The sequence below is a fragment of the Xanthomonas sp. NCPPB 3761 genome (genome assembly GCF_041475705.2).
GTDB lineage: Bacteria > Pseudomonadota > Gammaproteobacteria > Xanthomonadales > Xanthomonadaceae > Xanthomonas > Xanthomonas phaseoli.
This window is the reverse complement of sequence record NZ_CM191262.1, coordinates 689,518-804,860: the sequence shown is the minus strand read 5'-3', so window position 1 is coordinate 804,860 and position 115,343 is coordinate 689,518. Positions and strand designations below refer to the sequence as shown.

74 protein-coding genes, 1 other RNA gene and 13 pseudogenes (1 of these 88 running past the window's edge) are annotated in these 115,343 nt (G+C 64.1%); 27 read left to right on the top strand and 61 right to left on the bottom strand.

Going from position 1 to position 115,343, the window contains the following annotated elements:
* Positions 1 to 109: 109 nt before the first annotated feature.
* From ACCQ00_RS03500 to ACCQ00_RS03425, 16 genes and pseudogenes are all read right to left on the bottom strand, one after another.
* A complete protein-coding gene (locus tag ACCQ00_RS03500) occupies positions 110 to 1,522 on the bottom strand; it encodes a septal ring lytic transglycosylase RlpA family protein (protein ID WP_039573206.1) in 1,413 nt (470 codons plus the stop codon).
* On the bottom strand, positions 1,519 to 2,667 hold the full coding sequence (gene mltB, locus ACCQ00_RS03495; protein ID WP_099770664.1) for a lytic murein transglycosylase B: 1,149 nt from the start codon (positions 2,665 to 2,667) through the stop codon (positions 1,519 to 1,521). The genes ACCQ00_RS03500 and mltB overlap by 4 nt, the downstream gene beginning before the upstream one ends.
* 583 nt (positions 2,668 to 3,250) lie before the next feature.
* Positions 3,251 to 4,648, bottom strand: a complete 1,398-nt coding sequence (locus ACCQ00_RS03490) for a glycoside hydrolase family 28 protein (RefSeq protein WP_039571164.1) — start codon at positions 4,646 to 4,648, stop codon at positions 3,251 to 3,253.
* 483 nt (positions 4,649 to 5,131) lie between these two features.
* Positions 5,132 to 5,742, bottom strand: a pseudogene (locus tag ACCQ00_RS03485) (hypothetical protein).
* Between the two features lie 231 nt (positions 5,743 to 5,973).
* Positions 5,974 to 6,045 (bottom strand): annotated as a pseudogene (locus tag ACCQ00_RS03480) (hypothetical protein); the annotation flags it as partial.
* 355 nt (positions 6,046 to 6,400) lie between these two features.
* Positions 6,401 to 6,721: pseudogene (locus ACCQ00_RS03475) on the bottom strand (hypothetical protein); the annotation flags it as partial.
* A 1,627-nt stretch (positions 6,722 to 8,348) separates the two neighbouring features.
* Positions 8,349 to 8,933: pseudogene (locus ACCQ00_RS03470) on the bottom strand (zeta toxin family protein); the annotation flags it as partial.
* Complete coding sequence (locus tag ACCQ00_RS03465; RefSeq protein WP_039571165.1) at positions 8,930 to 9,571, bottom strand: hypothetical protein; 642 nt, start codon at positions 9,569 to 9,571, stop codon at positions 8,930 to 8,932. The gene ACCQ00_RS03465 and the pseudogene ACCQ00_RS03470, both read right to left, overlap by 4 nt.
* A 323-nt stretch (positions 9,572 to 9,894) precedes the next feature.
* Entirely contained in the window at positions 9,895 to 10,878 is a 984-nt protein-coding gene (locus ACCQ00_RS03460; RefSeq protein ID WP_022557821.1) for an IS5-like element ISXfu1 family transposase, read from the bottom strand.
* Positions 10,879 to 10,977: 99 nt separating this feature from the next.
* Positions 10,978 to 11,191: pseudogene (locus tag ACCQ00_RS03455) on the bottom strand (hypothetical protein); the annotation flags it as partial.
* Positions 11,192 to 11,457: 266 nt separating this feature from the next.
* On the bottom strand, positions 11,458 to 13,155 hold the full coding sequence (locus ACCQ00_RS03450; protein ID WP_039568030.1) for a type IV secretory system conjugative DNA transfer family protein: 1,698 nt from the start codon (positions 13,153 to 13,155) through the stop codon (positions 11,458 to 11,460).
* Between the two features lie 304 nt (positions 13,156 to 13,459).
* The gene (gene rodA, locus ACCQ00_RS03445) at positions 13,460 to 14,578 is read right to left on the bottom strand and encodes a rod shape-determining protein RodA (protein WP_017155401.1); all 1,119 of its coding nucleotides are present in this window, start codon (positions 14,576 to 14,578) and stop codon (positions 13,460 to 13,462) included.
* Positions 14,575 to 16,635, bottom strand: a complete 2,061-nt coding sequence (mrdA, locus tag ACCQ00_RS03440) for a penicillin-binding protein 2 (protein ID WP_039568032.1) — start codon at positions 16,633 to 16,635, stop codon at positions 14,575 to 14,577. Before mrdA ends, rodA begins: the two co-directional genes overlap by 4 nt.
* A gap of 3 nt (positions 16,636 to 16,638) precedes the next feature.
* The gene (gene mreD, locus ACCQ00_RS03435) at positions 16,639 to 17,124 is read right to left on the bottom strand and encodes a rod shape-determining protein MreD (RefSeq protein ID WP_039568034.1); all 486 of its coding nucleotides are present in this window, start codon (positions 17,122 to 17,124) and stop codon (positions 16,639 to 16,641) included.
* Positions 17,121 to 18,347, bottom strand: coding sequence for a rod shape-determining protein MreC (gene mreC, locus ACCQ00_RS03430; RefSeq protein WP_039568037.1), 1,227 nt, complete (start codon positions 18,345 to 18,347; stop codon positions 17,121 to 17,123). Before mreC ends, mreD begins: the two co-directional genes overlap by 4 nt.
* Before the next feature lie 172 nt (positions 18,348 to 18,519).
* Entirely contained in the window at positions 18,520 to 19,566 is a 1,047-nt protein-coding gene (locus ACCQ00_RS03425; RefSeq protein ID WP_003482734.1) for a rod shape-determining protein, read from the bottom strand.
* A gap of 275 nt (positions 19,567 to 19,841) precedes the next feature.
* On the opposite strand from ACCQ00_RS03425, the gene ACCQ00_RS03420 reads away from it, so the two are divergent.
* From ACCQ00_RS03420 to ACCQ00_RS03405, 4 genes are all read left to right on the top strand, one after another.
* Positions 19,842 to 20,774: a carbohydrate kinase family protein gene (locus ACCQ00_RS03420; protein ID WP_039568039.1), complete on the top strand. Its 933-nt coding sequence runs from the start codon at positions 19,842 to 19,844 to the stop codon at positions 20,772 to 20,774.
* 422 nt (positions 20,775 to 21,196) lie between these two features.
* A complete protein-coding gene (locus tag ACCQ00_RS03415) occupies positions 21,197 to 21,724 on the top strand; it encodes a hypothetical protein (RefSeq protein ID WP_039568043.1) in 528 nt (175 codons plus the stop codon).
* Positions 21,725 to 21,768: 44 nt separating this feature from the next.
* Positions 21,769 to 23,523, top strand: a complete 1,755-nt coding sequence (locus ACCQ00_RS03410; protein WP_039568045.1) for an XVIPCD domain-containing protein — start codon at positions 21,769 to 21,771, stop codon at positions 23,521 to 23,523.
* Positions 23,524 to 23,722: 199 nt separating this feature from the next.
* Positions 23,723 to 25,699: a sigma-54-dependent Fis family transcriptional regulator gene (locus ACCQ00_RS03405; RefSeq protein WP_039568047.1), complete on the top strand. Its 1,977-nt coding sequence runs from the start codon at positions 23,723 to 23,725 to the stop codon at positions 25,697 to 25,699.
* A 106-nt stretch (positions 25,700 to 25,805) separates the two neighbouring features.
* On the opposite strand, the gene ACCQ00_RS03400 is transcribed toward ACCQ00_RS03405, so the two are convergent.
* The 11 genes from ACCQ00_RS03400 to ubiE form a co-directional block, all read right to left on the bottom strand.
* A complete protein-coding gene (locus tag ACCQ00_RS03400) occupies positions 25,806 to 28,190 on the bottom strand; it encodes a TonB-dependent receptor (RefSeq protein WP_039568049.1) in 2,385 nt (794 codons plus the stop codon).
* A gap of 11 nt (positions 28,191 to 28,201) precedes the next feature.
* Positions 28,202 to 29,308, bottom strand: coding sequence for an S-(hydroxymethyl)glutathione dehydrogenase/class III alcohol dehydrogenase (locus ACCQ00_RS03395; protein ID WP_022558218.1), 1,107 nt, complete (start codon positions 29,306 to 29,308; stop codon positions 28,202 to 28,204).
* Positions 29,309 to 29,343: 35 nt separating this feature from the next.
* Positions 29,344 to 30,390, bottom strand: a complete 1,047-nt coding sequence (locus tag ACCQ00_RS03390; protein WP_039568051.1) for a beta-propeller fold lactonase family protein — start codon at positions 30,388 to 30,390, stop codon at positions 29,344 to 29,346.
* Complete coding sequence (locus ACCQ00_RS03385) at positions 30,387 to 31,049, bottom strand: c-type cytochrome (protein ID WP_039568053.1); 663 nt, start codon at positions 31,047 to 31,049, stop codon at positions 30,387 to 30,389. The genes ACCQ00_RS03390 and ACCQ00_RS03385 overlap by 4 nt, the downstream gene beginning before the upstream one ends.
* Before the next feature lie 26 nt (positions 31,050 to 31,075).
* A complete protein-coding gene (locus tag ACCQ00_RS03380; protein ID WP_039568054.1) occupies positions 31,076 to 32,851 on the bottom strand; it encodes a quinoprotein dehydrogenase-associated putative ABC transporter substrate-binding protein in 1,776 nt (591 codons plus the stop codon).
* Positions 32,848 to 34,878, bottom strand: coding sequence for a methanol/ethanol family PQQ-dependent dehydrogenase (locus ACCQ00_RS03375; protein ID WP_080949011.1), 2,031 nt, complete (start codon positions 34,876 to 34,878; stop codon positions 32,848 to 32,850). Before ACCQ00_RS03375 ends, ACCQ00_RS03380 begins: the two co-directional genes overlap by 4 nt.
* Before the next feature lie 480 nt (positions 34,879 to 35,358).
* On the bottom strand, positions 35,359 to 36,012 hold the full coding sequence (locus tag ACCQ00_RS03370) for an HAD family hydrolase (protein WP_025982196.1): 654 nt from the start codon (positions 36,010 to 36,012) through the stop codon (positions 35,359 to 35,361).
* A 348-nt stretch (positions 36,013 to 36,360) separates the two neighbouring features.
* Positions 36,361 to 37,080, bottom strand: coding sequence for a hypothetical protein (locus ACCQ00_RS03365; RefSeq protein WP_039568063.1), 720 nt, complete (start codon positions 37,078 to 37,080; stop codon positions 36,361 to 36,363).
* A gap of 172 nt (positions 37,081 to 37,252) precedes the next feature.
* Positions 37,253 to 39,247 (bottom strand): M1 family metallopeptidase, encoded by a 1,995-nt coding sequence (locus ACCQ00_RS03360; protein ID WP_017155415.1) that lies wholly within the window; start codon positions 39,245 to 39,247, stop codon positions 37,253 to 37,255.
* Positions 39,248 to 39,367: 120 nt separating this feature from the next.
* Entirely contained in the window at positions 39,368 to 40,258 is an 891-nt protein-coding gene (locus tag ACCQ00_RS03355; RefSeq protein WP_039568065.1) for a GGDEF domain-containing protein, read from the bottom strand.
* 190 nt (positions 40,259 to 40,448) lie between these two features.
* Positions 40,449 to 41,210: a bifunctional demethylmenaquinone methyltransferase/2-methoxy-6-polyprenyl-1,4-benzoquinol methylase UbiE gene (gene ubiE, locus ACCQ00_RS03350; RefSeq protein WP_017155416.1), complete on the bottom strand. Its 762-nt coding sequence runs from the start codon at positions 41,208 to 41,210 to the stop codon at positions 40,449 to 40,451.
* Between the two features lie 87 nt (positions 41,211 to 41,297).
* On the opposite strand from ubiE, the pseudogene ACCQ00_RS03345 reads away from it, so the two are divergent.
* The 4 genes and pseudogenes from ACCQ00_RS03345 (at position 41,298) to ACCQ00_RS03330 (ending at position 45,094) form a co-directional block, all read left to right on the top strand.
* Positions 41,298 to 42,946, top strand: a pseudogene (locus ACCQ00_RS03345) (MFS transporter).
* Positions 42,943 to 44,031 (top strand): HlyD family secretion protein, encoded by a 1,089-nt coding sequence (locus ACCQ00_RS03340; protein WP_039568067.1) that lies wholly within the window; start codon positions 42,943 to 42,945, stop codon positions 44,029 to 44,031. Before ACCQ00_RS03345 ends, ACCQ00_RS03340 begins: the two are co-directional and overlap by 4 nt.
* 110 nt (positions 44,032 to 44,141) lie before the next feature.
* Positions 44,142 to 44,642 carry a GNAT family N-acetyltransferase gene (locus ACCQ00_RS03335; protein WP_039568069.1) on the top strand — a complete coding sequence of 167 codons (501 nt, stop codon included), beginning with the start codon at positions 44,142 to 44,144 and terminating at the stop codon, positions 44,640 to 44,642.
* The gene (locus tag ACCQ00_RS03330; protein ID WP_017158520.1) at positions 44,639 to 45,094 is read left to right on the top strand and encodes a nucleoside deaminase; all 456 of its coding nucleotides are present in this window, start codon (positions 44,639 to 44,641) and stop codon (positions 45,092 to 45,094) included. Before ACCQ00_RS03335 ends, ACCQ00_RS03330 begins: the two co-directional genes overlap by 4 nt.
* Before the next feature lie 610 nt (positions 45,095 to 45,704).
* Here the strand turns inward: ACCQ00_RS03330 and hslU are convergent.
* The 8 genes from hslU to ACCQ00_RS03290 form a co-directional block, all read right to left on the bottom strand.
* Positions 45,705 to 47,072: an ATP-dependent protease ATPase subunit HslU gene (gene hslU, locus ACCQ00_RS03325; protein WP_039568072.1), complete on the bottom strand. Its 1,368-nt coding sequence runs from the start codon at positions 47,070 to 47,072 to the stop codon at positions 45,705 to 45,707.
* Between the two features lie 109 nt (positions 47,073 to 47,181).
* The gene (gene hslV, locus ACCQ00_RS03320) at positions 47,182 to 47,733 is read right to left on the bottom strand and encodes an ATP-dependent protease subunit HslV (RefSeq protein WP_039568074.1); all 552 of its coding nucleotides are present in this window, start codon (positions 47,731 to 47,733) and stop codon (positions 47,182 to 47,184) included.
* 393 nt (positions 47,734 to 48,126) lie between these two features.
* Complete coding sequence (gene xerC, locus ACCQ00_RS03315; protein WP_039568075.1) at positions 48,127 to 49,044, bottom strand: tyrosine recombinase XerC; 918 nt, start codon at positions 49,042 to 49,044, stop codon at positions 48,127 to 48,129.
* 199 nt (positions 49,045 to 49,243) lie between these two features.
* Positions 49,244 to 49,915, bottom strand: coding sequence for a DUF484 family protein (locus ACCQ00_RS03310; RefSeq protein ID WP_017155425.1), 672 nt, complete (start codon positions 49,913 to 49,915; stop codon positions 49,244 to 49,246).
* Positions 49,912 to 50,766, bottom strand: a complete 855-nt coding sequence (dapF, locus tag ACCQ00_RS03305) for a diaminopimelate epimerase (protein WP_017155426.1) — start codon at positions 50,764 to 50,766, stop codon at positions 49,912 to 49,914. The genes ACCQ00_RS03310 and dapF overlap by 4 nt, the downstream gene beginning before the upstream one ends.
* Positions 50,756 to 51,010 carry an LPS translocon maturation chaperone LptM gene (gene lptM / locus ACCQ00_RS03300; protein ID WP_017155427.1) on the bottom strand — a complete coding sequence of 85 codons (255 nt, stop codon included), beginning with the start codon at positions 51,008 to 51,010 and terminating at the stop codon, positions 50,756 to 50,758. Before lptM ends, dapF begins: the two co-directional genes overlap by 11 nt.
* 56 nt (positions 51,011 to 51,066) lie before the next feature.
* Positions 51,067 to 51,465: a YbaN family protein gene (locus ACCQ00_RS03295; RefSeq protein WP_039568076.1), complete on the bottom strand. Its 399-nt coding sequence runs from the start codon at positions 51,463 to 51,465 to the stop codon at positions 51,067 to 51,069.
* 115 nt (positions 51,466 to 51,580) lie between these two features.
* Positions 51,581 to 53,689 carry a S9 family peptidase gene (locus ACCQ00_RS03290; protein ID WP_372354064.1) on the bottom strand — a complete coding sequence of 703 codons (2,109 nt, stop codon included), beginning with the start codon at positions 53,687 to 53,689 and terminating at the stop codon, positions 51,581 to 51,583.
* Positions 53,690 to 53,798: 109 nt separating this feature from the next.
* On the opposite strand from ACCQ00_RS03290, the gene ACCQ00_RS03285 reads away from it, so the two are divergent.
* Entirely contained in the window at positions 53,799 to 54,983 is a 1,185-nt protein-coding gene (locus ACCQ00_RS03285) for a pyridoxal phosphate-dependent aminotransferase (RefSeq protein WP_039568077.1), read from the top strand.
* Between the two features lie 289 nt (positions 54,984 to 55,272).
* Here ACCQ00_RS03285 and ACCQ00_RS03280 read toward each other — a convergent pair.
* The 3 genes and pseudogenes from ACCQ00_RS03280 to ACCQ00_RS03270 all read right to left on the bottom strand — a co-directional run.
* Positions 55,273 to 55,548 (bottom strand): annotated as a pseudogene (locus ACCQ00_RS03280) (P-loop NTPase family protein); the annotation flags it as partial.
* 173 nt (positions 55,549 to 55,721) lie between these two features.
* Positions 55,722 to 57,815 (bottom strand): prolyl oligopeptidase family serine peptidase, encoded by a 2,094-nt coding sequence (locus ACCQ00_RS03275; RefSeq protein ID WP_039568079.1) that lies wholly within the window; start codon positions 57,813 to 57,815, stop codon positions 55,722 to 55,724.
* A gap of 67 nt (positions 57,816 to 57,882) precedes the next feature.
* The gene (locus ACCQ00_RS03270; RefSeq protein ID WP_039568080.1) at positions 57,883 to 58,194 is read right to left on the bottom strand and encodes a hypothetical protein; all 312 of its coding nucleotides are present in this window, start codon (positions 58,192 to 58,194) and stop codon (positions 57,883 to 57,885) included.
* 376 nt (positions 58,195 to 58,570) lie between these two features.
* Between ACCQ00_RS03270 and ACCQ00_RS03265 the strand changes: the two genes are divergently transcribed.
* The 3 genes and pseudogenes from ACCQ00_RS03265 (at position 58,571) to ACCQ00_RS03255 (ending at position 59,879) form a co-directional block, all read left to right on the top strand.
* Complete coding sequence (locus ACCQ00_RS03265) at positions 58,571 to 59,140, top strand: lipocalin family protein (RefSeq protein WP_017155433.1); 570 nt, start codon at positions 58,571 to 58,573, stop codon at positions 59,138 to 59,140.
* Positions 59,141 to 59,173: 33 nt separating this feature from the next.
* On the top strand, positions 59,174 to 59,515 hold the full coding sequence (locus ACCQ00_RS03260; RefSeq protein ID WP_039568082.1) for a VOC family protein: 342 nt from the start codon (positions 59,174 to 59,176) through the stop codon (positions 59,513 to 59,515).
* Between the two features lie 84 nt (positions 59,516 to 59,599).
* A pseudogene (locus ACCQ00_RS03255) lies at positions 59,600 to 59,879 on the top strand (hypothetical protein).
* A 158-nt stretch (positions 59,880 to 60,037) separates the two neighbouring features.
* Here the strand turns inward: ACCQ00_RS03255 and ACCQ00_RS03250 are convergent.
* Complete coding sequence (locus tag ACCQ00_RS03250) at positions 60,038 to 61,003, bottom strand: helix-turn-helix transcriptional regulator (protein WP_005916857.1); 966 nt, start codon at positions 61,001 to 61,003, stop codon at positions 60,038 to 60,040.
* Positions 61,004 to 61,570: 567 nt separating this feature from the next.
* Here ACCQ00_RS03250 and ACCQ00_RS03245 point away from each other — a divergent pair.
* Positions 61,571 to 62,371: a DUF481 domain-containing protein gene (locus ACCQ00_RS03245; protein ID WP_039568085.1), complete on the top strand. Its 801-nt coding sequence runs from the start codon at positions 61,571 to 61,573 to the stop codon at positions 62,369 to 62,371.
* A gap of 382 nt (positions 62,372 to 62,753) precedes the next feature.
* Here the strand turns inward: ACCQ00_RS03245 and hemC are convergent, their stop codons facing one another.
* The 6 genes and pseudogenes from hemC to ACCQ00_RS03215 all read right to left on the bottom strand — a co-directional run.
* A complete protein-coding gene (gene hemC / locus ACCQ00_RS03240; protein ID WP_039568092.1) occupies positions 62,754 to 63,668 on the bottom strand; it encodes a hydroxymethylbilane synthase in 915 nt (304 codons plus the stop codon).
* Positions 63,669 to 63,698: 30 nt separating this feature from the next.
* Positions 63,699 to 64,436, bottom strand: a complete 738-nt coding sequence (locus ACCQ00_RS03235; protein ID WP_022558196.1) for a LytR/AlgR family response regulator transcription factor — start codon at positions 64,434 to 64,436, stop codon at positions 63,699 to 63,701.
* 30 nt (positions 64,437 to 64,466) lie between these two features.
* Positions 64,467 to 65,520: pseudogene (locus ACCQ00_RS03230) on the bottom strand (sensor histidine kinase).
* 4 nt (positions 65,521 to 65,524) lie between these two features.
* The gene (locus tag ACCQ00_RS03225) at positions 65,525 to 66,193 is read right to left on the bottom strand and encodes an alpha/beta hydrolase (RefSeq protein WP_039568100.1); all 669 of its coding nucleotides are present in this window, start codon (positions 66,191 to 66,193) and stop codon (positions 65,525 to 65,527) included.
* 151 nt (positions 66,194 to 66,344) lie between these two features.
* The gene (mdoH, locus tag ACCQ00_RS03220; RefSeq protein WP_236493370.1) at positions 66,345 to 68,243 is read right to left on the bottom strand and encodes a glucans biosynthesis glucosyltransferase MdoH; all 1,899 of its coding nucleotides are present in this window, start codon (positions 68,241 to 68,243) and stop codon (positions 66,345 to 66,347) included.
* Positions 68,244 to 69,349: 1,106 nt separating this feature from the next.
* A pseudogene (locus ACCQ00_RS03215) lies at positions 69,350 to 69,646 on the bottom strand (M28 family peptidase); the annotation flags it as partial.
* A gap of 70 nt (positions 69,647 to 69,716) precedes the next feature.
* Between ACCQ00_RS03215 and ACCQ00_RS03210 the strand changes: the two are divergent.
* A protein-coding gene (locus tag ACCQ00_RS03210; protein WP_099770635.1) for an IS3-like element ISXac2 family transposase occupies positions 69,717 to 70,804 on the top strand; the annotation gives its coding sequence in 2 pieces (ribosomal slippage) (positions 69,717 to 69,969 and positions 69,969 to 70,804; 1,089 coding nt in all).
* A 27-nt stretch (positions 70,805 to 70,831) separates the two neighbouring features.
* A pseudogene (locus tag ACCQ00_RS03205) lies at positions 70,832 to 71,200 on the top strand (cellulose binding domain-containing protein); the annotation flags it as partial.
* A gap of 113 nt (positions 71,201 to 71,313) precedes the next feature.
* Here the strand turns inward: ACCQ00_RS03205 and ACCQ00_RS03200 are convergent.
* Positions 71,314 to 78,450: an autotransporter outer membrane beta-barrel domain-containing protein gene (locus ACCQ00_RS03200; protein WP_372354063.1), complete on the bottom strand. Its 7,137-nt coding sequence runs from the start codon at positions 78,448 to 78,450 to the stop codon at positions 71,314 to 71,316.
* Positions 78,451 to 79,956: 1,506 nt separating this feature from the next.
* On the opposite strand from ACCQ00_RS03200, the gene ACCQ00_RS03195 reads away from it, so the two are divergent.
* Positions 79,957 to 80,595: a response regulator gene (locus tag ACCQ00_RS03195; RefSeq protein WP_039567596.1), complete on the top strand. Its 639-nt coding sequence runs from the start codon at positions 79,957 to 79,959 to the stop codon at positions 80,593 to 80,595.
* A gap of 26 nt (positions 80,596 to 80,621) precedes the next feature.
* On the opposite strand, the gene ACCQ00_RS03190 is transcribed toward ACCQ00_RS03195, so the two are convergent.
* The 4 genes and pseudogenes from ACCQ00_RS03190 to ACCQ00_RS03175 all read right to left on the bottom strand — a co-directional run bounded on the left by ACCQ00_RS03190 (position 80,622) and on the right by ACCQ00_RS03175 (position 88,252).
* Positions 80,622 to 83,912, bottom strand: coding sequence for an ATP-binding protein (locus ACCQ00_RS03190; RefSeq protein WP_039583360.1), 3,291 nt, complete (start codon positions 83,910 to 83,912; stop codon positions 80,622 to 80,624).
* A 201-nt stretch (positions 83,913 to 84,113) separates the two neighbouring features.
* The gene (locus ACCQ00_RS03185) at positions 84,114 to 84,260 is read right to left on the bottom strand and encodes a hypothetical protein (protein ID WP_158526406.1); all 147 of its coding nucleotides are present in this window, start codon (positions 84,258 to 84,260) and stop codon (positions 84,114 to 84,116) included.
* Positions 84,257 to 85,354, bottom strand: coding sequence for an IS5 family transposase (locus tag ACCQ00_RS03180; protein WP_039583358.1), 1,098 nt, complete (start codon positions 85,352 to 85,354; stop codon positions 84,257 to 84,259). The genes ACCQ00_RS03185 and ACCQ00_RS03180 overlap by 4 nt, the downstream gene beginning before the upstream one ends.
* Before the next feature lie 179 nt (positions 85,355 to 85,533).
* Positions 85,534 to 88,252 (bottom strand): annotated as a pseudogene (locus ACCQ00_RS03175) (PAS domain S-box protein).
* A gap of 180 nt (positions 88,253 to 88,432) precedes the next feature.
* On the opposite strand from ACCQ00_RS03175, the gene ACCQ00_RS03170 reads away from it, so the two are divergent.
* Together ACCQ00_RS03170 and ACCQ00_RS03165 are read left to right on the top strand one after the other, a co-directional pair.
* On the top strand, positions 88,433 to 91,312 hold the full coding sequence (locus tag ACCQ00_RS03170; RefSeq protein ID WP_039583357.1) for a M16 family metallopeptidase: 2,880 nt from the start codon (positions 88,433 to 88,435) through the stop codon (positions 91,310 to 91,312).
* A gap of 566 nt (positions 91,313 to 91,878) precedes the next feature.
* A complete protein-coding gene (locus tag ACCQ00_RS03165) occupies positions 91,879 to 92,808 on the top strand; it encodes a GAF domain-containing protein (protein ID WP_039567583.1) in 930 nt (309 codons plus the stop codon).
* A gap of 356 nt (positions 92,809 to 93,164) precedes the next feature.
* Here ACCQ00_RS03165 and ACCQ00_RS03160 read toward each other — a convergent pair whose 3' ends face one another.
* Both ACCQ00_RS03160 and ACCQ00_RS03155 read right to left on the bottom strand, forming a co-directional pair.
* Positions 93,165 to 94,070: a hypothetical protein gene (locus ACCQ00_RS03160; protein ID WP_181000119.1), complete on the bottom strand. Its 906-nt coding sequence runs from the start codon at positions 94,068 to 94,070 to the stop codon at positions 93,165 to 93,167.
* A 616-nt stretch (positions 94,071 to 94,686) separates the two neighbouring features.
* A complete protein-coding gene (locus ACCQ00_RS03155; RefSeq protein ID WP_039567577.1) occupies positions 94,687 to 95,439 on the bottom strand; it encodes a DNA-formamidopyrimidine glycosylase family protein in 753 nt (250 codons plus the stop codon).
* 104 nt (positions 95,440 to 95,543) lie between these two features.
* Between ACCQ00_RS03155 and ACCQ00_RS03150 the strand changes: the two genes are divergently transcribed.
* From ACCQ00_RS03150 to ACCQ00_RS03135, 4 genes are all read left to right on the top strand, one after another.
* Positions 95,544 to 96,314, top strand: coding sequence for a DUF72 domain-containing protein (locus ACCQ00_RS03150; RefSeq protein ID WP_039567575.1), 771 nt, complete (start codon positions 95,544 to 95,546; stop codon positions 96,312 to 96,314).
* A gap of 273 nt (positions 96,315 to 96,587) precedes the next feature.
* A complete protein-coding gene (gene treA, locus ACCQ00_RS03145) occupies positions 96,588 to 98,261 on the top strand; it encodes an alpha,alpha-trehalase TreA (protein ID WP_039567572.1) in 1,674 nt (557 codons plus the stop codon).
* A gap of 422 nt (positions 98,262 to 98,683) precedes the next feature.
* Positions 98,684 to 98,759, top strand: a non-coding RNA gene (locus ACCQ00_RS03140) — sX9 sRNA.
* Between the two features lie 83 nt (positions 98,760 to 98,842).
* Positions 98,843 to 99,538: an AIM24 family protein gene (locus ACCQ00_RS03135; RefSeq protein WP_017155499.1), complete on the top strand. Its 696-nt coding sequence runs from the start codon at positions 98,843 to 98,845 to the stop codon at positions 99,536 to 99,538.
* A gap of 202 nt (positions 99,539 to 99,740) precedes the next feature.
* Here ACCQ00_RS03135 and ACCQ00_RS03130 read toward each other — a convergent pair whose 3' ends face one another.
* Together ACCQ00_RS03130 and ACCQ00_RS03125 are read right to left on the bottom strand one after the other, a co-directional pair.
* Positions 99,741 to 100,493 carry a CorA family divalent cation transporter gene (locus tag ACCQ00_RS03130; protein ID WP_372354062.1) on the bottom strand — a complete coding sequence of 251 codons (753 nt, stop codon included), beginning with the start codon at positions 100,491 to 100,493 and terminating at the stop codon, positions 99,741 to 99,743.
* Between the two features lie 12 nt (positions 100,494 to 100,505).
* Positions 100,506 to 100,652: a hypothetical protein gene (locus ACCQ00_RS03125; protein ID WP_372354061.1), complete on the bottom strand. Its 147-nt coding sequence runs from the start codon at positions 100,650 to 100,652 to the stop codon at positions 100,506 to 100,508.
* Positions 100,653 to 100,895: 243 nt separating this feature from the next.
* On the opposite strand from ACCQ00_RS03125, the gene xopV reads away from it, so the two are divergent.
* On the top strand, positions 100,896 to 102,017 hold the full coding sequence (gene xopV / locus ACCQ00_RS03120; protein ID WP_039567567.1) for a XopV/AopV family type III secretion system effector: 1,122 nt from the start codon (positions 100,896 to 100,898) through the stop codon (positions 102,015 to 102,017).
* 85 nt (positions 102,018 to 102,102) lie between these two features.
* Here xopV and cycA read toward each other — a convergent pair whose 3' ends face one another.
* Together cycA and ACCQ00_RS03110 are read right to left on the bottom strand one after the other, a co-directional pair.
* A complete protein-coding gene (cycA, locus tag ACCQ00_RS03115) occupies positions 102,103 to 103,533 on the bottom strand; it encodes a D-serine/D-alanine/glycine transporter (protein WP_180301587.1) in 1,431 nt (476 codons plus the stop codon).
* A gap of 658 nt (positions 103,534 to 104,191) precedes the next feature.
* Positions 104,192 to 104,485 carry a hypothetical protein gene (locus tag ACCQ00_RS03110; RefSeq protein ID WP_039567559.1) on the bottom strand — a complete coding sequence of 98 codons (294 nt, stop codon included), beginning with the start codon at positions 104,483 to 104,485 and terminating at the stop codon, positions 104,192 to 104,194.
* 201 nt (positions 104,486 to 104,686) lie between these two features.
* Here ACCQ00_RS03110 and ACCQ00_RS03105 point away from each other — a divergent pair, with 201 nt between their 5' ends.
* Positions 104,687 to 106,333 carry a glycoside hydrolase family 6 protein gene (locus ACCQ00_RS03105; protein WP_039567556.1) on the top strand — a complete coding sequence of 549 codons (1,647 nt, stop codon included), beginning with the start codon at positions 104,687 to 104,689 and terminating at the stop codon, positions 106,331 to 106,333.
* 407 nt (positions 106,334 to 106,740) lie between these two features.
* Positions 106,741 to 108,513, top strand: coding sequence for an expansin EXLX1 family cellulose-binding protein (locus ACCQ00_RS03100; protein ID WP_039567551.1), 1,773 nt, complete (start codon positions 106,741 to 106,743; stop codon positions 108,511 to 108,513).
* Positions 108,514 to 108,788: 275 nt separating this feature from the next.
* Here the strand turns inward: ACCQ00_RS03100 and ACCQ00_RS03095 are convergent, their stop codons facing one another.
* Entirely contained in the window at positions 108,789 to 109,664 is an 876-nt protein-coding gene (locus tag ACCQ00_RS03095; protein WP_017159126.1) for a DMT family transporter, read from the bottom strand.
* 198 nt (positions 109,665 to 109,862) lie between these two features.
* Here ACCQ00_RS03095 and ACCQ00_RS03090 point away from each other — a divergent pair, with 198 nt between their 5' ends.
* Entirely contained in the window at positions 109,863 to 110,747 is an 885-nt protein-coding gene (locus ACCQ00_RS03090; protein WP_039567602.1) for a class I SAM-dependent methyltransferase, read from the top strand.
* 205 nt (positions 110,748 to 110,952) lie between these two features.
* The gene (locus tag ACCQ00_RS03085; protein ID WP_039567546.1) at positions 110,953 to 111,504 is read left to right on the top strand and encodes a hypothetical protein; all 552 of its coding nucleotides are present in this window, start codon (positions 110,953 to 110,955) and stop codon (positions 111,502 to 111,504) included.
* 224 nt (positions 111,505 to 111,728) lie between these two features.
* Here the strand turns inward: ACCQ00_RS03085 and ACCQ00_RS03080 are convergent.
* From ACCQ00_RS03080 to ACCQ00_RS03065, 4 genes and pseudogenes are all read right to left on the bottom strand, one after another.
* Positions 111,729 to 111,920: pseudogene (locus ACCQ00_RS03080) on the bottom strand (hypothetical protein).
* 360 nt (positions 111,921 to 112,280) lie between these two features.
* Positions 112,281 to 113,180, bottom strand: coding sequence for an NAD(P)/FAD-dependent oxidoreductase (locus ACCQ00_RS03075; protein ID WP_039567539.1), 900 nt, complete (start codon positions 113,178 to 113,180; stop codon positions 112,281 to 112,283).
* 102 nt (positions 113,181 to 113,282) lie between these two features.
* Positions 113,283 to 113,804: an Rrf2 family transcriptional regulator gene (locus tag ACCQ00_RS03070; RefSeq protein ID WP_017159129.1), complete on the bottom strand. Its 522-nt coding sequence runs from the start codon at positions 113,802 to 113,804 to the stop codon at positions 113,283 to 113,285.
* A gap of 61 nt (positions 113,805 to 113,865) precedes the next feature.
* On the bottom strand, positions 113,866 to 115,343 hold the 3' portion of the coding sequence (locus ACCQ00_RS03065) for a GGDEF domain-containing protein (RefSeq protein ID WP_039567599.1). The gene runs 397 nt beyond the window's last position; 1,478 of the gene's 1,875 nt are visible here — the last part of the coding sequence; its start codon lies off the right edge, out of view — the gene reads right to left on this strand; it ends in the stop codon at positions 113,866 to 113,868.

Genomic DNA, 115,343 nt, shown 5'->3' with positions numbered 1-115,343 from the left:
GCAGTCACCGGCGCGCTGGCGTTCAAGCAAGATGACCTAGGTGGCTGGCGCGCCAGTGACGCATGCGCTCGCGCGTCATTGGCCGACGCAGTCACCGACTCGCCCGCCGTTAATTGGCCACGATCTGCGGGCGACCGAAGCCAAGACCGGCGATGCGCTGGGCAATCTCCGAGGCATTTGCGTGGTCGCGTGCATTCACGCGTAGCCGCCACAGCGTGCGCCCGCCACTGACGATGTCGCTGACGCTGGCGCCGGCAATCCCCGCCGAGGCCAGTTGCGACAGTGCGCGGTTGGCGTTTTCGCGGCTGGCGAAACTGGCGACCTGCAGCAGGATGTCGCCGAGCGCAGCTTCGGCCACGCTGGGTGCCTTGGCGGGCGCTGGCTCGGCCTTGAGCGGGCGCGAGGCAGTGTTTTCGGACGGCTTGACCGCCGCAACCGCCACGGGCGGCGCCGCGGCGGGTACGACGGCAGACGCTGAAGCGGCCGGGCGCGGGGCCGCAGCAGCCGGCTTGCCTGTTGCCACGCGCACGCCCTGCGCTTTCATCCAGGCATCGAAGTTGTCGGCATTGCCAGGCTGGCGCGAATCGGCGACGCGGTAGCGCCAACGCTCGCCGGCCGCAATGACCGGCGCACCGGCAGTGGATGCAGCGGCAGGTGTGGCAACCGCAGTGCCGGCAGCGGTCGCCGCGGCACGCGGCGGCACGGTGCGGGCGGGCAGACGCTGCACCAGGCCATCGATCTGACTGGCGGCGGCAGCCGGCCGCGCCGTGGCAACGGCGGTAGTCACCGCTGCCTGGCCACTGCGGCGCTTGGCGAGCAGGTTGCCGTTGTCGGCTTCGGTCAGGCCGCGGACTTCGACATTGCCGGTGCCCTTGCCGGTGATGCCCAACTTCACCGCGGCGGCGTAGCTCAGATCGATCACACGGCCGTCGTGGAATGGGCCGCGGTCGTTGACGCGCACCACCACCGACTGGCCGGTGTCGGTGTTGGTCACCAGCGCAAAGCTGGGCAGCGGCAAGGTCTTGTGCGCGGCGGTGAAGGCGTACATGTCGTAGACCTCCTTGTTGGAGGTCAGCCGGCCGTGGAACTTGTTGCCGTAGTACGAGGCGGTGCCGCGTTCGACATAGTCGCCGGGGTTGTCCATCACCACGTAGCGCTTGCCCAGCACTTCGTAAGGCGAACGATTGCCCACCGCCGAGCGCGGCTCGTTGGTGACCAACGGCTCGGGGATGCAGGCCACATTGGGCACATGATCGGGCGTGGAGTCTTTCACGCCGGGCTTGTACAAGCCGCCAGCGGTGTAATCGCCACGCGTGGATGGGTCTTCCTTGGCGGGCGCATACGGCGAGGTGGACGGGCAGCCGGTGGCGACATACGCCGGACCCTTGCCTTCGACCTTCACACCCTTGATCGCGCCGCTGCCGGTGCCGCCGGCAGTCTTCTTCGGTGCACTGCTACAGGCCGCCAGGCCGAGCATCAGCGCCATCGGGATCAGCCACTTGGGGCCTGCAATGCTGTTCATGCCGGGGGTAACTCCTTGCCGGCGATGGCCTCGGACAGCTGGAACACGGCCATCGCATACATCTTGGAAATGTTGTACCGGGTGATCGCGTAGAAGTTCTGGAAGCCCAGCCAGTACTGCTTGCCGTTGGCGTCATCCAGGCTGATCGGGGTGGCGGTGCTGCCGGCCACCACCGGTGCGCTCGGGTGATAGCCGCGTGCCGACAGGTCGGACAGCGTGTACACCGGCGACCAGTCGGTCGGGTTGAATTCTTCGTGCCCGGCGGCCAGCGTGGCCGGAACCGCGACCTGCCCGCCGCGCACCCAGCCGCCCTTCTTGACGAAGTAATTGGCGATCGAGGCGAACACGTCGTTGTAGTCGGTGAACAGATTGCGCTTGCCGTCGGCATCGCAATCCACGCCGAACTGGCGATAGCTGGACGGCATGAACTGGCCCATGCCCATCGCACCGGCATAGCTGCCGATCAGGGTGGTGACGTCGAGTTGCTCTTCCTTGGCGAGCGCGAACAACTGGCCGAGCTCATCGCGGAAAAACAGTTCGCGGCGCACTTCGCGTTCGAGCTTGGCCGGGTCGCCGCTGCGCGGATAGCGGAACGCCAGCGTGTACAGCGCGTCCAGCACGCGGTATTTGCCGGCGTTGCTGCCGTAGCTGGTTTCCACGCCGATGATGGCGACGATCACCTGTGCCGGCACACCGGTGGCGGCTTCGACCTTGCTCAGCTCGGCACGGTGTTCGGCCAGGAACTTGCGGCCGCCATCAATGCGCGCCTGGGTGATGAACATGGGCCGGTATTCGTTCCACGGCTTGACCCGTTCTGCCGGGCGCGACATCGCGGTAACGATGGCGTCCTTGAACTGCGCCTGCGCCAGGGTCGCCTCGATCTGCGCGGCATCGATGCCGTACCTGGCCGAGGTGTCGCGCACGAAGTTGGCGCGGGCGATCTCGAACGGCACCGGGGTCAGGTCCACTGGCGGAAGCGCGGGCGCCTCGGCGGCAGCGCTGGCCGGCGTGGCTGACGCGACTGGCGCAATCGGCGGCTTGGCCGGCGGCGCGCTGGCAGCCGGTGGCGGGGGCGGAGGGCTGGGCTGGGTCGCGCAGGCGACAAGGCCGAGGGTGAGCAGGCAGGTCAGGGTGCGTCGAATCATCGGCCGAGGGTAACAGACATCAGATGAACTTCTGGCAATAAGGCCATGAAACGCAAAGACTTTGGATCAAGTCAAGGGGTGTTGCAGCAAATTCGGGATTCGGGATTCGGGATTCGGGAATCGGGATTCGGGATTCGGGAATCGGGAATCGGGAATGGGGAATGGGGAATGGGGAATGGGGAATGGGGAGTGGGGAGTGGGGAGTGGGATGAGTCGAGAATAGAAACGGAGTTTTACGTTTAGGGTTGAGGCTGCACCCCGAGGCAAACTTGGGAAGTTGCTGTGGGCCAAGGCCAAGACCGGGTCGTATGGTTTGGCTAGGCCGATGCCGGGCCGTGGGATTGGCTCTGGCTGGCTGATGGGCATAACCCTGGAACGGCAACTCGTCAGCGCGGTCGTCGCCTGCGCTCGTCCAGGTCAGGCAGCGACGGCTCGTCTCACGCATGCTAATCGTGCAACTGCATGGCAGCTGCGCATGCGGCGTGGATTGCGGAAGACGCGTTCGCAACTGCGCCACCTCGGCGGGTGCAGCGCTGTGCGGTAGCCGCCGGTCCGACGCGGCCGTTGGAGGGCCGCGCCGGTCTCACAGTGCCGGGAAACCGGGAGCGCCCGAGCAGGCAGGGATCGCGCCACTGACCTGTACCGGGCCGGTGGTGACTCCGGTGCCGGTCGGTGTCAGCGCGCTGTTGCTGAGCCCGATCTGTGCATTGCTGGCGGTCACCGTCACCGAGGTGCTTCCGATGGCCACATTGGCCAGCACCAGATCCAGCGGTGTCTGCGCATCGTAGCCGCGCAGGATCCATCCCTTGCCGCCGGCGTCGTTGGCGCTGCGCAATCCATCCACGACGATGGCGCTGAAGGTCGGCGTGGTACCGCTGCTGCCGCTGGCATAGAACGGATTGATCACCACCGGGCTGGTCACCCCGTACAGGCAGGTGTTGCGATAAGTCACCTGGCTGACCGGCCCGCCCTTGACGATGCTGGTCTTGATGCGCAGGCCATTGTTGTCGGTGCTGCGGTTACCTGCATCGTCGGTGGACACCAGCGCATTGTTGTCCACCAGCACGTTGCTGACGCCGGACATCACTTCGCTGCCGATCGAGATGCCATGCGTGCCATAGCAGCGGCTGTTGCGCACGGTGATGTTGGCCGACCTGGAGGCAATGGTCTTGATCGCCACGCAGTCGTCGCCCCCCATCACATCGCTGTCGTGGATGGTGGCGTTGACCACGCTGTCCAGATCCAGGCCGTCGGTGTTGGGGCTGCTGGCGGGCGATTTCACCCGCACGCCCCAGACGGTGAGGCCATTGACGATATGCGAGAAGAAATGGAAGTACGGCGCATTGATCAGGTTGACGTCATAGAGCGTGAAATCGCTGGAATTCTGCACCTTGATCAGGTCCGGGCTGTTCTGCACCTGGTTGGCCTTTTTGGCGTTTTCGCCGAACTCCCACCAGGTGGTGCTCTTGCCCAGCATGGTCTGATCGCCGCGCCCATCGATGGTGCCCTGACGCCCGCCGGTGCGGATGCCCATCACGCCTGCATTGTTGCCCTTGACGCTGATCAACGGCAGGCAAGCCCCGCTCTTGGAACCGGCAATGCCGCAACCGCTGCCGTAGTCGGCCGGGTTGCGCGAGCCGTACAAGGTGACGCCCTGGTCGATGACCAGGGTGACGTTGGCCGGGATGGACAACGGCCCGGTCAGAAACGCGTTGCCGCTGCCGCTGGTCAACAGCACGCTCCCATTCTTGCAGGCGTTGAGCGCGGCCTGGATGGCCTTGGTATCAGGCGGCGCGCTTTCCAGCGCGGCGTCGAATTGCCGCCCGGCCGGCGTCTGGCTGGCCTTCAAGGACGGCTGGCAAGTGGCGGGAATCGCCGGTTGCGCGACCGCGCGCGTATCGCCGGTAGCAAACGTAACGGCGCCGGCTTGCGCACAGAGCGATAGACAGACAACGCCGATGGCGGCGGTTAGCAGTTTCATGGAAGAGATCACCCGAAAAAGGAATGGCACGCGCTTGTTCAGGCGACTCGGTGCAGCCGCCAACGCTGCAATGCAGTGGCTGACTCTACGGAGCACTGTCCGTGCACGCAGAGCGCGCGCGAACCCGGCGCCACACGAACGAAGCAAGCCTACGCCGGTGTATCGGCGTTGCAATGCACTGCGCAAAAACGCGACGCGATTGAAAGCGTGTCAGCGTTTGACATGCGAGTGTCGCATCGATCGCCGTTGCGACATTGCATGCGCGCAAAGAAATGCGCGGGAACGGCACTGACGCAGCGAAGCGGCACACTCTCACGTCTGTATCCGTGCACCGGCCAGTGCGTCTTTACGGCCGTCATCACGTCCAAGCCGGGCACCTGCCGGCATCCTCATTAACCTTTCAAGTTTGGAGGCATAAACAGCGAGACGCGACAGGCAGCGGGATCCAGACATCCACACAACGCACTGCGAAGACGACCTGCGTCAACCATCTCCCCCACCATCTCCGTTTGAAACTGGGGACGTAGCGTGTTGCTGGGAGCGCGCAGCAAGTGTCATCACTGGGCCTGTCGGGTTCTTGTCGATTTCTTCGCGCTCGCGCTGGAATTGCACCATCTCCTGCGCCCTTTGTTGATCCATTGCCTCCGTCTTCTGCAAGGTCTCATTGATGCTAGGCGATGGCGTGTTGAGCGCGGTTTCCGAGTGGAACCCGGGCGTTTTGCCAAAGACGAACGCGACATCGTCTTGGATGATCACTTTGCGGATTCATCCGCACGCTCGATCCCTGACTCTTTGACGGCATGGAGCATTTCGGCCGTTTTCTCATCGGAAGTGCCTTTCGGAAGTTGTGCCTGGATGGCAGAGAACAACGCGTAATCCCGATGATTAGAGGGAAACGCCTGCTGAGCGGCATCTTGGGAGGGTCTCGCTTGCTCGACCCGATCCTTCTCGTGTTCGTGCGCATTCGAGCGGGCGGTTGCACCACCAAAGCTAGGCCAAGACGCAGAGATAGCGGCTTGACGCTCAGGCAAGACGATCTGTGCCGGCACTTCGCTCAGCGTTGGCGTTGGCATTGCCGGCGACGACGCCTGCATCGCCTCTTGCTGTTCTGCCTGAAATGGAACAGCCGATGGCGCTTCGTTCCGTGGTGTGACTACTCTGGCTTGATGCTCACCGCTCTGCTCCACCGCCGCATTTGCCGAAGCCGGCGCTGTGGATTCCAAGCCATCTCGGCGCGCGCCTTGCGCCTGAGACAGCGCCGCATCCAGGTCTTGGCCGACAATGCCCGTTGCCGGCAACCCTTGGTCTTGCTGGAACTGCCGCACGACATGTTCGGTCTCTGGACCGTAGTGCCCGTTTTGCGGCACGGCCTGGCCATCCGGACCCCGGGCATCCACTTGCTGCAAGCGATACTGCAAGAACTCGACCTCTTGTCCCCGGTCGCCCAGGCGCAACCCTTCCACCTCACCTGATGCCGACGGCGTTGGAACAGTTGCCTGGGTTGGGGTTTCCTCACTAGACGTGAGAGCTGATGAAGGCGATCCGACACTCGGCGCAGATGCGCTTGCAGAAGCTGGCGCCACTGCCTCTGCCTTCGGCTGGACTGCGCCGGCTGCCGAGGGTGCGGCAACCTCAGGGTTCGGGTTTCTTGGGATTCGCGTTGTGGGACAGACTCGGGCTTCGGTTCGGTAGGCTTGGCAACCGGGCGCACGTCTTCTGGCAGCGACGCGTTGACGGATGTAGCCGCCACGACAGGAGCAGGCGCGCCGGCCTCAGCAACAGTAGGCTGCTCAGCGGCGCGTGCAATATCTCGATCCCGCTGCGCATCAATGGCTGCCTGAGGCGCTTGGGTTTCGTCTACACGCGGAGCAGTAAAGGTGGTTGCCGCGAAGCTTGCGACCTGTTGCGCTTCTTGCGTGGAAACGCCCTGCCGATTGGCTTCGCGCAATGCTTGATCGTAGGCATCGCGCTCTTGGGGCGATTGCGCGTCAATGCGCAGCTCGGGTGCACCCGTCGAAGGTGGTTGCTCTTGCCGAACTGATTGCAGCTGCCCAAGTGCCTGATGGATCTCATCAGTGCTGGTGGTTGCCGCAACGCGCACTAAACCATCGGCGTCACGGCTCAAATGCTGGATGGGACTGTCCACCGAGTACTGGCCGGTCGCATCACGCTCCAATGCCAAAGAGCTGGTTGCTGCATCGATTCCGTTTGCCTCACGGGTCTTCTGCACCGCAAGCTGGATCGCCCCTGCAGTCTGGGCATTGGGCGCAACGCCATAAGCGGCATATGTCGCTTCGGTATTGGCCTGATCTTGCTGCTGCAGCGTTGGCGTTTGCCTTGCCGGCATCTGTGCCATTGCCTGCGCATGCTGCTCCAAGGCCGGCTGCAAGCGTTCGCGCGTTGCATTGAGTTCTAACGGGACATTGCCTTCGGCAGCAACACCATCATGTCGCCACTTGCCCTGGGTATCGCGCTGATACTGCCTGCCGTCTGATGCTTGCAAGGAATCCGGGTTCAAGGCAGCCTGCACGGCCGCTGGCACAGGGCCGAAGTCGTCCCAGCCATTGCGCTGATAAGCAGCTTGATAGGTCGCTGCAATCGCAGCCGGGCCACGGGCAATGTTGGCGTCCACCACCTGAGCTGCCTGCTGGTCCAGTGCAGCATTGCGCTCAGGGCTCGCTGGATCAGCTGTCCAGACAGGTCGATCGTTCCGGTCGACTTCGTCGGCGATCATGCGTGACCACTGGCCACTCGCCGGATCATGCCGCCAATCCCGTGCGTAAAGATGCGCCGCATCAGCATCACTGGATGGCTGCACATAGGGATTACGGGATTGCACCTTGCCCAGCGCCTGCTCGGTCGCTTCGCTACTGGCGTGATAGTTCAGCTCGCGCGCTTTTTCAGGCAGCGCGAACATGCCCTGCTTCTGTGGCGTATCCACGCCATCGTCTTGCAGGTCGGCCTTCTCTTGGCGAAGCCACTGGTTGCCGTTGAACTCCCAGCTCACGCCCTGCTTGTCGGTCTGCGTATTGATCTGGCGGTTGTCCCAAAGCGTCACGACCTTGTCGGCAGCGGCACTGAACAGATAACCATCGGCCACCACCAGCGCGACAGGGCCGGCACCGGTGGTGCCAACAACGGCAGCGGTGGCGGCACCTCCGGCCCAGCCACCCGCGCCTCGCGCAGCAAAGTGCAACGCTTCCGAGCGCGCAGCGGTGAGGTTGTCTTGTGCCAACAGCGTGCCAACACGCTCTCCGGCTTGCGACGCGTCGTAGGCGGTCGCGGCAACGCCCAAACCCGCAAGCCCTGCTGTCATCCCGGCACGACGCAGGCCCGGGATCTCCGGCTCGGGCACAGGCACGCGTGCAGGCGGCGCGCCTGGTCGCACGAGTTCATCAATGGTGGCAATGCCTTCCAGCCGGCCGTTCACGCCGTCACTGACGTGCAGCTCGGCGTGCTCAGCGAGCACGTGCTCCTGAACGGCAGGGGTGGCGTTGGGGATGTCCTGCACATGCGCCGGCAGATCGCGGTGCCAATCGACCTGTTGTTGCCAGCTTTCACGCAGTGCTTGGGTGACCGCTGGATCCTTGAACCACGCATTGCGCGCCTCTTCCAGTGCCTGCCCGGGCGGACGTGCGTCGGTGCGGCTATCGTAAACCTCGGCACCCTGGCGGTTGAAGATACGGATGGGTGCGCTGGTCTGCGCGTGCACGGTATCCAGGCTGACCGGCAACTTTGCATAGATCGCCTCGCGGGCGCCTTCGGGCACGTAGCGGCCGTAACCTTCCCGATCCAGTTGTTGAGAAAACCTGGAATCGACGCCATGCTCGCTTTCCAGCTTGTGCGCCGCCATCGCGCGCACCTCGACAGTGTAGCCACGCGATTGCAGATCCTTGATCAGCTCCGAACTCCACTGGCCGTTGCTGAGCGTGGTGTCGAAGATCAGGTTCTTTTTGCCTTCGATGGTGGCCTGCAGCAGTTCGTCGGCCCACTGACTGGCATCGGGGTGGGTGTAGCCGGACCAGGTGTAGGGGTGGGCGTTGCGTAGAGCTTTTACTTGGGGGTGGAAGTCGCGTAGTTCGTCTGGATCGATCTTTACTGCATCCCCGCTGAGCTCAAGCTCGGCTGCTTCGGCAAGTCGTCCCTTCCCTGAACCCGGTTGGCCTCCCAGGATGATGGCAGTGGGGCGATCAAATGGCGATTTTTTTAACAAGCCACTATCTGGAAAAATTTCCTCATTGAGAATCTTCCTGTGCTCATCATGGGGGAGCGCATAATCACTCATGGCCTTGCGTTCCTTATCACTTGATCCCTCGCTCCTTCAAAGTAAGAGGCTAATTCAGACATTGGCCCCTTATTCAAGCGACTGTATCCAACAGCAAATCTTTTCTTCTTAGCCTTTTCAATTCCTTCAGGATCACCTTTGGCATAAGCGGCTTCGAGTTCCTCGCGTGCTTCGGAGAAAAACGAATCAAGTCTTCCTTCGAGCGCCCAGATGGCCCCATCGAATGGCATTAGTCGATTGGGCTTCCTGCTGTAATCGTCGAGAACCTCCTGCAAGCGCTGAATCAACTCAGGATAGTCTTTCAGTAGCTCACGCAATTTCTGCGGCACAGGAGGCGCAGGCAAGCCGTTTTCAATGGCGGGAGGCATGGGCTTGGACATGGCAGGGTCTTTCCTCTCAGGCATGGGCACGTGCGGCGCAGTGTGCGCATTGTCATCCAATGCAGGGACCGGCTGCACCCACGGCGCCGGCTTGGGTTTGCGCTTGACCTGCACGGGCAGCCCGCCATGCGGTGGCGGGCCAAGCTCGCGCACCGTGCGCTCGTTGATGATCTGTAGATCGCGCAGCAGCTGCGCCGCGTACGTCTCGACGACACGACGCGCCAGGACGGCATAACGGGATTCAGGCGGAACGCTCATATGCGTTTCCTTAACAGATGTCGCGCGGGTGGGGGGCGCTATGAATTTTCTTGCGCTCCTTCAAAATAAGCGGCCAAGTCAGCCAGAAGAAACAGTTTCCTGTGTCATTTCAACGTCCTGCGTGATGCGCTGGCTTTGACCATTGGGATAATTCGAACTTGGGAAGCCAAAATAATCCATCAAGTTCTGCCCCTTCCATGTGCCCTTAGGGATGGTCTGATCAATGCGGCCAGAGGATGCGTCGACCCGCATCGGTAGCGCTGACTACGCTCACACCTTCGGTTTTTCGCTGTTTCCAGCGCATTCTCGGGGCGTTCTCCCCATTACAGGCACAACTTCCCAACGGCAGGCATCAACTGCTTCCGCTTCAGCCACAGGTTCGACAGCGCAAAGAGCGTCAGCACCTGCGCGGTGTTTTTGACCAGGCCGCGATAGCGCACCTTGGCATAGCCAAACTGGCGCTTGATCACCCGAAACGGATGTTCCACCTTCGCACGCAGGCTGGCCTTGGTGTGCTCCCAGCGCTTGGCCAACTTCAGTTCGCGCTTGTTCTTGATCTGCTTCAGCTTCGAGGGCTTCTCCGCGATCAGGTAGCGTAGCTTGCGCTTGCCCTTGATCTCATCGCGCTTCTCAAGCCCGGTGTAGCCGCTGTCCCCACACACCGTGTCTTCCTTGCCATGCAGCAGCTTGTGCGCTTGCGTGATGTCCGCCACGTTGGCTGCCGTGCATTCCACGTGGTGCACTAGGCCGGATTCATCATCCACTCCAATGTGCGCCTTCATCCCGAAGAAGTATTGGTTGCCCTTCTTGGTCTGGCGCATCTCCGGATCGCGCTCACCGTCCTTGTTCTTGGTCGAACTGGGCGCAGAGATAATCGTGGCATCCACAATCGTCCCGCCGCGCAGGCTCTGACCCTTGCGCGACAGATGCGCGTTCACCCGATTGAACAGCTTGCGCGCCAAATCGTGCTGCTCCAGCAGATGGCGAAAGTTGAGAATCGTCGTCTCGTCCGGCACCTCATCCAGCCCGCCGATCTTGGCGAAACGGCGCATCGACACCGTGTCGTACAAGGCTTCTTCCGCCGATGGATCGCTCAATGCATACCACTGCTGCAAAAAGTGGATGCGCAGCATCGTCTCCAGCCGATACGGCTGTCGTCCCGGTTGCCCCGACTTCGGATAGTGCGGCTCGATCAGCCCCAGCAGCTCCTTCCACGGCACGACCTGCTCCATCTCGGCCAAAAACACCTCACGCCGCGTCCGCTTGCGCTTGCCGTCGTACTCCGCGTCGCCGAAGGTCAGCTGCATCGAAATCGTCTACTCGGGTCGATGATCGATTGTGGCAGATCAGGACGGATTGTTCAGAGTTTCCTTAGCGACGCTATGAAGCATGAGTAGATGCGTTGCCTTCGCCAGTGCGATTGCTTCTGGGTCGCCCGTTTGTTCTGCAACCCTGAGCTTTTCACGTGATTCGTCGATAAAGGTATCAAGACAGCCCTCGATCGCCCAAATCGCAAACTCAAATGGCGGAGTGATCGGCGATGGCTTATCGACCGACTCTTGGAGCGCGCTTTCCAACCGCGCGATGTGATCGGGGTTAATCCTTGAAGCTTTCGCGCAACCCTTGTGACACTGGTGGTCGTGCACCGATCGAATCAGGCGAAGAATCGTTGGTCTGAGTCATGACAGCATCCTGATTGAGGTGTGGCGTTGGACGTGGAAGATTGGGCTTGCGATTAGGCGTTGCCACGGACGCGCCTGGTTGCAATGGCCCCAACTGCTGCACAGTGCGCGCATTGATCAATGCCAGATCACGCAGCAGCGTTTGACTGTGACTGCCATCAGCCTTCAATCGACTTTTAGGCTTATTGGAAGGTGTGCTATCACTCATGCGGGGACCATCTGTAAGGCTTCGATCTTCACTTTCGGCAACAAGCGCTTGGTGAAGTAGGTATCTTCGTAATACTTGATCTTCTCGCAGAGCACCGGGCTCGGGATGCCTTCATAGAGAAAGACCTCCTTGTCAAAGCCCATCGCTTTCAATTCCTGCGGCAGCATCAATGCGCGGCGCTGCTCGGTTTCGGAGTAGGACACACTGCTTTGCTTGCCACTGGTGTGCGACTTGTTCTTCTTGCGCACCGTGGTGTAGCCGAGCATGTCCGAATAGTCGTTGGCGTCTTGCTGCTCGCGCGGGGCATAGACGATTTGCAAGGCATGGTTGGTGATGATGGTGCGCGAGACATCCTTGCCATAGGTCGCGTCCAGCTGCGCCATGCTCTGGATAATCGGCAGCAAGCGAATGTTGTAGCCAGCCATGTAGCTCACCGCGCTTGCAATGATGTCGACCCGGCCGATGGACGTGAACTCATCCATCAGCAGCAAACACTGGTGTTTGAGCGCCGGGTTGTTCTGCGGCAGCTCTTTGGTGTTGAGGTTGATGAGCTGACTAAACAGCAGGTTGATCAACAAGCGGCTTTCGGCCAGCTTGTTCGGCTGGATGCCGATGTAGATGCTCATCTTCTTCTTGCGCACATCGGTCAGCAGGAAGTCGTTGTCGCTGGTCGATGCATCCAGGACTGGATTGATGAACTGGTTGAGCGGCTCCTTGAACGTGCCCATGATCGAGGCGAACGTCTCTTCGGCTTGCGAGAGTAAATTGTCAAAGGCCATCTTGGCATCGCGCCCCAGGAAGTCGCGCTGCGAGAGCTTTTTGAGGTAGCCCTTCAAGTCGCTCCCATCCCCAGACGACACCCGATAGAGCATCCCAAGCGTTGGGAACATCCACATCTCTTTTGGATGCTTACGCTTGATCTGATCATCGAGGCTATCGAACAGATAAAGCGTAAACGCCATGAAGGCGTTGCGCGCTTGGCTCACCCAGAACTTCTGGGCGTCAGAGCCGTCTGGATAGAGCATCGCCGCGATACTCATCAGGTCCGACACGCGAAAGGCGGGATCGGGCGAGATGTAGCTCAACGGATTCCAGCGGTGCGTGCGCCCGTCTTCGGCAAAGGGGTTGAACAAAAAGACCTCTTGGCCTTGGCTCTTGCGCCAGCCCGAGGTCAAGTCAAAGTTTTCCTGCTTGATGTCCAGCACCACCACCGAGCCTTGGTAGTCGAGCAGATTGGGAATGACGATGCCCACCCCCTTGCCGGAACGCGTGGGCGCGGCCAGGATCACAAACTGCTGCCCAGGTAGGCGCACTAACTTGCCACCGTGCTTGCCGACCACGATGCCGGTTGGCGAGGGTTTGAGCATGTCCTTCTTGGCCAGATCACTGCCAGAAGCAAAGCGCGCATCGCCATGCAAGGCGGCCGCCTTCGGTTTGAACAACGGAATCAGCAGCGCGATCCAGGCCAGCAGCGGCACGCCGAAGCCGAGGGCGCCAGCGAGCTTGATCTTGGTGGCATAGGGAGCGAACTGCGGGAGGTCGAGCGCGTTGACGTAAGACCAGTAGGTGCCGACGCTGAGCGGCCCAGCCACATTCAACAGCATCAAGATCAACTGGCCTGAGAAAAAAAGCCCCAACGTCAAGGCGAACAGCAACAATCCGGTGGCGACGCCAATTTTGATCTTTCCGCTCATAACTCGATGCCTTCCATGCTCGCATCCTTAGCGTGTTTTCAGGACATTTTTGCCTGCCAGATTACAGGATCACGCCATAACGTCGAATTGGAGCGGTATCGCCACGAATGCGGTTTGTCCGATCTGCTCCCTATCGAATAGCACCCATACCGAGGCGATAAATCAGGCAAGGAGTTACAAGGCTCGACGATTCGTTCAGATTGGATCGCTTGCGCTTGGCTCCCCAAATAAGCGCTGCCAATCAGTTCCAGTTGCCGTCTCCGCACCTACCGCCTTATGCGTTGACCCACGCAATCGGCACGCCTCAGTAACCATGCACCGGGCGATGCGACTTCACCGCCATCACCAGCCCCAGGCCGGCCAGCAACGACACCGCCGAGGTGCCGCCGTAGCTCATCAGCGGCATCGGCACGCCCACCACCGGTAGCAGGCCGGAAATCATGCCGCCGTTGACCAGCACGTAGACGAAGAACGCCAGGCCGGTGGCGCCGGCAACCAGGCGCGAATAGGTGTCGCGCGCCTGCGAGGCGATCCACAGGCAGCGGCCGATGACGATCAGGTACAAGGTCAGCACGGTGGCGACGCCGATCCAGCCAAATTCTTCGCTGAGCACCGAGAACGCAAAGTCGGTGGTCTGTTCGGGAATGAAGTTCAGGTGCGATTGCGAGCCCAGGCCCCAGCCCTTGCCGTTCAACCCACCCGAGCCAATCGCGATCTTGGACTGGATGATGTTCCAGCCCGCGCCAAGCGCGTCGTTCTCGGGGTTGAGGAACATCATGATGCGGTCCTTCTGGTACGGCCGCAGCAGCCAGAACCACGCCACCGGCGCAGCCGCAGACACACCGCCCACACCCACCGCCACCCACCACCACGGCAGGCCGGCCAGCAGCAGCACGAACACGCCGCTGGCAGCGATCAACACACCGGTGCCGAAGTCCGGCTGCAGCATGATCAGCGCGGTGGGTACGCCGATAATCACGCCGGTCACCAGCACGGTGGAAATGCGCGGCGGCAGCGGCATGCGGTGCAGATACCAGGCCGCCATCATCGGCAAGCTGATCTTGAGCAGCTCGGCCGGCTGCAGGTAGAACACTTTCAGGTCCAGCCACTGCCGGCCGTACTTACCGGTGCCCAGCGCGAAGACCGCCAGCAGGGGCAGCATCGACAAGCCGTACACCCACGGCGTCCAGGCGCGCAGGCGCAGCACCGACATGCGCGAAATACCCCACATCGCCGCCGCCCCGATGATGAAGCGGATGCCCTGCGCCAGCATCAGATGCTCGCCATTGGCAGTGCCGCCGGCGCTCTTGAGCACCGACAGGCCGATGGCCATCAGCCCCCCCAGCGCCAGGCACAGCACCCAGTCCAGGCTGCGCGTAAAGCGCGCGGCCATGTCCACCAACCAGCGCAGGATGTCGCTCAATGGTCGGTCTCCTGCACCGCGTCCGGCACATCCGGCACGATCGGTTGCGCGGGGGTGTTGGGGTCCAGCGCAACGGCGCTCTGGCCGATCACCACCGGTAGCTCGTCCAGTGTGGCAGCGGCCGCGTCGCCGGCTGCGCGCGCGTCGGTGACACCGGCTTCGAACTGGTTGACACCCACCGCGGTCATGCCGAGCTCGCTGTCCAGCGGCTCCAGACCGGCGGGCATCTTGCCCAGCAGCCAGGCATCGAAGATCTTGCGCGCGATCGGCGCGGCCGAGCTGGTGCCGAAACCGCCGCCTTCCACTGCCACCGCCACCGCGATGACCGGGTTGTCGGCCGGCGCGAAACCGACGAACAGGCCGCGGTGACGCAGGTGTAACGGCAGGCTGCGCGGGTCCACCGCCGCCACGCCCTTGCGGCTGACCACCTGTGCGGTGCCGGTCTTGCCGGCCATCTGGTACGGCGCACCCGGGGTGATCGCATAGCCGGTACCGCCGGGCCGCATGGTGTCCATCATGCCCTCGCGCACCACCTGCAGATGCGCCGGGTTCTGGCTGATCGGCTTGCCGGGCGGCTGGATCATCGGCTCCCAGGGATGATCGAAACCGGTGCGTTCTTCCAGCACCAGGTGCGGGCGCAGCAGCAAACCGCTGGCGATCGCCGAGACGCCGCGCACCAGCTGCAGCGGGGTGACCTTCCAGTCGCCCTGGCCGATGGCGATGTTGACGGTGTCGCCCGGATACCAGCGCTCCTTGCGCGTCTTGTACTTGTAGGCCGGCGAAGGCAGGATGCCGCCGATCTCGCCGAGCAGGTCCACCCCGGTGGGCTGGCCGAAGCCGTATTCGCCCATGTAGTGGTCGAAGCGCTCGATGCCCATGTCCACCGCCAGGCGGTAGTAATAGGTATTGACCGATTGGGCGATCGACTTGCGCAGGTCGGTCCAGCCGTGGCCGCCGCGGTGCGAGTCGCCCCAGCCGCGGCTGACGCCGGGAAGATAGAACATGCCGGTGGACAGCACCCGGTCTTCCGGCCGGCGCAGGCCGCTGTCCAGGCCGGCCAACGCGATCAACGGCTTGAGCGTAGAGCCCGGCGCCACGCCGCCCAGCACCAGCCGGTTGAACTGCGGCCGCGACGGGTTGTCGTTGAGCATCTTGAAATCGGTATGCGAGATGCCGTTGACGAACAGGTTGGGGTCGTAGCTGGGCAGGCTGACCATGCCCAGGATCTCGCCGGTGCGCGGGTCCATCGCGATCGCCGCCCCTTCGTGCTCGCCAAAGGCGGCCACCATCGCGCGCTGTAGGTCCGCATCCACCGACAGCCGCAGATCCGCACCGGACTGCGGCGCGACCCGGCCGACGGTGCGGATCGCGCGACCCTGGACATTGGTTTCGACCTGCTCGTAACCGACTTGCCCGCGCAGATCCTGCTCGTAGTAGCGCTCCAGCCCGGATTTGCCCATGTGGGTGAGCGCAGCATTGCCCTCGCCCAGCACCGCCAGGTCTTTTTCGTCGATGCGGCCCACATAGCCGATGATGTGCGCGAACAACGGCCCGTAGGGATAACGCCGGGTCAGGTACGGCTCGAGCTCCACGCCGGGAAAGCGCCAGCGCTCCACCGCGAACCGTGCCATTTCTTCATCGCTCATGCGCAGCTTGAGCGTCACCGGCAGGAAGCTGCGGCGCGCGCGGCGCTCGCGGTTGAAGCGCTCCAGATCCTCCGGCGCGATCGGGATCACCTTGCCCAGCGCGTCCAGCATGGCGTTCATGTCGGCGACCTTGTCGGGGGTCACGTCCAGACGAAACGCCGGCACGTTTTCGGCCAGCAGCCGGCCGGTGCGGTCGTAGATCATGCCGCGCCCGGGCACCACCGGTTTGGGCTTGATGCGGTTGGCCTCCGAGCGCGTGGCGTAGACCTCGTGGTCGAGCACCTGCAATTTGAAATACCAGCCGCCCAGGCCCACCAGGCAGATCACCACCATCGCAAAGCCCAGCACCGCGCGGCGGCGGAACTGTTCGGCCTCCGCATGCGGATTCTTGGGATGACGGCGCCCGTGCATGGCTTATTTCTTGCCCCGCTTGCCCAGCCGCACCGCATCCAGCACCACGAACGACGGCGGCCACAGCGCCATGCCCAGCAGCGGCGCCCACCAGTAGCTCCAGGGCAAGGTCGGCTCGCCCACGGCCAGGTGCACCGCCGAAGACACGATGCGGTCGTTGAGCAATAGCCCACCAATGGCCAGCGCCTGCTGCGAGACCGGGAAAAAACGCATGCGCGCGCGGAAGCGCTGCAGGATGAAGGTCATGATCACCAGCCGCAGCGCCTGTTCGCCGAGCAGCCCGCCATACAGCAGGTCGGCCAGCACGCCGGCCACGAAGGCCAGGCCCAGCCCGACCCGGTCCGGTTCCTCGATCACCCAGTACGCCAGCACCAACGCCAGCCAGTAAGGCCGCAGCGGCTGCACCACCATCGGCAACGGCAGCAGGCCCAGGACCAGCGCAATGAAGATGCTCGCTGGCAGGATCCAGGTGTTGCGCATGCGGGTCATTGGTCCGTCTCCTGCGGAGCCGGACGGGAATCGGGAATCGGGAGTCGGGAATCGTTAGAGGCAGCGCCACGCGTCGGTGCGGTAGTTGGCGCCCGACCCGCTGGCGCTGGCGCGCTGCTGCCGTTCCTGGTTCCCGAGTCGCCGGTCCCTACCCCTGCTGGCTGCGCGCCTGAGGCGCCGGACACGGCAAGTGCCGGCGTCGGTTGCGAGCGGGGTGCGGTCCCGATGCCCGCTGTCGTACGGGCCGGATCGACCACTGCGTTGGAGCCGTCGGCCGCCGGAGTGCGCGGTGTCGCGGTCACCGGCGCATTTACTGACGCAGCGGCGTTGCCGTTGCCATTCCCCATTCCCGAATCCCCAATCCCGGCCACCGGCACGACGCGCAACGGCTTTCCGGCACGCAGCAGCAACACATCGCGGCCACGATCGAGCTTGGCGGCCGGGGTCAGTTCGCCGACCAGGAAGGCGTGGGTGTCGTCGGGATGCAATTCGGAGACCTTGCCGACCGGGAAGCCGGCCGGGAAGCGGCCGCCCAGGCCCGAGGTGACGATTTCATCGCCCACCTGCACGCCGGCACTGAGCGGGATGTCGCGCAGTTCCAGGCGGTCGCCGCGCCCGTAGACGATCAGCCGCACGCCATTGCGCGCCACGCTGACCGGCACTGCGTGGTCGGGGTCGGTGAGCAGCAACACGGTGGAATGCAGCGGGGTGACTTCGATCACCTGCCCCATCAGGCCGCCGGCGTCGATCACCGCCTGGCCCAGCACCACCCCTTCGCGGCTGCCGGCGTCCAGCAGCAGGCGTTGGCGCGTCGGATCCAGATCGATGTTCAGGATCGGCGCCAGTTGCACATCCAGGCCGCGGCGCTCGGCCACGTTGAGCAGTTCGCGCAGTTGCGCGTTATCCAGGGCCGCGGTCTGCAACCGGGTCAGGCGCGCATTGGCGACCAACAGCTGATTGCGCAGATCCCGGGTCTCTTCCACCAGTTGCGCATGCGTTGCGGCGTTGTCGCGCACCTGCGAGCCGATGCGTCCCGGCAGCCCGGCCACCGCCCAGATCGGCTGGATCAACAGATTGGCCTGCATGCGGACCTGGCTCAGCCAACCACCGCGGCTATCGAGCGCGATCAGCACCACCGCCAGCACCAGATAGACCAGCAGCCGCAGCGTGGAGGTGACTTCGCCCGGACGGGAGGCGACGGGAGGACCGGCGTAGGAGGGCACTGTCAGGGCCGGGAATGGGGAATCGAGAATGGGGAATCGGGAAGCAGTCGGCTGTCCCCGAAACGATTGAGGCGAAAACTCACAGGGGCGGGATCGCGTCGCAACCGCTCAGGGCCGTAGGCGGGGAATGCCTTCATGATTCCCCATTCCCGATTCCCCATTCCCAGCTCCATTACTCCGGCGCGAAGAACTCATTGCCATGCATGTCCACCAGCTCCAGCGCACGGCCGCCGCCGCGGGCCACGCAGGTGAGCGGGTCGTCGGCCACCTGCACGTGCAGGCCGGTTTCTTCGGAGATCAGGCGGTCCAGGTCGCGCAGCAGCGCGCCGCCACCGGTGAGCACGATGCCGCGCTCGGCGACGTCGGCGCACAGTTCCGGCGGGGTCTGCTCCAGCGCCAGCTTCACTGCCGAGACGATGCCCGACAACGGCTCGTGCAGCGCTTCGAGCACTTCATTGGAGTTGATCTTGATCATCTTCGGCACGCCCTCGGCAAGGTTACGGCCGGAGATTTCCATCTCCTGCACCTCGTCCTGCGGGTAGGCGCAGCCGATCTGCAGCTTGATGCGCTCGGCCGTGGCTTCACCGATCAGCATGCCGTGGTTACGCCGCACGTAGTTGGTGATCGACTCGTCGAAACGGTCGCCACCTACACGCACCGACTGCGAATACACAATGCCGTTGAGCGAGATCACCGCCACTTCGGTGGTGCCGCCGCCGATGTCGATGACCATCGAACCGCGCGCCTCGGTCACCGGCATGCCGGCGCCGATCGCTGCGGCCATCGGCTCTTCGATCAGGTAGACATCGCGCGCACCGGCCTCTTCCGCAGATTCCTTGATGGCGCGGCGCTCGACCTGCGTGGAGCCAGCCGGCACGCACACCAGCACGCGCGGGCTGGGGCGCAGGAAGCGCGATTTGTGCACCTTCTTGATGAAGTGCTTCAGCATCGCCTCGGTGTAGGTGAAGTCGGCGATGACGCCGTCCTTCATCGGACGGATGGTGGTGATGTGGCCGGGGGTACGGCCGAGCATCTGCTTGGCCTCCGCACCGACTGCAGCGACCGAGCGGGTGCCGCCTATTGCACGATCCTGACGCACCGCAACCACCGACGGCTCGTTCAGCACGATGCCCTGTCCGCGCACGTAGATCAGCGTATTGGCCGTGCCCAGATCGATGGACAGGTCGTTGGAGAACATGCCGCGGAGTTTCTTGAACATCGAGGGAGTCGTTCCTGGGTAAGTCGCGTGCCCGCCGCCAGACTGGCGAAATTTTGGGCAGAAAACGAAGTCGGCTAGCCTAGCAATCCCCCCCGGGGTGAGCAAGGAAAAATCGGCGATTTCGCCCCCGTTTTCATGTGGCGGTCACGCCGGCCATGGCATGCGGTTCTGGCCCTGATCGGCCGCAGCCGTTACCCTTTGCGCCGCGGCGCACGCGCCGTCCCGCTGCCATGCCCGGCAATTGGCGGGTTTTCCCAACGCAAAGGCCCGACTCGATGTCCGCACTGATCTGTGGTTCCCTCGCCTACGACACCATCATGGTGTTTCCGGACCAGTTCAAGAACCACATCCTGCCGGACAAGGTGCACATCCTGAATGTGTCGTTCCTGGTGCCGCGCATGCGCCGCGAGTTCGGCGGCTGCGCCGGCAACATCGCCTACAACCTGCATCTGCTCGGTGGCGCGCCGATCCCGATGGGCACGGTCGGCCAGGATTTCGGCCCGTACCGCGAACACTTCGAAACGCTGGGCATCGACCTGTCGCGGGTGAAGATCATCGAGGACCTGTTCACCCCGCAGGCGTTCATTACCACCGACCACGACAACAACCAGATCACCGCCTTCCATCCGGGCGCGATGATGCGCAGCTACGAAAACCACGTGAAGGATGTGCCGGGCGTGAGCCTGGGCCTGGTCGGCCCGGACGGGCGCGAAGGCATGATCCAGAACGCGGAAGAGTTCGCTGCCGGCGGCATTCCTTTCATCTTCGACCCCGGCCAAGCAATGCCCTTGTTCAACGGCCCGGAGCTGCGCCAGTTCATCGAACAGGCCCAGTACGTGGTGGTCAACGACTACGAGTCGAACCTGTTGCAGGAGCACACCGGCTGGGACGAAAAAGACATCGTCTCGCGCGTGCAGGCCTACATCACCACGCAGGGCCCGAAGGGCGCGCTGGTGCATACGCCGGAAAAAACCTACGACATTCCGCCGGCGCACGAGCGCCGCGTGGTGGATCCGACCGGCTGCGGCGATGCATTCCGCGCCGGGCTGATCTACGGCATCCAGGGCGGCTACGACTGGCTGACCATCGGCCGCATGGGCAACCTGATGGGCGCGCTGAAAGTGGAACACCCGGGCACCCAGAACCAGCGCTTCGACTTCGCCGAGTTCAACGACCAGTTCAAGCAGCAGTTCGGCTACGCGTTGTAACGCCGACCGGCGCCCTGCTTCGCTTGCCGAGGCGCTGACGAGGGAATAGGCTCGCCGGGTTCGCGTCAATGGAGGATGCCATGGGAAATGTGTGTGTTCCGTCCAGCGGAAACCTGACCCAGACGAACAACGCCGTCCGCCTTTGCCTGGCGCTGTGCATCGCCACCTTGTGCGGATGCGGCAACGCCGGGCAGCCATCTTCCCCCGCTGCTTCAATCCCCACCGAGACCGGGCACGCTGGCGTCATCCCTTCGCCTGCTACACCCGCGCACACCACGAGTGCGCCACAGCTGCCTTCGCCAGGCCACTACGCCACAGAGCGTGGCTGGGGGCAGCTCACGATAGCGCCCGAGGCGCAAGATACCGCCAGCTTCTCGCTGGAAACGCTCAACGCCGATGCCAGTTGCAGCTTCAATGGCAAGTTGCGCGGCACCCAGGCGGCGGTATACGACGGCGATCGTCCGGGCGCCTGCACCCTGGAGATCGCCAAGACTGGGGCAGGCGCCGCGATCCGCGGTGCGAGCGGCAGCGAAAACGCATGTCGGGAGTATTGCGGCGGCAATGGCAGCTTCGAAGGCGATTACCTGCCGCTGGCGGCCACTTGCGAACCGACAGCCATGCAGCGCACGCGCAAGGCGTTCCAGTCGCTCTACGATCAAAAGGACTATGTGAAAGCAGAGACGACACTGGCGCCGCTTTACCGCAGTTGCCTGGCCACTTCCAGCTTCAGCGACGAAGGGGCGATTCGCAACGATTACGCCATCACCCAGCACAGGCTAGGCGACGATGCCCGGTGCCTGGAGGCACTGGCGCCCTACCGCGACGACGCCAGACGCAGCGATGAGGCCATCACCGACGGCATGAGCCCCGCGATCGTCGACGATTACCTGGGGGTGATCCACGCTGCGCGCACCAACCTCAAACTCTGCGGCGACGGCGCGGCGGGCTAGCGCGGATCGCCATCCAAGGGTGCACAACGTTAAGGAGAACGGACATGGCAGACCCAAGTAACGGCACGACCACGACCAAGCCGCAATTAAGCGATACCGAACTGAAGACACTGGCGTATTTCGCGATCGGCGTGTCGTCCGAGGGCAGCATCGGCCCCAAGAACGTGGCCTACCACCTGTCCTTCGCCGGCACCACCGCCAACGGCAAGATGACGCCGGTAGGGAACAGCGGCTTCACCATCGGCACGCTGCAGACCGACTTCGGCGCACACCCGGAGGTGGCCGCCGACCTGGTGTCCGCCTATCAGACCTGGGCCGCAAAGCAGACGCCGAGCCTGACGCTGTCGGAAAGCGAAAAGGCCCAGACGACCACCGACCTGCAACGCGACGGCAAGGCCATCAAGGCGGACAACAATCGCGCGCTGGACGAAACGGTGCGCGGCAATCTCGACAAGTTCCTGGCGTCCGATGACGGGGTGAGCTTCGTGCACGCTCATGACCGAACGCAGGTCGAGCGCCTGATGCGTCCAGGTGACGGCAACAAGGACCCGGGCGGCGCGCTGCACCAGCTGCAACAGACCGATCTCTACAAGAATGCCAGCCTCGACGACCAAGCCAAGTTCGCGACCGTGGTCATGAAGTTGGAGAACCAGGCGGGCAAGGGCCAGTACCCGAAGATCCTCAATGGGATCAAGGACGGCAGCCTGACCAGCGTGGACGAGGTGGTCAGCAAGGTCGATGCGATGCTGCCGAACAAGGTCAAGGACGGCAAGGACATTCCCGACTACATCGAGACCGGGGTCCATCATGCGCTCGCCGGCACCGAGGTCTTCAACAAGCTGCGTGCAGCACAGCCAGGCAACCCGCTGCACAACGCATTCAATGCGGTTGCTGCCGATCCGCTGCGCAGCCCGATCGACTTCAAAAACGACACCGCGCATCCCGATGCGCGTCACCAGTACGACGCGATCAAGACCTTGTTTCTGCAAAACGGACAGGCGCAGAAGCTGATCGTTGCGCTAGATCAGGACACGTCCTTCGGCTACAACGTCAAGAACAAGAGCGGCAAGGTGTCTGCACAGTCGTCCAGCCTGTTCGGCGCGGACAACGAGTTCGCGGTCTTCGACGGCAACGGCCATGGCACGGCCTTCGTCGGCGGCAAGTGGAGCGCGGTGGAACGTGGCGACGTCAAGCGCGTCGGCAATGCCGACCAAAGCGTCGACTTGAAGGTGAGCAAGAACGGCACGACCGACACGTTGCTGCATGTGCCAACACCGGCGCAACTGCGCGAGCGGCGTGACGCGCAGGAAACACCGGTTCCTGCAAGCCCGGCGCCACAGCGTTCGGCACCAGCGAACCCCAACGATCCCGATCACCAGAACCACACCCTGCTCAACCAGATCCGCGATGGCGTCGGCAAGATCGACAAAGACATTGGCAAACCCTACGACGAGGCCAGCGAGCGATTGAGTCGAGCGGCCCTGGCCGCCTGCCGGGACAACCGCGGGCTGTCTGCGCACAACGACTTCCCGCTTGCGTCCAACGCGCTGGATCGCGCGGACGAGGTGACGTTGAGCAGCAAGGGTTACCTGGTCGTTGTGCAGGGCGACCCGCGCGATCCAGCGCACAAGCGCGCCGCGGTAAACATTGAGCAGGCGCTCAACACTCCGGTGGAGCAATCGGACCAGAAGCTGCAGGCGGCAAACCTGGCGATCGGCAAGGAGCTGCAACAAGCCAGGCAAGCCGAGCTGGAACGCGGCATGGATGTGCCCAGCCGCGGTGGTCCAGCAATGGCGTAGGGACGGCAGGCGCGCGATTCACCGCCGCGCCGGTGCATGCCGCAGCCGTGCCGAGCGGCGATATTCGTCGCGCCACCTCGCTGCCGATCCGATTCAACGCATCTGCAATCCCGGCGTTTGCTGCACCGCGGTTTGAGCCGCGCCCCGGTTTATGCGTCACTGCCGCTCTGGCCCCGGGTAGGGACCGAGGAAGCGCCACGTGTCGGAAGTGACTGTCGCCAACCTCCTGCAGGCCACGGCCGGGCCCACGTCCGCTGCCGAGGCCGAGTCCGCGCTGCTGGTGCGGATGCGCCGCTTCCGCCAGATCGAACCACTGCCGCCGGCGCTGGCGCGCTCGTGGCAGCGCTGCCTGGACGAGTATGGGCTGAGTCCGGATGCTGCCCCGTTGCCGATGGTCCACGATGGCAGCGGGCTGCGCGAGCGCCAGCAGCGGCTGGAAGAAGTGCTGCGCATCGCCAAGGTGGAGATGGAGAACCTCTACGAGCAGATCGCTGGCGGCGGCTACGCCGTGGTGTTCGCCGACGCCGAGGCGACCTTGCTGCACAGCGTGCAGGATCCGGCACTGTTGCGCGAATTCCGCCAGACCGGGTTGTTCTGCGGCGCCAGCTGGGCCGAGCGCTACCAGGGCACCAACGGGATCGGCACCTGCGCGGTAGAGCGCAGCGCGCTCGGCGTGCACCGCGGCGAGCATTACCTGGCACGGCACCTGCCGCTGTCGTGCAGCGGTGCGCCAATCCTCGACCCGCACGGGCAATTGCTGGCGGTGCTGGATGCGTCCACGCCGGACGCGCGCGACACCAAGCTGGTACAGCGCCACACCAGCGCGTTGGTGCGCATGTCGGCGGCACAGATCGCGCGTTCGTATTTCCTGGAGCAGTACCGGCATGCGTGGATCCTGCGCTTCCACAGCCGCCCGGAGTTCGCCGGCCTGCTGCACGAGGCGCTGATGGCGATCGACAACGACGGCTGCGTGCTGGCCGTCAACGAAGCGGCGCTGGAACAGCTCGGCAAGGGCGATCGCAGCCTGCTGGTCGGGCGCGACATCTCGCAGGTGATGCAGCTGGACTTCGACACCGTGGAGCAGCGTGCGCGCAATGCTGCCAGCACGCTCTGGTCGATCCGCTGTGCCTGCCACGGACGCCGCTTCTTCGCCCTGGCGCAGCCGCCGCGCCGCAACGTGGTTGCTGGCGGCGCGCACGCCACTCCCGCCGGCGAAGGCGAGGCGGCTTACGCACGCGAACACGTCGGCTCCGATCCGCGCATGCGCCACAACCTGGACAACGCGCTGAAGCTGGTCGCGCATCGCGTGTCGATCCTGCTGTGCGGCGCCACCGGCACCGGCAAGGAGGAGTTCGCCAAGGCGGTTCACCGCGGCTCGCCCTGGGCGGCGCGGCCGTTCGTGGCGGTGAACTGTGCGGCGATCCCCGAGGCGCTGATCGAGAGCGAACTGTTCGGCTACGCGCGCGGCGCGTTCACCGATGCTGCGCGCGAAGGCCGCCACGGCAAGCTGCTGCAGGCCAGCGGCGGCACCTTATTCCTGGACGAGATCGGCGACATGCCGCTGCCGCTGCAGACGCGACTGCTGCGCGTGCTCGAAGAACAGAGCGTGACCCCGCTGGGCAGCGACCGGGCGATGCCGTTGGAACTGCACGTGATCAGCGCCAGCCACCGCGACCTGGCGCAGATGGTGGCCGCCGGCGAATTCCGCGAGGACCTGTACTACCGCCTCAACGGTGTGGTGCTGCACCTGCCGCCGCTACGCGAACGCAGCGACAAGGCCGAGCTGATCCGCACCCTGCTGCGCGAGGAAAACAGCGAGCGCAGCGTGCGCATCAGCGAAGATGCGCTGCACAAGCTGCTCAGCTACGCCTGGCCGGGTAACCTGCGCCAATTGCGCAATGTGCTGCGCACGGCGGCCGTGCTGTGCAGTGACGAGGTGATTCGTCTGCCGAATCTTCCACAGGAGATCGTCGACGCGGGCAGCGCACCTTGCCTGGTCGATGCGCGTGCGGTCGCGGCCGACGATATGCCCGGCCGCGTTGCATTGGATCAGGCCGAGCGGCTGGTGCTGCAGCAACAACTCGAACGCCACCGCTGGAATGTCAGCCGCACCGCCGACGCCCTGGGCATCAGCCGTAACACCCTGTATCGCAAGTTGCGCAAGCACGGGCTGTAGACCGGGTGAATCGGGAATGGGGAATGGGGAATGGGGAATCGTAGAGCGTCAGCGCACTGCTTTTATCCATTCCGGATTCCCGATTCCCGATTCCCGATTTCCCGCTTCAAAGCGCCCAGCGCAGGCCGATGAGGTACTGCCGGGGCACCCCCGGTGCGAGAAACCGGGCCGGGCCGGTTTCCACTGGCGCATCCTGCGGCCGTGCGAGTTCGCCGTCGGGGAACACGTCTTCGGCCACCGCGGCATAGGTGGCGTAGTGGCGGTCGAAGAGGTTGTCGATCCGGGCGAACAGCGACACCCGTGCGTTGATGGTCCAGCGCGCCTGCAGGTCGACCAGGGCATAGCCGGCGGTGCCGATGTCGAGACGCTCCGGCGCGGCCTCGCCTTCTTCGGCATTGGCGACCTGGCCATCTTCGTTGCCGCTGGCCACTCGCCCGGAGACCGCACGCACGCCCACGCCCAGCGTCAGCGCATCGCGTTGCCACTCCATGCCGAGCTTGAGGTTGTGCCGCGGTAGCGCGGCGATCCGCAGTCCCGGCCGCAGCGCGATCACACGCTCGCCGGACAGCAATTGGCCATCGCTGCGGTAAGTGGCATCCAGGTAGCTGTAGCCGGCCGACCACTGCCAATCGCCGCTGCGCAGATGCAGCGCCGCATCCACGCCCTGATAACGCATGCGGCCGACATTGTCGAAGTAACCCAACTGCGTGTCCGGTGCGCGCAAGAACAGAATGTCGTCGCGATTGTCGGCGCGGTAGACCGACAGCGTGGCATTGCGATCGGCCGATGGCGTCCAGCGCGCGCCCAGTTCGTAGGTGCGCGAGATGATCTGCTCCAGGCGTGGGTCGGCCTGCAGACCGGTCGGCAACCGACACGGCTGGGTGGGATCGGCGCAGCCCAATTCGATGGCGGTGGGCGCACGGCTGTTCTGCGCGACCGAGCCGTAGAGCGTCACCGCCGACGCGAGCCGATGGGTCAGACCCAGCGACGGATTGGCTTTGGCATAAACGAAGCGCTCGCGTGGGCGATCGCCGTCGTCGGCGGTGGAAAGAATGTTGTCCACTACCACATGATTCCAGCGCACTGCGGCGGTGAGATGAGTGGCATCGTCCAGCGCCCAGGTGTCGGCGAGGAACACGCCCAATGTCTGCGTACTGCCGCGCACGCCGGAAAAGAACGCGCTGTCGGTCGCCGGATCTGCAGCGACCGAACGGTCGGGCTGCACCCAGCCATCGCGGGCGAATTGCCGATAACGCACATGGCCACGATCGAAGGTGACGCCAGCGGTAAGCGCATGCGCGCCCCATTGCCTGCTCAGATTGAGTGCAAGGCCTTGTGCTTGCTGACGCATCTGGGTGGTGTTGAGCGCGCCGGTGTGCAGCGTCTCGGCATCGGTGCGGGCAACATCGCAATCGGCATCCAGTGCGCTGCCATCGGCGGCGTAACCGGAAGCGCATTCTTCGACGAACTCTTCATAGTCTTCGCCAATATCGCCATTGACGGTGTCGCGGCGCCCTACGCGCGAGTATGCGAGGGCGTGCAACGCGATATCTTCGTCGAAACGATGATCCAGCTGCGCGGTCAATAACGTGTTGCGATTGCGGGTGAGATCCGGCGAGGTGTACACCGACCGCCGATCGGCGCGGTACAGGCCCGGCTCCGGACCTTCGTCGGTGTAGCGTGTATCCGGCAGCAGACCATTGCCGATCAAACGGCTGCGCCCGTGCAGCAGCGACAGGCTCCAGTCGGTCCGCTCGCCTTGCTTACCGACCTTGCCGAACACGGTGCCGAGCCGGCCCTCGGAGGCATCGCGCCAGCCGTTTTCATCGAAGCCGGTGAGCGCAACAAAGCCATGCCAGCCGTTGGCGCTCGCAACGCCGTAACCGGCATCCAGCCGCTTGCGCGCGCCGCTGCCGATGCTCACTTCGCCCTGTAATCCCGGCGCGGTCAGCCCGGACGCGGTAGACAGCACCACCGCGCCGCCCAGCGTGTTCGGCCCGAACAACGGGTTGGAACCAGGCATCAACGTCACCGCAGTGATCGCCGCTTCGGGCAGCATGTCCCAGCTGACGATATCGGCGAACGGTTCGTTGAACCGTACGCCATCCAGATACACCGACACCCCTTGCGAAGCGCCCGGCAAGGCAGAGGCGCGAAAGCCATGGAAGGTGAGATCGTTCTGGAACGCACTGCCCTGCACGTCTTTGCCGTCCACGCCGACGAAGCGCCGCTGCAGCAGATCGCTCAGGTTGTTGCTGCGCCCTCGCGACAACTCGGCATTGCTTGCCGACTGCACCATGTACGGCAATTGCGCCGCATCGATGGTGGTGCCGGGGATCGGCGTGGCGGTGACCTCGATACGGTCCAACCAGGTGACTTGCGGCGCTTCCGCTGCAACGGCCAATGCGCTGCGTGCGAGCAAGACCATGGCGCATGCGCCTGCCAATCCCTTGCGATGCAGCGTCGCTGTCCTGCATCTGCCTGCTGCCATGTGCATCTCCTTCAATACGCCACGATGGATTTGATGCCGCGCGCCGCACGCAGGTCAGTCAACGCCTGGTTGATGTCATCCAGCGCCAGCGTGCGCGTGATCAACGGCGCCAGCTGGATATCGCCGTGCAGATAGCGTTCGACGTAACCGGGTAGCTCGCTGCGGCCTTTGACGCCGCCGAAGGCGCTGCCGCGCCACACCCGCCCGGTGACCAATTGGAACGGGCGCGTGCTGATTTCCTGCGCGTCGTCGGCCATGCCCAGGATGACGCTCTCGCCCCAGCCCTTGTGGCAACACTCCAGCGCCGCCCGCATCGCGCCGACATCGCCGACGCATTCGAAACTGTGGTCGGCGCCGCCATCGGTCAGGTCCACGATCACCTGCTGGATCGGCGCACCGTAGTCGTGCGGATCCAGGCAATCGGTGGCGCCCAGCGTGCGTGCCAGTGCGAATTTCGCAGGGTCGATATCCACGGCGATGATGCGGCCGGCCTGCGCCAGCAGCGCGCCCTGTATCACCGACAATCCGATGCCGCCCAGCCCGAACACCGCCACGCAATCGCCCGGCCGCACATGCGTGCTGTTGAGCACCGCACCGACGCCGGTGGTGACCGTGCAGCCGAGCAGGCAGGCCTGCTCCAGCGGCGCATCCGGATGGATGCGTGCGACTGCAATCTCCGGCAATACGGTGTATTCGGAAAACGTGCTGGTGCCCATGTGATGCAGGATCGGCCGCCCGTGCAACGAAAACCGGCTGCTGCCGTCAGGCATCAGGCCACGTTCCTGGCTGCTGCGAATCGCCTGGCACAAATTGGTACGGCCGGAACGGCAGAACTTGCACACGCCGCATTCGGGCATGTACAGCGGAATCACGTGATCGCCGGGCCGCACGCTGGTGACGCCGATCCCGACATCTTCGACAATGCCAGCGCCCTCCTGCCCCAGGATCGCCGGAAAGCTGCCGACATGGCCGTGCGCCAACGCATGCGCATCGCCATGGCAAATGCCGGTGGCCACCAGGCGCACCAGCACCTCGCCGGGACGCGGCGGCTGCAGGTCGACTTCTTCGATGGTCAACGGCTGGTGCGGACCCCAGGCCACCGCAGCGCGTGTCTTCATCCGGCCTCCCTGACGCGCGTCGGCCTGCCGGCCGCTCAGCGCGCGATGATCACGCCCCACGGCAGCTCGCCGACGGGGATCTGGTTGAGTTCGCGCAAGCTGGCGGTGTCGATCACGCTCACGGTGTTGGAGCGCCCGTTGGCGACGTAGAGCTTGTCGCCGGTCGGCGTCAGCGCCGGATTCCACGGGCGCTGCCCAACCGGAATCTCGGCCAGGCTGCGTGCGGTATTGAGATCGATCACGCTGACCGTGCCGGCGCCACCGTTGGAGGCATACAGCCGCGTGCCATCGGCCGACAGCGCGACGCCGGCGGTGCGCATGCCGGCCGGCAGACTGGCACGACGCTGGCGCGTCTGCAGGTCGATCACGTCCACCACGTTGGCGGTTTCCTGGGCGATGTACACGCTGTGCCCGTCGGGCGCGAACGCCATGCCGCGCGGATGGCCGCTGGTGGCCACCACGCCGCGCGATCGATGCGTGGCCAGCTCGATCAGGTCCATGTCGTTGGAACCTTCATTGCTGGTGAGCAACCACTTGCCATCCGGGGTGTAGGCACAATGCTCCGGCGCCTGCCCGCGTGTGGCGATCACCTGCTGCACGGTGAAGTGCGCCGCATCGATCAGCATCACCTGATTCTGGCCTTCCACGCAGACCGCGAACTGCCTGCCGTCCGGCGACAACGCGATGCCTTCGGCGTTCTCGCCGATGTCCACGCTGCGCAACACCGCATCTTTTGCGACATCCAGTTCGACCAACCGGTGATGCTCGGCATCGATCAGGTACAGATGCCCCTGCGGGCCGGGCAAGAGCTGCTGCAAGCGCTTGCCGAGCTGGCCCTGCGCGCTGAGCGTACGCACCACGGTATCGGTGTGCGTATCGATCACCGAGACGGTGCCGCTGCGTTGATTGGGCACATACGCAAACACCGGCGGCGTTGCCGGCGCCGGTGTCGCCTTGCCCGTCGTCGCGGGTGCGGCGGTGGAGGCCGGCGTGGCAGCGTCGCGCTGGCAGCCGGCCAACAACAGCATGCCCAGCAGCGCTGCTGCCAACCCGCGCGGCCAGCGAGCGCATACTGGCCTCATTGCGCCTTGCCCGCGGTCTTGTTGATCGAGTGGATGAAGGCCAGCAATTTTTCGGTGTCGCCGGGCTTGAGCACCGGCGCGAACGGCGGCATCTGCCCGACGACCTTTTCGTGCCCGACGCGGGTCTTGCCGTGGGTAATCATGGCCGCGGTGCCTTCATTGATCAGCGTACGCAGGGTGTCGTCGTCGCTGCCGTACACCCAGATGTCGTTGGTCAACGGCGGGCACATGCCACCGCCGCCGGTCCCGCCGTGACAGGCATTGCAGCCGGCCGAGAAATAGATCTTCTTGCCTTCGGCGACCAGTTCGGGCGTGACCTTGACCTCGGGCCCCTTGGGAATCGGCACGATCGTGGCGGGCGGCGTGGCCGGCGTGGCCGGATCCGGCGCAGGTCCGGCTGCAAGGTTTGGCATCGCAGCAGCGGGTGAGGACGCAGGCGCTGCGCTGCCGGCCACTGGCGCAGGCGCTGGTGCGCTGGCGGCCGGCGGTGGCGGTGGCGGCGCAGCGGCGGCCGGTGCCGGCGGCGCATCCTTGCCGCATCCCGCCAGTGCCACGCTGAGCATCAAAGCGCACAGCGGTGCGCGGGCGGAACGATCGAGATAACGTTGGATGGACGTGCGCATGAACGAACCTTTTTGATCGGAGGGAACGCCGCGCATCCCGGTGCACGCGACGGGTGACGCAATCATTTGGGCGCCGGGCGCCGGGCATCGGCGAGTCGCCTGGCCAGTGCGGTATCGCCACGTGCCTGCGCCAGGTCCGCAGCGGTCTTGCCTTCGCGGTTGCGCGCAGACGGGTCGGCACCTGCGGCCAGCAGGCGCTTGGCAACTGCCTCGCGCCCGGCCGCGGCAGCCAGCATCAGCGCCGTGACGCCCGCCTGATTGGCGTGGTTGACCTCGGCGCCACGCGCCAGCACGGCCTCCAGAATGGCCGGGTCGTCACGTGCCACCGCAAACATCACCGGCGTGAATCCGGGGGGATTGGCGCGCCGCACATTGGCGCCCTTGTCCAGCAGCGCCTGCACCACGCCCACGTCGGCATAGGACACCGCAAGCTCCAGCGCGCTCCAGCCGTCGCTGGACACGGTGTCCACCGGCGCGCGCTTGGCCAGCAACCTGCCGACACTGTCGGCATCGTTGGCCCAGGCGGCTTTCATCAGCGCGGTCCAGCCGCTGGCGTCGCGCGCCTCCAGGCGTGCGCCGGCATCCAGCAGCAGGCCGACCAGATCCGGCTCCTGGTTGCGGATGGCCTGGTGCAACGGCGGTTCCCCGAGCAGGTTCGCGTGATTGGCATCGGCGCCGTGGCGCAGCAGCCATGCCGCACGCACCGCGTCACCCGCATCCAGTGCATGCGCCAGTTCCTGGTTCGGGTCTGCACCCTCGGCGATGCGCAACTGCAGCTGCGCCAACTCTTGCGACGAGGCCGCCGGGCTGGGGGCAGAGGATGTTGGTGCCGGTGTGACGTACGGCCCGTGCGATGCCAGATCGCCGGCCACTACGCAATCGCTGCAGCGCACCAGCGGCACGTGATACCTGCGCAGGATCTCGCTGATCGCCGCCGCGCTCTGCTGCAGCGCCGTGTTCAACGCATCGCGCAGCTCTGCGTTCTTGCGCGACACCGCCCAGGCCATCGAATACTCCAGCACCGCATCGTCGATGGTGTTCAAGGGCACCATTCCCAGACTGTTGCGCTGCGCGTAATAGCCGGCCACAGGGCCCCAGGATTCGGCCGCATCCAGCTGGTTGGCAGCGACCCGTTCGACCAGCTTGCCAGGGTGTTCTTCCGGTGCGGTGGCCGAATCGTAGAACAGGTATTGCACCTCACCGCTGATGCCATGCTCGTACAGCGCCTGACGCGCAGGCGAGCTCTGGAACACGCCCAGGCGCAGCTTTTTCAACGCCGGGTCATCCAGCGACGCTGGCCGCACATCCACGCCTTTGCGTATCACCAATACATAGGTAGAGCGATAGAGCGGACGCGTGGTCAGCCCTTGCTCGAAATCGCTGTTGAGGTCCATCAGCACATCGCAACGGCCCGCGTTGATCGTGCTGCGTGCCAGCCCGCGCTGGTAATAGGTGCGCCATTCGTATTCCAGGCGCCGGCCCATGGCATCGGCCACGACCTGGGCAATCTTGTTCTGGAAGCCTTCGCCGGCCTTGTTGGACAACGGCATGTTGCCCGGGTCTGCGCAGACGCGCAGCACCTGCCGGTCCAGTGCTGGCGGCGGCGCAGAGGTCGCGGCCGGCGGTGTTACCGGCGAGCTGGTCGATGCCGGCGCCGCAGCGGGCACCGCATCCGAATGAGAAGCGCGAGCCGCCGGTGAAGACGGCTCGCGTGTGCAGCCTGCGGCGACGAGTCCGAGGCTGCACAGCACCAGCACCTGCTGCAGGTGCCGGGTGATGCCGCGCACGCCGGCAGCAAGCGGCCGAGGTGCGCGTCCAACGCCTTGCGTGCAGGTCATCGTGCCGTCTTCGCGGCTGCATTGGCGGTACCGCCGCCTGCGGCCGCAGTGGCAGTGGCAGTGGCAGTGGCAGTCACGGTCTTGCCGGCACCATCGATGCGGAAGCTGTGGACCATGCCGCCGAGCGGAATCTTGTCGAAGCCCGCACCGAACGCCAGCCCCGCCGCACCTAGCGCGCCATACGGATCGGACGGATCCAGGCCCGCCGTGACCGGCAAGCCGATCCACCCGCCGATACCGGAGAACACCGCCACGTACTGATGGCCGTTGGCCTTGTAGGCGATGGGATTACCGATGACGCCGGACGGCAATTTGGTCTCCCACAGCTTCTTGCCGGTGTCCTTGTCCACGGCGCGGAACCAGCCGTCCAGCGTGCCGTAGAACACCAGCCCGCCGTCGGTGACCAGGGTGCCGCTCCACACCGGGTACTTCTCCTTGATCTCCCACTTGGACTTGCCTTCCACCACATCGAACGCCTTGACGATGCCCAGCGCGCCCGGCTCGTTCGGTTTCATCATCACGTTGGCGAACACGTACGGCAGACCCATCATGGTGTTGCCGCGCTCCTGCGGTTCCAGCTCCATGTGCCAGTTATTGGTGCCGCAGAAGAACACCGCCGCATTGGCCGGATCCACCGAACACGGCTGCTGGTCCTTGCCACCCATCGCCGAGGGGAAGGCCTGCACTTTCTTGCCGCGTTCCAGCGGCGAATGCGCGGCCACCTTGACCGGGCGACCGGTCTTCATGTCGATGCGTTCGGCCCAGTTGGCCGGCACGAACTTGTGCGCGCGCAGCAGCGTGCCATCGCGCCGATCGAGCACGTAGGCAAAACCGTTACGGTCGAACTGCACCACCGAGGGAACCTGCTTGCCGTCGATGGTGAGGTCCACCAGGATCGGCTCGTTGATGCCGTCGTAATCCCACTGGTCGAACGGAGTCTTCTGGTAGCCCCATACCGCCTCGCCGGTATCGATCTTGCGGGCGAACAAGGTCATCGACCACTTGTTGTCATGCTCGCCGTTGTTGCATTCCTCCTGCGAGGTCTTGCCGCAACGGTACGACGGGCTCCACAGGCCCGGATTGCCGGTGCCGTAGTACACCAGCTTCAACTTCGGGTCGTAGCTGTACCAACCCCACGCTGCACCGCCGCCGCGCTTCCATTCTTCGTTGGGAAAGGTCTTGACGCCCAGGTCGCCGAGCTGGCCATGCTGCGGATTGGCCTTGTTAAAATCCGGGCCCAGGCAGATCGCCTTGTCGGTACCGGCCGCATCGCAGGACCATGCCTGCTTGCCATCGGCAAGGTTATAGGCGGCCACGCGACCGAGCACGCCGAACTCGTTGCCGCTGATGCCGGCAACCACCTTGCCGTCGGCGATGATCGGCGCCATGGTGATGGTCTCGCCCTTGTCCGGGTGCGCGAGTTTTTGCTTCCACACTTCCTTGCCGGTCTTGGCATCGAGTGCAATCACATCGCCGCTGAGGCTGCCGAACACCAGCTTGCCGTCGGCATACGAGGCGCCGCGATTGACCGTATCGCAGCACGCCACCGCCACCGACCGCTCGTCCTGTTGCGGGGTGTATTTCCACAACACCTTGCCGCCGTCGTCCTGCGCGGCCAGATCGATGGCGAACACATTGTTGGGATACGCACTGACCATGTACATGATGCTGCCGATCACCAGCGGCTGGCCTTCGTGGCCGCGCGTGGCGTCGGTTTTCATCTCCCACGACATCTTCAGATTCTTGACGTTGTCGCGATTGATCTCGGCCAGCGGGCTATGCCGGGTGAGTGCGAAGTCGCGTCCTACGCCGCCCCAGTTGTCCGCATTGCTGGCAGTGGCGGTGAACTCGCTATCGGTGTCGACCGCGGCAGCAGGTGCAGCGGCGGGCGCGGCGGCAGGTGCTGCAGCAGTTGCCGGCGCTGCAGTTTCGGTCGGCGTGTCTTTCTTGCAGCCAGACAAAACGGCGCTCAGCGCAAGCATGAGCAGCGCAGCGCTGGGTACGCTGCGACAGGAAGATTGGTGCATGTGCGTCTACCCCTCTCGTTTGAACAACCAGTCGGTTGAAACATCCCGCAACGCAGGCACTGTCACCGCCGTTACGATGCGGACGCAGGAAACGTCGGGAGAGACGTGAGCAAACGGCATGCCAGCCAACTGGTGCGCCGCACCACGTCGAGTCAGCAAGGGTCGGGAGTAATGACGGCGAGCTGAGCACTTCGCGTTGTCACGGTTTTGGCACAGTTTGCGCCGAACGTGCTGTGACACAGGTGGTGCAGGCGGTCGAATGACGTCTCGGTAACGTCGAGCATGTTCTCAGCTCAGATCGTGGCACCACTGATGCAGGGCAGTGCGCGATGCAGGCCACACCGCGCGGTGTGGCCACGCATGTCTTCTTTCGCCAGAAGATGGGTATCCGAAAGGCGGATGCGGGTACGACGAGCACCCTTCAAGACGCGTCATGGCGTCGGCAGGGATTCAACCGTTCCCATGCCCGCTGTGTGCGCGTTACCCGCGTTGCACAGGCGCAACGCGCTCCTCGCTCTCCAATTGCGCGAGCAACTGCGTGCAATCGCGCAGGCGCCAGTCGGCGAAACCGGGCCAGGGGTCGCCGGGTGTATTGACCAGCACAGTGCACGCACCGACGGCACGGCCGCAGGCCAGGTCATTGTGATGATCGCCGACCATGACCAGCGCGCTGCCTTGCACCGACCAGCGCCGCGCGAAATAGCGCAGCCCGTCGGGCGCAGGTTTCGGGGCAGCCTCATCGCGCCCGACGATGTCGTCCCAGGCGAACGCATCGTCCAGACCGATCGCCTGCAACGTGATCGTTGCCAGCTCGCGTGCGTTGCGGGTGAGCATGCCAAGCCGGCAACCGGCCGCATGCAGCGCGCGCACCAACGCCACTGCACCCGGCGCGGCGCGTGCGCGCTGGGCGAGCGCGCGCTCGTGTTCGAGCAACCAGGCATGCTTGGCCGCTGCTTCGTCGGCCGGCAGCGCGGCCAGGTGGTGCAGGATGTCCGCCTCTGGCGGGATGTCCAGCACGCGACGAATCAAGGCGAAATCGTGCGCAGCCTCGGTCAGCGTGCCGTCCATGTCGAAGACCCAATGGCGGTAGTCGGACAACGCGGGAGCGCGCGTGGCGAGTGTCATGCTGTCCATCCTTGCAAAGACATGAAAACGATCGATGCGATGCAGCGGGCGGCTGCGCGGCCAACCTGCAGTGCGCAACCAGCGACCTCGCCCAACGCGGTCGACAACGCATCTGCACGCACCGCCAAGCCAATGGGTGCAGCGCGCGGTTGGCTTGTGCTTGCGCGGACACTCCAATGCGCGCTCGCCCCTGCCACCGAGCGAATGCGCACCAGCTTCGCTGACCGCGCCGAGCGCGCAGTGCCGATGCGCCGCAGCACCATCACACCGGGGTACTGCACAGTCGATCAAACCCGGTCATGCTGCACCGGTTCGCACACACGTTCGGTGGACGGCAGGATGTCACCGCGAGCCGACCTACTTCCACCCGGGCATCTGCGTGGTGTCTAGGCCGCCGACCTCGAACTCTGCGGTGCGCGTAGCGCCGGCCTTGACCGGGAAGGTGATGCTGATGCGCTTGGCGTTGCGCACGAGCTTCCACAACGCTTTGTCATCGTCGATGAACATGGCAATGGCTTCGTCGGTATCGGGGCGGTGCGCCGCCATGGCACGCGGTGCGCCGCCATCGGCGGCCACCTGCACCTTGCAGCCACCGTAGCAATTGAAATCGCCGGCCTTGAGCACGAGGTAGCTGTGGCGCTTCCACTGCGGATGATCGCGAAACACCAAGCTGACCGGCTTGGGCCCGCTGCCATCCACATCCACGCGTTGCTTGGCATCGATCATCGCCGAGCGCTGCGTGCCGCCCTTGGCCGGCACCTGCGAGTATTGCCACAACGCCTGCATGCGGCGCAGCTCGCGCGCCTGCTCGCCCTTGGCCTTGATATCGGCATAGCCGGGTTCGATACGCGTGGCAGCCGCGGTGCCGGCGTAGCCTTCGATCAAGGCCGCACCGTGCGCACGTGCCATGTCCCAGTTCTGTGCCTTGACCGCTTCGTCATATTGCTTGGCGAGCGCATCGGCCTGGGTTTCCTTGGCCTGCGCCTGCGCGGTGGCCTGCGCCTGACGTTGCGCCTCGCGGTCGGTGCAGGCACTCAAGGCGGCGACGCACAAGGCCGCGCTCAGCAGATACTTCATCGTCGACTCCGAAAGGCGTGGGACACCACCACAACGATAGCAGCCCGGCGTTGCAGGCTGCATGCACGACGGCAGGCGTTCGCGCCGGATCCTCAGACAACACACCGGGAGCACAAGGCTCCCGGTGTATTGCACGTGCCGCCGAACTGACGACTCTGCGTTGCGCGACGAACTACTGCTGCGTCGGCGCCGGTTTTTCTGCAGGTGCGGTTGCAGGTGCAGGAGCCGCAGCAGGCATCGCCGCCTTCGCCTTGGCGATCATCTCGGCCACCGATGCGGTGGTGATCGGGTGGTAGCTGGGCTTGGCCTTTTCGAAAGCCTGTTCGGCGAACGCGATGCCGTCGGGCGTCTTCAACAGTTCTGCGTAGATCGGCAGCACCAGCTTGCGACGGCCGACGCGCTCGATGAACTCGCCCGCGGCAGCGCGCGCGTCGGTGTAGCCGCTGCGGATCGCCAGCGGATACCAGCGCATCGCGATCTCGCCATTCGGCGTGCCGGTGAAGTGGTACGCATCGTCCAGCTGCTTGAGCTGCTCGGGCTTGAGCGTGGCGCCCATGCCGCTGAGGAAGTGCACCCATTCCTGGGTGCCCCACTCGCCGGTGACCTGCTTGTTCGGCAAGGTGCCACTGCCGCTCCAGGCGATGCGTGCGGTATCCACGATCGAGAAGCTGCGCGAGCGTGCCTTGGCGGCGAAGGCCGGAATGCCCGGCTGCTTCAGCCATGCATCCACCTCGGCTGCGCTCACCGTGTTGGGATGCTTGTCCAGCAGATTTTTCTTGAGGTAATCGACGAACTGATCGGTGGTGGCGCTCTGGAAGGCGTGATCGTCGAACCAGCCGCGCAGGAACGGGTCGAATACCTCGCGGCCGAAGCGCTGCTCCAGGAACTGCAGGAACCACGCGCCCTTGACGTAGGCGACCTGGCTCAATGCTTCGTCAGGGTCGCGCTGGGCCAGCGGCGGCAACTCCAATACCTGGTCGGCCGGCGGCATGTCTTTGACTTCGGCCAGCAGATCGCCCTGGTCGATCTCGCGCTCCATCTCGGCCATCTCGTTGCCGTACAGCGCTTCGGTGATGCGGCCCTGCACGTAGGTGGTAAAACCTTCGTTGAGCCAGATGTCCTTCCAGCTGGCATTGGTCACCAGGTTGCCGGACCAGCTGTGCGCCAGTTCGTGCGCGACCAACGACACCAACGACTTGTCGCCGACGATCACGGTGGGCGTGGCGAAGGTCAGGCGCGGATTTTCCATGCCACCGAACGGAAACGACGGCGGCAACACCAACATGTCGTAACGGCCCCAGCGATACGGGCCATAGAGTTTTTCGGCCGCACCGATCATCTTTTCGGTGTCTTCGAATTCCTTGGCGGCCTTGTCGGCCATGGCCGGCTCGGCCCACACGCCCGAGCGCGCGGAAATCGGCTTGAACACCACATCGCCGGCGGCAATGGCCAGCAGGTAGGACGGAATCGGCTCGGGCATCTTGAAGCTGTAATCGCCGTCGCGTGCCGCCTTGGGGTCGTTGTCGGCGCTCATCAGCACCATTACGTCCGGGCGCGAGGTGACATGCGCGCTATAGGTGAAGCGCACGCTCGGGGTGTCCTGCAACGGCACCCAGCTGCGCGCATGAATCGCCTGCGACTGGCTGAACATGAAAGGCAGTTGCTTGCCTTCGGTCATCGACGGCTCCAGCCACTGCAGGCCCGAGGCGGTCGGCGCGGTGTGATAGGTGATCACCACCTTGCCCGGCTGGTTCGGCGTTTCGATGGTGAGTTTGCTGCCGAAGGTCTTGTCGGCCGGCGCCAGGGCGAACTGCAGCGGCGACAGGCCGCCCTTGCCATCGTCGGCCTGCACCTGGGCGATGCTCAGCTCGCGCGTGTCCAGCACCAGTTGCTTGGCGGCCTTGTCCTTCCACTCCAGCGTGTAGGTGGCGGTGCCGCCAATCTGCTTGGCATCGAAATCCAGCTTCAGGTCCAGCGCCAGGTCCTTGATGACCACCATCTGCGGCTGGGCGTAGGAACTTTCGTCGTGGTTGCGGGCGTCTGCTTTCACGGGAGCCTTGGCAGTGGCGGCCGGCGCGGTGGGGGATGCCGACGGCGTGGAGTCATTGGAACAACCGGCCAGCGCGATGGACACGGCCAGGGACAGCGACAGGAACGGGAAGCGCATCGACGGCACCGCAGCAAGGAGAATTGGACATTTTAGCGCCCCGTGCCGCAGCCTGCCCGTGTCATCGGTGGCCATGCGCGCGACGGCCTGCCACGCGCTGCCGCAATCGGCTTGCCCAGGTCAGGTCACCGGATGGCCGCGCGGGGCGTCGTGCCCGTCGCGCACCAGACGCCGGCCACCGGAGAACTTGGCGCGGTACATCGCCGCATCGGCGCGGCGATACAGTTCGGTGGCATCCAGCCCTGGTTCGCACACCGCACTGCCGGCGCTCACATGCAGCGGCGCGTCGTCGGCATCCTCGCGTTCGAGCATCGAGAGCCATTGGTTGAGCTTGAGCGTGGCTTCGTCTTCGCTGGCATGGATGCCGATCAGGAATTCGTCGCCGCCCCAGCGCCCGACCCAGTCCTGCGCGCCCAGCCAGCCGTAGGCCGAGTTCACCAGGCGCACCAGCACGCGGTCGCCAGCCAGGTGGCCGAAACGGTCGTTGATCTGCTTGAGGTTGTCCATGTCCAGCACGAACAGCACGAACGGCCAGCCTTCGCGCTGGGAGGCGATCACCGAATCGCGCATCGCCTGTTCGCAGCCGCGCCGGTTCAGCGCTTCGGTCAACGGGTCGAACAAGGCGTGTTTCTTGAGATCGCGCATGCCGGCATCGATACCGCGCAGGCTGCGGTTGATGCCGCGCAACAGCCGGCCCAATTCATCGTCACCCTGTTCCGGAAGTGTGGGCAGGCGTTGATCGGCGTAATACGAATCCAGCGCATCGGCGGCGATGCGCAGCGGTGCCAGCAGCCGATACAGCGCGACCAGGGTCAGTGCCGTGCCAGCCAGCGTGGCCAGCAATGCCACGATGACCACCGACCACAGCGGGCGCCCGTCCAGTTCGCTCTGCGATGCCAACCAGGCGATCAACAGCAGCAACGGCAGATGGATGCCCAGGAAGGTCACCGCCAGCAGTTTGGCGCTGAAGGAGCGGGGAAACACGCGCGAGAGCCCGGCGTACAAGCGCATCCAACTCTCCGGCAAAAGAGCGTTTAGTGTCGCCGAGAGCGTGTGGAGCCAACGCGACGGAGTTCTCAGAACTTCGCTGGCCTACACATGTGAGACACCGCTTCCCCGCAACAAGCGATCCCGTGCACGCGGGGGGCGAGCGCCAGCGCACGCTCTGCGCGCCGACGCCCATCAGGCTGAAACGACCTGCCTAGATCTTGTAGCCGGAGTGGATGGCCACGATGCCGCCGGTCAGGTTCTTGAAATGGCAACGCGCAAACCCGGCCTCGCCCATCATGCCCTTGAGCGATTCCTGCGGCGGATGCTTGCGAATGCTTTCGGCCAGGTACTGATAGCTATCGGCATCGCGCGCGAACAGCTGGCCCAGCCTGGGCAGGATCTTGAACGAGTGGAAGTCGTAGATCGGCTTGAACCACTCGGCGGTGACTTCGGAAAATTCCAGCACGCGCGCCTGGCCGCCGACCTTCAACACGCGGTACATCTCGCGCAAGGCGGCGTCCTTGTCGGTGACGTTGCGCAGGCCGAAGGAAATGGTCACCAGATCGAAACTCTGGTCCGGGAACGGCAGTGCTTCGGCGTTGCATTGCACGTAGTCGAAACCGGACACCAGCCCGCGGTTGGTCAGCCGGTCGCGGCCCACCGACAGCATGCCGGCATTGATGTCGCCCAGCACCACCGCGCCTTCGTTGCCCACGCGCTCCTTGAGCAGCACGGCGATGTCGCCGGTGCCGCCGGCCAGGTCCAGCACGCGGTCGCCTGGCTTCACCTGCGCGGTCGCCACGAAGTAGCGTTTCCAGGCGCGGTGCACGCCCAGGCTCATCAGATCGTTCATCAGGTCGTAGTTACGCGCGACCGAGGTGAACACTTCGCCGACCAGCTTCTGCTTGTCCTTGGCAGCGACATCGCGAAAGCCGAAATGGGTGGTACCGGAGGTATAGGGGGATTCGCTCATGGGCGGATTATCGCACTGCTGACGCCACCATGACCGCAACCGGACCACAATCGCGTTTTCATCTGCGACCGGCCCTGCGAGCATTCAGTGCGCGACAAGTACGTCCAGCGCGACTGGCAGCCCCACGAGCGGCCCACCCTGCCGGGGTCGGCCTCCACCCCCCTGCACCCTACCCGGCGGCGTATCCAGTACGGGCTGGTGGGCGTGGTGGTGGCGCTCACCGGAGGGCTGAGCAATGCCCTGGTCACTGCCAACCTGACCTATCTGCAAGGCACCTTGGGCGCCTACGCCACCGAAATGGCGTGGCTGCCGGCGGCCTATGTGATGACCAACATGTCGGCCAACCTGCTGCTGGTGAAGTTCCGCCAGCAGTTCGGGCTGCGCCGGTTCACCGAAATCTTCCTGGCGCTGTACGCGCTCATCGCCTTCGCGCATCTGTTCGTGCACAGCCTGAGCTCGGCGATCACCGTGCGCGCCGCGCACGGCCTGGTGGGCGCCGCGCTCAGCTCGCTGGGCCTGTATTACGTGATCCAGGCATTTCCACCGAAATATCGGCTCAAGGCCGTGGTGCTGGGCCTGGGCATGACCCAGCTGGCGTTACCGCTGGCGCGGGTGTTTTCCACCGACCTGCTGGAATTTGGCGAGTGGCAAGGCCTGTACCTGTTCGAGTGCGGGTTGGCGGTGTTTGCGCTGGCCTGCGTACTGGCGCTCAAGTTACCGCCGAGCGACCGGTATCGCGTGTTCGAGCCGCTGGATTTCCTCACCTCCAGCCTGTTCGCCGCCGGCGCCGCCGGCCTGGCCGCGGTGCTGTCGCTCGGGCGCCTGCTGTGGTGGACCAGTACGCCGTGGCTGGGCGTGGTGCTGGCCGCGTCCATCGTGCTGCTGTGCACGGCGGCCTGGATCGAACACAACCGCCGCAATCCGATGATCAACACGCGCTGGCTGGCCAGTGCGGACATGCTGCGGCTAGGGCTGGCGATCCTGTTGATCCGGCTGGTGCTGTCCGAACAAAGCACCGGCGCCATCGGCTTCTTCCAGACGCTGGGCCTGGCCAACACGCAACTGCAGACCCTGTTTGCGCTGATGCTGCTGGGCGCGGTGGCAGGCGTGGCCGCCAGCGCGTGGCTGATCAACCCGGCGCGGTTGCCGAACATCTGATCATCGCCGTGGCGGCCATCTGCGTGGGCTGCTTCATGGATGCCGATGCCACCAGCCTCACCCGCCCCGAACAGATGTATGCGAGCCAGTTCCTGCTCGCCTTCGGCAGCACGTTCTTCATCGGTCCGGCGATGGTGGCCGGCATCGGCCGGGTGATCGCGCAGCCGGGCAACCTGATCAGTTTCATCGTGCTGTTCGGCATGGCGCAGAACATGGGCGGCCTGCTCGGCAGCGCCCTGCTCGGCACCGTGCAGGTGGTGCGCGAGAAATACCATTCCAGCCAGTTGGTGGACCATCTGGTGCTGACCGACCCGCAGGTGGCCGCGCGCGTGCAGGCCTACGCAAGCCTGTATGGCCGCAGCATCGGCGACCCGGCGCTGCGTCAGGCCCAGGGCGTGCGCACGCTGGGCACGGTCGCCACGCGCGAAGCCGATGTGCTGGCGTACAACGACGTATTCCTGTTGATCGGCTGCATCGCCATCGCCACCGGCGTGTGGATCCTGTCCGTGCTGGTGTGGCGCCGCTATCTGCGCCCCTCGGTCTCGCCCCCTCCTCCTGCTCCCACTGCGCGCCCATGAATACACCAGCAGATTCCTCCCTGCCTGCCGACCCGCAACGTCGTCGGCGTCGCCGTCTTGCCGGGGTCGTCGGCTTCGGCGGGCTTGCCCTGATCGGCGTGGCGTTGGTGCTATATGCCTGGCGCCTGCCGCCGTTCGTCAGTGCGATCGAACGCACCGAAAATGCGATGGTGCATGGGCAGATCACCGTGATTGCGCCGCAGGTGAGCGGCTATGTCACGCAGGTACCGGTGCAGGACTTTGCGCACGTCAAACGCGGCCAGTTGCTGGCACGCATCGACGACCGCATCTATGCGCAGCAACTCGAACAAGCCAAGGCGCAGGTGCAGACCGCGCAGGCCAACCTCGCCAACTGGGATCAACAACGCCATAGCGCCGAAGCGACGATCGCCGAGCAGCGCGCCGCGCTGAGCAGCAACCAGGCACAACGCGAGCGCACCCATTCGGCCTATGCGCGGACGCAGCAGCTGGCCAGCCAGCAACTGGTCTCCGAGCAGGACCGCGACACCGCATTTGCCGCGCGTGCGCAAGCCGATGCCGGCGTGGCGCAGGCACGTGCCGCCGTGCAGGCCGCCGAAGAAAACGCCCGCAGCGTCACTGTCAACCGCGCCGCGTTGGAAGCGGCGGTTGCCAATGCACAGGCCGCCGTGCAGCTGGCCCAGATCAACCTGGACAACACGCGCATCCTGGCCCCGCGCGATGGCCAGCTCGGTCAGCTTGGCGTGCGCCAGGGCGCCTACGTCACCAACGGTACGCAGCTGATGTCGCTGGTGCCGGACACGCTATGGATCGTGGCCAATTTCAAGGAAACCCAGATGGCCAGGATCCGGATCGGCCAGCGCGCCAGCTTCACCGTGGATGCGCTGGACAATGCGCGTCTGCATGGCAGCGTGCAGGAGATTTCGCCGGCCGCCGGCTCCGAATTCAGCGTACTGCCAGCCGACAACGCGACCGGCAACTTCGTCAAGATTGCCCAGCGCATTCCGCTGCGCATCAGTGTCGATGCGGACCAGCCGTTGGCGCCGCGGCTGCGGCCAGGCATGTCGGTGGTGGTGGCCGTCGATACCGACAGCGCAGTCGACTAGGCATCAACCTCTATCCGAGCGTGGGCAATACCGCCGGCGAGACGTGGCCAGCACGCCCACACGTGCACGACTCGGCAGCTCAAGCGCGGCACAGCCGCTATGATGCAACGATGCCCCCCATGCCCCTTCCTCCCCTGCACTGGCAGCACCTGCGGTTTGCGCAACTGAGCACCACGCAGCTGTATGCGCTGCTGCGGCTGCGCACGGATGTGTTTGTGGTGGAGCAGCAATGCGCCTATCCGGAACTGGATGGCAAAGATACCGATCCGGGCGTGCTGCATGTGCTGGGCACCACCAATGACGCCGCGTTGGCGGCCTACCTGCGCGTGCTACCGCCAGGCTTGAGTTATTCCGAACCGAGCATCGGCCGCGTGGTCGTTGCCGCAGCATTTCGTGGCACTGGACTGGCGCATGCACTGCTGCGCGAAGGCATCCGGTTGGTACACACGCAGTGGCCGGGTCACGCGATCCAGCTCGGTGCGCAGGCGCACCTGCAATCGTTCTACGCGGCGCACGGGTTTGCACCTGCGTCCGCGCAGTACCTGGAAGATGGCATTCCCCATCTCGACATGCTGCGCCCTGCCGGCGCAGCCCCTCAGGAGTTCGCATGATCACCACCCCCGACTACCGCGCATTGCTGGACACCGCCATTGCCGAGGCCCGCCAGGGCCTGGCCGAAGGCGGCATCCCGATCGGTGCGGCGCTGTATCACAACGACGGGCGCCTGCTTGGCTGCGGCCATAACCGCCGCGTGCAGGAGAACGACCCCTCGGTCCACGGCGAGACCGACGCGTTTCGCAAGGCCGGCCGCCAGCGCCGCTACAAGGACACCATCATGGTCACCACGCTGGCGCCATGCTGGTACTGCAGCGGGCTCGTGCGCCAGTTCAACATCGGCACGGTGGTGGTCGGCGAATCGGTCACCTTCCAGGGCGGCATTGCGTGGTTGCGCGAGCACGGCGTCAATGTGATCGATCTGCAGAGCCAGGAATGCATCGATCTGCTCGGTGGCTATATCTCCGCCAACCCGCAGGTGTGGAACGAAGATATCGGCGAGGATTGAGCGGTTTGCCGGATTGCGCAGGTTGACTATGCGGTGCAGGCGGCTGCCTAGCTGAAGGTCCATCGCAGAGCCGATGATCTGAGCCTTTGTTGCAGGGTGATCTGCAACCCGGCTGCAGGGTCCTTGCCCGCCCACCATTGCAGGGCACGCTGCAAGGACGTCCCTGTCAGCTCTTACGCCGCACCCATGCCGCGCAAGGCCCCGCGACGATGGGCGGGCAATGACCAGTCGAGATGGTCGGCGTGCATGGGAGCAGCAGTGCTGGATGCGGCTTGTTCGATCATTGCAGCATCGGCGACAGGTCTGATGCGCACCGCACGACAGACAGCTTTTTGGATGAGCGCCGACCAACTGTGTGGTGCCGTGTCTTCGCCGCTTGCGGGACCGTGTGGAGGCATGATGCCGCCATCGAGCCTCCAGGGCCGGAGTGACGGCGTGTCCTGCACGCGACGAGGGCGCCGCGCCCGCGACCGACCCGGCGTTGACTGCAGCTGACAGGATGCAGCTAGCATGCATCGTCCTGTGATGCCTACGTGCCATGTTTGCAATGCATGGATGCGACATGCCACCCATGCATTGCATTCGACATCTGCGCGCAGGTGCGCTGCGCTCAGAGGATGTAGCGGCTCAGGTCCGGGTCCTGCACCAGCTCGCCCAGCTGGGCATCCACATAGGCCGCATCCACGGTGACGCTCTGGCCGTCGCGATCCGGCGCCTCGTAGCTCAGCACATCGAGCAGCCGCTCCAGCACCGTGTGCAGCCGGCGCGCGCCGATGTTTTCCTGCCGCTCGTTGACCTGCGCGGCGATCTCGGCCAGGCGCTCCACTGCATCGGCGCCAAAGCTCAGGTGCACGCCCTCGGTCTGCAGCAGGGCTTCGTACTGTTTGATCAACGCCGCCTTGGGCTCGGTGAGGATGCGCACGAAATCGGCCTTGGTCAGCGCGGTCAATTCCACCCGGATCGGGAAACGGCCCTGCAGTTCCGGAATCAGATCGCTGGGCTTGGCCAGGTGAAACGCGCCTGATGCAATGAACAGGATATGGTCGGTCTTGACCGTGCCGTATTTGGTGGACACGTTGGAGCCTTCCACCAGCGGCAACAGATCGCGCTGCACGCCTTCGCGGCTGACATCGCCGCCGCTGGAGCCGGCTTCGCCGCGCTTGGCCACCTTGTCGATTTCATCGATGAACACGATGCCATGCTGCTCGCAGGCTTCGATGGCCGCGGTGCGCACATCGTCTTCGTTGACCAGCTTGCCGGCTTCCTCTTCGATCAACAGCGGGCGCGCTGCCTTGATCGTGAGCTTGCGCTTTTGCGACTTGCCGCCACCGATGTTGGCGAACATCTGCCGCAGCTGCTGCCCCATTTCCTCCATGCCCGGCGGGGTCATGATGTCCATGCTGGCATTGACGGCCACTTCCAGCTCGATCTCGCGCTCGTCCAGCTCGCCGTTGCGCAGCATGCGACGGAACTTGATGCGGGTTTCGTTATCCTGCGACGAGGGCTCGTTGCGCGCCGCTTCCGGATCAAACCCAATCCCGGCCGCGCGGCGCGGCAGCAATGCATCCAGGATGCGATCTTCGGCACGCTCTTCGGCCTGGTTGCGCACGCGCACCTTGGCCTGCTCGCGATACAGCTTGACCGAGGTATCGGCCAGGTCGCGGATGATCTGCTCCACATCCTTGCCCACATAGCCGACTTCAGTGAAGCGCGTGGCTTCGACCTTGACGAACGGCGCATTGGCCAGCGTCGCCAGGCGCCGCGCGATCTCGGTCTTGCCCACGCCGGTGGGGCCGATCATCAGGATGTTCTTGGGCATCACTTCGTTGCGCAGCTCTTCCGGCAACTGCATGCGGCGCCAGCGGTTACGCAGCGCGATGGCAACCGCGCGCTTGGCGTCGTGCTGGCCAACGATATGACGGTCGAGCTCCTGCACGATTTCGCGCGGAGTCATGGTTGAAGTCTCGGGATTTGGCATTGGGGAATCGAGAATTGAGAAAGGGGAATTGCAAGGGCAAGATCAAGAGCCTGGGTCGACGACATGGGGACCAAACCGCTGTTGCGATTCCCGATTCCCCACTCCCGATTCACAGCTCTTCGACCACCACGTTGCGATTGGTATAGATGCAGATATCGCCAGCGATATTGATCGCTTCGGTGGCGATGGCCTTGGCATCCAGCTCGGTGTGCGCCAGCAGCGCGCGCGCGGCCGACAAGGCGTAGGAGCCGCCGGAGCCAATCGCGATGATGCCGTCTTCCGGTTCGATCACATCGCCGGTACCGCTGATGATCAGCGAGGTTTCCTTGTCGGCGACCGCGAGCAGCGCTTCGAGCTTGCCCAGGCGGCGCTCGGTGCGCCAATCCTTGGCCAGTTCCACTGCCGCGCGCGTCAGCTGGCCGTGCTTGTCGAGCTTGGCTTCGAACAATTCGAACAAGGTGAACGCATCGGCCGCCGCACCGGCGAAACCGGCCAGCACCTGACCCTCGCGCCCGAGCCGACGCACCTTGCGCGCATTGCCCTTCATGACCGTATGGCCAAGAGTGACCTGGCCATCGCCCGCGACGGCGACATGCCCACCCCGTCGAACCGAGATGATGGTGGTGGCGTGAACGATGTTGGGGTTCTGGCTAGGGTCCATGGATCCTCCGAGGGTTTCCAAGGAGGTGGGGACGCCACTGCCGGGTTCAAGCACGCTGCGACCAGCCGCCGCAGGCAGGTGTGGCGGCGCTCACTTGCGAGACAGCCACACGGTTGCGCGCGACCATGCAGGTCCACCTGCCGCAACGCATTACGGGGATCGCATCAACCCTAACGCCACCGTCCGCAAACCATGCGCAACGCGCAAGCCGCGCTGGCGCACGTACCCTCACCCCAACCCCCCTCCCGGCGGGAGAGGGGCGATCAGCGCGGTCGGAAGTGGCCGATGCGCTGGATGCGTGCAGTAGCTTGCTGCGTCTGTGGCGCTACGTCACGCACCGCACCGCGACGCTTCCTGCTTCCTCTACCTGCGTGCCGGCTGATTGCCTAGCACTCACTCTGCAGCCTTCTTGCGCCTGGCACGCGGATGCGCAGCATCGTAGACCTTGGCCAAGTGCTGGAAATCCAGATGCGTGTAGATCTGGGTGGTGGCGATATCCGAATGGCCCAGCAATTCCTGCACGCCGCGCAGATCGCCGGACGATTCCAGGATATGGCTGGCGAAACTATGGCGCAGCATATGCGGATGCACGTCCTTGAACATGCCCTGGCGCACGGCCAGTTGCTTGATGCGGATCTGCACTGCACGTTGCGAAATCGCACCGCCGGCGCGGCCAGGGAAGACGTGGCTGTCGGCGCTTGCACCACTGTCGCGCCGCCATTCGCGCAAGGCAGCGATTGCGTGCGAACCCACCGGCACCAGGCGCTGCTTGCTGCCTTTGCCGAGCACCATCACCAGGCCGCTGTCCAGGTCCAGGTCGCGCCAGCGTAATGCGCATAACTCGCTCAGGCGCAGCCCGGACGAATAGAACACTTCCAGCAGCGCGCGATCGCGCAGGCCTAGTGGCGCATCGGTCGGCACTTCCACCAGACGCACGGCTTCGTCGGCATCCAGCACTTGCGGCAACTTGCGCGGGGCTTTGGGCGCACGCAGCGCCGCCGCCGGGCTGGCCGAAATGCGGCCATGCTTGAGCAACCAGGCGTAATAACTGCGGCATGCCGACAGGCGGCGCTGCAGGCTCTTTGCCGACAGCCCGCGTCGATGCTCTGCCGCAACGAATTGCCGCAAATGCGCGCTATCGAACTGTGCAGGATCGCCAGGCACTGCAGCGTCCTGCGCGCCATCTGCGGTCGTCTGCTCCTCTGCCCAGGCAACCAGGGCAGCAAGATCGCGCCGATACGCATCCAGTGTGTGCGCCGATACTTGCCGCTCGACCTGCAGGTGCGTCAGGAACTCGTCGATCGATGACATGTCAGCGTTCCCGATGACGCGGCGTGATTGCCGTCATCTGCTTGCGCAGACAAGTGTGCAGCCAGCATGCGGACTGCGCGCCCTGCGATTGCAGACAGCACAGACAACCAACTGCCAGCACTTCACCCTCCCCGCCGCGGAAGCAGCGCCGCCACCAGCGGCCCCATGTCGCCAACCTCGGTACGCGCAGCCATGGGCCTCACGCGTCGAAGCGTTGCAGTGCCACGCTCAGCGATTCGCCCATCATGCGCAGGAACAGCGTGCCCATGCCGGGATAGAACCGGTTGGCATCGCTGCTGCCCACCGCGATCAGGCCGATGCCCGGCAGCGGCAGCAACGCGGTGGATTGCACCTGCCCTGCCTGTGCGCCGTAAAGCAGCGCGTGCTTTTCCGCTTGCAGGCGGCCACAAATGGGCTCGCCATCGTGAAGGCAATCGCGGAACGGGGCCAGGCGTGCATCGTCGATTGCAATGATCTGCAGCCAGTCCGCGTCCAGCGCATCGACAGGCGTGAGCAACACCAGCCGCACCAGTTCGCCGTTGAAATCTTCGGCCAGCGAGGCTGCCATCGCCTTGAGCGTGTCGGCCGCGCTGGTCTGGCGCATCAACGCAAGCGTGAGTTGATGCGTGCGCACCGCCAGCCGCTCGTTTTCCTGCGCATTGCTGCCGAGTTCGTGCAGGCGGCGCGACAGTTCGCGGTTCTTGTCGCGTAGCACTTCCAGCTGGTAGGTGGCCAATGAAGCGGTGGGACCGTCGTCGCGCGGCACCAGCAAGCTCACCGCCAGATCCGGGAACTGCTTGAGGAAGGTCGGGTGACGTCGCAGCCACGTGGCCACGTCGTGCGCGCCGAATTTGTCCGTGTTCTCGCTCATCGGTTCCACTCTCCATCGAAGACGAACACAGCCGGGCCGGACATCACCACCTGCTCCTGCTCGCCGGGCCAACGAATGCGTAAATCGCCACCGGGCAAGGACACCTGCATATCGCGCTCGACACGGCCGCGCTGCATCAACACCACCGCGGCCGCACAGGCGCCACTCCCACAAGCCAGCGTCTCGCCTACGCCGCGCTCGAACACGCGCAGGCGCACATGCGCAGGGTCGACCACCTGCACGAAGCCCACATTGACCGAATCGGGAAACGCCGCGTTCTGCTGCAGCAGCGCGCCCACCCGTTCCACCGGCGCTGCATCGACGCGACCGACTTCGACCACCGCATGTGGGTTGCCCATCGACACCGCGCCAAAGCGCACGGTCTCACCGTGCACCGGCAGCGCATATTCGTCGCGCGCATGCGCAAAGCCGGCCAGCGGAATCTGGGTGGGCTCGAATTGCGGGATACCCATTGCCACCGCGTAGCGGTCGCCGTCGAGGCGCTCGACCGCGTGCGCGGTCACTGGGCTGTCGATGATGAAGCGCTCGCCCTGGGCAGTGCCGTCGCGCACCAGCCAGGCGGCGACACAACGCGCGCCATTGCCGCATTGGCGCGCGGCCGAGCCGTCCGAATTCCAGATGCCGTAGGCTGCCACGGCACCTTCGCTGCGCGGCGCTTCGATGGTCAGGATCTGATCGCAGCCCACCCCGAAGTGGCGGTCGGCCAGCTGCGATGCCAATGCGGCATCCGGTGGCGGCGTACCGTCGCGCAGGTCCAGCACCACGAAGTCGTTGCCGGCGCCATGCATTTTGGTGAAACGCAGACGCCCGCTGCGACCGTCAGCGCTCATTGCCGCTGCTAGCGGGCTGGTCGGTGGTGGAAGCGGGCTTGGTGTCGCCATCCACCGGCGCAGGCGTGGATTGGTCCAGCGGTTGCGACGCATCCGCCGGCTGCGGCTGCGGCACCGGCTGGGCTTCCACCGGCACCGGCTTCTGCGGCATCACCAGCGGGCCCTTGTTGCCGCAGGCGGCAAGCAGGACAAAGGTCGCACCAACCAGTGCGAGGCGAACAGACGGTCGGGACATGATGCTCATGGGCCGAAGTATAGCCAGAACACCGTTATGGCCGTGCGCTCGCTGGCGCGCTGCGTTCAGTGCGCGCCCGGCAGCGGGCGCGGCGGTGGCTCGGGGCGCAACCACAGCCAGATCGCCACCACGGCCATGCTGCCGATCGACAGGCACTTGACCCAGAACACCGGCACGCACCACAGCATGATCGCGGCGCAGACCGTCATGGTCAGCGTCGCCATCCACTTGGCCTTGCGGCTGACTGCACGATAGGTCTGCCATTCCACGATCGCCGGGCCGAAGCGCGGATGCGACAGCAGCCAGTTGTGCAGGCGTTCGGAGCCACGCGAGGCCGCCCAGGCAGAGATCAAAATGAAGACCGTCGTCGGCAGCCCCGGGACGAAGATCCCGACGATGCCGGTGGCCAGGCTGGCGTAGGCCAGCAACCACCAGGCCCAGCGGAATCGAGTCGGTCGCGTCATGCGCAAATGATACGGCCAGCGCTGCGGTTTGGTGCGTCGGCCCTGCAGCGATGCCGGCCCACGCCGTCCGCTCCAACCAATCCCGCATCCCGACTCCCCAATCCCGGCCTTCCAGCTACTTCACGCCCAACTGGTCCAGCACGAACGCATACGACTCGGCCAACTCGCGGTAGCGGCGGAAGCGACCGGATTTGCCGCCATGCCCGGCTTCCATATTGGTGCGGAACACGATCGGCTGGGTGCCGGTGTTGTCGTCGCGCAGCTTGGCCACCCACTTGGCCGGCTCCCAGTACTGCACCTGCGAATCCCACAGGCCGGTGCCCACGAACAGGGCCGGGTACGCCTGCTTGCGCACGTTGTCGTAAGGCGAATACGACAGCATGTAGTCGTAGTAATCCTTGGTTTCCGGGTTGCCCCACTCGTCGTATTCGTTGGTGGTCAGCGGAATGCTGGCGTCGAGCATGGTGGTGACCACATCGACAAACGGCACCTGCGCGACCATCACCCGATAGTCCTGCGGCGCCATATTGGCCACCGCGCCCATCAACAGGCCGCCCGCGCTGCCACCGGACGCAGCGACGCGGTCCTTGGCGGCGTAACCCTGCGCGACCAGGCCACGGGTCACATCGATGAAGTCGTTGAAGGTGTTCTTCTTGTGCAGCAGCTTGCCGTCGTCGTACCACTGCCGACCCATTTCCTGGCCGCCGCGGATGTGCGCGATGGCATACACCACGCCGCGATCCAGCAGGCTGATCGCCGGCAGATTGAATGCCGGGTCCATCGACATGCCGTAACTCCCATACGCGTACTGAAACAGCGCTGCGCTGCCGTCCTTCTTGAAGCCTTTTTTGTACACCAGCGACACCGGCACCTTGACCCCGTCGCGCGCCGTCACCCACACGCGCTCGGTCACGTACTTGCTGGCGTCGTAGCCGAGCACCGGTTGCTGCTTGAGCAACCTGCGTTCGCCGGTCTGCGTATTGAGCTCGTAGGTGGTCGCCGGCGTGGTCAGCGAGGTGTAGCTGTAGCGCAGCCAGGGGGTGTCTGGCTCGGAGTTGACCGAAAGCCCCATCGAATAGGCCGGTTCATCGGCCTTGACGTACTCATGGCTGCCCTCGCGCTTGAGCAAGCGCACACGCTCCAGTCCGCCGGAACGCTCTTCGATGGCGGTGAAGCCGTCGAACAACGCGAAGTTTTCGATGTAGACGTTGTCCTCGTGCGCTACCCAATCGGTCCACTGCGTGCGTGTGCTCGCATCGGTGGGCGCAGTGACCAGCTTGAAGTTCCTGGCGCCGTCGGCATTGGTGCGAATCACCCAGCGGCCATCGAAATGGTCTGCGTGGCACTCCACATCGCGCTCGCGTTTGGCCAGCACCTTGAAGCTGTCCGGCTTGGCGGCCAGCGCATAGCGGGTTTCCGAAGAGACCGTGCTTTCGACCTCGATGGTGATGTACTTGTCGTCGCGGGTGCGGCCAATGCCCATGTAGAAGCTGTCGTCCTTCTCTTCGTACACCAGCACATCGTCCTTGGACGGCGTGCCGAGCACATGTTTTTTCACGCGCACGGTGAGCAGCGTTTCCGGGTCGTTTTCGACATAGAACAACGTCTTGTTGTCGTCGGTCCATACCACATTGGCCGAGACGCCTTCCACGGTGTCCGGATAGAGTTCGCCAGTCTCCAGGTTCTTGAAGCGGATGGTGTATTGCCGGCGGCCAACGGCATCGTCGGCCCAGGCGAGGATGCGATTGTCCTGGCTCACCGCGGCATCGCCCACGCTGAAGTAGCCCTTGCCCTGCGCCATCTGGTTGACATCGAGCAGGATTTCTTCCGGCGCCTCCATGCTGCCCTTGCGGCGCGCCTGGATCGGATAATCCTTGCCGGTTTCGAACCGCGTGTAATACCAATAGCCGCGCTCGCGGTACGGCACGCTGGCATCGTCCTGCTTGATGAGCCCGACGATCTCGGCATACAGCGCTTCTTCCAATGGTTTCAACGGCGCCATCACCGTGTCGGTGTAGGCATTCTCGGCGTTGAGATACGCCAGCATCGCCTTGTCTTCGCGCTTGTCGTCGCGCAACCAGTAATAGTCGTCGTTGCGGGTCGCACCGAACGGCGCCTTGACCACATGCGGGCGTTTGGCGACCTCTGGCGGCGACGGAACGGCGGCGAAGGCAGGGGATGTGGTCATCAGGCTGGCGATCAGAAGAGTGAGGACGGGCTTCATCAGATTGGGGGCCATTGGATGAACGCAATGCCATCCCAGCGCCCGAGTGTGGAAGAGCCCGTCGCCGAGCGTCATGTGTCCTAGGTCATGCTGGTCTATCATCGAACCAATGGATTGCTCACTTCCGTACGCAGGCGGCTATAGCCGCCGCAGCCAGGACATCGCCCCGTTTCATGTCATGTCGCTGCTGGCACGCGCCAACGCGCTCGAACAGGCTGGCCACGACGTGATCCACCTGGAAATCGGCGAGCCCGATTTCACCACTGCCGCGCCGATCGTCGCTGCCGGCCAGGCGGCGTTGGCAGCCGGCCACACCCGCTACACCGCCGCACGCGGGCTGCCGGCGCTGCGCGAGGCGATTGCCGGCTTCTATGCGCAGCGTTATGGCTGCCGCATCGACCCTGAGCGCATCCTGGTCACGCCCGGCGGTTCGGGCGCGTTGCTGCTGGCCAGCAGCCTGTTGGTGGACCCAGGCAAGCACTGGCTGCTTGCCGACCCGGGCTACCCCTGCAACCGCCACTTTCTGCGTCTGGTCGAAGGCGCCGCGCAATTGGTTCCGGTCGGCCCGGACAGCGATTATCAATTGACTCCTGCGCTGGTGGAGCGCGCCTGGAACGCCGACAGCGTGGGCGCCCTGGTGGCCTCGCCGGCAAACCCCACCGGCAGCGTGCTGTCGCGCACGCAACTGGCTGCGCTTTCGCAGACGTTGCATGCGCGCGGTGGCCATCTGGTGGTGGACGAGATCTATCACGGCCTGACCTACGGCCTGGACGCCCACAGCGTGCTGGAGGTGGACGACAGCGCCTTCGTCTTGAACAGTTTTTCCAAGTACTTCGGCATGACCGGCTGGCGGCTGGGCTGGCTGATCGCACCGCCCGACGCGGTGCCGGAACTGGAAAAGCTCGCGCAGAATCTGTACATCAGCGCCTCGACGATTGCCCAGCACGCCGCACTGGCCTGCTTTACGCCCGAGAGCATCGCCATCTTCGAAGCGCGCCGCGTCGAATTCCAGCAGCGTCGCGATTACCTGCTACCAGCCTTGCGGGCGCTGGGATTCGACAGTGCCGTCGAACCGCAAGGCGCGTTCTACCTCTACGCCGACATCAGCCGGTTTTCTGAAGATGCGCAGGCGTTTTGCGCGCACTTTCTTGAAACCGAGCATGTTGCGTTTACGCCAGGCATCGATTTCGGCCACTACCGCGCCAACCAGCATGTACGCATTGCCTACACCCAAAGCCTGCCGCGGCTGGAACAGGCGGTGGAACGGATTGCGCGTGGGTTGACGCGGCTGTAGGTCGTCATCGTGTCTCCGCAATGTACCCCTGGCAGGGTCCTGGCCGGAGCACCGCATCGTTTGCCTGAAAGACCGCGCGCAAAGTCGTCTAAGTGCGCCAGTCGGGGCGCTGCAATCGTTCGACGCGATAGAACCGGTCGATAGCGCTTGTCGTGCGCAATGCGATTGTCGGCAAGGCCACAGCCTCGATCAACCTCGACAGTTCTGTTTGTTTACGACGTTCAACGATCGCAATATGGCGCAGCATTGCCCAGGTGACCTGATTCTTGCCGCCTTCCAGCGCACCGTAACGGTAAGGCTCGCACCAGCTTCGCCTCAGATAGCGCAGCACGCTGACGATGGTTGGAACATCCAACACGATAACGCCGGTGGCTCGCGCCAGACGCTGCGCAAGACAGCCGAGATAGTTGCCGTCCATCACCCACCGCTCCTTGGCGATTGCGGTGCAGTGGAGTGCCATGAAGTCCTGCCTGGGCCGAGGCGTCCAGGCGGTATTGGGCAGGTGATGCAACTGATCCAGATGCACCGGCACGCAATCGCGCGCCTGCGCGATCGCCTGCGCCATCGTGGATTTGCCGCTATTGGAAGGCCCGAGAATGCAGATCCGTGGACCGAGATCATCCAGTTGCATTGCGCCGCTCCAGACACTGCCAATGCCACTCATCGCAAATGCTCCGGCCCGCTGTGCAATGCCAGCGGGCCGGTATCGATCAACGCAGTGCAACCATTACTGATGACTCAGTCGGCCAAGCGCTCCCACAGGAAGCTGTAGGCCAGCGCGGCCATATGCGCGGCCTGCGCGTTATTGGCCGCACCACCGTGGCCGCCTTCGATGTTCTCGTAGTAGGTCACGTCCTTGCCGGCCTCGATCATCTTGGCGGCCATCTTGCGCGCGTGGCCGGGATGCACGCGGTCGTCGCGCGTGGAGGTCAGGAAGATCACCGGTGGGTAGGTCTTCTTCGGGTCGAACAGGTGGTACGGCGAGAAGGTCTGGATGAAGGTCCAGTCGTCGGTGTCCGGGTCGCCGTACTCGGCCATCCACGAGGCGCCGGCCAGCAGGTGGCTGTAGCGCTTCATGTCCAGCAGCGGCACCTGCACGACCACCGCGCCGAACAGTTCCGGATACTGGGTGAGCATGTTGCCGGTCATCAGGCCGCCATTGCTGCCGCCCTGCACGCCCAGATGCTTGGTCGAGGTGATCTTGCGCGCCACCAGATCCTTGGCCACCGCGGCCATGTCTTCATACGCCTTGTGGCGGTTCTGCTTGAGCGCGGCCTGGTGCCAGCGCGGGCCGTATTCGCCACCGCCGCGGATATTGGCCACCACGTAGACGCCGCCCTTCTCAAGCCACGCGCGTCCCAGGCCACCGGAGTAATTGGGCGTCATCGAGATCTCGAAACCGCCGTAGCCGTACAGCAAGGTCGGCGCGCTGCCATCGAGCTTCAAGGCCTTCGGGCGTACCAGGAAATACGGCACGCGGGTGCCGTCCTTGCTGGTGGCGAAGTGCTGCTCGATGGTGTCCTTGCCGGCATCGAAGAACGCCGGCATGGTCTTGAGCGGCTGCGGCGCAGCGCCCACCTCCACCCACGACAAGGTGGTGGGGGTCAGGTAATCGGTGACGGTGAGCCACAGCGCATCGCTGTCGTCGCTGTCCACCGCACCGACATCCACCGTCCCGAAGCTCGGCGCACCGACGAATGCGCTCTTTTTCCAGCCATCGCGCGAAGGCGTGATCACGCTCAGACGGTTCTTGACGTCGTCAAGCACGTTCAACACCAGATGCGACTTGGTCCACGCCATGCCGGCCAGCGAGGTGGTGTCGGTGGGCTCGAACAACACATCGAAGTTGCGCTTGCCGGCCATGAAATCGTCGAAACGCGTGGCCAGCAAGGTGCCGGGCTTGTAGGTCTTGCCAGCTACCGTCCACGGTTCGCGCAGCTCCAGCGTCAGCCACTGGCGCTTGACCGACTTGCTGGCCGAATTGGGCACGTCCACCTTGACCAGCGTGCCGTCGGCGCCCTTGAGATACAGCTCGTCGTTGTAGAAGGCCAGCGTACGGCTGACGAAATCGCGCTCGAAGCCGGGGGTGTCGTCATGCATGGCCGCGATGTACATATCGGTCGGCTTGCCTTCGTACACCACGCTGGCGGCAGTCAGTGGCGTGCCGCGCTTCCATTGCTTGGCGATACGCGGGTAGCCGGAGCTGGTCATGCTGCCGGCACCGAAATCGGTGAACACGTAGACGGTGTCCCGGTCGATCCAGCCCAGCCCGCCCTTGGACTCGGGGCGGAAAAAGCCGTCCTTGACCCATTGCTTGCTGCCCAGATCGAACTCGCGCGTGACATCGGCATCGGCACCGCCGCGCGACAATGCGATCAGGCAGCGCTGGTAGTCCGGGCGCAGGCAGTCGGCACCGTGCCACACCCAGTTTTCGCCTTCGGCCTTGTTGAGCGCATCCAGGTCCAGCACCGTTTCCCACTTGGGCGAAGCCTTGCGGTACTCGTCCAGCGTGGTGCGCCGCCACAGGCCGCGCTCGTGCTGCTTGTCCTTCCAGAAGTTGTAGTAGAACGCGCCGATCTTCTGCACGCCGGGAATCTTGGCGTCCGAATCCAGCACTTCGCGGATGCTGGTTTCCATCTGCTTGAACGCCGGCGTGCTGGCCAGGCGCGCCTCGGTCTTGGCGTTCTGGGCCTTGACCCAGTCCAGCGGCTTGGCGCCGGTGACATCTTCCAGCCAGGCGTAGGGATCGTTGGACACGGGGGGTTCCTCTGCAGAGACGGCGCCAGCGGTGATCAGGCCGGCAACCAGGCAGATCGAGGCGAACTTGGACATGAATGTTTCCGGAAAAACGAATGCCCGGAACGTAGCACAGCGCCCCACCGGCCAACCCTGCCGAAGGTCAGGCTGCGCGCGCCTGTGTCGCCGTACGCGAAGCACTGCGCCGGCGCTGGGCCTGCGGGCCACGCCGCCGGGGCGCACCACGGCGCGCGCTACGCGCTGCTAAAGACGGCAGGGCGAACCGGTGCAGGCTCCACCATGCCAGCATCGGCATGCCGACCAACCACAGCGGCAACCAGCCGATCCACTCGCTGCTGCCGCGCGCGGCCGGCCAGACCAGCACCAGGGCCAGCCCGGCCAGGGCGAGCTGCCGCACCGGGCGCAGCACGCGCGGGTCGGGACGTTCGGAACGGGAAGCAGGGCGATGCGACATGGCGGCACTCCGTGGCAGGAAGGATCACAACAGGCGCGCAGGATTGCCGCAGCCCATCTCACAGGCTGCGACCTTGACGCGGGCATCTGCGGGGCGCGGTTAGGGCGCCTGCCCACGCGCGCCACGGGCCTCCACGCGTGCTGCTGACCACTGCGACGTCGGCGCCCGGCAACCCGCACGCGGCACAGGGCCGAGGCAACTTGGCGGAGCCAGCCGGCCGCGGCGCCAGCGCCTGATCCGGACCCGCAAGCCGGCCCCGGCCGCCCGGCGTCTGCCGCAGAGTCCCCGGCCGCCGATGCCAGGCCCGACCGTTGACGCGAACTTGCCCCCTGCATGCGGTAGTGTGCTGCTCCGATTGCCTCTTTGTGATGTTGCGATGCGCCTGACCGTTACGATCGCCCTCGCTTTTCTGCTCGTCCTCGGCCTGCCCGTGGCGCATGCCAAGGACACGCCCGCCACGGAGCCGGCAATCGATCTGTCCAAGATCATGGGCACCTGGTACGTGATTGCGCGCATGCCCAACGCGGTCGAGCGTGGCCACGTCACCAGCCGCGACGAATACACCCTGGTCGAAGACGGAAAGGTGGCGGTGCGCTATCTGTACCGCGACGGGTTCGGCGAACCGGAAAAGGAAGTCAATGCGCGCGCTTCGGTGGATGCCGACAGCGGCAACCGCGACTGGCGGGTGTGGTTCTACAAGGTCATCCCGGCCAAGCAGCGCATCCTGGAAATCGCCCCCGACGGCTCATGGATGCTGATCTCCTACCCCGGCCGCGACCTGGCCTGGATCTTCTCGCGCAAGCCGGACATGAGCCGCGACCAGTACCGCATGCTGGTCAACAAGATGCGCGACGACTATTCCATCTATACCGACAAACTCAAGCGGGTGCCGCAGCTGCGCGAGCAGGTGGACCGCCTGGGCTTTGAAGTGCCGAACAAGCGTTAGCGCGATCGAACGTCATCCCCCGGGAGGTATGGCATGAAGGTCCAGTACTTGGAGATCGTGACACACGACCTGGAGGCGGTCTGCGCCGCCTATGCGGTGCAGGGCGCCGAATTCGGCGAGCCGGTGCCCAAACTGGGCAACGCCCGCACCGCAAACCTGGCGGGCGGCGGCCTCGTCGGTGTTCGCGCACCGCTGCGCGAGTCGGAACGGCCTGTTGTTCGCCCATACTGGCGCGTCGAAGACATCGAGTCGGCGGTTTCGGCCATCGTGGAGGCAGGCGGCACGGTCGCAGTCCCACCGATGGAACTTCCCGGCCGGGGTCGATGTGCCATCTACCTGCTCGGTGGAAACGACCACGGCCTATGGCAGCTGTAGCGCCTGTGATCGCGCCTGTCGCGCGGCCTGACAATGCGTCCAGGCCGACGCCGCTTCGCGGCTAACTCAGGTGCCAGGGGGACCATGCCGGAACAGACGACCACTGACAGCAGAGGCCTGGTCGTTCGAGTCGGCACGCGTGTCCAAGTCCTGCATCTCCACCATTCCACTGTCCGCCGCCTGCCGCAACTGGAACGAGATCGCCTTTGTCTTGATGGTCGGCGACACATTCGAGGTTTACGAGGTGGATCGGTGGGGACAGGCCTGGGTCGAGAAGCAGTGGCATCAGGGTGAGGATCTGGTTGACTCCCACTCCTTGGGCTTGGAGCCGCAGCAGATGCTCGCGGTGCAGGATGGGGCCTGACGCGTGATAAGGCCGAACCCGCTTCGCAACCTGGCTTGACTCAGGCCTTGGGCCTGGTCGACCGCATCTGCGCCGACCAGGCCCGATGCGTCTTCCAGACGCGTGCACGTGCCTGCCGCGACCGCGGCCCTGTTCACTGCGTCGCCTGTCTGCCAGGCTCAGTCGTAATTGCTCAGCGCCAGCGACAACAACGCCTTGGCCTGCTCGCGCAGCGACATGGGCTCGACAATCTCTGCGTCCGAGCCGTAGTGCAGCACGTCCATCAGCAGTTCGCGCGAATTGCTGTAGGGCAACTTGAGCTCGTAGCGGCCATCGGGCAGAAAGCGGCCCTGCTGCTTGGAATGCCAATGTTCGTCGGCAACCCAGCGCGCGGCCTTGGAGCTGAAAACGATGGTCGCCCACCCCTTCGGCGCCCCGGAAAAAATGCCGTAGCTGGCGGCAAGCTGCTCGTCCAGTTCGCTGTCGGGCACATCGCGCGGCGCCGCATCGAGCAGACGCGCGTGGTTGATGCGGTCCACCGCAAAGCTGCGCACGCCGTCGCGCCCGTGATCCCACGCGTCCAGATACCAGTTGTCGCGGTAATGGGTAATGCGTTGCGGCGACACCGTCCGCTTGGTCGATTCGTCGGTGGAACGCGCACGGTAGTCGAAGCTCAGCTGCTTGCGCTCCAGCACGCCGGAGGCCACGGTGCGGAAGCTGGCTTCGTCCAGCTTGCGGCCGCGGTGTGGAATGACCCGCACCCGATCCACCGGCCATTGCGAGACGCCGGCCTGCGCAGCCAGCAGTCCTTCGATGCGCTGCTGCAGCGGTGCCAGCATCGAAGACAACACTCCGCCGCCAGTGCGCGCGAGCAGCTGTTGCGAAGCCAGCAGCGCGTGCAGTTCTTCCGAACTCAGCCACAGGCCGGGCAATTCGAAGCGGTCGCTTTCGCCGGAGAGATAGCGAAAGCCCGATTCGCCGTCGCCTTCCACCGGTGCCATCAGCGCGTCGCGCAGAAACGCCAGATCGCGATAGACAGTGGCACGGGAACAGCTCAGCTCATCCTGCAGCCGCGCCACCGTGACCGGGTAGCGTGCCGATTTGAGCAAGCGATGCAGGGAGTTGATGCGTTCGTAGCGGTCCATGGGCCGATTATGTCCGAGTCTTTGCGCGGTGGGGTGAGCATCGCGCTGCGACGGCAGACCGATAGCGGCAAGCGCCTGGCGGATGTGCGACCCAGCGGCTGTTGGGTTGGTCGCAACTTCACAGCGTGCCGGCGCGGCGCGAGTGTTCACCAGGCCGTTGGTTGGAAGGCACTGCCGGCAGCACCTGCACGCGGCGCAGTCGGGTCGCTCGGGCTCCTGCCCCGCAGCGGGCCGCAAGCCCCGATGACATCGCCAAACCGCCTGCCATGCGCACGCGCGCCCAGGCAGGTGGCTGCGGTCTACGCCAGGCACAGCCCAGAGCCACTCTTATTTCGCTACAACGCGACCTCGCAGGTCACCTCGGTGACTCCAATCGCTTCGGCCACATCGCCCACCGTCCTCGGATCGGCGTCGCGGTGGCGCCATCGCAGGCGCGGAACCGGCCCAGGCCGCTTGCGGCGCCCAACCGGCAATGAAGCGGATATTCACTTGGCGATGACGTCACCGCACAGTCCGTTATCATGAAATCGCTTCCACCCCTCTCCCGCCTTGCAAAGCGAGCTGCCCATGTCCCGCCGTGTCCCGTTGTCTGCCCTGTTGCCGCTGATGTTGATCACGCCCTCCGTCTGGGCCCAGGCAGTCGCACCGGCGCCGACAGACCCGTCCGCCGTGGTGCTGCCGTCGCCGTGGAGCGGCAGCAGCGGCGAGCTCGGCTACGCAGCGGCACATGGCAACAGCACCACCGACAGCCTCAACGGCCGCGTGCGCCTGCGCTACACCGACGGCGACTGGATCCATAGCCTGGATGCCACCGCGTTGCGCTCGAGCTCGGAGTACACCAACACCAACGACGACGGCAGCACCACGCGCGAGCGCCAGACCACCGCCGAGCGTTACACCGGCAGTGTCGGCAGCGCCCTGCAGCTGGGCGAACACCGCCAGCTCACTGCCACCGGCCGCTACGAACACGACGACTTCGCCACCTACGACCGCCTGGCCACCTTCGGTATCGGCTATGGCACGCGCCTGATCGACGCCGACCGCTTCTATCTGGATGCGCAGGTGGGCCCGGGTGTGCGTCGCGCGCACAACAGCGACGAAGACCGTAACGAAACCGGCCTGATCGGCCGCGGCCTGTTCGACCTGAAGTACACCGTCACCGACAACACTGATCTGATCAACACGCTGTTGGTGGAATCGGGCGAGTACAACACCTATGCGCAAAACGATTTCGGCGTGCAGGTCAGCATGAACTCGCACTTTGCGTTGAAGGCGGCGTGGCAGATGCGCCACAACAGCGACGTCAGCGACGGCGACAAGAAGACCGACACGCTGACCACGGTCAATCTGGTCTACACGTTCAAGTAAGCCGTGCCAGCGGCATTGCCGCACCAACGCACTGCGCCGGTGACCGACGACGTACCGCGCACTTGCAGGCGCGGCGCCGGCCGTGAGGGGCTTTCCCGATAAAGCCGCTCGCGGCCAGGTCCGCTCCTACGAACAGCGCAATCTTTGCAAGGCGGGCCCGCAACGTGGCGGTCAATCGGGCCATACGTTCGACAACCCAACCGCGCCCTGTAGGAGCGGCGCCCGCCGGACAAATCTACCCGGGCCGGCGGTCGATCGGTCAGAGGCTCGAATCCGCAACCGCACCTTGTAGAAGCGGACCTGGCCGCGAGAGGCTTTCCCGATAACGCCTCTTGCGGCCAGGTCCGCGCCTACCAGGCAGGTGCCTGTTTCCAGACCCGGATTACAGCTCGGCCAGCAGCTGCGCGGCACCCTTGTCGAACAGGCCTTGCGCAACGCGGCGGCCGAGGTCTTCGGTCGCTTCGGCGCTGCCGTGCGCCTCGGCGTGGATCAGGCGGCCGTCGCTGGCGCTGCCGACCATGCCCTGCAGGAACAAACCCTGCCCTTCCCAGCGCGCGAAGGCGGCCACCGGCACATGGCAGCTGCCGTGCAGGGCGCGATTCATGGCCCGCTCGGCTTCCACGCAGGCACGCGTGCGGCCGGCATCCAGCACCGACAGCAGGCGGTGGATGCGTGCGTCGTCGCCACGGCATTCCACCGCGACCGCGCCTTGCGCAGGCGCCGGCAACCATTCCGGCGCGTCCAGCCGCGCGCTGATGCGCCCTTCCAACCCCAGCCGCTGCAGGCCGGCGCAGGCCAGCACGATGGCGTCGTAGCCGCCGTTGTCGAGCTTGGCCAGCCGCGTGTTGACGTTGCCGCGCAGGTCGATCAATTCCAGGTCCGGGCGCGCGGCACGCAACTGCGCCTGGCGACGCAACGAGGAGGTGCCCACGCGCGCGCCCAGCGGCAGCGCCTGCAGGCTGGCATAGAGATTGGACACCAGCGCATCGGCCGGGTCGCCACGCTCCAGGATGGCCGGCAGCACGAATGGCTCGTCCAGTTCCATCGGCACATCCTTGAGCGAATGCACCGCGCAATCGGCTTCGCCGCGCAACATCGCCAGCTCCAGCTCCTTCAGGAACAGACCCTTGCCGCCGATCGCGGCGAGCGAACGGTCCAGCACTTCGTCGCCGCGGGTGCTCATCGGCACCAGCACGACCTCCAGGCCGGGATGATGTTGACGCAGCGCGGCGGCGACGTGTTCGCTCTGCCAGAGGGCAAGCGGGCTTTTGCGAGTGGCGATTCGGAGCGTGGTCATGCCGGCATTATCCCGGAGCCGGCACCGAACTCACAGTTGCCGTAATTGATCGCGCAGGCTGGCCACGCAGCGACGACTCACTTCCAGGGTCTGCGGCACGTTGCGCAGCACCGCGTGGACCTGGCCGTCGCCGCTGCGGCGCAGTTCCACCAGCTCATCGCGGGCGACCAGACAATTGCGATGGATGCGCACCAGGCGGTCGGCGAATTCGTCTTCCAGCGACTTCAGCGACTCTTCGATCAGGTCCTCGCCACGCGTGTGATGGACGATGACGTATTTCTCTTCGGCCTGCAGGTAGCGAATGTCGCCGATGGCGATCAGCCGCAGGCTGCCGCGCAGGCGTGCGCACAGATGGGTGCGCAGCGGCCTGGGCGCGGTGCCGGGCACGCGGCCGGCCAGGAAGGTGGCGACTTTCTCCAGTGCAGACGCCAGGCGTTCCGGGCGCACCGGTTTCATCAGGTAATCCAGCGCGGCCGCGTCGAACGCCGACAAGGCATGCTGGTCGTAGGCGGTGCAGAACACCACCACCGGCGGCGGCTGGCTTTGCCGCAGCAGGCGCGCAGTTTCCAGGCCGTCGACGCCGGGCATGGCGATGTCAAGCAGCACCAGGTCCGGGTGCAGATGTTCGCATTGCTGCAGCACTTGCTGGCCGTTTTCGGCCTCGCCGATCACCTCGACCTGCGGATGCTCGCCCAGCAGCATGCGCAGGCGCTCGCGCGCCAGTGGCTCGTCATCGGCGATCAGCACCCGCACTTGCGTGGCCGTCATGGACTCCCCCTCGCTGCAGTGACTTTCCCCTCACGGCAGCGGCAATGTGATCTCGCAGGCATAGTAGCCTTCAGCCCAGCTGGCCGCCATCCGTGCACCGGCGCCGAACTGGAACGCCAACCGGTGCGAGATGCTGGCCTGGGCATGCCCGGCGCCGGCCAGCAGCGGCAACTGGGTGCCGGGCTGCGGCGCCGGGTTGACGATGCGGATCTGCAGCTGGTTGCCGCGCTGACGCAGCGACAGGTACAGCGTACCGCCCTTCGGGCATGCGCGAAACGCCATGCAGTACCGCATTTTCGACCAGCGGCTGCAGCACCAGCCGTGGCATCGGCAATTCCCACGGCAACGGTTCCTGGCGGTGCCAGCGTACTTGCAGGCGCTCGCCCAGGCGCAGCGATTCGATCGCCAGATAGCGTTCGGCCAGTTCGCATTCGGCACGCAAGGTGGACACGCCCTCGCCGGCGCCCAGGGCGGCGCGGAACAGATCCGACAGGTCCAGCACCGCCTGCTCGGCCACCGCCGGATCGCGCCGCAGCAGGCTGGCGATGAGGTTCATGCTGTTGAACAGGAAATGCGGGCGGATGCGCGCCTGCAGGGCATCGGCCTCGGCGCGCGCATTGGCCTGCACCTGCGCTTCCCAGCGGTCGCTGACATAGAAGTAGCGCAGCGCCAGCGCAGTGATCAGCACCACCGTGGCCGCACTGCCGAGCGTGAACCGCCAGAAGCCGACCCGCGCGCCCAGCGGTACCTGCCCGAGCGCCGCATACAGGCCATGCACGATGCCGGCACCGAGCATCGCCACCACGGCAGCGATCAGCAAGGCGCTCAGCCCGCCCAGCCGTGGCGGCAATCGCGACAAGGTGGGGCGCAACACGCACAGCAGCACGGTGACCGCCAACGCCAGCCACAGCGCCAGGCCGCTGGCGGAAAGGAACCGCGACAACGTGATGCTGCGCGCGGCGCCGGCATCGGGGACCAAGGTCACCACCAGCACCACCAGCTCGGCCAGGCCCAGCATCGCGCCCAACCGCGGCAGCCGGCACAGGTCCGGCATCCAGGCGATCTGCGGTGCGCGCTGGGCCATGGGCTCAGGCAGCGGTGAAGCGTGCCTGCAGCCAGTCGCGCAAGGCCTCGATCTCTTCCAGGCAGACCTGGTGGCCCATCGGGTAGGTGTGCCAATCCAGTGCGAAGCCCAGCGTGCGCAAGGTCTGCATGCTGGCCTGGCCGGCCGCGAACGGCACCACCGGGTCGGCCGTGCCATGGGCCATGAACAGCGGTTGGCGCAGGGCAGCCGGCTGCAACTGGCTGGCGGCCGCGGCCGGATCCGGCAGATAGGTGGACATGGCGATCAGCCCGGCCAGCGGCACGCTGCGCTGCAGGCCAACGGCCAGGGTCACGGCGCCGCCTTGCGAGAAGCCGGCCAGCAGGATGCGCTCCGGCGCGATGCCGCGGCCCTGCTCATGGGCGATCAAGGCTTCGACCTGGGCTACCGATTCGGCGATGCCGGCCTTGTCGGCGCGCTGGGCGAAATCCATGCCGACGATGTCGTACCAGCCGCGCATGCGCATGCCGTTGTTGATGGTGATCGGGCGGATTGGCGCATGCGGGAACACGAAGCGCAGCGCAGGCCACTGCGGGCGTACCAGCTCGGGCACCGTCGGGGCGAAATCGCTGCCATCGGCGCCCAGGCCATGCAGCCACAGCACGCTCCATTGCGGGTTCGGTCCGGTCTCGCGTTCGATCACTTCCAGCATCATCCAGCTCCGCTTGCGGGCTGGGCATTATGCCTTGCGCGAGGGATGGGCCAGATCAGCTGGCGCCAGAGGCTCGAGGCCCGCCGATCGCCACCGGCCTGCCGCATGCGATGCCGCCACAGCGCCGGCCACCGAGGCCAGCGCCGATGCACGCTCAGATCAGCGACGGTTCCAGCGCGGCGGCGCGGCGCAATTCGGAGGCACGCACCAGCACCTTGGGCGGGTCGAGCTCTTCGGGAATGCAGAAGATGCCGGCGCGGCGTAGCGCCATGCCGCTGCGACGCAGCGAGGTCAGCGCCACCACCGGGATCGACAACGCCATGCCGACGATCACCGGCCCCATCCAGGCGGCCAGCGCCGGCGAGACCGCGTAGGCCACCGCACCCATGAACAGGCCGAACACGGTCAGGCCGCCATAGCTGCGAAACAGCGCCGGCCACGACAGCTTGCCGTCGTCGCGCACCTGCGCATCCCAGCCCGAATCCTTGCCCGCCAGCACCTCGAACACACCGCGCGACTGCAGGTACATCACCACCGGCGCCATCAGGGCGGCCAGCACGGTCTCCAGCAGGATGCTCACCGCAGCGCGGAAGGCACCGCCGCAGGCGCGCAATTCGCGCGGATTGAGCAGCAGCGCGATGTAGCCGAGCAGCTTGGGCGCCAGCAGCACGAACATGGTGCAGACGAAGATCCAGATCGCATTGCCCTGGCTGCTGCCGTGCCAGTAACGGGCGGGCGAGAACGGCAGGTCGCCGGCCAGGTCGATACCGCCGCCGGCCAGTGGAATGCCGATGCCGATCAGCATCAACAGGCCCCACATAGGTGCGGTGAAGTAATGCCCAATGCCGATCAGCATGTGCATGCGGCTGATCCAGTGCAGGCCCTTGGCGCTCACCACCTTGGCGTGCTGCAGGTTGCCCTGGCACCAGCGGCGGTCGCGGATCAGCAGGTCGGTCAGCGTGGGCGGGCCTTCTTCGTAGCTGCCCTGCAGGTACGGCACCATGTGCATGGCCCAGCCGCCGCGCCGCATCAGCGCCGCTTCGACGAAGTCGTGGCTGAGCACATGCCCGCCGAACGGTTTGCGCCCGCGCAGCGATGGCAGGCCGGCGTGATCGGCAAAGGCCTGGGTGCGGATGATGGCGTTATGGCCCCAGTAGTTGCTTTCTGCGCCGTGCCACCAGGCCACGCCGAAGGCGATGATCGGCCCGTACACGCGCCCGCCGAACTGCTGCATGCGGGCGAACAGCGTCTGGCCGTTGACCACTGCCGGCAGGGTCTGGATCAGGCCCACGTCCGGGTTGTTTTCCATGCCGGCGACCAGCCGCACGATGGTGTCGCCGGTCATCACGCTGTCGGCGTCCAGGATCAGCATCTGCGGGTAGCTGCCGCCGAAGCGGCGCACCCAGTCGGCCACGTTGCCGGCCTTGCGCGCGGCGTTGTCGGCACGGCGTCGGTAGAAAATGCGGCCGTGCCCGCCGACGCGGTCGCACAACTCGTTGTAGACCAGCTCTTCGGCGCGGCCGATATGCTCGCGGGTGGTGTCGCTGAGCACGAAGAAATCGAAATGCTCCAGCTGGCCGGTCTCGGCGACCGATTCGTAGATGGCCTGCAGGCCAGCCAGCAGCCGGCGCGGGTCTTCGTTGTAGGTGGGCATCAGCAACGCGGTGCGCGAGCGCAGCGTGGGCAGGGGTTGCTCCGGGTCGATGCCGAGCTTGCGGCCGGCGCGCGCCACCACGGTGACGAAGCCAGCCACGGCGCTGGCGAAGGACATGGCGATCCAGGCGAACAGCAGCACGAACAGGCCGAGCAGGCAGCCTTCCAGCACGCTGATGCCGTCGGGCCACAGCACGCTGAGCATCACCCATACGGCGATGGCGGTGGTGGCGAAGGTGCCGCCGATCAAATAGAAGCGGCGCACGCCGATGCCGGGCGGCGAAGTGCGCTGGTGGCGCACCTGCAGGTGACCTTCGCGCAAGTTCTGTTCGGGCATCGCCAGCGGTGCTTCCGGCGGCAGCGTGGGCGTGCCGGCATCGAGGGCGGAAACGGGGGGCATTGCAGTCGTTATCGGGGAAGGAGTCACGGTGCCATCCATCAGGGCTGCCCGTCGCGCGAGGACGACAGTGCGGGCTGACACGGGGGGTCCATCCCCGCCATGCAGTGCGATGTTGCCTGGCACGCAGCCGGTCGGGCGAGCCCGACGCTGTAAGACCAAGACGCTCTGAAACCACTCCGATGCACAATTTCTCCTGGCTGCAAACTCACCTCGCAGCTCATCCTAAAGAATCGACCGTTAAAGGAACGAACGCCGCGTACGGTCTTCGTCCTCCCCCACGAGGACCGCGCGGCAGACTACGCCGCACCGACCGAACGCAACCCCAACAGATTGCAGCCTAGCGCAGACGCTGTCACGGCCGCTGGCTGGGCCATCCTGCTGGAGAACTGCAATTGGTGTGCCATGACGTGCAATCGGTTGCAGCGACGGGGCTTTGGCGGTGCGCTGTGCCGATGCGTTCGAAGGGTTGGGGCAAGAGATTGGTTGGTCGCTCTAAATCGCTTGGGGCACTGTGGAGTTCCAGCCATTGCGGTGGTCGGACGCACTCAAGGCCTGCGGCAACCGCGTGATTGGTCGAGTCTGCGGCGTCCGTACCGCTCCAGACAGTTGATCGATGGCCAGGAAAGCGGCTCGTCGCACGTGGCCTTTGTTTGCTGATGCAACAGCTTGATCAAGGGATCGATGAACGCCGTTTCAGGACATTCGGTTGGAGCGGGCGATACGTTGACAACCCAACATGTCCTGCTTGCCCATACCGTACGCACCGACCAACACGACCGGCCCCTGCCCGCCCACCGTCGCGGGACCCTTGGCGGCATGGATGCCGCCACGGAGCTTGCAGGGACGTACTTGCAGCGTGTCCTGCGATGGTGGGTGGGCAAGGGCCCTGCAGCAATGCGCAGGCTCGCCTGGTGACAGCTTCACTATTGGCGCCAGGCAGCCACCTCCAGATGCGGAGCGTTCGCGTGTGCGAGCGCTCGGCGATCTTCAAGCCTGCCGTGTCGCGTGCGCCGTGCCGATTCAAACACGGCATGTCGCTATGGCACACGCCGCATTGCGCCAGGGCAGCCGCCCTGGTCCTGGCGCAATGGCGGTGTGCGCCGGTCTTACTTGCGTGCCGCCGCGCTGGCATCGCGGGTGGCGCGGAATTCCGAATCCTGGCTCCAGTTCGGCCACTGGCGCGAGTCGGCCAGCTGCTGGCCCAGTGCATACAGCACGCCCAGATCGCGGGCGGCGCCGGCGAAGGTCCAATCCGGCTTCCATTCGTCGCCTTGCTGGTGATAGCGCTTGGCGGTGTAGTCGTCGGCGGCCGCCTTTCCTGCCGCCACGCCGCCCACTTCCCAATCCTGGCCGGCTGCATACGACAGCGCCGGTACACCGCGCTTGGCGAAGGAGAAGTGATCGGGTAATCCCCCCGCCCATTAGCAGACGCCAGAAGTGGAATTTTCTCGTCCCCTTTCCCGAGGAGGTTCCATGAAGAAGTCCCGCTTTACCGACAGCCAGATCATCGCCGTGCTCAAGCAGGCCCAGGCCGGTGCGCCCGTGCCGGAGCTGTGCCGCGAGCACGGCATCAGCTCGGCCACGTTCTACAAGTGGCGCAGCAAGTTCGGCGGCATGGACGTGTCCATGGTCGCGCGCATGAAGGAGCTGGAGGAGGAGAACCGCCGGCTCAAGAAGATGTACGCCGAGGCGCAGCTCAGTACCGACCTGCTGAAGGAAGCGCTCGCAAAAAAATGGTGAGGCCATCTCAGCGACGCGAGATGGCCCAATCGGCAGTCACGAGCGGGCGTACGAACATCCGCCACGCCTGCCAGGCCTTCGCGGTGAGCCAGACCTGCTTCCGCTACCAGGCCAAGGCCAGCGAGCAGAACGCCCGGATCGCCGACTGGCTGGTCCGCCTGACGACCGCCCATCGCGACTGGGGCTTTGGCCTGTGCTACCTGTACCTGCGCAACGTGAAGGGCTTTGGCTGGAATCACAAGCGGGTCTACCGGATCTACCGCGAGCTGGAGTTGAACCTGCGGATCAAGCCGAGGAAGCGGCTGGTGCGTGAGCGGCCCGAGCCTCTGGCGGTGCCGGAGGCTATCAACCAGGTCTGGTCGATGGACTTCATGCACGACCAGTTGGCCGACGGCCGCAGCTTCCGGCTGTTCAATGTGCTCGACGACTTCAATCGCGAGGGGCTGGGGATCGAGGTGGATCTGTCGCTGCCGTCAGCCCGTGTGATCCGATCGCTGGAGCAGATCATCGAGTGGCGCGGCAAGCCCGCCGTGATCCGCTGCGACAACGGCCCTGAATACATCAGTGGCGCGTTGCTGTCCTGGGCGCAGCGGCATGGTATCCGGGTCGAGCACATCCAGCCGGGCAAGCCACAGCAGAACGCCTACGTTGAACGCTACAACCGCACCATCCGCTACGCCTGGCTCGCCCAAACCCTGTTCGACACCATCGACCAGGTGCAGGACAAAGCCACCCGCTGGCTATGGACGTACAACCACGAGCGTCCGAATATGGCGCTCGGCGGCATCACGCCTGCCATGAAGTTGGCGATGGCCGCTTAGCTCCACTTCTGGCGACCGCTAAAAGTGGGGGGATTACCCTGGACCAGCGTGCGCGAAGACAAGATGACCCTGCTGCGGACGCTGTGGGGCACGGTGAGCAGCACCACGCCGACGCCGACGCCGACACCTACTCCCACCCCGAGCGCTGGCTTCAGCGCCAAGGTGATCGTGGACAGCAAATGGAACGGTGGCTATTGCAATCGCGTGCAGGTCACCAACGCCGGCACGTCCAGCGGCACCTGGGCGATCTCGCTGCCGGTCACCGGCACCGTCAATAACGCCTGGAACGTCACCTGGTCGCAAAGCGGCAGCATGCTCAAGGCCAGCGGCGTGGACTTCAACCGCACCCTGGCTGCCGGTGCAACCGCCGAATTCGGCTTCTGCGCGGCAGGTTGATTGCAACGCGGCGGGCACGCAGCGGCGTTCCCGCCTTGCCATCGCAGACTGCGAGGCGCCCCCAATTTGGAATGGATAAGGATTGGGAGTTCAACAGAGGCGACTCATTCTGATCACCAGGAATACTTCACGCCCCCTTGGATCATCACGCCTGAATAATCGTTAGAGCCGACTTGCCACCCCAAACTGCCCCAGGTTACGAAGTTATGTCCCACCCTTGCATCGGTGCCACCACTGACTTCCAAGTGATGCCTAGCCGCTTCGGAATTAACTTTCAGACTATCGAAAGACACCGCGCCAGCGTTTGTATTGTTGTACCAGTTCAATGCAATAAAGGGTTGTATCACCTCATCAGAAGATTTGAATGAACCTTGCAGTCGTAAACCCAGGCGGTAGCTCACGTTATCGGGTTTCTCTGAGACCACGCGCGCGCCCGTGGACAGCTCGGTACGTTCAGCCTGTTTATAGTGATCATAGATCACCTCGGCCTGCGGCTGTAAGAACAGCGGCCGAGTGACAGAATCATTCAACCGGAAGCCATAGCCACCTTCTAGAGAAGCAGACGCACTGGATGCATTGTAGGACTCTGCGTCGAGACCATTGTCCTGAATCCGGTTTCTATACCTACCGTAACGCAATGAGCTGTTGATATATGCTCCAATATTTTCCTGAGTGCTGGCGAACCAAGTGCCATACACCCCACCCATCACTCCCCGCACCCTACCGCCTGCACGCTCGCCAGTACTCGACAGTCGAGACGATGTTGTAGCGTTCCCATAACCGACCATGGCACCTACGCGCGTTGCGCCATTCAGCCCAATGTCCACGTCAGCGTCAAGGCCAGTAACCAAGTTACTATAATCCAGACCGATCTTCTGACCTCTAACTTCGTCGTACGAAACACTACCGCCACTCACACGCACCCAAAATGGGGTGTCGAATTCTTCACTAGCAGCACGCTTAGATGCATTTCCTATCCGGGCCTGCAAAGGCACACCAAACATTGATGTCGCCGCATTGCGATTAGCCAGATACACACCTACTTCAGGGCGGAAGGTGCTTGAAGAAATCAAATACCAATCATCGGCAACGCCACCAGCCCCTCCTCGCTTGAGCGTATAGTCGTACGCGCCCGCCGCGATGGTGCCGAAGCGCTCGCGATAACCGGTGGAGCGGCTATCCAAGCTAAATGCGTCGGCGGTGGTAGTCGCTTCGTTGACCGTTTTAACCACAACGATGCCTGTTGACGTTTTAGCCCCAGCGCCACCGGCATTATCAACAATTACACTGGTATGACCAGTTGCACTTCCACCGTCGATAACCAAGCGATCTGCCTGAGAATCATCGCCACCCAGGACCGCGCGGATCCGGAATACGCCATTATTACCCACATAACCGTTACGCACAGTCAGGGAATTACCCGGCGCCGCATTGGAATCGACTGCGGCAAGATCGACCAAGCCAGCGTTTGTGAAACTTTCGCTGAGCAGCAGGTCCTGATTCAGATGGTCCGTATAAGTCCCCAGAGAATTCAACGCATTCAGCGTCCCCGCGTTGATCACAGGAGCGTCGATCGTGGCGAAACTCGCCAAGGCACCTTGCGTATTGACTTGGACCAAACTTGCGTTTCCACTGCCCTGACTCATTACCAGCGTTCCGCCGTCGACCGTGATCGCGCCTGTGGATTCCAGCGTTGCACCGGTCGTGAGAACACCGTTGCCGTCCTTAATGAAAGAACCACTTCCGGTAACAAGGTTATTCAGCGACCAATCCTCAGAGGTATCGACCACGAATGTCCCTGCATTGGTGATCGCCGCAGCGCCCAAGTTCGAAGGCCCGGTGACACGAAGGACAGATCCGGCATCAGCAATCTCCATGGTTCCTGAAAATTGACGATTATCGCCGCTCAGGGTGATGTCAGAAGGGTCAATGCTTAGCCGCCCGCCCCCCGAGAGCGCGTTGACCAGTACGCCATTGGCATCTTGAAACGCCAACTGTCCGTTAATGGCAATTGCCCCGCGCCCCAATCCATTGCCCTGAGAAAGCGTGACCGTTGCGGTAGAAGCAATACTCACCGCAGCGCCCAAGGCTGCATTGCCCCCGGTGATGGCAGTGCTACCGTCGGCGAACGCCAGCGCGCCGTCGCCAGCTAACACACCAGCGATCGCTCCCCCCTTCAGCGTCAGCGACCCACCATCGAGGTTGAGCGCACTACCGGCGACTGTGTCCAGAACCCCCACGGTCTGGGCATGTCCCTGCAAGTTCAACGTCGTGCCCGACGCCATCGCCAACCCGGAGGTTGCGCCAAATGCGTTGTCAGTAGCAATCTCGACCGTCCCTGCCTGGAGCGAGGTCGGTCCTGTGTAGGTGTTCGCCACATTACCTAAGATGACCCTGCCTCCTGCGGCAGTAAGCGATAGACCACCCGTGCCACTGACAACAGCATTGAAGGTTCCTTCTGTCGAGCCGCCGTCCGCCACGTTGAGCGCCAGCACCTTGTCCTGGTAAAGATCTACGCCCTGCAGGCCCCAAGCCAAGTTCAGGTCGTTGGCCTCCTGCGCCAACTTGAGCCCCCATGATCCAAGCCCCACTCCAGTGCCACTGACATCCTTCAACTCCGCACGCAACGGATCCAAAGACAGTCCATTACGATCCTGCAACGTCAGGTCGGCGACAGAACCTTGCAGACCAGAGACGGTATGGACAAGCGTGCGCTCAATATTATCGCCCGAGGTGAACAGGTTCGTCTCATTGATTTGTCCCTGCTCGACACTTGAGAGATCGGCTTCGATGGTGCCCGACGTCATGGCCAAGGACTGGGCAGTCACCGGCGCCTGGTCGGCCAGATCAAGTGTGCCCCCATCAAGGCCAAGCGCCCCTGTCGCGTTCGTGTCTAGCGTGAGCACGTTACCGTCGCCCGAGACCAGGGTTGCTGCGCCAAACATGCCGCTACTGCGGCCATCTAGGGTGTAGTGTCCATTCACCAGACTTACCTTGCCCGTAAACGCATCGAACCCCGACAGGCGATAGCCAGCATCGGCAGAACCCGCTGTCAGCAAAAATGCACCGCCGCCCATCCAGGCATTGCCGAGTCCAAGGGGTTCCCCTTGAGCCGCATTCACCGCCAACGTACCATCGACAATACCCAAGGACAGCTGCGAAAGCTCGGTGTCGGCCGCTGTCAACATACTGTCACCGGCCACATTCAAGGTTCCGGCAAAAGCTGATAGTCCGGACAAGTTCGCCTGGGTGCCATCGGCGGCCATCAGCAACCCTGTACCGGTAACGCTGTTGTCTAGCGTGCCCGTTACCCCGCTGAGTCGCAGTTCGGAATCATTGTTGATCGCACTGCTGCCCAGTGCGCCCGCTGTCTTTAGCACAAGCCTACCGCTTGTTATATCGGTACTGCCGGTAAAGTTCACATTGTTGTGCTCTATTCTCCATGCGTTATCTCCGGTCTTTGCCAATTGACCGGCACCCGAAATCTCATTCGCCAAGGTTGAGTCTTCCGTTCCCGCAAGATTCAAGACAGCATTATTGACAATGCCACCCGCGCCTGCTGCATCAGAGGTCAACAACGTGAGACGGCCACTGCTTACGGTCGTACCCCCGGTGAAGGTATTGGCCTGCGCCAACGTCCAATTGCCGGTATTCGTCACTGCCCCGCTACCCGTGAGCACGTTACTCAAGGTGGTCGCCTCACTTCCGCCCAAAACCAAGCCACCCTGAAGAGCGATGTCGCCTTGCCCAAGCCCATTACCTTGCGAAAGGATCGCCGTAGCGCTCGGCGCAATGCTCACTGCGGCTTGGAGGTCTGCGTTGGCGCCCGTAATGGCCGTGTTGCCGTCGACGAACACCAATGCGCCGTCGCCGGCAAGACGCCCCGCAATCGCCCCACCCTTCACGCTAAGCGACCCGCCGCCCAGATCGAGCAGGCTGCCATCGGCGGTATCCAGGGCACCCACAGCCTGCGTATGGCCGCGCAAGTTCAACGTCGCTCCTTCCCCCAAGGCGAGGCTGGACGACGCGCCAAACGCGTTGTCCGTTGCCGCATCGACGGTACCTGCCGTCAGCGACGTACTCCCTGTATACGCATTGGCAACATTGCCGAAAGTCAGCGTGCCGCCCTCAGCACTGAGCGCTACCCCGCCCGCACCGCTGAGGATTGCATCGACGGTTGCCACCGTCGAACCGCTGTCTGCCAGGTTGACCGAGAGTGCCTTGTCTTGGTAAATGTCCACGTTCGTCAGGCCGGAAGCAATGCCGAGCGTGAGTCCTTGCTGAGCGAGTTTAAAGCCCCAAGACGCCGTGCCTACCGTGTCTCCGTCGCTGCCATGGATCTCGGTCTGGTCACTGCTATTCACCCCGTCTAAGGTCAATGCGGCAGCGGTACCGGTGATTGTGTCTGCAGAAATCAAGCCTTGAACGAACGTATCGCTGTTAGTGAAGAAAGTTGCGTTTTCTGGATCCGCAGTAGGCGCCGGCAAAGAGCTGCCGTCAACACGGATGCCCCCCGACGTCAGTGTCAACGACGCAGCGCTGTGCAGCGTCAGGTCCGTACCAACATCGAGTGTCCCGCCGTTGAAGGCAATGTCGCCATGCCCGAGCGAGGTCGAGTTACCGAGTTCAAGCACGCCACCGGTCAGTGTCGTATTACCGTCAAAGGCCGCTGTAGTGAGTTTGGTGCGTCCACTGTAAATATCGAGGTTGAGTGATCCGCCGCCCTGTACTTCTAAGTTTTTATCGAATGCATAGTTCGTAGCGGTATGATTGAAAACCAAGTTGGCAGTGCCCAATCCAACATGGATCGCGCCATCGGACGTCGCTACGGTTCCTGGTGCAGCTGCGTCACTTCCGGCCGCAGCACCGATGACAAGAGAGCCAACACTGCCAACACTGCTCGCGAGCGTCAGCGTCTTTTGGGTGGTGACGTTGCCGCCGCCGCTGATCGACACCACCCCGGTGCCCGTATTGCCGACGTGTAACTCTCCCGGGGTCGTCACTGTGCCGCCGTTATCGACGTTCAGGGTTCCAGCGCCCGCATCGCCGACGTAGAGACCATAGCCGTTAGGCGAGCTCAATAGAGAGTTGGCACCGGTCACGGTCAGCGTGCCAGTGGATCCCGCCTGTTGCCCGACGTACACGGAGCCATCAAAGGTGGCGCTGGCACCGTCTTCGATCGACGTCTGCCCCTCACCCTCAACGCCGACATACAGCTGGTGGAACCCATGCAATAGGGAGTTGGCACCGGTCACGGTAAGCGTGCCAGTGGATCCTGCGAGGTGACCGAGGGTCACACTCCCATGAACTGCAGCACTGGCACCGTCGTTGACCGACAGCTCCCCGGTGCCCGCATCGCCGACGTAGAGACCATAGCCGTTAGGCGAGCTCAATAGAGAGTTGGCACCGGTCACGGTCAGCGTGCCAGTGGATCCCGCCTGTTGCCCGACGTACACGGAGCCATCAAAGGTGGCGCTGGCACCGTCTTCGATCGACGTCTGCCCCTCACCCTCAACGCCGACATACAGCTGGTGGAACCCATGCAATAGGGAGTTGGCACCGGTCACGGTAAGCGTGCCAGTGGATCCTGCGAGGTGACCGAGGGTCACACTCCCATGAACTGCAGCACTGGCACCGTCGTTGACCGACAGCTCCCCGGTGCCCGCATCGCCGACGTAGAGACCATAGCCGTTAGGCGAGCTCAATAGAGAGTTGGCACCGGTCACGGTAAGCGTGCCAGTGGATCCTGCGAGGTGACCGAGGGTCACACTCCCATGAAATGCAGCACTGGCACCGTCGTTGACCGACAGCTCCCCGGTGCCCGCATCGCCGACGTAGAGCGGCTTCCCACCGAGATACATGTCAAATAGGGAGCTCGTACCGGCAACGGTGAGCGTGCCGGTGGATCCCGCAAGCGCGCCGAGGCGTACGGTCCCATTGACGACATTGAAGATGCCGCCGCCGCTGATCGACACCCTCCCGGTGCCCGTATTTCCGACGTATGCGTCCCCTTTGGTCGTCGCTGTGCCGCCGTTATCGACGTTCAGCGTTCCAGCGCCCGCATCGCCGACGTAGAGACCATAGCCGTTAGGCGAGCTCAATAGAGAGTTGGCACCGGTCACGGTCAGCGTGCCAGTGGATCCCGCCTGTTGCCCGACGTACACGGAGCCATCAAAGGTGGCGCTGGCACCGTCTTCGATCGACGTCTGCCCCTCACCCTCAACGCCGACATACAGCTGGTGGAACCCATGCAATAGGGAGTTGGCACCGGTCACGGTCAGCGTGCCCGTGGATCCCGCCTGTTGCCCGACGTACACGGAGCTATCAAGGGTGGCGCTGGCACCGTCTTCGATCGACGTCTGCCCCTCACCCTCAACGCCGACATACAGCTCGTGGACCACATGCAATAGAGAGTTGGCACCGGTCGCGGTGAGCGTGCCAGTGGATCCCGCGAACAGACCCAAATGAAGAATACCGAAATCGCCGGTGCCACCATTATCGACGTTCACTACCCCCCTCCCCGCCACCCCGATAATCGAACTAGTATGAGTGCCGAGAGGCCCCGTTATATTACTTGCAATTCCCGAATCACTCGCCCCGGAAACATTTATTTCTCCATAGCCAGATTTTTGACTTCCGAGTTCTAGTGGACTATTGATAGCTCCCAAACCACCGTTCGTTATATTAATTATTCCGCTACCGGAATCACCGACTTTCATCGTTCCAAAGATCGGCTGGCTGCTAAAAAAATCGCTTGGGACAGTTCTTAAAATTGAAGATTCGCCGTCAATATTCACCACTCCCCGCCCACCCTCGCTTTCGCCGAGCGTCAACGAACCATCGGTATCTAATAGAAATACACCGCCATTTTTTATGTTGACCTCCCCAGCCCCCTGACCCCCGATGATAGTGTGCCCAATCGCGGAGATGTCACCCGGTTGCGGGTGGGGAATGGAAGCTCCCAACGAAAAAAGCGAGCCATCCCCTTCAACATCAACAGTGCCTGCTCCGTCGGCATAACGACCAACATACAAATTATTCCGGAACGCAATACTACCATCCATTACGGATAGGGCCCCGTCAGCATGCCCCCCCACATATACATCATCCGAAATACCGAACAATCCTGCGCTGAAGGTTTTCGTAGGGCCAGTAATGATGACATCGCTGGCGTTTGCCGAAAACACCCCAAGCATCAATGCCGTGGCTGTGGCCTGAGCAATTTTCGTCCTGCGTGCATGAATTTTCATAAGAAATTACCCATATAATAAAACTACAGCTTGGGATCCCTTTCCTTTCAGAAGGGGGCCTACCATGAATCCAAACTTTCCCAGCGAAATTGGCCGTAGCTTAAGAATAGCAAAGCAATTCACCCAAGCAGGCCGGAGGCTGAAAGGAAAAACGCTGAAAAAAAGCATATGACACAACAAAAAGCGAACACGCCTGCCAATCAAATGTGCATTTCGGTAACAATGCCTACCAATTCAAGGCAGAGCGACTACAGGGCTGCACCAATTCATTCCATGCCTCTGTACACGGAACGCTGACAACGTTCTATGCGAGGGACGGGGCAGAAAATTAGCACCGCACACAAGCCACCATCAGATCCGACGACCTAATGTACCCTACTGTAGTCCAGAAAGAATGCGAACCACACTTGATTTCGAACTACTGCATAGCTTGAAATTAAGTCGACACCGCCTCACTAATCATAACTATTAATGCATACGTACGACGTCGCGACTACTGGCGTCGCAACTACCATCGTGCATTACGCCAATTGCACGAAGCAACGATCGGGAAAAATTTCCAAGGCAACGCCACTCACAGTCGAGCCAGCACCCGCAATAGGGAGTCCACCGAATAGCTCGTGGAGTTATTGGCGAACGTGAGATTTCACCTGATCCGACAACCACCCATGCCGGAAATCAACACTTGCGCGCGATGGAATCACTTCAAGCTCTTGAGCGGGATTTGATTGAATGGCTATTCAAAGCCACCTTAGCCGGACAAGGCGCCGCATCTTCGCTGTGTAGAGATCTAGGCCAATATTCTTCATTGTTAGCATGCAATAGCGCATCGGCCTTGATCAAACAAACCATCCACGCAAACCCAAAAATTAAAATAGCAGTCAGACCAGCGGCTATCCACCACTCTGACGGCTGACGCATAAATCTCACGGCATTGCTCCTCGATAACTTAAATTTTTTACCTACATCACAGATCCGGGTCGGATGCTGGTGAGGTCTGTAAACTATTGAACTGTGACCCGCGTCGTCTGGACGCAACAGCACCACGCTGCGTAAGCTACCGCTTCATAGCTGCCGCCAATCCGGACACCAGCGCCCAGGCGGCCACGGCATTTAGCATACAAACCCTGAAAAGCACTACCCTTGAGATGCTTTTCGCTACGCACCTACAGGCAGCACCATTTCCGTGCTTGGCGCGCATTGCTGCGCGGAACGACCCAGACGTTTTTGGACTGGATTGATGGGCGATGCCGGAACTGCTGTAGACCGAAAAGCATGGCCGATCTGGCAAGATTGCAAGTTCAATCATCCCGACAACAAACCCACCGCATGACTAATGGCATAGTATGTACCACTACCCCCATCCTCCGGGATGGGCAATAGGCCACTTACACATGGGCGGATGCCCAACGTTAAAGCCGCGCCGATGCAGACCACAGGCAACCAGTGACGTATGCCGCCCCTCGTCCCCAAAAAACACACCTACCAATTTGGAACCAGTACAAAATGCACAGAATAACAGTAGGTATTGCCGACGATCACCCGATCGTGCTGCTCGGGGTGACGAGCGTGCTTAAAGATCAGCTAGATCTGGAGATTGTCTTCAGCTGCGATGTGATCGAACAACTATTGGACCACATTGCGGAACGACCGGTAGACGTGCTTTTGTGCGATTTTGAGTTCGAGAGCGACCCCCAAGCGGATGGATTGCATCTGCTACAACGCCTGCGCCGCATGGCACCGGCGATGCGCCTGCTAGTGGTGAGCGCACACTCGTCCCCGGCAATCGTATCGGCGGCACTGGAACTGGGCGCCGCCGGCTTTATCGGCAAAAGCCGTGCGGACTTTGGCAATCTAGCCAATGCGGTGCGTGACGTCGCCGCCGGCGCGCTCTACATCCCACCGGCCCTGAGTGCAGCCTTGTTGGCAACGCGCTACAGCAAGAGCCGCACGATCGGCATCGGCACACTCTCACCCAAGGAAGCCTCTGTGGCGCGGATGACCGCAGAAGGGCTAACGATCATCGAGATCGCGGCGCGCCTCAACCGTAGCCCGAAGACCATTAGCAACCAGAAGGTTGCTGCGATGAAGAAACTAGGCGCTAAGAACGATGCGGAACTTGCGACACTGATGCAGAAATTTTAACAACACTGAGACAGGCATTCAGCAAGCTATTTGATTCGCGTGTCCACGTTGCCTATGAGTTGCCGGCAACTTGCGAAAATCGTGATCCAGTCTCCCTTCACACACTGCCGCTGCAAGAGCTTTACCTCGTCGACCAGTTGATCGAGCCCTAGTGCCATCAGCGCACCTTGTAATCGATGGACCCGGCGACACAGCACGTCCCGATCACGCTCCAACAAAGCCTGTTCAATCTGGTCGCGCTCCTTACCCCATTCGGCGCGGAAGGCTTGGTGCAGCAGCACGTCGAGTTCATCCGAACCCGGTTCGCGCGAGGCATTGATCTTCGTATTATCTGGTCGATTAAGCATCGTCGTCCTCAACACGCGGCGTAGATCGCTCAGCAGCACAGGCTTCTGCAACTGATCGGAAAACAGCTGGGTATCTGCCTGTATTTCTGCGGCGGCGGAGGCAGAAGTGGCGACGACGCGCGCCTCCGGATCCAGTTCGCGTAGCTTCTGCAGCAGCCCTACACCATCCAGACCTGGCATGCCCAGATCGGTGATGACCAGATCCGCACGCCGCTCCAGCCACATCTCCAGAGCCTCCACGCCATCGACAGCGATCCGTACCTGCTGGCAGCCGAGCGCGGCCAACTGATGCTTGATCAGGGTTCGATTCACTGCATCGTCTTCTGCAATCAAGATATCCAATTGCAGCCCGATCGACTCATCGCTGGCCACCGCACGCGGCATCTCCGGCGAGACCACAACGCCACCAGTCAGGTGGATCAGCGCATCCAGCAGTCCCGACGAGGTCATCGAACTGACCTCGACGTGCTGACCGCGTAGACGTGGAGCAAATGGTCCTTTGACTGTCACCGACACAGTACCCAGGCGCGGGAGGCGTATCGCACTGAGCGCCTGCCATTGGCCACCGGGTGGTTGGGCGATCAACCGGATATCGATCGGCTGATTGACTGGCTCACCCTCGACCACCGTTGCCCCCCAATGCCGCAAGCGCTTCACAAGCGCTGCGTACGAGCTCGGATCGCCACACACTACCTGGGCGGAAACATCGTGCAGCGGGCTCGCCTGTGCACCGGTGCGCACGGTGGGCTTGAACGGAAGATCGACCCGGAACACGCTGCCCACACCCGGTTCGCTGCGCACGCTGATCTCCCCTCCCATCAAATGACTCAGATTCCTGCATAGAAACAAGCCAAGACCGGTGCCGCCATAACGCCGGCTGATGCTGTCGTCGGCCTGAGCCAGCGACTTGAAGATTGCTGATTGCATCGCTGCAGGAATCCCAATACCGGTATCTCTGACTTCAAAGCGTATCCAAACCTCACTTTCCTCCTGACGGATACGCCGCGATGAAATGGCGATCGAACCTCTCTCGGTAAATTTGGCCGCATTGCCAAGCAAATTTTGCAAAATCTGGGTTAGACGCTGCTCATCACCTTCCACCACCTGATCCGCATCTGGGTCGGTGAGACAGTAGAACGCGACCCCTGACCGAATGATCGCCGCTTCAAAACTACGCGCGCAGCTCTCGACCACTTGGTTCGGCGACATCGCCACCGGACTGATCTGCAAGGCGTTGGCTTCTAGCTTTGTAGAATCCAGCAGATCGTTGACCAAGCCAAGCAAAGCATCAAAGGAGCGCTGGATCATTTCAACCCACTCCCTCTGCTCGTAGCCCAACAAACTGCGCGATAGCAATTCGAGATGCCCCATCGCGCCGTGCAGCGGTGTGCGGATCTCATGACTGACGATCGCCAGAAACATCGATTTTGCACGATTCGCTTCGTCGGCAGTGTGCTTGGCTTCTACAAGCAAACGCTCGTTGGCTTTGCGCTCATTGAGGTCCACCAAACCCAACAATACCGCCGGGCGACCTTCGAAGCGTGTCTGTGAGGATGCAACGCCAATGTAGCCACTCTTGCCTTCAGCCATTGTCCATAACACTTCGACAAAGGAATGGCTGACACCCTTCGACATTCCAACAGAGCGCTCTTGCATGACGTGACGATAGAACCGCAATCCATCATCGAGGCTCTTGCCACCGCGCATGTGTCGTGCAAGTGGATTTTCCAGCAGAACGGATCCAGTATCCGGTGCGTACACACCGATGCCGATCGGCAATGTATCGATGATTGCCTTACTGAAATGCTGCGCTTCGATCAGATGCTCTGCGCTCTCCAATAACGGCTTGGTGATCCGCAGATCGAAGTACACCGCAGAGGCCCATATGAATCCAAGAGCAAACACACAGATCAGCGTAGCGGTGATGAACTCTCTCCGCAGGCCTTGCAACAAATCTTGCCAGGGGTAGGCAGATACCGCGATCCACGCAGGGCCAGAAATACGCTGAACGACGTAAAAGACACCATCCTTGTAAAAAGCGCGAGGAACTGCGCCAGCGCGCTTGACCATCGCAAGGTTGGCATCTATTTGCGCGAGCAGTGCACGCTCTTCTGACGAGCTCGGCTGATCGCCTAAGTTCTGGTGTGCATCCTTACTCAGGAGGAAGAATCGACCGTCTGGCCCATTCTGGCCCAGAAAAAAATGCATAAACTCTTTGTCCGGTAACGACAGGGCCATGGTCAGGACGCGCTTGTCGCCTTGGTACATCGGTACAGCGAGCCTGGAAACCGGCACTTGCCGCTCCCCACTATCAGCAGGCAGCCATAGCGGGCGCAGCTGACGAGCTTGATTTGGTGGAATGGAAGCAAGCAGCTGCTCGAACGCTCCGATGCGACTCTCAACGAATGCCCGAGGCCCCTGCGAACGCGCCTGCTGCATCTCGGATAACGACATCACCGGTGACGACGCCAGAAATCGCGCGTCCTGCGAGTAGATGAAGCCTTCCAATGTTACGCCAACCTTTCTTGCGTCAATCGATGGAACACCAGAAAGATCTCGCACCACACGCAATGCCATCGCCAGATGTGCTTCACCCTGCGGACCGTTCAAGGAACTGACAACTGTAAAAGGAATTGCCGTCAGATCGCCATCGGTCACCACCACGCCACCATCGCGTACCAACCTATGCGCATATCGGTGCAGCGGCACCGCATCAGTCTGACGTAGCTTCCATATGCTCTCATAGAGACTGGCAAATTGAGTAAGCCGGGCAGACAGCTTGTCTACCTCATTCTGGACGCCCTCACTCTTCCTGACAAACTGAGTCATCTGGTGATCGCGGTACTGATCAATGCTCCCACTTCCGAACAGCAGCGCAGAAATAATAATTGCAAACGAAAGCGCAGCCGCAGATCCATACAATATGCGCCTGTAATACTGCTCTGTCCTAGCTAGCAAACGCTCCGGCATCTCTTCCCTCCGAGAACCCTTCACCGAGCAGCGGCTCGGCATGCTTTGAGGATAGCCGAGAGGCGATAGCGCGTCATTGTGCACTATCCAAATTGGATGCCCCCTCTCCCCAGGTCATGATAGTTGTCCGCTCCCCCGAATCCTCAGATGTAGACCCGTAAGCTCCCCCACTTGGCATGTGCCCGGTAATCCCCCCGCCCATTAGCAGGCTGCTGAAATACGACTGAAGATCAACGACAAATGATCGTCCAGGAAAGCCGATCTGGATGCGTTGGTGAAAAATTGACCGTCGCCGAGCCGTTTCGGGGTCTCGATAGTCCAATTCAGTGCAATCTTGCTGCCTTTCATGCTGGTTTTCCGCTCTGCAGGCGCAACTGTCCCAAGGTGCGCATGCGCACCAGGTTGTAGGCGGTCATGTTCAACACGAAGATCTGATCCACCTTGTCCAGGCCGCGCACCATGACCTGCCGGATGCGTCCAATCAGTTTGGCCCAGCCGAAGCCCTGTTCGATCAGTTTGCGTTTGTTCTGGGAGATCGCATAACCATCGCTCGCGGCAATGGCGTTCGGGACCGCCGAACGCCGGTTGCTGGTGTTCTGCGCGATGTGCGGGACAACCTTCATCTCCTGCAAGGCCTTGACGAACTCGGCCGCGTCATAGCCCTTGTCCGCACCCAGCGTCAGTGCGCCTTCCGGGTTGGCCTGGCATGCATCGCCGATCATGGCCTTGGCCGCTTCACGTTCGGCGTGGCCATCGGCATGCGTCACTCGCGCATTGGCAATCAGGCCATGACGGTTGTCCGTGAGCGTGTGGCCCATGTAGCGAAGTTCGCTGGCTGTCTTACCCTTCCGGTACAGGCGTGCGTCGGGATCGGTGGTCGATGCATGCGTGTCGTTGCTGCGCGAGGTGCCACGGAAGTCGGCACCATCTCCATCGTCAGCCCCATCCTTACGCACAAAGCTCTTGTGCCCGGCCCAGGCCTGGATCAGCGTTCCGTCCACGCTGAAGTGTTCGCCCGACAACCAACCTTCGGCGTCAGCCATCGCCACGACATCGTTGAAGAGCGCCACCACCACGTCATGCTCGATCAGCCGCTCGCGGTTCTTGGTGAACACCGTTGGCACCCAGACCGCATCATCCATCGACAGGCCGATGAACCAGCGGAACAGCAGGTTGTACTGCACCTGCTCCATCAACTGACACTCGGAACGGATGCTGTAGAACACCTGCAGCAACATGGCCCGCGCCAGCTTCTCCGGCGCAATGCTCGGGCGGCCTCCTTTGTAGCTCGGCTCGTACATGCGTTCGAACAAGCCATCCAGGCGCCTCAACGCCGCGTTGACCATCTCGCGCACGGGGCGCAACGGATGCGTGCCCGGGATGAAGTCATCCAGCCGCTTCACCGTGAACAACTGCTCGCTGAAAACGTCTACGCCGCGCATTGATGATCTACAGTTGGTGGGATGACAACAGTCTATGCTGGCTAGAGGTATTTCCGCAGCCTGCTAGACCTGAATCCATAGCAGCTGCGCCCCCACCCGCCCGTCGGGCACCTTCTTTCGACGGATGAGAAGCAACACCCAATGCTTGCCGGAACGGCCGTTGGAGAAGGACCAACAACTCAACGCGTGCTAACCCGCCCGTTCGTCGTAGCGTCCGTCTTACCAGGCGAGTTCTTTGCAGCATACATCGCCTCGTCTGCGGCATGCATCAGGCTGGCGGCATCGGCCTGTTCGCCGCGCTGCCAGGCCACGCCGATGCTTGGCTGGATCGGTAGCCGTTGCTCGCCAAACATGGCACCTGCAGCGGCGGCGTGACGGATGCGCTTGGCCACCGTGGCGCAGCCCGCCTCTGGCGTCTGCAGATTGTCCAGCAGCACCACGAATTCATCGCCGGCCAGACGCGCCACCAGGTAACGGCCTTCCACCGCGCGCTGCAGACAATGGCCGAACTCCACCAACACTGCGTCGCCGGCGCGATGGCCATAGGTATCGTTGATGCGCTTGAAGCCATCCAGATCCAGGAACATCACCGCCACCGTGCGCTGCAACTGCTTCGCCTGCACCACCGCAGCCTGCAAGGCCTCGGTCCAGGCGTGGCGGTTGGGCAGGCCGGTCAGCGCATCGCGGGTGGCGCGTTCGTGCATCAGGCGGTGCAGCGTCTTGTGCGCGGTGACGTCCTGCGCCATCAGGAAGAAGCCTTGCATGCCCGCACGCGAACGGCGGGTTTCCGGCACCAGGGTGATCTCCACATCGCGCGGCGTGCTGCCGATCCGCAGCACATGTTCGAAGCTGGCGCGTTGTCCGGCCGCCACCTGTGCCAGCGCGGTGCGGGCGGGAACGCTGAGCGCTGCGCCGAGCAGATGGGTGATGGGCATGCCGACCAGACTGGCGGGCTCCACGCCCAGCCAGTCGCGGTGCGCTTCGTTGGCAAACAGGCAGCGCTGGCTGGCATCGAACTGACTGACCAGCGCCGGCGTGGCATCGCTGATGGCCCGCAGCCGCGCTTCGCTTTCCGCCAGGCGCTCGGCGGCGACATGGCGCTCGGTGACGTCCTGGATCTGCGAAACAAAATGCACCGGCGCGCCGCTGCCGTCGCGCACCAGCGACACCGACAACTGCGCCCAGATCACCGCGCCCTGCTGGCTGATGTAGCGCTTGGCCAGGCTGTAGCTGTCGCGTTTGCCGTCGATCAATTCCTGCACCAGCTTCAGGTCCATATCCAGATCCTCCGGATAGGTGATCTGCTGGAAGGTGGTGCGCAGCAGCTGCTCGCGTGGGTAGCCCAGGATGCTGCACAGCGACGGATTGACGTCGCGCCAGGCGCCTTCCAGCGACACGATGGCCATGCCCTGCGGCGCGGTTTCGAAGGCACCGGCGAACCGTTCTGCCGCCAATTGCGCGGCGGCCTGCGCCTGCAGCTCGGCGGTGACGTCGATGGCCATGGCCAGGTAGCCGGCCAACCCTTGCTGTGCATCGTGGATGATGTTGAAACACAGGCGCACGCGGCGCAGTTCGCCGTCCTTGCGCACCAGGGTCCACAGCTCCTCGCGCAGCATGTCGCCGGCCGCAGCCGCGGCCAACTTCACGTACGACGGGGGCGACAGCGCCAAGGTCGCCATATGGCGTTCGAGTTCGGCCTGCAGATGGAAGCGTGCCGGGCCGCTGCCCAGGACCTCTTCGGCCGTATAGCCCAGCAACTGTTCGGCACCGGGATTGAACAGCTCGATCCGGCCCTGCGGATCGAAGGCGATGATCGCCACGTCCTGCGAGGCGTCCACCAGCGCCTGCAACCGTGCGCGCTCGGCCGACAACGCCGCCGAGGCGTCCTTGAGCTGGGTGATGTCATGCATCACGCAGACCGCGCCCAGCGCGGTGCCCTTGTCGCCCACCACCGGGTCCGCATTGCACAGCACGCTGCGCGCCGGTTGGCCATTGGCGCGGATCACCAGTTCGGCATTGCGCACATGCTCGCCGCGCCAGGCGCGCAGCAGCGGAATGGCGTCGGTGGGCAACAGCGTATTGCCGTCGGCGGTATACAGATCGAAGTGCTGCGCCCATTGCGCCGGTGGCAGCACGCGCGGGTCGGCGCCGTGCCATTGCCGCGCGGCGTGATTGAACTCGCGCAGCAGGCCATCGGTGCCGCAGGCCACCACGCCATCGGGCATGGCTTCCAGCAGCATGCTCAGGGTTTTCCGCTGTGCCTGTGCGGCCAGCCGATCGCGACGGGCTTCGAGCTGGCTGACCGCCTGTCGCGCCAGCCGGATCAGCGCCTGCTTCTGCTGGTCGTCGAGCACGCGCGATCGGGTGCTGAGCGTGCACAGGGTGCCGTAGGCATAGCCTTCGCGGCCGATCAGCGGCACGCCCGCATACGAGCGCACGCCGGGCGCGTTGGTCACCAGCGGGTTGTTGACGAAACGCGGGTCAGCCTCGGCATCGGGCACTTCCATCAGCTCGGTGCCCATCACCGTGTGCGAGCAGAACGACACGCTGCGCGGCGTGCCTTCCAGGTCGGTACCGCAGCGCGCCTTGAACCATTGCCGGTTGGCGTCGAGCAGCGACACCAGCGCCATCGGGGCGCCGGTCACGTGCGCGGCCAGCCAGGCGATGTCGTCAAACTCGGCTTCGGCTTCGGTATCGAGCACCTCCAGCCGGCGCACCGCGTCCACGCGCTGGGCGTCGTTGGCGGGGATCGGCACGGGCGGCAACGGGGCAGTCATGGCGTGGTCGGCGGGTAGCATCGGGTCAAGGTAGGTCGCACCAGGTAACGGCGAGGCGATCGCCAACTTAAGCGCCCGCGGCCGCGTTCGTTTGTGCGGACCGGCCGGCATTGCGGTGCAGCGGGGTCGCTGCTGCACCCGGGGGTGCAGACGCCAATTGGAGGGCGGCGTAGACCCACCCTGCCCTTGTGCCCAGTGCAGCGATGCCAGCTTCGCCGGCGTTGCCACCCTGCCGAACAGCATTTGCGGCCTCGCCGGGCAGCCACTACCCTCGGCCGATTGCCCTGTTCTGGAGTGTCACATGCTGCGTCCGCTGTCCCTGTTGATCGCCGGTGTGCTCGGTGTCGCCACCGGTACCGTTGCCCCCGCCGTCGCGGCCGCCCCGGCCAGCCTGTCCAAGAGCGCGGCCAGCAGCGCCATTCCCGATATCGCCTATACCCTCTTCACCCTCCCCAACGGCCTGACCGTGGTGGTGCACGAAGACCACAAGGCGCCGGTGGTGGCGGTGAGCATCTGGTACCACATCGGCTCCGGCGACGAGCCGGCCGGCAAGACCGGCTTTGCACACCTGTTCGAGCACCTGATGTTCTCCGGCTCGGAAAACAACAAGGGCAGCTTCTTCGCGCCGCTGGAAAAGGTCGGCACCACCGACATGAACGGCACCACCTGGTTCGACCGCACCAACTATTTCGAAACCGTGCCGACCACCGCGCTCGATACCGCGCTGTGGCTGGAATCGGACCGCATGGGCCACCTGCTCGGCGCGATCGGCCAGCAGGAACTCGATACCCAGCGCGGCGTGGTGCAGAACGAAAAGCGCCAGGGCGAGAACCGCCCGTATGGCCGCGTGGACCAGAACAACCTGTCCAACCTGTTCCCGGCCAACCACCCCTACCAGCACGACACCATCGGCTCGATGGAAGATCTGGACGCGGCCTCGCTGGCCGACGTCAAACAGTGGTTCAACGACAATTACGGCGCCGCCAACACCACCCTGGTGCTGGCCGGCGACATCACCGTGGCGCAGGCGCGCGCCAAGGCCTTGCAGTACTTCGGCGATATCCCGTCCGGCAAACCGGTGGCGCGCCAGCAGCCGTGGGTGACCCCGCTGGCAACACAAAAGCGCGGCGTGCAGCACGACCATGTCTCGCAGCCGCGCATCTACCGCACCTGGGTTGCACCGCAGCTGGGCACCGACGACCTCATCCAGCTGGATCTGGCAACCACCGTGCTCGGCGGCGGCAAGACCTCGCGGCTGTACCAGCGCCTGGTCTACCAGGACAACCTGGTGGACGACGTCTCCGCCTCGGTGCAGCCGTTCGCGCTGTCCAGCCAGATGCAGATCCAGGCCGACGTGAAAGACGGCGTGGACCCGGCCAAGGTCGAGGCGATCATCGACGAAGAACTCAAGAAGTTCATCGCCCAGGGTCCCACCGCCGACGAACTGCAGCGCGCGCAGGTGGCCTACCGCGCCGGCTTCGTGCGCGGGCTGGAAAAGGTCGGCGGCTTCACCGGCAAGGCGGTGATCCTGGCTGAGGGCCAGGTCTATCGCGGCGACCCGGGCGCCTACAAGAAGGATCTGCAGCGCGCCCAGGCCGCCACCGCCGACAGCGTCAAGCGGGCCTCGGCCACCTGGTTCGGCAAGGGCGATTACCTGCTGACCGTGCTGCCGGCCGGCAAGGACTTCGACCCGGCCGCCGAAGACAAGGCGGTGGTGGCACGTGGCGAAGAACCCGGCAAGCCGGCGCCCAAGCTGCCGGCCGCGGGCACGTTCAAGGTCACCGCCTCCACGCTGGACCGCAGCAAGGGCGCGCCGCAGACCGATCGATTCCCGGACCTGAGCTTTCCGACGCTGCAGCGCGGCAAGTTGAAGAACGGCATCGAGGTGATCCTGGCCGAGCGCCACACCATCCCGGTCACCCAGGTGGAGTTGCTGTTCGACGCCGGCTACGCCGCCGACCAGGGCCACAAGCTCGGCACCGCCAGCTTCAGTGCCGCGCTGATGAACGAAAGCACCACCGCGCTGGACTCGGTGGAAGTGGCGCAGCGCCGCCAGCGCCTGGGTGCGATCACGGCGGTCGGCTGCGATCTGGACAGCTGCAGCGCCTCGCTGGACGCGCTCAACGACCAGCTGCAGCCCTCGCTGCAGCTGTTCTCCGACATCGTGCGCAATCCGGCCTTCAAGGCTGCCGACATCGAACGCGTCCGCGGCCAGTGGCTGTCCGGTATCGCGCAGGAAAAGACCCAGCCCAACAGCCTGGCGCTGCGGGCGCTGCCGCCGTTGCTGTTCGGCAACCAGCACCCGTACGGCATCCCGCTCACCGGTAGCGGCACCGAGGCGGCGATCAAGAGCCTCAACGCGCAGGATCTGCAGAATTTCCACAGCCAGTGGCTACGTCCGGACAACCTGCGCATCCTGGTGGCCGGCGACACCACGCTGGCGCAGATCATTCCCCAACTCGATGCCACCTTCGGCGACTGGAAGGTCCCGACCACGGCGTTGCCGAAGAAGAACCTGGCCAACGTCGCCGCCCAGCCCAAGCCGCGCGTGTACCTGATCAACCGCCCGGATGCGCCGCAATCGGTGATCCTGGCCGGCTTGCTGGCTCCGTCCACCAAGGCGCCGGACAACCTGGCCATTGGTGTGGCCAACGGCGCCTTCGGCGGCACCTTCACCTCGCGCCTGAACATGAACCTGCGCGAGAACAAGCGCTGGGCCTACGGCGCCGGCACCCGCATGATGGATGCGCAGGGCCAGCGGCCCTACCTGTTCTCGGCACCGGTGCAGACCGACAAGACCGCCGAATCGGCCAACGAGATCTTCAAGGAAGCCACCGCCATCATCGGCGACAAGCCGCTGACCACCGACGAGATCGAGAAGATCAAGAACCAGCGCATCCGCGCCCTGCCCGGCAGCTTCGAAACCACCGGCGCGGTGCTCGGGGCGATCGAGGGCATCGTGCAGTTCGACCGCCCCGACGACTACGTGCAGACGCTCAAGCCGGGCCTGGAAGCGATCGACCAGCCGGCCGCGCAGAAGGCCATCAAGGAAATCATCAAGCCGGAGGCGATGACCTGGGTGATCGTCGGCGACCTGAAGAAGATCGAAGCTCCCGTGCGTGCGCTCAAGCTGGGTGACGTGCAGGTGCTGGACGTGGACGGCAAGCCGGTCAAGCGCTGATCGCACCTGCCACACCGGCTGCGCTGCTGCACGCAGCGTGGCCGGTGTGGCAGCGTCATGTCTGATGCGGCGTGTGGTGGTTCGGCGCGTCAGTCGCTGCCCGGAATGCGCGTCGCCACCGCAGTATTCCCCCGCGTAGCTGCGGCGCTACAGCAGCAACGCATATGCACCTGCTGCACTGTGATCGTTGCCTGCAGGCGTGCTCGACAGCAGCAAGGACACAGCAGGGCGTGCTCGTGCGCGTCGTGTTGAAATAGCGATGACCCTGGCGCGCAACTGCCGGGTGGACACCGCTGGCACCATGCAATGTGTGGTGCAGATGGTCCAGGCGCATTCGCCAGTGTGCGTTACACGCAGCGCATGTTGAACACCTCGCCTGTCGTTCGCCATCGTGGCCCTGCCCGATCCCCTGCCTGATCGCCTCGCAAGCACGACCCATGCGGTCGCTGCCGGCATGCGGCGCTGGCGTCTCACCTTGCACGGTCTGCAGGGCGGCATCCACGCCGCATTACCGGCGCTGCCGGTATGCTTGCCGCTTTCGCGTTCGCGCTTGCCTGGCTGATTCGATGAAAGACATGCCCGTAGCTGACGAAGCCTCTCGCCAACAGGTCCTGGATGGCTATCGCATCGTCGACAGCCTGCCGGAGGACACCTATCAAGACGTCGTGCAGGTTGCCGCGTCGCTGTGCGACACACCCATCGCGCTGATGTCGCTGGTGGACCGCGACCGCCAATGGTTCAAGGCGCAGCTGGGTCTGGGCCTGCAGCAGACCGAACGGAGCCAGGCAGTGTGCGACCACGCCATCCGCAGCCCCGAGCAACTGATGGAAGTGCCGGACCTGCGCAAGGACACTCGATTTGCCGATATTTCGGTGGTCACCGGCGACACCGGCGCGCGGTTCTATGCCGGCATGCCGCTGGTCACCTCCGACGGTGTGGCACTGGGCACGGTCTGCGTGCTCGACACCGAGCCACGCACGCTCACCGAGCTGCAGCGCACCGGCCTGCAGGCGCTTGCACGGGTGGCCATGCGGCTGCTCGACGAGCGCAAGCGCGAGCTGCAACTCGAACGCGACGCCATCCTGCAGCCGGTCGCCCCGGTTGCCAGCCAGGCCGTCGCCGACACCGGCTATCACCTGGTGATTCTGGAAGTACAGGAATTGGCCGCACTGGCCGAACGCCAGAGCGAACGTTTGCTCGGGCGCAACCTGCAGCAGCTCGACCAGGCCCTGGCGGCACTGGTACAGGGGCCAGGCAACAGCATCGACCGTGTCACCGACAGTGCGGAATTCATCGCCGTGCTGCGCGGACCCGACGCCGAGCGCACCTTGCAAAGCCTGCGCGAGATCGCCCAGCAACAACATGCGTTGGGCCTGACCGTCTTGTTGGGCCAGGCACAATCCACACGCCCGGACGAGCCGATCGGCCAGGTATTTCTGCGCGCCGAAGTCGCGCTGAGCGCAGAGAAGGACCGTTACCGGCAGAGCCTGGCCTGAGGCCTGCGAATCGATCTGCTGCTTCGCAGACGTACCCTCATCCCAATCCCTCTCCGCTAGAAGACGGGGTTTGAAGCGAAGCGCCCGCGGTCAGTTGTTCCGCGGTGAATTCATCCTCGCCGCTTGGTTTGAACTGCAAAGCAAGGCGGAAGCGATGTAAGCCCCTCGCCCGGCGGGGCGTAAACGCATCGCTTGCAGGCCACTGGCGTGCGCGTGCCTTGGAGCGGCCGCGCTGCAGGCGCGAGCCGGGGCGTGGAACGGGGGTTGGGGTAACGATAAGGCGGTACTGAGTTTCGCATCTCGCGATGACACTGCCGCATCCCAGCTGCGTCTGCACCGCAGCACAAGCCCACCTTTCACCCCAGCGCGCACTGCTTCAACTGGCGATCGGCGTACCACAGCGCGCGGCGGGCCAGGTCGTAGGCGCTGTCGGCCTGACGCGGCAGCATCTGTGCGGCCATCACCGGATCGGCGCCGTTGTTCAAGGCGTGCTCGGCGCGTTCCAGGTCCGACAGGTGCGTGCGTACCGGCGACAACAGCGATGTGCGCCTGGAGGCGTCGCAACGCGCACTGCGCTGTTCCAGCGCCGCCAGTGCCTCGCGGATGCGACGGCTGGCTTCCCCCTTGAGGTCGGGCAGGGTTTCATGCGCAATCGGCGCTGACTTATAGGCATCGCCCGTCGCCTCGCTGCCCATCTCGCCCTGATTGCCGGCGAGCGCGGGATTGAAGCGCACGTCCGGCGGCGGACGCGCCTTGGCGACCTGGGTCTGCGGCCCGTTGAGCATGTCGTTGAACTTCTTCATGCCGCGATTCATTTCCTGCACCGCCACATCGCCCAAGGTGCCATCGCTCTTCCAGTCCTTGGCGAAGCGGGTTTGCTGGTACTGCACCGGGTTGACCCGCTCCATGATCTTGCGTGCCTTGGCCTGCGCACGTTCGTCGGCCATCCCCGGTGGCACCGCGCTGCCGGTCTGCGCCATCGGGTCCACCTGCGCCATGCGCAGGCGCCCGTCGCGGGTATACAGCTGGGCCGCCATCGAATCGCTGACAGGCGCAGTGGCGGCGGCTGGCGGCCGCGGCGGTGGCGGCGTGTGCGTGACCGGCGGCGCCGCACGCGCGGCCGAGGCAACCCGCGGCTTGCGCTCGGGCTCCTGCGGCGGTTGCTGCGGTGTCGGCGGCGTCTGTTGCGGCCGCGGTACGAAATACACCTGCAACGTGTCGTCGTGTTGCGGGGTTTCGCGTGGCGGCGGCATGTACAGCAACAGGCAGGCAAGAAAGAACAGGATGGCGCCCGTGCATGCGACAGCGGCGACATGCGGGACAAGCGCTTCCTTCCTGCGGGTAATCACAATGCGGGAGACCGATGAGATGAGAGTGCCGACGCCGCACACAGCGAACCCTGGTATGCGACGCGCAAATCTAGCGGGCGGCGCGACGGCGCGCGTTTGTAATTCGTTGTTTGGCTGGGAAGGGCCAGCCGCCATTCACATTGCGCCGCAGGTTGGCGCAAGCGAATCGTCAGTGCGCCACGGGCCGAACAGAGGGCGCGCCGGTGAACGGATTCGACGACAGCATCCGCGAAGCTGGAAAGCGAATCGTCGGCCATGCGATACGCAGGCCAAGCGCCAGTGCCGCGAAAACGGCCTACCCCGCGCGAGATCCGACACCGCCATGCACATCCTCGAACGCTGATGCACCGTCAAGCCAGCACGCTCACCGAAGACGCATCGCCATCCGATCACTGGCAGGCCAACGACAGGCGCACATAGCTCGGCGCGCACGGACTGCTGCTTGGTGACCGCAATCCCTCAGACCGCAGTCCATCAGCAGGCACTCGCCGATCCGACCAGCACTTCCCGAGCCACGGCACGGCGCCCATCAGGCCTGGTCGGCGCGGTACAGGCGCTGGCAGACCTCGCAGAAAAACGCGCGACGTCCGGCCTTGCCCAGGTGCTTGCGGTACTGCAGCGGTGCGCCGTCGCGCGGGCAACTGGTCTTGGTGTGCACCTGATAATGCTTCTTCAGCACGAAGGCTTTTTTCCAGGTGTAGAAGTCGAAACTGTAGTCGCGTGCCTGGGTGACCAGTTCGCCGAGCTTGCGCACCGGCAACGCGCCCATGGTGCTTTCCGGATGCACGCGGATGCGATACAGCACTTCGTTCTTGATGATGTTGCCCACGCCGGCAAAGATGGTCTGGTCGAGCAGCGCATCGGCCGCCAGCAATGCCGGGGCGGCGCGTAATTTGCGGCGCGCCTGCGCGGGGTCCCAGAGCGGGTTCATCACGTCCGCCGTCCAGTCGTAGATCTCGTCCAGCGGACGCTCGATGAACTGCACCGAGCACGCGTAGAAGTTCAGCCGCTGGCCTTTGGAAAATTCCAGGCACAAGCGCGGCACCGCGTTGGGCTTGTCTTCGTTGATGCGGTAGCTGCCGAACAGCAGGAAATGGATGCGCACGCTGAAATGCGCAAATTCGATCAAAAAGTGCTTGCCCCAGCTGCGCAGTGCCAGCACGTTTTGCTGGTCCAGCCGCGCGATGTCCTGCTTGCTGTTGCCGGACACGCGCACGATCTTGCGACCGACAAACGCTTGGGTGTCTTCGCGCAGGATGACAAGTGAGGGACCTTCTGGCATGCGCCCAGTATCGAAGCGCTGCGTGAGTCGCCCGTGAGCGCGATGCACACGGCATCCTGACGCACGCGCATGCATAGAGTGCTGCCACCCTCGGCTTGCCTGCCATGCCAGCTCGTCCATCCGCTGCCATTGCACGTGTGCGTTGTGGTTGCGCAGGCTGGTCGATTCCTGCCGCCGACCGCGCACAGTTCGACCAAGGCGCCAGCGTATTGCAGCGCTACGCCACGCGTTTTGACGCGGTGGAAATCAACTCTTCGTTCTATCGCCCGCACCGCGCCAGCACCTATGCGCGATGGGCCGACAGCGTACCGGAGGATTTTCGTTTTTCGGTCAAACTGCCGCGCAGCATCAGCCACGACGCGCGCCTGCACGGCACCGGCCCGCTGCTGGATGCCTTCCTGGCGCAGGCCGGCGCGCTAGGAACACGACTGGGCTGCCTGCTGCTGCAACTGCCGCCCAGCGCGGCCTTCGATGCCGCGGTGGCCGCGCGGTTTTTCGCGATGCTGCGCCGGCGCTGGGACGGCGGCGTGGTCTGCGAACCGCGCCACGCCAGCTGGTTCGCCGCACCTGCGCAGGCGCTGCTGGCGCGCCATCGCATTGCACGCTGCGCCGCCGACCCGGCGCCAGTGCCCGCAGCCTCGCTGCCGAGCCCGACTGCTGCACCGCTGTATTGGCGCTGGCATGGCGCCCCGCGCATCTACTACAGCAGTTACCCGCACACCGCACTGCAGGCGCTGGCCGCGGCGGTGCGCGCCAGCCACCCGGGCAGTACGCAGCCACCGCCCGAACGCTGGGTGATCTTCGACAACACCGCAGCCGGGTGCGCCACCTCCAATGCGCTGGAATTGCAGCGCCTGCTCAAGAACGAGCGCTAACGCAAACGCGGGCAGGTGGCGGTCTTCCGGCACGCCAGTGGCGCGCATCTTGCAACGGCCAGGCTGCAGGGACGCCGGCGCACCACCATTCAAGCTGCCTGAGTGCCGCGCCGATATGCGTGGATCGACGCACGTTGCGGCACCACGCCGATCAGCTTGCTGAATCCAGTCGTCCCGGTGCGAAGCCTGTCGGCGTGCCGGCACCTCGCTCGGTCCCGCCCGCCACATCGGTCGTTTACCATGCCCTACGCCACTGCCCGTTCTGGAGATGTCATGAGTTCTGCCGCGCCCCCGTGCTGCACGTCGCTGCTTGGCCTGTCGCTGAGCATGTTTGTTGCGCCGGGCACGCTGACCGCCGCGCCGCTGGAGCCTCCGGTCGTCAATGCGCCGGCGCCCACGCCGCCCACGCCCGACCTGGCCTACCCGGAACTGTTCCAGGCCGTGCAGCGCGGTGAGCTGTTCGATGACCAGAAGCACTTTGTCGACTTCCTGCCGCTGCGCGACCCGGCGCTGATCAACGCCGACTATCTGGCGCAGCACGATCACCCCGGCTTCGACCTGCGTAAGTTCGTGGATGCCAATTTCGAGGAATCGCCGCCGGTGCAGACCGATGCGATCCGCCAGGACACCGCGCTGCGCGAGCACATCGACCTGCTGTGGCCCAAGCTGGTGCGCAGCCAGAACCGCGTGCCGCCGCACAGCAGCCTGCTGGCGCTGCCGCACCCGTACGTGGTGCCGGGCGGACGCTTCCGCGAGGTGTATTACTGGGATTCCTACTTCACCATGCTGGGCCTGGTGAAGAGCGGCGAAACCACGCTCAGCCGCCAGATGCTGGACAACTTCGCCTACCTGATCGACACCTACGGGCATATTCCCAACGGCAACCGCACCTACTACCTCAGCCGCTCGCAGCCGCCGTTCTTCTCCTACATGGTAGAGCTGCAGGCCGGCGTGGAAGGCGAGGCGGTGTATCAGCGCTACCTGCCACAGTTGCAGAAGGAATACGCCTACTGGATGCAGGGCAGCGATGACCTGCAGCCCGGCCAGGCCGCGCGCCACGTGGTGCGCCTGGAAGATGGCAGCGTGCTCAACCGCTATTGGGACGAGCGCGACACCCCACGCCCGGAAGCCTGGCTGCACGACACCCGCACGGCTGCCGAGGTGAAAGACCGCCCGGCCGCCGAGGTCTACCGCGACCTGCGTGCCGGTGCAGAGAGCGGCTGGGACTACACCAGCCGCTGGCTGGCCGACGGCCAGAACCTGCGCACCATCCGCACCACCGCCATCATCCCGATCGACCTCAACAGCCTGCTCTACCACCTGGAGCGCACGCTGGCCCAGGCCTGTGCGCAACCGGGCGCAGACTGCACGCGCGACTACGCCGCACTCGCACAGCAGCGCAAGCAGGCCATCGACGCGCATCTGTGGAATGCCGCCGGCTACTACGCCGACTACGACTGGCAGACGCGCACGCTGAGCAACCAGGTCACCGCCGCCGCGCTGTACCCGCTGTTCGCCGGCCTGGCCTCGGACGATCATGCCAAGCGCACCGCCAGCACCGTGCGCAAGACACTGCTGCGCCCGGGCGGCCTGGCCACCACCGCAGTGAAGACCGGCCAGCAATGGGACGAACCCAACGGCTGGGCACCGCTGCAATGGGTGGCCGTGGACGGCCTGCGCCGCTACGGCGAAGATGCGCTGGCACGCACCATCGGCGAGCGTTTCCTCGCCCAGGTGCAGGCGTTGTTCGCACGCGAGCACAAGCTGGTCGAAAAGTACGGCCTGGAAACCGATGCGGCCGGCGGCGGCGGCGGCGAATACGCCTTGCAGGACGGCTTCGGCTGGACCAACGGCGTCACCTTGATGCTGCTGAACCTGTATCCGGGCAAGGATGCCAACGCCGCACCTGCCAAGCGCGTGCGCAAGCCCGAGGCCGCCGCGCGCTGAGGACGGTGCCGCTGCTGCGCAGTGCGTGGCAGCGGCAGGGTCGGATCATTGCCGTCGGGTGTCGGACGTGGGGCGTCGGACGGCGCACGTTTTCGATGCGCAGCACCGCCGTCGCGGCGATATGACGCGCTCTGCCTTTGCTGGCGACACGACGCGAGCAGGCGCGCAATGAGGCATTGCCCGCACGAGCCGTGGCAGACGGGCCACCATGGCGATCCTGCGCACTGGCGACGCGTTCTGCGGGTGTACGCCGCGTGGAGCGCAGCGCTTCGATCCGCGCCTGGTGCGTCCGCATGCGTCGAGCGCGTTTGCCGATCGCCAGATTGCCGCTGTCATCGCGTGTGCTGATACGCAGCACCTAGAGCAGCTAACCAAACGACTGCGCACCCGCCAGGCGGGCGCGGCCGGTGCTCGGAATCGGCATGTAGCACTCGTACACTCCGGATCCTGTGCGCCGTCCGCACCCACCTGAGAACTGCTCGCGACGTTTTGTTAGCCGCTCTTAGGCTCGCGGTGCCTGCCCGCGACTGCATCGCAGACGGCCGCGTATCATGCGCACTCTTTCACTCCAGGACGGACCCATGGCCGTACGCACGCTCAATGAATTTCTCGCCCATTCCAAGGAAAAGGACGTCAGCCCCGATCCGTTCGAACTGGAAAACCCGCATCTGCTGGAAGTGCGCCTGAACGGCATGGTGTGGTCCAAGGCCGGCGCCATGGTGGCGCGCACCGGCAACGTCAAGTTCACCCGCGAGGGACTGCTGGAACAGGGCCTGGGCAACCTGCTGAAAAAAGCCGTCAGCGGCGAAGGCATGCAGTTGATGAAGGCCGAAGGCCAGGGCCGCGTGTATCTGGCCGATGTCGGCAAGATGGTCACGCTGCTGCGCTTGAACGGCGAGGCGATCTTCGTCAACGGCAACGATGTGCTGGCGTTCGAATCGGGCGTCGAACACAAGATCACCATGATGCGCAAAGTGGCCGGCATGCTCTCGGGCGGGCTATTCAACGTGCGCCTGAGTGGCCACGGCATCGTGGCGATCACCTCGCACTACGAGCCGCTGACCTTGCCGGTCACCGCCGCCAGCGGCCCGGTGTTCACCGACCCCAATGCCACCGTCGCCTGGTCCGGCACGCTGACGCCGGAGCTGGTCGCCGACGTCTCGATCGGCACGCTATTCGGCCGCGGCTCGGGTGAAAGCCTGCAGATGCGTTTTGCCGGCGAAGGCTGGGTGGTGGTGCAGCCTTACGAAGAAGCCAGCTTCCAGGCCAAGGGCTGATCCAGGCCGCCCGACGGCAGTAACCAATGCGCACGGCCCGGTTGCACGCGATGCAACCGGGCAGTTTTCACGTCACGACGCGGTGCGCAGCGAGGCTGCGCAGCCCAGTGCATCCCGCAGGAGCGCACCCGGGCGCGAGCGCCTTCCCGATAACGCCATAGCGCGCCCAGCAGCGCTCCCACGGTTTACGGGCGCTGATGCATCACACCCAGCCACGCTTGCGAAACCACGCCAGCGGTACCACCACGCTCAGCGCGATGATGCCCAGCGCCCAGAAGTAGTGGTCGTGCCCCTTGAGTTCGGGCATGTAGGAGAAGTTCATGCCCCAGATGCCGACCAACACGGTGGGCGGGATGCCGACGACCGACGCCACCGCCATCACCTTCATCACGTTGTTCTGGTCCATGTTGATCATGCCCAGCACGCTGTCGAGCAGGAACTCGATGCGATCGTCCATGTGCTGCTGGAATTCGCTCAAGGTGGTCAGGTCCTTGTGCAGCAGGGTGATGCGTTTGGCTGCATCGGCCCCGAACCAGTCCGGGGCGGCGCCATCCAGATAGGTGACCAGGCGCAGCATGCCTTGCCCGGCGTTGTGCAGGCCGCCAAGCTGTCGGCCCATGTCGCCGACCTGGTACAACATGCGCTCCAGGTCCTTGGTCTTGTGCGGGCTGTCGAACACTTGCCGCGTGGTTTCGGTGACTGCCGCTTCCAGTGCCTCGAGCCGGTCTGCCAGGCGCCCAACCAGCTGGTCAAACATGCGTAGCAGCAAGTCGTCCGAGCTGTGGCAGGGTTCGTGTTCCAGCCGCGTCGTCAGCGCCTCCAACGAGCCGATGCGCTGCTCGCGCAAGGTCACCAGCATGGTGGGCGACAGCGCAAATCCCAACGGCGCGGTGGGGCCGTCCTCGTCCTGGAAACGCGGCACATTGAGAAACAACACATCGCCCTGGCGACGCACCCGGCTACTGAATTAGATCTCGCCAATCGCCGCACGATCGGGCAAGGCAAACCCCACTTTCTCGGCGGCTTGCGCCAGCTCTTGCGGGCTTGGCTGGCACAGGTCGACCCAGCAACCTGGGGTGTGCCGGGTTCCGGCAATCGGGTGGATCGTGATCATGCATCGACTGTGGGATGAAAGAGCCCAAGCATCCTCCGCGTCCACCATGGCGTCAACGCCGACACATGCCCATCGTCGACGGCCACGACGGACGATGGCCGTACCTGATCACGCATGCAATCGCCGTGCGGTTCCTGCAAGGCAGCGACAACTTTCGCCAAATCGCACATCGATTCTGCTGTGAGCGGTCTGCACGTTCTGGCTGCCTTACATTTTCCGCTCACGCATCCCAGGAGTACGCGCATGAAAATCTCCGGCTCGGCATCTGGCGGGCTACACGAGCCTATTGGCCATGGTGATCTGCCACCTGCTCCATCGGTGTGCGACGACATCCAACTCCGCGGCCACGCCCAGCTCCACGGGCTGCCTCCCCTGCGCCGGAGCGCATCAGCCAAGGCGCGATCGCCGGCGTTCGTCGCAGACAACCGCCATCTCGATGCGCTGTTCGGCAGCACCCAGCCCGCGCGCGGAAAGCAACTGGAAGGAGGTGTCCACCGGACGCCGATCCAGTCTCAGGAAATAGAAACGCCTGCTGCCAGCTTGAAAGGAGGTATCCAGCCAACGCCGAGCCAGTCCCAGGAAAAAGAAGCGCCCACTGGCGGCGTGGAAGAAGATGTCCAGCCGACGCCGAGCCAGTCTCGGGAAATAGAAACGCCCGCTGGCGGCCAAGCGCACGTCAAGATCAATCCAACACGCCTGTTCGTCTCGACCGCTCCGGCACTGGAGATGCCGCATCGTCTCGATCCAGCCAAACTATCCAACGATCTCGGGCTGAGCGAGGACGACATCGATCGCATCAGGAGCACCCCCACGTTCCACGAACAGACTGAAACCGGCGCTCCTTCCAATACGCCATTGGCTCAGCGGCTGCGCCTGGACGATCTGCGCAACAAGAAGGTGGAGTACAAATGGAACATCGCCAGTAATGGCAGCCTGGTCATCGGCGAAGGGCATCCTGGCGTGGTCCTGGACGAGCCGATGACAAGCAAGCAGGCGCGAAAGAAGAAACAGCCATACGCGCAAGGCCATGTCACGCTCGTGGGCGGCCAACCCTGGGACAAGACTCCCTGGCAGGAAAATCGCATGCTACCCGAAGCGCGCCTCGGCGGTACCTTGTACTACAACCCGGACGGCGCGCTGTGCATCGACAACGATTCGGGGCGATTCAGCGAATATGCCGACCGAACATCACAGCATCTCGAAAACGTCGCCAAGCTCTTTCAACACTACGGTCTACCGGTCACCCCGCACTGGAAAGCAAAGAAACAGATCCCGTTGCAGCGTCTGCCCGCCGGCGCGGCCGTAATGCCGCCGCGCCCGGCAGGGGAAGGCGAAACGGCGCATTCTGACCCGAACGGCGACTGATCCGGCGTACACGCGCATCGACATGACCGCTCGCAGCGTGCGGCCACTACCGCACGCTGCACACGATGCGTGCCGCACCCATCGCTCAGCGCTGCCGGTTCCCACGGCGTTTGACCGCATAGCCAATGGCCAGGAGCAGGAACCACACCGGGCTGGCCAGCAATGCCTGACGCGTGTCGTCCTGCAGGGTCAGCAGCACGATGACGAAGGCGAAGAAAGCCAGGCACACGTAGCACATCAGCACGCCACCGGGCATCTTGAACGCCGAGGCGGCGTGCTGCTCCGGGTGCTTGCGGCGGTAGGCGATGTAGGCGCACAGGATCAGCGACCACACGAACATGAAAAGCACCGCCGACAGCGTGGTGACCAGCGTAAACGCGGTGACCAGGTTGGGAATCAGATACACCAGCATCGCGCCCAGCAGCAGGCACAGACAGGAAAACAGCAGGCCGCGCGCCGGCACTGCCGCACGCGAGAGCTTGGCAAAGCCCTTGGGCGCATGCTGTTCTTCGGCCAGGCCGTAGAGCATGCGGCTGGTGGAAAAAATGCCGCTATTGGCCGACGAGGTGGCCGAGGTCAGCACCACGAAGTTGATCAGGCTGGCCGCCGCCGGCACGCCGGCCAGCACGAACAACTCCACGAACGGGCTCTTGTCGGCCACCACCTGCCGCCACGGCGTCACCGCCATGATGGCGATCAGCGCAAGCACATAGAAAATCAAGATGCGCACCGGAATCGAATTGATCGCCTTGGGCAGATTACGGCGCGGGTCGGCGGTTTCCGCAGCCGTGGTGCCGACCAGCTCGATGCCGACGAAGGCGAACACCGCGATCTGAAAGCCGGCAAAGAACCCGCCAATGCCCATCGGGAACATGCCACCGTCGTTCCACAGATTCGACAGCGAGGCCACGTTGCCCGAGGGCGAGTGGAAGCCCCAGGCCACCAGCCCGGCGCCAGTGACGATCAATGCGGCAATGGCGATGATCTTGATCAGCGCAAACCAGAATTCCATCTCGCCGAACAATTTCACCGTGACCAGATTCAGGCTCAGCAGCAACAACACGCACAAGATCGCGGGAATCCACGGCGCCAATCCCGGAAACCAGAACTGCGCATAGGCCGCAATCGCGATGACATCGGCAATGGCGGTGATGATCCAGCAAAACCAGTACGTCCACCCGCAGAAAAACCCGGCCCATGGCCCGAGCAGGTCGGTGGAAAAATCGATGAACGACTTGTATTCCAGATTGGAAAGCAGCAGTTCGCCCATCGCGCGCATCACGAAGAACAGCATCGCGCCAATGATGAGATAGACGAACAGGATCGACGGCCCGGCCAGACTGATCGTCTTGCCAGAGCCCATGAACAGGCCGGTACCGATCGCCCCGCCGATGGCGATCAACTGCAGGTGGCGATTGGACAGGCTGCGTTGCAGATGATCGGGCGCGGACGGGTCAGACATGGGCACGGCACCGGAGGAGTGGGCAAGCTGGTCAACATACGAGATCACGCCCATGCGTGCCAGTGGGCGCCTGATGCGAGGCTGCGGTGGGCACGTCCTCTGCGACGACCTGGGCAAGGCCCGCGTCGCAGACCTGCACCGCCCAAGACCGCAACCAGCGTCCAGGCCGTACCGCACTCCCGGCGGCGGCAATTCGCACTGCATGCAGCTCAGTCTGCCGGTACCTGCTCACGCCTGCCATCTCGACCGTAGCGACCTCGCATCGAACCGTCCCGAGTTCTTCCGACACCGGCATCCGGGTCAGACGCGCTGGTTCACGCTCACCGCCAGGCACCGGCCATCTGGAGCTGTGGCGCAATGCCCTGGAACCACGACGCCAGCCGGGACTGACATTCAACAGAATGCAGCAAAATATACTTTTCCGCCCTTCTCCTAAAATAAAAAACAAACCATTTCTGTCAGAATTAAATAACTTTCGAGATTATCTTTGTAAAGATAATTTCCGAATAATCTGCATCTGTCTTCGTTTTTGTCTCCACATAATCGGCATCTGCAATAACGCCACACCTTTCTCGGATGGTGAGCGTAGTCGTCCACAGTTCCAGGATCCGCTTTATGGTAGCGCTCGCTTTCTAGAGCACGCGCACGGATTCGTGCCATCAATGCTGGCCTTCTACATTCTCAGCCTCGCCAGAAAGCTTCCCATGCATCTTCAGCCACACCCTGCCTGCAAGGCCTGCTGCCATTGTCGATCGATGCGCCGACCATGCTGTTCGATGGTCGTGGCAGGCAGGTAGACGAAACCGGTCATGAGCCGCAACGACGCGGCACACAATCGCACGGTGCGCGTGGGCGCAAGCCCCGCTGCAGCTGCGCTCAAACGTGCAACGGAATCGACGCATTGCGCCGACCGATGCGCGAATACGGCGAGCCGCTTGAATGCGACATGCCGCACCATCTTCTGCGCCGATCGCCCCGGCGCAGGACCACCGATGCACACGCGCATCTGGGGCGCGTTCGGTTGCGCACGTGCATCACTCACCCCGAGCGGACATCAATCGAGAGAAGCCACCAGCCATAGCGAATCACACGACATCTTGATATCTCGCTATTACACACCGTTTCACCACTTCCTATCTCAAGGCAAAATTCAATGTCATCTTTGACAAACCTCCGACCCTGCGTCACGTCCAAGCTCGCCGTTTCGTTGCTGACCGGCGCGCTGCTCATTCCCGTTGCGGCATCCGCCCAGAGCCATGTCGACAACCCGTTCGTCGGCGCGAGCGGGTATGTCAATCCCGATTATTCGAAGGAAGTCAACTCGTCGATCGTCAAGGTCAAGGATGTGCAACTGAAAGCCAAGATGCAGGTCGTCAAGTCCTATCCGACCTCCGTCTGGCTGGATTCGATCAACGCGATCTATGGCGGCTCGCGCAACGCCGGCCGCCTGAGTCTGCAAGGCCACTTGGATGCGGCATTGGCGCAGAAAAAGGCCAATACGCCGATCACGGTCGGCTTTGTCATTTACGACATGCCGGGGCGCGACTGCCATGCGCTGGCCTCCAACGGCGAGCTGCCACTGACGCAAGCCGGCTTGCAGCGCTACAAGACCGAATACATCGACGTCATCGCATCGACGCTGGCCAATCCGAAATACAAGGATCTTCGGATCGTCAACATCATCGAGCCGGACAGCCTTCCGAATCTTGTCACCAATCAAAGCACGCCCGCCTGCGGCCAGGCGGCATCCAGCGGCATTTACGAGGCCGCCATCAAGTACGCGCTCGACAAGCTCCATGCCATTCCCAATGTTTACAATTACCTCGATATCGGCCATTCCGGCTGGCTGGGGTGGGACAGTAACCGTAGCCCTGCGATTTCGCTGTACACACGGGTCGTGCAGGGAACGGCAGCCGGTCTGGCCAGTGCGGATGGCTTCATCACCAACACCGCCAATTACACGCCGCTTCATGAGCCGAACCTGCCCAACCCGGACCTGACGATCGGTGGCCAGCCCATTCGCTCGTCCAACTTCTATCAATGGAACAGTTTCTTCGACGAATCGACCTATGCGGAAGCCCTCTACAACGGCTTCGTCGGCGCGGGTTGGCCCAGCAAGATCGGCTTTCTGATCGACACCGGTCGCAACGGCTGGGGCGGCAGCGCGCGCCCTGCATCTGCCAGCGGCAATGACATCAACACCTACGTGGACTCCGGACGCGTGGACCGTCGTCTCCATCGCGGCAACTGGTGCAATCAGAGCGGTGCGGGGATCGGCATGCCGCCGACCGCGGCACCCGGCGGGCATATCCATGCCTATGTCTGGGGCAAGGGAGCGGGCGAATCCGACGGCTCCAGCAAGTACATTCCCAACAACCAGGGCAAGGGCTTCGACAGATACTGCGACCCGACCTATACGACGCCGGACGGCACGTTGACGGGTGCCTTGCCGAACGCGCCGATCGCCGGTAACTGGTTCCACACGCAGTTCGTCCAGTTGGTCGCCAACGCGTATCCCGCTATCGGCACCTCGACCAAGGTGACGCTGCAGTCGGCTTCGACCGACGCGGTGCCCGCCAGTCTGCCGACGGCAACGAAGGGGCTGACCGCCAATGCAGGGGATGGCAAGGTCAGGCTCAGCTGGTCGCCCGTTGCCGGTGCCACGGGTTACACGGTGCAACGTGTTGCCGGCGCAGCCGCTGCTCCCATCACCGTCGCATCGGGCCTGACCTCGCCCTCATATGTGGACCAGGCGCTCACCAACGGCATCACGTACTACTACAAGGTAACGGCCAATGGCGCATCGGGTGCAGGCGCGAGCTCGGTCACTGTGAGCGCGACGCCGCATCGGTGATGCGATAACTGCGTTGCCACAGAGCGGTAGAGGCTAGTGTGCTCTACCGCTCCTCGGCTGCGGCAGGAGCGCTGCAACAACGATGCGGCGCCTAGCGGCCGCCAGTTCAATCGCTGTCGTGCTGCTCGACCTCTGCCTGGAGCGCGGTATGCGCTTCGAATGAGATGACATCGGAGCAGATGCCGTCGGCGGCGGACCGGGCGCTGCATGGCACAGGCTCGGTAGCGCCACGGCAAGCGGCGCAGCGCCCACTCCGTGCCGCTGCCGGCCAACCCGGTCGGGAAGTGGCCTGTGGCAAGCCGGGACTGCATCGCGCGCGTTGCCGGGGCGCTGTGCCCTTTTGTCTCCAACCGCACAGGCCGCTTCGTAGGCATCTCAACGTACATGACACACTCTAGGAAACGTCCATGCTGTCACACCTCCATTTCTTGATCGCGCTCGCAACGCTCGTCCCGCTCACCGCGCCGGCGATGCAGGTCAGTACGCAAGCTCCCCTTGTCGATGCAACGGGTCAGACGCTGCACATTCGCGGGGTCACCTGGCCCGGCTTCGATCGCGCCGGGTTGGCGGCCGTCGGCATGCGCAACAACACACTGGCGCAACTGCTGGATCGGATGCAGGCGTCAGACATTAATGCCGTGCGGGTGCCGGTCTGCGCCGCTGTTCTGCAACGCGTCCCTGTGGCAGCTGCAGAAGTTGCCGGCGATTCCACGCTGCGCGGATTAGATTCCTTGCAACTGCTCGACACAGTGGTGCATGCCGCAACCCAGCGCGGGATGCAGGTGATGTTCGCGTTTGCAGATGGAGGTTGCGATGACCGCGCACCGCTCCTGGGCGCACAGCGGCAGGCATGGACGCGCGGCCTGGTCACGCTGGCACGCCGCTATGGCGGCAACGCCAATGTCCTGGGTATCGACCTTGGCAGCAGCGGCTACCGCAATGCCAGCTGGACAGGAAACGCGGCGGATCAGGATTGGAACCGGGTAGCGTCGCGCGCAGCTGCAACAGTGCTGGCGCAGGCACCGCGCTGGTTCGTGGGTGTGGAAGGTGTGGGCAGCAATGCGGTGTGCAGTGACCCAGGGCGCAAAGCGCCTGGCAGCAATCTTCAGCCGTTCGCGTGCGTGCCGCTGGACATCGCTCGCCGACACCTGGTGTTGATGCCGAAGTTGGCGGGCCCGGATCGCGATACGACCGATGCCTTCGCCGCACCCGGATTTGCGCAGGCACTGCCCGCCATGTGGCAACGCGACTTCGGCCAATTCGCACTCGACCATGCAGTGGTACCCGTCAGCCTCGGCGGTGGACTGGGCGATGGCGACCCGCGCGACCCAGCATGGCAAACCGCATTGAGCGGTTATTTGGCAAACGCTGGAATGCGCAGCGCATTTCTCGGCAGTTGGGAAACTGGCAATGCCAACAACGGCGGCCTGTTGGCGCCGGATGGCAGCCCCCGCGCAGACAAACTGCTGATCTTGCGTCATGCCTGGGGCATGTTGCCCGTGATGCCCGCCATTGCCACAACAACTGGCGACAGCACGAAGAATGCGAGCGGCAAGAAGTCGTGGAATAGTACTTTCAGCGGCACTGCCACCATGACCGGCTCCGGCTACTCTGGCGGCGCGCTCCTGCTGGACCCCATTCCGAGTGATGCCTTCATCACCGCGCTCAACTCCACGCAGCTGAACTTCGGCGGGATCAAGGCCGCGCTGGCTGGCGCCTATCTGGAAGTGACCGGCCCCAGGGGAAAGACCACCGTCTATGTCACCGACCTGTATCCGGAGGGCGCCTCCGGCGGCCTGGATCTGTCGCCCAATGCCTTCGCGGCGATCGGCAACACGGCAGACGGGCGCATTCCGATCAGCTGGAAGGTCGTCCGCGCGCCGATTACCGGCAACGTGCAGTACCGCATCAAAGAAGGCAGTTCACGCTACTGGGCCGCGATCCAGGTGCGACACCACGCCTATCCGGTGGTCAAGTTCGAAGTCAAACAAGGCAGCACCTGGACCAGTCTGCCGAAGACCGATTACAACCATTTCATAGGCACAAGCCTCGGCAACAAGCCGCTGTCCATCCGCATCACCGATATCCGCGGGAAGGTCATCGCGGACAAGATTCCCGCGCTGACGGAATACAGTAGCTCCGAGCCGTATTTCGAGCCCGGCAACGTACAATTTCCCTGAGGTACGCCGCCGACCCGAGAACGGCCGGTACGCTGGCGCGCTGCGGCCACGTTGGCAACACGTCTATCGCGGCGCGACTGCGTCGAAACAAGGCCGGCGACGATGCCCGCCTCATCGAGCGCTGGCGCGTTCGGCGTGCGGCACCGGGTTCTGGTCAGCGATGGATCCGGATGCAGGATTGGATCGCAACTGCCTCGCTGTCTGGACCCCTGACGGACCGAGGCTTTTTTGAATCCCGCCCCACTGCCAGCCAACCGGCCGGTACTGCGCAGCACTCACACGATCTTCGTCCGCCGCCACCAACGCGACACCTGTTCCTCGCGCACCAGGGTGAACAAACCGGCGCCCAGGATCAGCGCGATGCCCACGGCCATCGGCCAGTCCAGATGATCATGAAACAGCAGGTAGCCAAAGGCGATGGCCCATAGCATCTGGCTGTATTGGGTCGGTGCGACCACGCTGACCGGAGCCATGCGCGTGGCGTACATCATGCAGATGGCGGCCAGCCCGGCGAGCAAGCCGTAGCCGGCCAACAAGCCCCACTGCGACAGCGTGGGCCAGACGAAGCTGGGCAACATCATGATCCCGCCCATCACCAACGGGCCGATCACCCCAGCGCCATACAAGGTCAATCGCTTTTCGCTATGGCCGGCCATGCGCAAGGCGATCACCGAGATGGCGCCGACCAGGCCGCACACGATTGCCGCCACATGCCCGTGGGTGAGATGGCGAAATCCCGGGCGCAGCACGATCAACACGCCGATGAACCCGACGATCACCGCCGACCAGCGCCGCCAATGCACTTCTTCCTTGAGGAAGATCACCGACAGCACGGTGACGAAGATCGGCATCAGGAAGATCAGCGCGAATGCTTCGGCCATTGGCAAGGTGGTGAAGGCGATCACCGAGGTGAGATTGCCGATGGCGCCGGTGAGCGCACGCAGCAACCACAGTGCCGGCTGCTTGGCCATCACCAGCTCGCGCAGCTGGTCGTTTGGCTTTTTCAGGAACGGCACCGCCAGCAGCATCAGCAGCGCGCCGAGAAACAGCACTTCATAGACCGGCAGCGTACCTTCGAGCAGCTTCACGAACGCATCGCTGATCGAATAAGCCGCATAACAGGCGAACCCCAACAACACACCCTTCAGCATGACCCACGCTCCTCGGTTGACGCCGATCCGACGAGGTGTCGATACGGACTGCCTGCAGTATGCGATGCGGCGTGTGTCAGCGAAACGGCGCAGGCACTCGACCTCGGTGGCAGACGCATGCGGTGGGCGGCCCGGCAGCAGATGCCTGGCCGCAACAGGTCGGTTACGATGCCGCTCCCTTCCTTGCAGCGCTGCGGCATGTTCCGCACGCCGCACACAGAGCTGTCAGCCGTGCCCCACTACTCCGGCCCCTTACTCGTTCTCGCCGATGCCCAAGCGCTGCTTGCCGCGCGCGGCAGTGGTCTGGCTCACTGGACCGGCTCGCTCGATCTGGGCCGCAGCACCGACACTGCCCAGCTCGATGCACAGACCTGGCAATGGCGCGGCCGTGGTTATCCCTATCCGGGCAAGCTCAAGGAGCGCACGCTGTACTTCTGGGATGGCGAGGATTTCGCGCCGATCTCGCGCTACAGCGGCGCATTGATCAAGCTGGTGCCGACCGAATGGGGCGCGCCCACGTTCGAGATCGATGGCATCAAGATGCTGCCCTCGGCGCAGCTGTCGCCGTTCGAGGATGCGCGGCGCAAGGTGGCGCTGGTGGACCCGCGCGGCAAGAGCGTGCTGGACACCTGCGGCGGGCTGGGCTACTTCGCCGCCTGCTGCCTGGAGGCCGGGGTCGCGCAGCTGCGCTCGTTCGAAAAGAATGCCGACGTGCTGTGGCTGCGCACGCTCAACCCGTGGTCGCCGGATCCGGAGGGCGCTGCTGCCGGCGGACGCCTGCAGCTGACCCATGCCGATATTGCGCAGCACATCGTCACGCTGGCCGACGATTCGTTCGATGCCATCCTGCATGACCCGCCCCGCTTCGGCATTGCTGGCGAGCTGTATTCGCAGGTCTTCTACGATCAGCTGGCACGCGTGCTGCGCCGAGGCGGGCGGCTGTTTCACTACACCGGCGCGCCCAACAAGCTCACCAGTGGGCGCGATGTGCCCAACGAAGTGAGCAAGCGTCTGGCCAAGGCCGGCTTCACCACGCAACTTGCCCTGGATGGCGTGCTGGCGAACTTGCCGGCACGGCGCTGAGTGGTGCCTCCGTGCCATTGACGCTGGCGACACGATCCGTGCGATCACCGAGCCGCAGATGCTAAGCAGCGTGCACTCACAGCACGCATGCGCACTGCATGATCCCGCGAAGCGTGCGCGAGGCCAGCATGACGGTTGCCGCGGCAGTTGCAGCGTGCCGCCGAAGGGATCTGCGATACTGCCGCGCCCTCGACATGGATGTTGCATGCGCGCCCACGTGATCATTGCCCTGCTGGTTTCGCTACTGCTGGTTGCTGCTGCACCAACGCGCGCGCAGACGGTATCGGTAACGGCAAGCGCACCATCGCAGCCGATGTCGGAAGTGACCACGCGCTATCCGGTGACTACCGCAACGGTGGGCGGGCGTGTGATCCACCTGGGCGAACACCAGGGCAAGTGCGCGGTAGTGCGCGATGACGAGGTCGTTGTGCTGGGCATCGGCGCACCTTGCTACTTCAGCACCGATCGTCGGCATGTCGCGCAGGTCCATCGCTTCCATGGCAGCGACGTCGTGCTGGTACAGCACGCGCATCCGACGTCGCGACCGGACTGGGACGTGGCCGTCTACGGGCCCATCTGCGCCTTCGAAGCGCAAGCGGTACGCGAGATCGGCGGCGTGCTGGAACCCGGCGGTGTCGCCGGCTCCTGGCATTGCGACCCGACCGCAGGGGCCGACCAGAAGCAGTTCGTCTACAGCTACGACACCTGGCCCAGGCACGCTGCGCGGCAACCTGCGCGCAAGCAACAAGCGCATTGATCGTTGCGCGGGCGCCATGGGAGTGGCACGAATCTGGCCTGTGTTGGTCAGCGTGCGTTCGCCACACGCCTTTCGCGCTGCACACCAGCGATTGCACATTGCATGCGATTGCCTGGCACCGCCGCTTCAACTGCTGCGTATCGGCGGCAGAGGCGTCGCATGATCGGGCAAGGCACACGCCGGGCGATGCAGCACGAAAACTGCAATCGCCACCAACCGTGCCATCACCGCAGACGGCGCGCCCTCCAACCCGCGTATGCAAACCCGCCGACGATCACCAACGGCACGCAGCTCAACAACGCATCTCAGCCAACAGCAATCCAGAAGCGATGCGGGTCGCTGTCCACCAGAAAGATCCGTGCCGGCCGGCCACGCATCACGCTGACATAGCGTCCTTCGAAGACCGCCTCACCCAATAGCCAAAAACGTCCGCAACATGCGATCACCGCGACACCAACCACGCCGCGCACGAGCCAGTCGGTCAGGCGTGAACTCTTGCGTTCAGAGGCCGGCGGCGGTGATGGACGAAGTTTTTTCAAGCATGAAGTTGGATCGACATGGCAGCGAAGTTTACGCGCCCCAATGCAGACCGACCAACCACTGCGCAGTCGTCAGGTGGGCGCAGCGCTCGTTCGTCACCGGCCGTGGCGCTCTTGCACCGCCGTTTGCGCCGGCCACAGCATTCCAACGCAGAACCAGCGTCAGTTGTCGATGCGGCGCTGAGTAGCATCCCGCACACCACTGGCGTGCACGCGCGATCGCTCCCGACGCAATCGTCAGCTACCCAGGCCGAAGATCAAGCTGCGATGCGTTGCGACGCCAGCCATCGCGCCGCTGGCTGCCGCCAACACCACCGATGCGGCCGGGTTCGCGATATCGCCACAGGCAAATATGCCCGGCACTGTCGTCGCCTGCATTGCGTCCACGGCCACAAGGCGACCGAATGGCCCATCGCTGGTGGCACATCCAAGCTGCGTCACCAACGGACTGATCTGGGTCTGGGTGGTGATGAATACCCCGTCCAATGCGAACCTCTGGTCGTCGTGCAGCACCAGCTCCAGCGTGTCGCCCTCGCCTTGCAGCGCCGCCACTGCGCCAGCCACCACACGCACCGCGCGTGCCTCCAGCTGGGCCCGCTGGGCTTCATCGGGCACCAGCGCGTCGTTCAAGAACAGCCAGGTAGCGCCCCAATCCGGCAGCATGGCAGCTTGATGCGCGGCAAGCGCGGAGGTCGCGATCACACCGATGCGCCCCTGCTGCAGTTCGTAGCCATGGCAATACGGACACACGAACACCTGCCTGCCCCAACGTTCGGCCAGACCGGCCAGCGCAGGCAGGCGATCGACCACCCCCATGGCCAGAATCAGCCGCCGGGCGGCATGCACGCTGCCATCGGCAAAGACGACCTCGAACCCATCTGCCTGCCCGCGGACCTGGACCACCTCGCCGTCGGCCCACTGCACGCTGGCATACGACAGCACCTGCGCGCGCGCCTCATCGGCAATGCACGCGGGCGATGCGCCATCGCGACCCAGCAAGCCATGCGAGGTTTCGGCAAAACGATTGCGCCGCCGGCCGCTGTCCACCAGCAAGACGCGGCGTCGCGCCCGCGCCAACTGCAGGGCGGCAGATAGCCCTGCATAACTGCCACCAATGATGATCACCTCGTGCTGCATGGTCGCTCCCGGGTATCGATGTCGAATAATGTATCTTTCGATGTTACATTAATTGACAGCTGAGACACCACGGGCATCGTGCTGCGTCTCCAGTGACGCGATTCAGCGCTGCCGCGTGCGCTTGCCCGTCGCGTTGCCGCCAGATGGCGCCCTCGCGCTACACAAGGCATCGAACTCGCTCGCCAGTGCGGCAAGCGTCACCGTACCCAGGCGCTGCAACAGCAGCGCTTCGGCGTGGGCCAGCGCATCGGCGATTGCCGCGTTGACCACACGCTCCACCCCACATTGCGGATTCGGGTGATCGGCACCGATCGCGAACAGGTGCGGGCCGCCAACCGCGCGATGCACATCCAGCAGCGTCACCTGCGCCAGATCGCAGCCGATCTGCCAACCGCCGTTGTGGCCGCGACTGGATTGCACATAGCCGGCACTGCGCAGCCCGGCCATGGTCCGGCGCACCACCACCGCATTGGTCGACAGCATGCTGGCGATCTGCTCGGAGGTCATCGGCTGCGGGCTTCTGGCCATGTGCAGCAACACGTGCAACATGCGGGAAAGGCGGCTATCGGTGCGCATGCGGTCCTGGGTTCGTTCGATCGGTTCACGGCAACCGGTGGTCGCCATCGGCCGGCAGATTGTGCCGCAGCATCGCCTCGGTGTCCCAGCGCAGGCGCATGCACCAGGATCAGCACACCGCCCATTGATCGCGCCCAGCGGTCTTGGCGGCGTACAGCGCAAGATCGGCCTGGCTCAACAACGCATCCAGCCCGGTGTCGGCGACGATGCGCACCGCGCCCATGCAAAAGCGCACCGGCTGGTCGGGCGGCAGGCCGGCGATATCGATCGCTGCCACCGCACTGCGCAGGCGCGTAAAGACCGTGGAAATCTCCTCTTCGCCACAGCCCGGCAACACCAGCAGGAATTCTTCGCCGCCCAGGCGGCCCAGGCGGTCTTGCCCACGCAGGGCCAACCGCGATGCATTGGCCAGCGCCTTGAGCACTGCATCGCCGGTGGCGTGCCCGTACACGTCGTTGATCTGCTTGAAGTGATCCAGATCGATCAATGCCAGCATGCCCGGCGTGTGCGAGCGCAAGGCCTGCTCGATCTGCTGCTGCGCCTCGGTGCGAATGGCGCGCCGGTTGGGCAGGCCGGTGAGTTCATCGCGCATCGCCAGCCGCGACAACTGGCGCCGGTGCCGTGCGCCGAAGGCCAGCACCACCAGTGCCCCGAGCAGCAACAGGCAGGCTGCGCACAACGCGATCCACAGCGTCCGCTGGCCGGCTTCGCGCGCCTGCAATGCCAGCTGCGCGGTCTCGCTGCGGCGGCGCAGCTCGGCCGTTTCGGCGCCGCGGCGTGCATCTTCGTAGCGCGCCTGCAAGCGCAACATCACCGTATCGCGCTGGCGGTCCAGGCTCTGCGCGCGCAGCGCGTTGGCGCGTTGCAGTTCCTGGTAGGCCTCGGCATGGCGGCCTTGGAATGCCAGTGCCTGGGCGATGGCGTCGACCAATTGCGCGCGACGGTTCAAGGTCAGGTTGGGATCGTCTGCGGCCTTGGCAGCGACGATTTCCGCGTCCAGACCCTGCGCCTTCAACGCGATCAAGGCCTGCAGCAAGACGGCGTGACATGCCGCAACACGCCCGATATTGCCTTGTTGCTGCATCAGCGGCAGGGCTTCGCGGGCCATCGTCAATGCCGAAGCGGCATCGCCGGTTTCGATCAGGGCCTCGCTGGCGCTGGTCAGCGCTGCAGCCACGCCCGCCTGGTCGCGCAGTTCGCGGCTGAGCGCCAATGCGCGCCGAAAATGCAGCAGCGCCGCTTCCGGTTGCCGTGTTGCCAAGGCCGTGCCGAACTCGAATTCGACCAGACTGCGCTGAAAGCGCGCCGGCTGGTCGTGCAGGCGTGCCAGCGCACGCTGCAGGTAGTCTTCGGTTTCGTTGTCTTCGGCGGCGCGACCACCGACGCGGCTGGCCAATGCTCCCAGTTGCGTCAACGCATCCAGCTCCAGCCCCAGCAGGTTTTCGCGCGCGGCACATTGATAGCTGGCCTGCGCCGCGCTCCAGGATTCATCGCTGCTGCCGGAGGCGAGCATGCTCCACATGTCGACCGCCTCCACTTCGCACAGCAGATCGTTGCGGCCCAGCGCGCTGGCCCGTTGGCGCAGCG

What these genes read in the sequence shown, in the direction of transcription:
- mdoH (WP_236493370.1), bottom strand. Translation starts at nt 68,243, where the DNA reads ATGCCCCCCGTTTCCGCCCTCGATGCCGGCACGCCCACGCTGCCGCCG.
- ACCQ00_RS03225 (WP_039568100.1), bottom strand. Translation starts at nt 66,193, where the DNA reads ATGATGCTGGAAGTGATCGAACGCGAGACCGGACCGAACCCGCAATGG.
- ACCQ00_RS03330 (WP_017158520.1), top strand. Translation starts at nt 44,639, where the DNA reads ATGATCACCACCCCCGACTACCGCGCATTGCTGGACACCGCCATTGCC.
- ACCQ00_RS03465 (WP_039571165.1), bottom strand. Translation starts at nt 9,571, where the DNA reads ATGAGCGTTCCGCCTGAATCCCGTTATGCCGTCCTGGCGCGTCGTGTC.
- ACCQ00_RS03365 (WP_039568063.1), bottom strand. Translation starts at nt 37,080, where the DNA reads ATGAAGTATCTGCTGAGCGCGGCCTTGTGCGTCGCCGCCTTGAGTGCC.
- ACCQ00_RS03375 (WP_080949011.1), bottom strand. Translation starts at nt 34,878, where the DNA reads ATGCACCAATCTTCCTGTCGCAGCGTACCCAGCGCTGCGCTGCTCATG.
- ACCQ00_RS03185 (WP_158526406.1), bottom strand. Translation starts at nt 84,260, where the DNA reads ATGAAAGGCAGCAAGATTGCACTGAATTGGACTATCGAGACCCCGAAA.
- ACCQ00_RS03270 (WP_039568080.1), bottom strand. Translation starts at nt 58,194, where the DNA reads ATGTCGCATCGCCCTGCTTCCCGTTCCGAACGTCCCGACCCGCGCGTG.
- ubiE (WP_017155416.1), bottom strand. Translation starts at nt 41,210, where the DNA reads ATGAGCGAATCCCCCTATACCTCCGGTACCACCCATTTCGGCTTTCGC.
- ACCQ00_RS03295 (WP_039568076.1), bottom strand. Translation starts at nt 51,465, where the DNA reads ATGACGCGACCGACTCGATTCCGCTGGGCCTGGTGGTTGCTGGCCTAC.
- ACCQ00_RS03260 (WP_039568082.1), top strand. Translation starts at nt 59,174, where the DNA reads ATGAAGGTCCAGTACTTGGAGATCGTGACACACGACCTGGAGGCGGTC.
- ACCQ00_RS03265 (WP_017155433.1), top strand. Translation starts at nt 58,571, where the DNA reads ATGCGCCTGACCGTTACGATCGCCCTCGCTTTTCTGCTCGTCCTCGGC.
- ACCQ00_RS03390 (WP_039568051.1), bottom strand. Translation starts at nt 30,390, where the DNA reads ATGAGGCCAGTATGCGCTCGCTGGCCGCGCGGGTTGGCAGCAGCGCTG.
- ACCQ00_RS03310 (WP_017155425.1), bottom strand. Translation starts at nt 49,915, where the DNA reads ATGAGCGAGAACACGGACAAATTCGGCGCGCACGACGTGGCCACGTGG.
- ACCQ00_RS03340 (WP_039568067.1), top strand. Translation starts at nt 42,943, where the DNA reads ATGAATACACCAGCAGATTCCTCCCTGCCTGCCGACCCGCAACGTCGT.
- ACCQ00_RS03380 (WP_039568054.1), bottom strand. Translation starts at nt 32,851, where the DNA reads ATGACCTGCACGCAAGGCGTTGGACGCGCACCTCGGCCGCTTGCTGCC.
- hslU (WP_039568072.1), bottom strand. Translation starts at nt 47,072, where the DNA reads ATGCCAAATCCCGAGACTTCAACCATGACTCCGCGCGAAATCGTGCAG.
- ACCQ00_RS03245 (WP_039568085.1), top strand. Translation starts at nt 61,571, where the DNA reads ATGTCCCGCCGTGTCCCGTTGTCTGCCCTGTTGCCGCTGATGTTGATC.
- ACCQ00_RS03285 (WP_039568077.1), top strand. Translation starts at nt 53,799, where the DNA reads ATGGATTGCTCACTTCCGTACGCAGGCGGCTATAGCCGCCGCAGCCAG.
- ACCQ00_RS03410 (WP_039568045.1), top strand. Translation starts at nt 21,769, where the DNA reads ATGGCAGACCCAAGTAACGGCACGACCACGACCAAGCCGCAATTAAGC.
- mltB (WP_099770664.1), bottom strand. Translation starts at nt 2,667, where the DNA reads ATGATTCGACGCACCCTGACCTGCCTGCTCACCCTCGGCCTTGTCGCC.
- ACCQ00_RS03200 (WP_372354063.1), bottom strand. Translation starts at nt 78,450, where the DNA reads ATGAAAATTCATGCACGCAGGACGAAAATTGCTCAGGCCACAGCCACG.
- lptM (WP_017155427.1), bottom strand. Translation starts at nt 51,010, where the DNA reads ATGAGCATCATGTCCCGACCGTCTGTTCGCCTCGCACTGGTTGGTGCG.
- ACCQ00_RS03170 (WP_039583357.1), top strand. Translation starts at nt 88,433, where the DNA reads ATGCTGCGTCCGCTGTCCCTGTTGATCGCCGGTGTGCTCGGTGTCGCC.
- ACCQ00_RS03165 (WP_039567583.1), top strand. Translation starts at nt 91,879, where the DNA reads ATGAAAGACATGCCCGTAGCTGACGAAGCCTCTCGCCAACAGGTCCTG.
- ACCQ00_RS03150 (WP_039567575.1), top strand. Translation starts at nt 95,544, where the DNA reads ATGCCAGCTCGTCCATCCGCTGCCATTGCACGTGTGCGTTGTGGTTGC.
- hslV (WP_039568074.1), bottom strand. Translation starts at nt 47,733, where the DNA reads ATGGACCCTAGCCAGAACCCCAACATCGTTCACGCCACCACCATCATC.
- mreD (WP_039568034.1), bottom strand. Translation starts at nt 17,124, where the DNA reads ATGACCCGCATGCGCAACACCTGGATCCTGCCAGCGAGCATCTTCATT.
- ACCQ00_RS03085 (WP_039567546.1), top strand. Translation starts at nt 110,953, where the DNA reads ATGCGCGCCCACGTGATCATTGCCCTGCTGGTTTCGCTACTGCTGGTT.
- ACCQ00_RS03355 (WP_039568065.1), bottom strand. Translation starts at nt 40,258, where the DNA reads ATGCGCTTGTACGCCGGGCTCTCGCGCGTGTTTCCCCGCTCCTTCAGC.
- xerC (WP_039568075.1), bottom strand. Translation starts at nt 49,044, where the DNA reads ATGTCATCGATCGACGAGTTCCTGACGCACCTGCAGGTCGAGCGGCAA.
- ACCQ00_RS03195 (WP_039567596.1), top strand. Translation starts at nt 79,957, where the DNA reads ATGCACAGAATAACAGTAGGTATTGCCGACGATCACCCGATCGTGCTG.
- ACCQ00_RS03360 (WP_017155415.1), bottom strand. Translation starts at nt 39,247, where the DNA reads ATGCGCTTCCCGTTCCTGTCGCTGTCCCTGGCCGTGTCCATCGCGCTG.
- ACCQ00_RS03400 (WP_039568049.1), bottom strand. Translation starts at nt 28,190, where the DNA reads ATGGCAGCAGGCAGATGCAGGACAGCGACGCTGCATCGCAAGGGATTG.
- ACCQ00_RS03425 (WP_003482734.1), bottom strand. Translation starts at nt 19,566, where the DNA reads ATGTTCAAGAAACTCCGCGGCATGTTCTCCAACGACCTGTCCATCGAT.
- ACCQ00_RS03090 (WP_039567602.1), top strand. Translation starts at nt 109,863, where the DNA reads ATGTTCCGCACGCCGCACACAGAGCTGTCAGCCGTGCCCCACTACTCC.
- ACCQ00_RS03135 (WP_017155499.1), top strand. Translation starts at nt 98,843, where the DNA reads ATGGCCGTACGCACGCTCAATGAATTTCTCGCCCATTCCAAGGAAAAG.
- ACCQ00_RS03395 (WP_022558218.1), bottom strand. Translation starts at nt 29,308, where the DNA reads ATGAAGACACGCGCTGCGGTGGCCTGGGGTCCGCACCAGCCGTTGACC.
- cycA (WP_180301587.1), bottom strand. Translation starts at nt 103,533, where the DNA reads ATGGGCGTGATCTCGTATGTTGACCAGCTTGCCCACTCCTCCGGTGCC.
- ACCQ00_RS03450 (WP_039568030.1), bottom strand. Translation starts at nt 13,155, where the DNA reads ATGAGCGGAAAGATCAAAATTGGCGTCGCCACCGGATTGTTGCTGTTC.
- hemC (WP_039568092.1), bottom strand. Translation starts at nt 63,668, where the DNA reads ATGACCACGCTCCGAATCGCCACTCGCAAAAGCCCGCTTGCCCTCTGG.
- ACCQ00_RS03100 (WP_039567551.1), top strand. Translation starts at nt 106,741, where the DNA reads ATGCTGTCACACCTCCATTTCTTGATCGCGCTCGCAACGCTCGTCCCG.
- ACCQ00_RS03500 (WP_039573206.1), bottom strand. Translation starts at nt 1,522, where the DNA reads ATGAACAGCATTGCAGGCCCCAAGTGGCTGATCCCGATGGCGCTGATG.
- ACCQ00_RS03070 (WP_017159129.1), bottom strand. Translation starts at nt 113,804, where the DNA reads ATGGCGACCACCGGTTGCCGTGAACCGATCGAACGAACCCAGGACCGC.
- ACCQ00_RS03180 (WP_039583358.1), bottom strand. Translation starts at nt 85,354, where the DNA reads ATGCGCGGCGTAGACGTTTTCAGCGAGCAGTTGTTCACGGTGAAGCGG.
- ACCQ00_RS03075 (WP_039567539.1), bottom strand. Translation starts at nt 113,180, where the DNA reads ATGCAGCACGAGGTGATCATCATTGGTGGCAGTTATGCAGGGCTATCT.
- ACCQ00_RS03460 (WP_022557821.1), bottom strand. Translation starts at nt 10,878, where the DNA reads ATGCAGCTGACCTTCGGCGACGCGGAGTACGACGGCAAGCGCAAGCGG.
- ACCQ00_RS03190 (WP_039583360.1), bottom strand. Translation starts at nt 83,912, where the DNA reads ATGCCGGAGCGTTTGCTAGCTAGGACAGAGCAGTATTACAGGCGCATA.
- ACCQ00_RS03290 (WP_372354064.1), bottom strand. Translation starts at nt 53,689, where the DNA reads ATGAAGCCCGTCCTCACTCTTCTGATCGCCAGCCTGATGACCACATCC.
- ACCQ00_RS03110 (WP_039567559.1), bottom strand. Translation starts at nt 104,485, where the DNA reads ATGCGCGTGTGCATCGGTGGTCCTGCGCCGGGGCGATCGGCGCAGAAG.
- xopV (WP_039567567.1), top strand. Translation starts at nt 100,896, where the DNA reads ATGAAAATCTCCGGCTCGGCATCTGGCGGGCTACACGAGCCTATTGGC.
- ACCQ00_RS03235 (WP_022558196.1), bottom strand. Translation starts at nt 64,436, where the DNA reads ATGACGGCCACGCAAGTGCGGGTGCTGATCGCCGATGACGAGCCACTG.
- ACCQ00_RS03095 (WP_017159126.1), bottom strand. Translation starts at nt 109,664, where the DNA reads ATGCTGAAGGGTGTGTTGTTGGGGTTCGCCTGTTATGCGGCTTATTCG.
- ACCQ00_RS03420 (WP_039568039.1), top strand. Translation starts at nt 19,842, where the DNA reads ATGTCCGCACTGATCTGTGGTTCCCTCGCCTACGACACCATCATGGTG.
- ACCQ00_RS03275 (WP_039568079.1), bottom strand. Translation starts at nt 57,815, where the DNA reads ATGTCCAAGTTCGCCTCGATCTGCCTGGTTGCCGGCCTGATCACCGCT.
- dapF (WP_017155426.1), bottom strand. Translation starts at nt 50,766, where the DNA reads ATGAGCGCTGACGGTCGCAGCGGGCGTCTGCGTTTCACCAAAATGCAT.
- ACCQ00_RS03155 (WP_039567577.1), bottom strand. Translation starts at nt 95,439, where the DNA reads ATGCCAGAAGGTCCCTCACTTGTCATCCTGCGCGAAGACACCCAAGCG.
- ACCQ00_RS03385 (WP_039568053.1), bottom strand. Translation starts at nt 31,049, where the DNA reads ATGCGCGGCGTTCCCTCCGATCAAAAAGGTTCGTTCATGCGCACGTCC.
- mrdA (WP_039568032.1), bottom strand. Translation starts at nt 16,635, where the DNA reads ATGCACGGGCGCCGTCATCCCAAGAATCCGCATGCGGAGGCCGAACAG.
- ACCQ00_RS03335 (WP_039568069.1), top strand. Translation starts at nt 44,142, where the DNA reads ATGCCCCCCATGCCCCTTCCTCCCCTGCACTGGCAGCACCTGCGGTTT.
- ACCQ00_RS03370 (WP_025982196.1), bottom strand. Translation starts at nt 36,012, where the DNA reads ATGGACAGCATGACACTCGCCACGCGCGCTCCCGCGTTGTCCGACTAC.
- treA (WP_039567572.1), top strand. Translation starts at nt 96,588, where the DNA reads ATGAGTTCTGCCGCGCCCCCGTGCTGCACGTCGCTGCTTGGCCTGTCG.
- ACCQ00_RS03490 (WP_039571164.1), bottom strand. Translation starts at nt 4,648, where the DNA reads ATGAAACTGCTAACCGCCGCCATCGGCGTTGTCTGTCTATCGCTCTGT.
- ACCQ00_RS03125 (WP_372354061.1), bottom strand. Translation starts at nt 100,652, where the DNA reads ATGATCACGATCCACCCGATTGCCGGAACCCGGCACACCCCAGGTTGC.
- ACCQ00_RS03250 (WP_005916857.1), bottom strand. Translation starts at nt 61,003, where the DNA reads ATGGACCGCTACGAACGCATCAACTCCCTGCATCGCTTGCTCAAATCG.